The sequence below is a fragment of the Murinocardiopsis flavida genome (assembly GCF_003014485.1).
In the GTDB taxonomy this organism is placed as follows: Bacteria; Actinomycetota; Actinomycetes; order Streptosporangiales; family Streptosporangiaceae; genus Murinocardiopsis; species Murinocardiopsis flavida.
On sequence record NZ_PYGA01000024.1, the window covers coordinates 1 to 104,679 of the forward strand.

96 protein-coding genes, 1 tRNA gene, 3 pseudogenes and 1 CRISPR repeat array are annotated in these 104,679 nt (G+C 69.7%); of the genes and pseudogenes, 63 read left to right on the forward strand and 37 right to left on the reverse strand.

From position 1 onward, the window contains the following. Positions 1–125 precede the first annotated feature (125 nt). A CRISPR array of direct repeats spans positions 126–1,130; the repeat unit is 29 nt; unit sequence CTGCTCTCCACGCGGGTGGAGGTGAACCG. A gap of 862 nt (positions 1,131–1,992) precedes the next feature. Beyond that, positions 1,993–5,160 (forward strand): AfsR/SARP family transcriptional regulator, encoded by a 3,168-nt coding sequence (locus tag CLV63_RS26545; protein ID WP_170134331.1) that lies wholly within the window; start codon positions 1,993–1,995, stop codon positions 5,158–5,160. Between the two features lie 561 nt (positions 5,161–5,721). Beyond that, positions 5,722–7,830 carry an NB-ARC domain-containing protein gene (locus tag CLV63_RS26550; protein WP_106585965.1) on the forward strand — a complete coding sequence of 703 codons (2,109 nt, stop codon included), beginning with the start codon at positions 5,722–5,724 and terminating at the stop codon, positions 7,828–7,830. A 15-nt stretch (positions 7,831–7,845) separates the two neighbouring features. Here the strand turns inward: CLV63_RS26550 and CLV63_RS26555 are convergent, their stop codons facing one another. The 19 genes from CLV63_RS26555 to CLV63_RS26640 form a co-directional block, all read right to left on the reverse strand. Then, complete coding sequence (locus CLV63_RS26555) at positions 7,846–8,784, reverse strand: carbohydrate kinase family protein (protein ID WP_245929072.1); 939 nt, start codon at positions 8,782–8,784, stop codon at positions 7,846–7,848. Continuing rightward, positions 8,777–10,012: a hypothetical protein gene (locus CLV63_RS26560; RefSeq protein WP_106585967.1), complete on the reverse strand. Its 1,236-nt coding sequence runs from the start codon at positions 10,010–10,012 to the stop codon at positions 8,777–8,779. The genes CLV63_RS26555 and CLV63_RS26560 overlap by 8 nt, the downstream gene beginning before the upstream one ends. A 1,071-nt stretch (positions 10,013–11,083) precedes the next feature. Then, on the reverse strand, positions 11,084–11,776 hold the full coding sequence (locus tag CLV63_RS33315) for a hypothetical protein (RefSeq protein ID WP_146165667.1): 693 nt from the start codon (positions 11,774–11,776) through the stop codon (positions 11,084–11,086). Positions 11,777–11,786: 10 nt separating this feature from the next. Then, on the reverse strand, positions 11,787–12,260 hold the full coding sequence (locus tag CLV63_RS26565) for a lipoprotein (RefSeq protein WP_106585968.1): 474 nt from the start codon (positions 12,258–12,260) through the stop codon (positions 11,787–11,789). Positions 12,261–12,723: 463 nt separating this feature from the next. Continuing rightward, the gene (fxlM, locus tag CLV63_RS26570) at positions 12,724–13,929 is read right to left on the reverse strand and encodes a methyltransferase, FxLD system (RefSeq protein WP_106585969.1); all 1,206 of its coding nucleotides are present in this window, start codon (positions 13,927–13,929) and stop codon (positions 12,724–12,726) included. A gap of 59 nt (positions 13,930–13,988) precedes the next feature. Then, on the reverse strand, positions 13,989–15,167 hold the full coding sequence (locus CLV63_RS26575) for a lanthionine synthetase C family protein (RefSeq protein ID WP_211301491.1): 1,179 nt from the start codon (positions 15,165–15,167) through the stop codon (positions 13,989–13,991). Beyond that, positions 15,164–18,217: a lantibiotic dehydratase gene (locus tag CLV63_RS26580; RefSeq protein ID WP_106585970.1), complete on the reverse strand. Its 3,054-nt coding sequence runs from the start codon at positions 18,215–18,217 to the stop codon at positions 15,164–15,166. Before CLV63_RS26580 ends, CLV63_RS26575 begins: the two co-directional genes overlap by 4 nt. Positions 18,218–18,292: 75 nt before the next feature. After that, positions 18,293–18,439: an FxLD family lanthipeptide gene (locus CLV63_RS26585; RefSeq protein WP_170134332.1), complete on the reverse strand. Its 147-nt coding sequence runs from the start codon at positions 18,437–18,439 to the stop codon at positions 18,293–18,295. A gap of 309 nt (positions 18,440–18,748) precedes the next feature. Beyond that, a complete protein-coding gene (locus CLV63_RS26590; protein WP_106585972.1) occupies positions 18,749–20,824 on the reverse strand; it encodes a tetratricopeptide repeat protein in 2,076 nt (691 codons plus the stop codon). After that, the gene (locus tag CLV63_RS33775; RefSeq protein ID WP_170134333.1) at positions 20,821–21,279 is read right to left on the reverse strand and encodes a helix-turn-helix domain-containing protein; all 459 of its coding nucleotides are present in this window, start codon (positions 21,277–21,279) and stop codon (positions 20,821–20,823) included. The genes CLV63_RS26590 and CLV63_RS33775 overlap by 4 nt, the downstream gene beginning before the upstream one ends. Before the next feature lie 244 nt (positions 21,280–21,523). Beyond that, entirely contained in the window at positions 21,524–21,958 is a 435-nt protein-coding gene (locus tag CLV63_RS26600) for a BlaI/MecI/CopY family transcriptional regulator (RefSeq protein ID WP_106585974.1), read from the reverse strand. Then, a complete protein-coding gene (locus CLV63_RS34735; protein WP_245929073.1) occupies positions 21,955–22,308 on the reverse strand; it encodes a helix-turn-helix domain-containing protein in 354 nt (117 codons plus the stop codon). The genes CLV63_RS26600 and CLV63_RS34735 overlap by 4 nt, the downstream gene beginning before the upstream one ends. A 19-nt stretch (positions 22,309–22,327) precedes the next feature. Further along, entirely contained in the window at positions 22,328–22,687 is a 360-nt protein-coding gene (locus CLV63_RS26610) for a hypothetical protein (RefSeq protein WP_106585975.1), read from the reverse strand. Positions 22,688–22,732: 45 nt separating this feature from the next. Further along, complete coding sequence (locus CLV63_RS26615) at positions 22,733–23,152, reverse strand: nuclear transport factor 2 family protein (protein ID WP_106585976.1); 420 nt, start codon at positions 23,150–23,152, stop codon at positions 22,733–22,735. Continuing rightward, positions 23,153–26,056: a beta-ketoacyl synthase N-terminal-like domain-containing protein gene (locus CLV63_RS26620; protein WP_106585977.1), complete on the reverse strand. Its 2,904-nt coding sequence runs from the start codon at positions 26,054–26,056 to the stop codon at positions 23,153–23,155. Beyond that, positions 26,053–26,739 (reverse strand): class I SAM-dependent methyltransferase, encoded by a 687-nt coding sequence (locus CLV63_RS26625; RefSeq protein WP_106585978.1) that lies wholly within the window; start codon positions 26,737–26,739, stop codon positions 26,053–26,055. Before CLV63_RS26625 ends, CLV63_RS26620 begins: the two co-directional genes overlap by 4 nt. A gap of 46 nt (positions 26,740–26,785) precedes the next feature. Continuing rightward, the gene (locus CLV63_RS26630; RefSeq protein WP_106585979.1) at positions 26,786–28,024 is read right to left on the reverse strand and encodes a styrene monooxygenase/indole monooxygenase family protein; all 1,239 of its coding nucleotides are present in this window, start codon (positions 28,022–28,024) and stop codon (positions 26,786–26,788) included. Next, positions 28,021–28,611, reverse strand: a complete 591-nt coding sequence (locus CLV63_RS26635) for a GTP-binding protein (RefSeq protein ID WP_170134334.1) — start codon at positions 28,609–28,611, stop codon at positions 28,021–28,023. Before CLV63_RS26635 ends, CLV63_RS26630 begins: the two co-directional genes overlap by 4 nt. Further along, a complete protein-coding gene (locus CLV63_RS26640) occupies positions 28,592–28,945 on the reverse strand; it encodes a hypothetical protein (RefSeq protein WP_106585981.1) in 354 nt (117 codons plus the stop codon). Before CLV63_RS26640 ends, CLV63_RS26635 begins: the two co-directional genes overlap by 20 nt. 275 nt (positions 28,946–29,220) lie before the next feature. Here CLV63_RS26640 and CLV63_RS26645 point away from each other — a divergent pair, with 275 nt between their 5' ends. Continuing rightward, entirely contained in the window at positions 29,221–29,865 is a 645-nt protein-coding gene (locus CLV63_RS26645; RefSeq protein ID WP_106585982.1) for an HAD family hydrolase, read from the forward strand. Here the strand turns inward: CLV63_RS26645 and CLV63_RS26650 are convergent. Next, positions 29,831–31,021 (reverse strand): helix-turn-helix domain-containing protein, encoded by a 1,191-nt coding sequence (locus tag CLV63_RS26650; RefSeq protein WP_170134335.1) that lies wholly within the window; start codon positions 31,019–31,021, stop codon positions 29,831–29,833. The two genes, CLV63_RS26645 and CLV63_RS26650, sit on opposite strands and share 35 nt — an antisense overlap. A gap of 391 nt (positions 31,022–31,412) precedes the next feature. Further along, a complete protein-coding gene (locus tag CLV63_RS26655) occupies positions 31,413–31,868 on the reverse strand; it encodes an ATP-binding protein (protein WP_106585984.1) in 456 nt (151 codons plus the stop codon). Positions 31,869–32,115: 247 nt separating this feature from the next. On the opposite strand from CLV63_RS26655, the gene CLV63_RS26660 reads away from it, so the two are divergent. Both CLV63_RS26660 and CLV63_RS26665 read left to right on the forward strand, forming a co-directional pair. Further along, a complete protein-coding gene (locus CLV63_RS26660; protein ID WP_106586043.1) occupies positions 32,116–32,931 on the forward strand; it encodes a helix-turn-helix domain-containing protein in 816 nt (271 codons plus the stop codon). A gap of 21 nt (positions 32,932–32,952) precedes the next feature. Then, entirely contained in the window at positions 32,953–33,147 is a 195-nt protein-coding gene (locus CLV63_RS26665; protein WP_106585985.1) for a DUF397 domain-containing protein, read from the forward strand. Positions 33,148–33,206: 59 nt separating this feature from the next. Here CLV63_RS26665 and CLV63_RS26670 read toward each other — a convergent pair whose 3' ends face one another. The 5 genes from CLV63_RS26670 to CLV63_RS26690 all read right to left on the reverse strand — a co-directional run bounded on the left by CLV63_RS26670 (position 33,207) and on the right by CLV63_RS26690 (position 35,884). Then, positions 33,207–34,412, reverse strand: a complete 1,206-nt coding sequence (locus tag CLV63_RS26670; protein ID WP_106585986.1) for a methyltransferase domain-containing protein — start codon at positions 34,410–34,412, stop codon at positions 33,207–33,209. Then, positions 34,409–34,540: a hypothetical protein gene (locus tag CLV63_RS35075; protein ID WP_281260766.1), complete on the reverse strand. Its 132-nt coding sequence runs from the start codon at positions 34,538–34,540 to the stop codon at positions 34,409–34,411. The genes CLV63_RS26670 and CLV63_RS35075 overlap by 4 nt, the downstream gene beginning before the upstream one ends. Before the next feature lie 345 nt (positions 34,541–34,885). Next, complete coding sequence (locus CLV63_RS26675) at positions 34,886–35,071, reverse strand: hypothetical protein (protein WP_106585987.1); 186 nt, start codon at positions 35,069–35,071, stop codon at positions 34,886–34,888. A gap of 294 nt (positions 35,072–35,365) precedes the next feature. Next, the gene (locus CLV63_RS26685; RefSeq protein WP_106585989.1) at positions 35,366–35,647 is read right to left on the reverse strand and encodes a DUF6221 family protein; all 282 of its coding nucleotides are present in this window, start codon (positions 35,645–35,647) and stop codon (positions 35,366–35,368) included. Between the two features lie 51 nt (positions 35,648–35,698). After that, positions 35,699–35,884, reverse strand: coding sequence for a hypothetical protein (locus tag CLV63_RS26690; protein WP_106585990.1), 186 nt, complete (start codon positions 35,882–35,884; stop codon positions 35,699–35,701). A gap of 639 nt (positions 35,885–36,523) precedes the next feature. Between CLV63_RS26690 and CLV63_RS26695 the strand changes: the two genes are divergently transcribed. The 23 genes from CLV63_RS26695 (at position 36,524) to CLV63_RS26800 (ending at position 54,120) form a co-directional block, all read left to right on the forward strand. Then, positions 36,524–37,036: a hypothetical protein gene (locus CLV63_RS26695; RefSeq protein WP_146165669.1), complete on the forward strand. Its 513-nt coding sequence runs from the start codon at positions 36,524–36,526 to the stop codon at positions 37,034–37,036. A gap of 53 nt (positions 37,037–37,089) precedes the next feature. Continuing rightward, a complete protein-coding gene (locus tag CLV63_RS34740; protein ID WP_245929074.1) occupies positions 37,090–37,851 on the forward strand; it encodes a hypothetical protein in 762 nt (253 codons plus the stop codon). Between the two features lie 37 nt (positions 37,852–37,888). Continuing rightward, entirely contained in the window at positions 37,889–38,584 is a 696-nt protein-coding gene (locus CLV63_RS26705; protein ID WP_106585992.1) for an SAF domain-containing protein, read from the forward strand. Next, positions 38,584–39,336 (forward strand): hypothetical protein, encoded by a 753-nt coding sequence (locus tag CLV63_RS26710; protein ID WP_106585993.1) that lies wholly within the window; start codon positions 38,584–38,586, stop codon positions 39,334–39,336. The genes CLV63_RS26705 and CLV63_RS26710 overlap by 1 nt, the downstream gene beginning before the upstream one ends. After that, on the forward strand, positions 39,333–40,682 hold the full coding sequence (locus CLV63_RS26715; RefSeq protein ID WP_106585994.1) for a CpaF family protein: 1,350 nt from the start codon (positions 39,333–39,335) through the stop codon (positions 40,680–40,682). Before CLV63_RS26710 ends, CLV63_RS26715 begins: the two co-directional genes overlap by 4 nt. Continuing rightward, positions 40,679–41,554, forward strand: coding sequence for a type II secretion system F family protein (locus CLV63_RS26720; RefSeq protein WP_106586045.1), 876 nt, complete (start codon positions 40,679–40,681; stop codon positions 41,552–41,554). Before CLV63_RS26715 ends, CLV63_RS26720 begins: the two co-directional genes overlap by 4 nt. After that, complete coding sequence (locus CLV63_RS26725) at positions 41,551–42,447, forward strand: type II secretion system F family protein (RefSeq protein WP_106585995.1); 897 nt, start codon at positions 41,551–41,553, stop codon at positions 42,445–42,447. Before CLV63_RS26720 ends, CLV63_RS26725 begins: the two co-directional genes overlap by 4 nt. Positions 42,448–42,506: 59 nt before the next feature. Further along, complete coding sequence (locus CLV63_RS33780; protein ID WP_170134336.1) at positions 42,507–42,647, forward strand: hypothetical protein; 141 nt, start codon at positions 42,507–42,509, stop codon at positions 42,645–42,647. 4 nt (positions 42,648–42,651) lie between these two features. Further along, complete coding sequence (locus CLV63_RS26730; protein WP_245929075.1) at positions 42,652–43,041, forward strand: TadE/TadG family type IV pilus assembly protein; 390 nt, start codon at positions 42,652–42,654, stop codon at positions 43,039–43,041. After that, the gene (locus CLV63_RS26735; protein ID WP_106585996.1) at positions 43,038–43,451 is read left to right on the forward strand and encodes a TadE/TadG family type IV pilus assembly protein; all 414 of its coding nucleotides are present in this window, start codon (positions 43,038–43,040) and stop codon (positions 43,449–43,451) included. The genes CLV63_RS26730 and CLV63_RS26735 overlap by 4 nt, the downstream gene beginning before the upstream one ends. Next, positions 43,448–43,840 carry a pilus assembly protein TadG-related protein gene (locus tag CLV63_RS26740; RefSeq protein ID WP_106585997.1) on the forward strand — a complete coding sequence of 131 codons (393 nt, stop codon included), beginning with the start codon at positions 43,448–43,450 and terminating at the stop codon, positions 43,838–43,840. The genes CLV63_RS26735 and CLV63_RS26740 overlap by 4 nt, the downstream gene beginning before the upstream one ends. A 27-nt stretch (positions 43,841–43,867) precedes the next feature. Then, a complete protein-coding gene (locus CLV63_RS26745; RefSeq protein ID WP_146165670.1) occupies positions 43,868–46,366 on the forward strand; it encodes an OmpA family protein in 2,499 nt (832 codons plus the stop codon). 731 nt (positions 46,367–47,097) lie between these two features. Continuing rightward, positions 47,098–47,388: a hypothetical protein gene (locus CLV63_RS26750; RefSeq protein ID WP_146165671.1), complete on the forward strand. Its 291-nt coding sequence runs from the start codon at positions 47,098–47,100 to the stop codon at positions 47,386–47,388. A 44-nt stretch (positions 47,389–47,432) separates the two neighbouring features. Continuing rightward, the gene (locus CLV63_RS26755) at positions 47,433–47,792 is read left to right on the forward strand and encodes a hypothetical protein (RefSeq protein WP_106586000.1); all 360 of its coding nucleotides are present in this window, start codon (positions 47,433–47,435) and stop codon (positions 47,790–47,792) included. Positions 47,793–48,077: 285 nt separating this feature from the next. Continuing rightward, a complete protein-coding gene (locus CLV63_RS26760) occupies positions 48,078–48,971 on the forward strand; it encodes an ArdC-like ssDNA-binding domain-containing protein (protein ID WP_245929076.1) in 894 nt (297 codons plus the stop codon). Between the two features lie 43 nt (positions 48,972–49,014). Continuing rightward, complete coding sequence (locus CLV63_RS26765) at positions 49,015–49,536, forward strand: hypothetical protein (protein WP_106586002.1); 522 nt, start codon at positions 49,015–49,017, stop codon at positions 49,534–49,536. 114 nt (positions 49,537–49,650) lie between these two features. After that, positions 49,651–49,983 (forward strand): hypothetical protein, encoded by a 333-nt coding sequence (locus CLV63_RS26770; RefSeq protein ID WP_146165672.1) that lies wholly within the window; start codon positions 49,651–49,653, stop codon positions 49,981–49,983. A gap of 78 nt (positions 49,984–50,061) precedes the next feature. Then, a complete protein-coding gene (locus CLV63_RS26775; protein WP_106586004.1) occupies positions 50,062–50,667 on the forward strand; it encodes a hypothetical protein in 606 nt (201 codons plus the stop codon). After that, positions 50,594–51,796, forward strand: coding sequence for a DNA polymerase III subunit beta (locus tag CLV63_RS26780; RefSeq protein ID WP_106586005.1), 1,203 nt, complete (start codon positions 50,594–50,596; stop codon positions 51,794–51,796). Before CLV63_RS26775 ends, CLV63_RS26780 begins: the two co-directional genes overlap by 74 nt. Positions 51,797–51,878: 82 nt before the next feature. After that, positions 51,879–52,799, forward strand: coding sequence for an N-6 DNA methylase (locus CLV63_RS26785; protein WP_106586006.1), 921 nt, complete (start codon positions 51,879–51,881; stop codon positions 52,797–52,799). After that, the gene (locus tag CLV63_RS26790; RefSeq protein WP_106586007.1) at positions 52,796–53,143 is read left to right on the forward strand and encodes a hypothetical protein; all 348 of its coding nucleotides are present in this window, start codon (positions 52,796–52,798) and stop codon (positions 53,141–53,143) included. Before CLV63_RS26785 ends, CLV63_RS26790 begins: the two co-directional genes overlap by 4 nt. Before the next feature lie 31 nt (positions 53,144–53,174). Further along, complete coding sequence (locus tag CLV63_RS26795) at positions 53,175–53,828, forward strand: hypothetical protein (RefSeq protein ID WP_106586008.1); 654 nt, start codon at positions 53,175–53,177, stop codon at positions 53,826–53,828. Between the two features lie 85 nt (positions 53,829–53,913). Next, on the forward strand, positions 53,914–54,120 hold the full coding sequence (locus CLV63_RS26800) for a hypothetical protein (protein WP_106586009.1): 207 nt from the start codon (positions 53,914–53,916) through the stop codon (positions 54,118–54,120). 836 nt (positions 54,121–54,956) lie between these two features. On the opposite strand, the gene CLV63_RS26805 is transcribed toward CLV63_RS26800, so the two are convergent. The 8 genes from CLV63_RS26805 to CLV63_RS26840 form a co-directional block, all read right to left on the reverse strand. Further along, positions 54,957–56,018, reverse strand: a complete 1,062-nt coding sequence (locus CLV63_RS26805) for a C40 family peptidase (protein WP_245929077.1) — start codon at positions 56,016–56,018, stop codon at positions 54,957–54,959. Beyond that, entirely contained in the window at positions 56,011–56,880 is an 870-nt protein-coding gene (locus tag CLV63_RS26810; RefSeq protein ID WP_106586011.1) for a replication-relaxation family protein, read from the reverse strand. The genes CLV63_RS26805 and CLV63_RS26810 overlap by 8 nt, the downstream gene beginning before the upstream one ends. Before the next feature lie 14 nt (positions 56,881–56,894). After that, positions 56,895–59,216 (reverse strand): type IV secretory system conjugative DNA transfer family protein, encoded by a 2,322-nt coding sequence (locus tag CLV63_RS26815; RefSeq protein ID WP_106586012.1) that lies wholly within the window; start codon positions 59,214–59,216, stop codon positions 56,895–56,897. Beyond that, entirely contained in the window at positions 59,213–61,015 is a 1,803-nt protein-coding gene (locus CLV63_RS26820) for a VirB4 family type IV secretion system protein (RefSeq protein WP_245929078.1), read from the reverse strand. The genes CLV63_RS26815 and CLV63_RS26820 overlap by 4 nt, the downstream gene beginning before the upstream one ends. A gap of 2 nt (positions 61,016–61,017) precedes the next feature. Beyond that, the gene (locus CLV63_RS26825) at positions 61,018–61,950 is read right to left on the reverse strand and encodes a PrgI family protein (protein ID WP_245929079.1); all 933 of its coding nucleotides are present in this window, start codon (positions 61,948–61,950) and stop codon (positions 61,018–61,020) included. Then, a complete protein-coding gene (locus CLV63_RS26830; RefSeq protein WP_146165673.1) occupies positions 61,950–63,803 on the reverse strand; it encodes a hypothetical protein in 1,854 nt (617 codons plus the stop codon). The genes CLV63_RS26825 and CLV63_RS26830 overlap by 1 nt, the downstream gene beginning before the upstream one ends. Before the next feature lie 3 nt (positions 63,804–63,806). After that, a complete protein-coding gene (locus CLV63_RS26835) occupies positions 63,807–64,157 on the reverse strand; it encodes a pilin (RefSeq protein ID WP_245929080.1) in 351 nt (116 codons plus the stop codon). Positions 64,158–64,340: 183 nt separating this feature from the next. Beyond that, a complete protein-coding gene (locus CLV63_RS26840) occupies positions 64,341–65,054 on the reverse strand; it encodes a hypothetical protein (RefSeq protein ID WP_146165674.1) in 714 nt (237 codons plus the stop codon). A gap of 307 nt (positions 65,055–65,361) precedes the next feature. Here CLV63_RS26840 and CLV63_RS26845 point away from each other — a divergent pair, with 307 nt between their 5' ends. The 5 genes and pseudogenes from CLV63_RS26845 to CLV63_RS35320 all read left to right on the forward strand — a co-directional run. Then, positions 65,362–66,243 (forward strand): hypothetical protein, encoded by an 882-nt coding sequence (locus tag CLV63_RS26845; protein ID WP_245929081.1) that lies wholly within the window; start codon positions 65,362–65,364, stop codon positions 66,241–66,243. Positions 66,244–66,296: 53 nt separating this feature from the next. Then, positions 66,297–67,436, forward strand: coding sequence for a DNA cytosine methyltransferase (locus CLV63_RS26850; protein WP_106586051.1), 1,140 nt, complete (start codon positions 66,297–66,299; stop codon positions 67,434–67,436). Continuing rightward, positions 67,433–67,870 (forward strand): XF1762 family protein, encoded by a 438-nt coding sequence (locus tag CLV63_RS26855; protein WP_106586015.1) that lies wholly within the window; start codon positions 67,433–67,435, stop codon positions 67,868–67,870. The genes CLV63_RS26850 and CLV63_RS26855 overlap by 4 nt, the downstream gene beginning before the upstream one ends. A 250-nt stretch (positions 67,871–68,120) precedes the next feature. Continuing rightward, positions 68,121–68,429, forward strand: a complete 309-nt coding sequence (locus CLV63_RS33320; protein ID WP_146165675.1) for a hypothetical protein — start codon at positions 68,121–68,123, stop codon at positions 68,427–68,429. Beyond that, a pseudogene (locus tag CLV63_RS35320) lies at positions 68,426–69,370 on the forward strand (recombinase family protein); the annotation flags it as partial. The gene CLV63_RS33320 and the pseudogene CLV63_RS35320, both read left to right, overlap by 4 nt. Positions 69,371–70,172: 802 nt before the next feature. Here CLV63_RS35320 and CLV63_RS26870 read toward each other — a convergent pair. Continuing rightward, a tRNA-Arg gene (locus CLV63_RS26870) sits at positions 70,173–70,247 on the reverse strand. 159 nt (positions 70,248–70,406) lie between these two features. Between CLV63_RS26870 and CLV63_RS26875 the strand changes: the two genes are divergently transcribed. The 27 genes and pseudogenes from CLV63_RS26875 to CLV63_RS27005 all read left to right on the forward strand — a co-directional run bounded on the left by CLV63_RS26875 (position 70,407) and on the right by CLV63_RS27005 (position 99,027). Further along, positions 70,407–70,796 carry a response regulator transcription factor gene (locus CLV63_RS26875; RefSeq protein ID WP_245929082.1) on the forward strand — a complete coding sequence of 130 codons (390 nt, stop codon included), beginning with the start codon at positions 70,407–70,409 and terminating at the stop codon, positions 70,794–70,796. Positions 70,797–70,878: 82 nt separating this feature from the next. Continuing rightward, positions 70,879–72,084 (forward strand): DALR anticodon-binding domain-containing protein, encoded by a 1,206-nt coding sequence (locus tag CLV63_RS26880; RefSeq protein ID WP_245929083.1) that lies wholly within the window; start codon positions 70,879–70,881, stop codon positions 72,082–72,084. 88 nt (positions 72,085–72,172) lie between these two features. Beyond that, positions 72,173–73,564 carry a diaminopimelate decarboxylase gene (lysA, locus tag CLV63_RS26885; protein ID WP_106586017.1) on the forward strand — a complete coding sequence of 464 codons (1,392 nt, stop codon included), beginning with the start codon at positions 72,173–72,175 and terminating at the stop codon, positions 73,562–73,564. A gap of 78 nt (positions 73,565–73,642) precedes the next feature. After that, positions 73,643–74,944, forward strand: coding sequence for a homoserine dehydrogenase (locus tag CLV63_RS26890; protein ID WP_106586018.1), 1,302 nt, complete (start codon positions 73,643–73,645; stop codon positions 74,942–74,944). 216 nt (positions 74,945–75,160) lie between these two features. Then, positions 75,161–76,219, forward strand: coding sequence for a threonine synthase (gene thrC, locus CLV63_RS26895; protein WP_211301495.1), 1,059 nt, complete (start codon positions 75,161–75,163; stop codon positions 76,217–76,219). 323 nt (positions 76,220–76,542) lie between these two features. After that, a complete protein-coding gene (thrB, locus tag CLV63_RS26900) occupies positions 76,543–77,523 on the forward strand; it encodes a homoserine kinase (protein WP_211301492.1) in 981 nt (326 codons plus the stop codon). A 437-nt stretch (positions 77,524–77,960) separates the two neighbouring features. After that, positions 77,961–79,922, forward strand: a complete 1,962-nt coding sequence (gene rho / locus CLV63_RS26905) for a transcription termination factor Rho (protein ID WP_106586020.1) — start codon at positions 77,961–77,963, stop codon at positions 79,920–79,922. 286 nt (positions 79,923–80,208) lie between these two features. Then, on the forward strand, positions 80,209–81,990 hold the full coding sequence (locus CLV63_RS26910) for an L-lactate permease (protein ID WP_106586021.1): 1,782 nt from the start codon (positions 80,209–80,211) through the stop codon (positions 81,988–81,990). 315 nt (positions 81,991–82,305) lie between these two features. After that, the gene (locus tag CLV63_RS26915; protein WP_245929084.1) at positions 82,306–83,604 is read left to right on the forward strand and encodes a serine hydrolase domain-containing protein; all 1,299 of its coding nucleotides are present in this window, start codon (positions 82,306–82,308) and stop codon (positions 83,602–83,604) included. A 189-nt stretch (positions 83,605–83,793) separates the two neighbouring features. After that, positions 83,794–84,003: a 50S ribosomal protein L31 gene (gene rpmE, locus CLV63_RS26920; protein ID WP_106586022.1), complete on the forward strand. Its 210-nt coding sequence runs from the start codon at positions 83,794–83,796 to the stop codon at positions 84,001–84,003. Positions 84,004–84,111: 108 nt separating this feature from the next. Continuing rightward, positions 84,112–85,176, forward strand: coding sequence for a peptide chain release factor 1 (prfA, locus tag CLV63_RS26925; protein WP_106586023.1), 1,065 nt, complete (start codon positions 84,112–84,114; stop codon positions 85,174–85,176). Beyond that, positions 85,176–86,033 carry a peptide chain release factor N(5)-glutamine methyltransferase gene (prmC, locus tag CLV63_RS26930; protein WP_106586024.1) on the forward strand — a complete coding sequence of 286 codons (858 nt, stop codon included), beginning with the start codon at positions 85,176–85,178 and terminating at the stop codon, positions 86,031–86,033. The genes prfA and prmC overlap by 1 nt, the downstream gene beginning before the upstream one ends. 146 nt (positions 86,034–86,179) lie before the next feature. Continuing rightward, positions 86,180–86,902: pseudogene (locus CLV63_RS26935) on the forward strand (L-threonylcarbamoyladenylate synthase); the annotation flags it as partial. Between the two features lie 554 nt (positions 86,903–87,456). Beyond that, a complete protein-coding gene (locus CLV63_RS26940; RefSeq protein WP_106586025.1) occupies positions 87,457–88,086 on the forward strand; it encodes a hypothetical protein in 630 nt (209 codons plus the stop codon). Between the two features lie 564 nt (positions 88,087–88,650). After that, the gene (locus tag CLV63_RS26945; protein ID WP_106586026.1) at positions 88,651–89,826 is read left to right on the forward strand and encodes an MraY family glycosyltransferase; all 1,176 of its coding nucleotides are present in this window, start codon (positions 88,651–88,653) and stop codon (positions 89,824–89,826) included. 232 nt (positions 89,827–90,058) lie between these two features. Then, positions 90,059–90,505, forward strand: a complete 447-nt coding sequence (locus tag CLV63_RS26950; RefSeq protein ID WP_106586027.1) for a hypothetical protein — start codon at positions 90,059–90,061, stop codon at positions 90,503–90,505. 60 nt (positions 90,506–90,565) lie between these two features. Then, positions 90,566–90,781, forward strand: a complete 216-nt coding sequence (locus tag CLV63_RS26955) for an AtpZ/AtpI family protein (protein WP_106586056.1) — start codon at positions 90,566–90,568, stop codon at positions 90,779–90,781. Positions 90,782–90,875: 94 nt separating this feature from the next. Beyond that, positions 90,876–91,739 carry a F0F1 ATP synthase subunit A gene (gene atpB, locus CLV63_RS26960; RefSeq protein ID WP_106586028.1) on the forward strand — a complete coding sequence of 288 codons (864 nt, stop codon included), beginning with the start codon at positions 90,876–90,878 and terminating at the stop codon, positions 91,737–91,739. A gap of 103 nt (positions 91,740–91,842) precedes the next feature. Continuing rightward, entirely contained in the window at positions 91,843–92,055 is a 213-nt protein-coding gene (gene atpE, locus CLV63_RS26965) for an ATP synthase F0 subunit C (protein WP_106586029.1), read from the forward strand. A 47-nt stretch (positions 92,056–92,102) separates the two neighbouring features. Continuing rightward, entirely contained in the window at positions 92,103–92,636 is a 534-nt protein-coding gene (locus CLV63_RS26970) for a F0F1 ATP synthase subunit B (RefSeq protein WP_106586030.1), read from the forward strand. Then, on the forward strand, positions 92,636–93,445 hold the full coding sequence (locus tag CLV63_RS26975; RefSeq protein ID WP_106586031.1) for a F0F1 ATP synthase subunit delta: 810 nt from the start codon (positions 92,636–92,638) through the stop codon (positions 93,443–93,445). Before CLV63_RS26970 ends, CLV63_RS26975 begins: the two co-directional genes overlap by 1 nt. A 113-nt stretch (positions 93,446–93,558) precedes the next feature. After that, positions 93,559–95,202: a F0F1 ATP synthase subunit alpha gene (atpA, locus tag CLV63_RS26980; protein WP_106586032.1), complete on the forward strand. Its 1,644-nt coding sequence runs from the start codon at positions 93,559–93,561 to the stop codon at positions 95,200–95,202. Between the two features lie 3 nt (positions 95,203–95,205). Next, positions 95,206–96,123 carry a F0F1 ATP synthase subunit gamma gene (locus CLV63_RS26985; protein WP_106586033.1) on the forward strand — a complete coding sequence of 306 codons (918 nt, stop codon included), beginning with the start codon at positions 95,206–95,208 and terminating at the stop codon, positions 96,121–96,123. Positions 96,124–96,128: 5 nt separating this feature from the next. Beyond that, positions 96,129–97,571, forward strand: a complete 1,443-nt coding sequence (gene atpD / locus CLV63_RS26990; RefSeq protein WP_106586034.1) for a F0F1 ATP synthase subunit beta — start codon at positions 96,129–96,131, stop codon at positions 97,569–97,571. A gap of 91 nt (positions 97,572–97,662) precedes the next feature. Then, positions 97,663–98,067: a F0F1 ATP synthase subunit epsilon gene (locus tag CLV63_RS26995; protein ID WP_106586035.1), complete on the forward strand. Its 405-nt coding sequence runs from the start codon at positions 97,663–97,665 to the stop codon at positions 98,065–98,067. Between the two features lie 30 nt (positions 98,068–98,097). Beyond that, positions 98,098–98,553 carry a DUF2550 domain-containing protein gene (locus tag CLV63_RS27000; protein WP_106586036.1) on the forward strand — a complete coding sequence of 152 codons (456 nt, stop codon included), beginning with the start codon at positions 98,098–98,100 and terminating at the stop codon, positions 98,551–98,553. A gap of 159 nt (positions 98,554–98,712) precedes the next feature. Beyond that, entirely contained in the window at positions 98,713–99,027 is a 315-nt protein-coding gene (locus CLV63_RS27005; RefSeq protein ID WP_106586037.1) for a thiamine-binding protein, read from the forward strand. 78 nt (positions 99,028–99,105) lie between these two features. On the opposite strand, the gene CLV63_RS34745 is transcribed toward CLV63_RS27005, so the two are convergent. Together CLV63_RS34745 and CLV63_RS35180 are read right to left on the reverse strand one after the other, a co-directional pair. After that, positions 99,106–99,420 (reverse strand): trypsin-like serine protease, encoded by a 315-nt coding sequence (locus CLV63_RS34745; protein ID WP_245929085.1) that lies wholly within the window; start codon positions 99,418–99,420, stop codon positions 99,106–99,108. 65 nt (positions 99,421–99,485) lie between these two features. Beyond that, positions 99,486–99,674: pseudogene (locus CLV63_RS35180) on the reverse strand (serine protease); the annotation flags it as partial. Between the two features lie 1,110 nt (positions 99,675–100,784). Here CLV63_RS35180 and CLV63_RS27015 point away from each other — a divergent pair. From CLV63_RS27015 to CLV63_RS27025, 3 genes are all read left to right on the forward strand, one after another. Continuing rightward, positions 100,785–101,132: a hypothetical protein gene (locus tag CLV63_RS27015; protein ID WP_106586038.1), complete on the forward strand. Its 348-nt coding sequence runs from the start codon at positions 100,785–100,787 to the stop codon at positions 101,130–101,132. Positions 101,133–101,445: 313 nt separating this feature from the next. Continuing rightward, entirely contained in the window at positions 101,446–102,042 is a 597-nt protein-coding gene (locus CLV63_RS27020; RefSeq protein ID WP_211301493.1) for a TetR/AcrR family transcriptional regulator, read from the forward strand. A gap of 158 nt (positions 102,043–102,200) precedes the next feature. Beyond that, positions 102,201–102,935: an SDR family NAD(P)-dependent oxidoreductase gene (locus CLV63_RS27025; RefSeq protein WP_106586040.1), complete on the forward strand. Its 735-nt coding sequence runs from the start codon at positions 102,201–102,203 to the stop codon at positions 102,933–102,935. Positions 102,936–104,679 lie beyond the last annotated feature (1,744 nt).

The following is a 104,679-nucleotide window of genomic DNA, read 5'->3' on the forward strand; positions in this document are numbered from 1 at the left end:
CCGCCCGCGGAGTTCGAGGCCGATCACTACCAGCGGGAGTTCGGGTCAGCAGAGGATAGAGCGTTGGTTCCGAGCCTCTAAAGAACCCGGCACGGAACACGGTGCTGCGCAACACCCTGACCACGCTGCTCTCCACGCGGGTGGAGGTGAACCGGCGAACGGTCGCAGTGATGCGGGCTGATCATGCTGCTCTCCACGCGGGTGGAGGTGAACCGTACATGCAGGACCTGAAGACCAACTGAATGAACTGCTCTCCACGCGGGTGGAGGTGAACCGTCCCCCGTGTCCGCCGACGCTTCCCGGACCCTCTGCTCTCCACGCGGGTGGAGGTGAACCGCGCTGCGCGAAGCCACCGCCGAGCAGGTACGCCTGCTCTCCACGCGGGTGGAGGTGAACCGGGGTTCACGCAGTCGGCGTTCTGGTCGGCAGACTGCTCTCCACGCGGGTGGAGGTGAACCGACCTCGGCCGTGGGGAACTCCCGGCCGACACGCTGCTCTCCACGCGGGTGGAGGTGAACCGCCGTCGTCGCGGGCACGCAGGAAGTCCTTGCGCTGCTCTCCACGCGGGTGGAGGTGAACCGCATGGTGTACCAACTGCGGCCCTATCGCTATCCTGCTCTCCACGCGGGTGGAGGTGAACCGCCGCTTTGGGTTTTGGCTTGATTAGGGCTCTGCTGCTCTCCACGCGGGTGGAGGTGAACCGACCACCACCGCTACCAACCTCGCCTGGTGCATCTGCTCTCCACGCGGGTGGAGGTGAACCGTCCGTCGTCTCACGGGGAGCGGTCGCCGCCCGCTGCTCTCCACACGGGTGGAGGTGAACCGGTGAAACAGGCAGATGTGCAAGATTTGGTGAACTGCTCTCCACGCGGGTGGAGGTGAACCGGACGGGATGACGATGGCGAGGCTGTAGCCGAGCTACTCTCCACGCGGGTGGAGGTGAACCGAAGGTCAGGGCGGCGCGCAGCCACTCGGGTACCTGTTCTCCACGCGGGTGGAGGTGAACCGAGTTACACGGTGGGCCGGCTCGCCGACTTCTGCTGTTCTCCACGCGGGTGGAGGTGAACCGCAGCACCTGAGCCACCTGGAACAGCTCCTCACCTGCTCTCCACACGGGTGGAGGTGAACCGAGGACCGGTGGTGGTCCGTTTTCACCCGACGATCAGCCGTGACCCAGGTCTCCCACAGCAAGGTAACCGATGTAGGTTTATCCGGGGCCTCGGCATGGAAGTGCACGTCACCGTTAATCACCCCGGCCTGCACGCCGTAGTGGGAACCTGAAACCGTGTTTGTCACGTGCAGACCGCTGTCTTCGATACCCATATCGCGGAATAGTAGATGGTGTCTCTGGCGGCGAGTGTCGCGACTGCTACGGGGAGTAGCAATACGGGGTTCGCCAGATCGTCCGGCACTCCCTGCAAAGTCCTCATCGCTCCTACGAGGAACTGCAACTCGTTCTCGTATTCGACGAACCCGACTGCGGGCAATCCTTATCGTTCCTACGAGGTGCAGCAATGGCAGCAGGCGGGCGGGGCCATCCTAGGTGTCCGTATAGCTCCCACGAGGGGAAATCGAGACCGGTCAAGGGGGTGCACACGCGCCGTGCCGTCCCGGCTGAGTCCCGTACCGTCGTTGAAGTAGCGGCTGGTGTGAGCTGAGTACTGCGAAACCATCGCCATATTATCGCTCGATGATCATTCGAGAAGAACGAAAGTTGATCTTATCTATCGCCTCGACCGAGTGAGTGATGCAAGTGCAGTCAGCGTTTGCATTGCGAGTGCATTTGCATATGCGTCACCGTAGCTATTTTGGGTTGACCGATGGGATTCTTCGGCCGATTCTGGTCTGGTTGGTTTAACCGGAGCTGGATGTGATATCCCTGGTGGGCGTGTATGTGCCGTGGTTCTCCTTTGGTTTCGGCTGTTCTAATAAAATTCCCTGATGCGATTATTGAGATTCCGGAATGTGAGGTCGGGTGAGGGGCGGTCCCACATGCAGATCTGCGTACTTGGATCGATCGAGGCAACCGTCGATGGCCGCCGGGTTGCGGCCCCGCACAAGTCGATGGTCCTCCTCGTCTCGCTCGCGCTGGCTGGCGGGCGGCCGGTCAGCCCGGAAACCCTCGGGGAACGGCTGTGGGACGGCGACCCCGGATCGACATGGCGTTCTGTACTGCACACCTACATCACCCGGCTGCGGCGGAGCCTGGAGGCGGCGGGGTACTCGCGCACGCGCCTGAGCCAGAGCACCGCCGGCTACATGCTCGACGTCGCTCCCGACGATGTCGATTGGCTGCGCTTCTCCGCGCTGCGCTCGCGTGCCGCGGCGCAACTGCGCGGGGGAGAGGTCCACTCCGCCGTTGAGATCCTCGGCGAGGCCCTGCGGCTCTGGCGTGGCGAGCCGATGCCCGGTTTCCCCGAGCGCTGGGCTGACGACCTGCGCACCACCATGCAACGCGCTCACCAGGCCGCCTTGGCGGCATGGGCACGTGAGGCCCCCCGCCTGCATCCCCTGGAGGACGTCGCCGACCGGCTTTCGGAGGCGGCCGGACTCTACCCCCTGAACGAGGCGCTCGCGGTCCACCTGATGCGCGCCCTGCACGGCGCCGGGCGATCCGCCGATGCCCTCGAGACCTACAACCGGATCCGGCACCGCCTTGTCGAGGAGACTGGCGCGGATCCCCACCCTGATCTTCTCAAAGCCCACCAGGAGATCATGCGCGGGCAGAATGCCCATGCGCCATCGACTGAGAAGCCGGTTCATCCGCCCGAGCACGACGTGTCCGCGCCGGGCGTCCCGATCACCAGCAACCTTCCCCGCGACATCGCCGACTTCGCCGACCGCTCCGCAGACATTGAACGGATCCATCGCACTCTTGACCCTGCCGAAGGAGCGGCCGCGGCCCGGGTGTGCGTCCTCAGCGGGATGCCCGGGGTAGGAAAGACCAGCCTCGCCGTCCACGCCGCCCACCAGTTGGGTACGAGCTTTCCGGACGGCAGCCTGATCGTGGAGTTGCACGGCCACCATGAGCACCACCGGCCCTTGAGTACGGAACAGGCATTGGGCCAGTTGATCCAACTGGCCGGCCTGCCCCCGCCCGCTCCCGGTGACTCGGTCGAGCAGCGTGTCGCTTCCTGGCGCGATCACACTGCGCGTCGGCGACTCCTGCTGGTCCTGGACGACGCCGCCGATGCCGAGCAGGTGGTGTCGCTTCTGCCGAGCGGGAGCCGGTGCGCGGTGATCATCACCAGTCGGCGCCACCTCCGCGAACTCGACGGTGCCGAGCACCTCAGAGTCGCGGTGCCCGAGCCCGAGGACGCCGCCCGCGTGTTCACCGCAATCGCGGCGCCGGGCCGCTCCCTGCGCACCGCGGCGCACATCGCGGAGATCGTGCAGCTCTGCGGTCAACTACCGCTGGCCATGCGGCTGATCGCCACCCGCTTGGACCTGCGCCCGACCTGGGGGGCGACCGAGGTCCTCACCCGGCTGCGCGCCGCCGCAGACAAGGTGGGCGAATTCCGGTCGGGGCAGCGCCACCTCGACGCGGCCTTCGCCGTGTCACTGCGCAGCCTCAGTTCCCCGGCGCGCGCGGCGTTGCTGCATCTGGGGTTGCACCCGGCTCCAGTCATCGACCGCCATATCGCCGCAGCGATGCTCGGCCGTAGCCCGGAGGAGGCGGACCTGGTCCTGGAAGAGCTGATCGGGGCCTCCCTGCTCGATACCGGCCCCGACATGACCTACCGGCTGCACAGCCTGGTCCAGTCCTTCGCCCTGCGCGCCGCGCGCAGCGAGGTGCCGCCCATCGAGCAGCACAGCCTGCGCACACGCATGCTGGACGCCTACACCGACATCTGCGCCCGGGCTGATGCGGTGCTCTACCCCTACCGGCTGAGACTCGACCGCGAACCTGCGGGCGGTGCCGAGGTCGCACTGCCGAACATGGAGACCAAGGACGCCGCCGCCCGGTGGCTGACGACGCGCCTTCCCACTGTGCTGCTGATCATCGACCACGCTGTGGATAACGGGCACCCGCACCACGCCGCGCGCCTAACCCATGTGCTCGCCGAGCACCTTGACGCCCACGGCCCGTGGGAGGCGGCCGTGGGCCTGCATCGCCGGGCCCTGGAGATTCGCCGGGGCGGCCAGTGCCGACGCGCGACCGCCCAGGCGACCTACGAGCTCGCGCGTGCGCTGCTGCACGCCGGCAGTATCGACGAGGCCGACCGGTGCATCCACACCGCGGCGCAGTTGTGGGGCGATCTCGGCGACCTGGTGGGTCAAGCGTGGGTGCTCGATCAACAAGGCGTGACCGCCTCCGTTGCAGGCGCCTACGCCCGCGCGATCGACCTCCATCGGAAAGCCCAGGCGCTATTCGAACAAGGGCTCCACCGCTTCGGCATCGCTCTCAGCCTGGACCGCAGAGGCTTGTGCCACCTGCGCACTGGAGCCTTCCACGAGGCGATCGCCGCCCACAGCGACGCGCTCCGCCACCACACCCTGCTCGGCGACCCCGATACCGCGATCACCGCGAAGATCCATCTGGCCGGGGCCTATCACGGACTCGGATACCACCGCGAATCCACCGCATTGAGCCTGGAAGCACTTAAGGGAGTCCGCGCACTCGGCGACCGGCGACGCGAAGGGATAATCATGACCAATCTCGGTGAAATCGCCTCATACCGTGAAAGGAACGAGCAGGCGTTCTCCCATTTCCACGCGGCATTGGATATCCACCGGGAGGTCCACGACCCATGGACAGAAGCGGTCACCTTGAGTAATCTCGGCCGCGTGCACCTGAAATTCGGACAACTCGCCGAGGCGACGCAGTGCTTCGACGACAGTCAGCGCCTGTGCGCGACCTATGTAAACCCCGGCATCAGCGTGGAGACACTGCTGGGCCTGGGCGAGGTCGAGATGACCAACGGCCGCACCGAGGCCGCCCATGCGCTCTTTGCGCGCGCCCACGACGAGGCCGACCTGGCAGGACTGCGCCATGAGCGCGGCAAGGCGCTCACCGCGTTAGGACGCGTGCTCCTGGACACGGGCTCGCCCGACGACGCGCGCCTGCGTTGGGAACTCGCCGAGCAGGTCTTCACCGAACTCAGTGCGCCGGAGGCTGACAGCGTCCGGATAATGCTCGACATGCTGCACGAAGCATAGCAAGGGTAAAAGGCTCGAACTTCGGTTTGTTTCGGCGCTTTCCTGTGCAAGAATCACTCGTGCGTCCGCCGCGATAACCATTCGCAGTGGCGTTGTCCGGTGACGCGGGGGGACACCCCTTCCCCGTGTTCGGGTAAAGGGGCATCCCCACGCGCTTTTCTGTTGTCATCATCCAATTCCCGGCAATTGTGTTTGGGCAAACTGCGAATTGCCGGAAAACCATTTAAGGACAATGAATTGCTCAGGCTAGCATGGCGCACTCTCCTTGTCACCGCGGCTCTCGGGTGGGCGGGCGTGTGGAGTGTGCCCGTGGAATCGATGACGCCTCCCCTGTGAGGCATGCTTGAACGAAAAGGAGTTCGAAGGGTGGTGCCCGTTCGGGTGCCACCCTTTTCGTATCCCGAAATCCCTATGGATTGATGGGTTCCTGATGCATGTGCGGATGCAATGACGTATTCATGTGCATCTGGTTCTCTAGAGAGTTTGTTGGCAATAGGTCCGGAACGCCCAGAAATTCCTATCGCTGTAAAGTACTGATAAGCGGCGTTGGGGTGGAGGAGTATGTCCCGGTCCGGGAACCAGGAAAACGGGTGGGATCGAAAACCGCGGCTGTCGTCGAACCAGGTCAACGGTGATGTCCACGGCGCCGCCCTTCAAACCGGCTCCGTCTACGGCGGCGTCCACTTCCACCACGCCACCACGACCCCCGACTTGCTCCACCAGCTTCCCCCTGTCTCGCCGCACTTCGTCAACCGCAGCCAAGAGCTGGAGGATATGACGGGCATTGCCACCGAGACGCGCGGTGCGGATCAGACCGTTCTGCTGAGCGTGGCCGGGCTCGGCGGTATCGGAAAGACCGAACTCGCGGTGCGGTTCCTTCGCCAACTCGGCGGCCGCGTCACTGGACACCTGTTCGTCGACCTACGCGGCTTCGCCCGCGATGAGACCATCCAGCCCACCGAAGTCCTTCATCGGTTTCTCCGCGCTCTCGCTGTACCCGCCGGAGCGATTCCACCGGACTTGGCGACCCGGGCCTCCTGGTGGCGCTCGGCCACCACCGGACGCGGCCTCGGGATCCTTCTAGATAACGTGCTCTCCGCAGCCCAGGTACGCGCCCTGCTGCCCGGCCCCGGATCCCACGTCGTCGTCGTGACCTCCCGCGCACGCCTGGCCGGCCTGACGCTGCACGGCGCGCACTTCGTCCACCTCGATCCGTTGGAGACCAGCGACGCAACCGCGCTGCTGATCCGCCTCACCGCCCGATCGGCCGACACCGCCGATACACACGTGGCCCGCCGGGTCGCCACCCTGTGCGGTGGCCTGCCAATCGCGCTCAACGCCGTCGGAGTGCAAGCCGCCGGTGGCCTTCCACTGAGTTCTGTGGAGTCGGACCTCGCGCGCCGCGTCAGCCGGCTTTCGGTGCTCAGCCAAGAGGAGGAGTCGGTGCGCTCGGCCTTCGACCTGTCCTATGACGCGCTTGACGCAGCCACGGCGCGCACCTATCGGCGCCTGGGCTGGCACGTCGGCCCCGACATCACCGTGCCCGTCGCGAGATCCCTGACTGGCAACACGGAGGTTGAGTGCACACGCGCCTTGCGGACTCTGGCCGCGGCCAGCCTGCTGACCGACCACGGCGGGGGCCGTTACCGGTTCCACGATCTCCTGGGTCTGCACGCCCGTGACAAAGCCAGGGACGAGGAGACCGCGCTGGCGCGCGACACCGCGCTGCACCGCTTGGCCACCGAGCACGCTGAACGTGCTCGTGCAGCCGACCGCACCCTACGCCCCTACGCCGGCCCACCGATGACTCCGACATTCACCTCGCCGGAACAGGCGTTGGACTGGCTGGAGTCCGAACGGGCCAACCTCCTCGCCCTGGTGGAGGACGCCGCCTCGCACTCCCACACCGCTGCGGCCCTGGGAATCACCGAAGGATTGTGGCCGCTCTATCTGCACCGCCGCGACGCCGCTGGCTGGTTGCAGGCAGCCACCGCGACGATGGGACTGATCGATGACCCCCCGACGCGGGCCCGGTTGCTCAGCAAGCAGGCACTCGCGCTGGGATACCTCCGCCACCACACCGAGGCGCAAACAGCCTTCGACGAGTGCGAACAGATCTGGGAGCAACTCGGTGACACCTGGCGGGTATCGCAGACCCGCCAGCGCCGCGGGCTCCTCGCCCTGGGCTTAGGACACTCCTCGCGCGCCCTTGAACACTTGCAGGCGGCACGGACACTGCAAGAAGAATTGGACCAGCCGCACGACCTAGCGATCACCCTGCTGGGCATGGGCAGGGCACTCAACCAGACCGGGCGGGTCCAGGACGCGGCCCCGCTGCTGCGCCGGGCCGTGGAGACGCTTCAGCGCGTCGGCGACGCCAACCACACCACCCGCGCGACGATCGCGCTGGCCCGGGCCACGATGACCACTCACCAGGACCAGGCGCTGGGCACGTTGGACGCCGCCCTGAACCAAGCCCAGGAGCGGGGCTCGCTGGTCGCCCAAGCCGAGGCCTACGAAGCACTTGGAGACCTCGCCGCGTACCGTTCGGATACGACTGGAGCGCGTGCGCACTACGGGAAGGCTGTCCGGCTGCTGATGCAGATGGGATCCACTGACATCGCCGCCCAAATCGAGCAGCGCGCGGGCCAGTTGGGCAAACACGAGTGAGCCGCAGCAGCGACCTCACTGCGCCCACCGGTCGAGGGAGATCCGCACCGGGTGGCTGGCCATCAGCCCTGCCAGCGCAGCCGCATCCAGATGCCCACGCGAGGGGAACCCGTCGCCGACCTTGTAGGAGGCGTGCACGACCGCCTCGCCCAGCGCCCGGACCGGGTTTCCGGCCGACAGCCAGGAGTGCAGGAATGTCGGGAACAACGTGTCCCCCGCACCGAGCGTGTTCACCACCGGCCGCGGCGCCTCGGTCACGGCTCGCACCAGGGTTCCGTCGGCCAACCCCATCACCGCCCCAAGCGCACCGCACCCGATCGCCGTGATGAGGCACCCTGGGTAGGCCGCGAACATCTGCGCGATCCACTCCTTGGGCGGGCACGGCAGCCGGCGGTGGGAACAGAACACGATGTCGGCGACTTGCAGCCACTTGGCGCGCCGGGGGTCGTTGACGTCGGCGATCACCTGGGCGTCGAAGGCCACGGGAACACCGAGCCGCCCTGCTACCCCCACCAGTTCCTCGGTGAACGCCGCGGTGCTCAGCACGACCAGGTCGGCGTCGTGGCCGAGCCGTTCGAAGACCGCACCCGGGTACTTCACCTGGTTGACCTGCTGGTGCAGTGCGAGGTCGGTGTGCTGCCCGCCGTCACCGGTCAGCGACATCGCCAGGGATGACCCGTCTCCTTCGACTGCGCCCGCACCGAGCAACCCGTAGGCCTCCAGGTCGGCGCGGATCGCCGCACCCGCGATGTCCGTACCGATCACCGTGCACAACTCCACCCGCGCTCCCAACGCGCGCAGCGTCTTGGCGACGTTGGCCCCCACACCGGTGACCCCGGCCTCCATCCACTCGGCGAAGCGGATCCGAGCGGGATCGGGACCGGGAGCGCCTACCCGTGCGACGATCCCGAGGCTGGCCACGCCGGCGACCACGACGTGCGGACTCTCATCCACTGCCCTCACCTCCACGCGCTGTGCGCAGCCCGGCGATCTCCGCGTGGGGAAGGTGTGCCTGCCACTGCGGTTCGGCGAGGCCCACCTGCTCATACAGCACCCGGCGCATTCGCGTAGCGAACAGCCCGGGGTGCGAGCTGATCTGCGCCGCCACCGACCCCCACGTCCCCGGCCTGAACCGGGCCGTCATCCCTTCCACACCCGCCAGCACCGGACCGGACTCGGCGATCGTCGGGGCGCGCAGAAGCAGTTCGCTGATGGGCGCATGGGGATCCACGTCGGCCTCCTGTGCGCCCGCCATCGCCAGGGGCCGGTCGAGCAGCGTTGCATACAGCGTGGTGGACCCGTGGTCGCCGATCACCACATCGGCGGCGGCCAGCACCCCCACGCAGTCGGTGCGCTGCGGCAGGACGATCAACCCGCAGGACTCCCAGTCCGCCATCCACGCCCGCATCTGCCACGTCCCGTGCGATGCCCACACATTGGGGTGCACTAGCAACGCGACCCGCCAACCGTGCTGCTCGCGGGCCTCCTCTACCAGCCGCGCCACGGCGTCGCTGCGGGCGCCGAGCAGGGAGTGAGGACCCCAGGTCGAGACCATCACGGCGAGGCGCTGATCGCTGCCGACACCGAGCGCCGCACGGAACCTCTGCGGGACCATTCGCGCGTCCAGAAGACGATCGACCACCGGATCACCGACAACTTGGGCGTGCTGTAGGGCCTCGGGGCAGCCCTCGGCAAGTCGGCGCCGCTCCTGTTCGTGCGCGAGCACCAGGGCCGAGGGGATTACCCGGCCGTCGTGCAGGAGGCGCTGGCGATCGAGTCCGAAGGTTCCGCGCGGTGCCGCGGCGACGCCGGTGAGCGCGGGCGTCATGAACTTGCCGAAGCCGGCTCCGTGGGGGAGGAGCACCAGCGGCGCGTGAATGCGTTCGATCCCCCAGTAGCTCGCCGCGATTGCCAGGTCGAAGCGGGTTTGTTCGGCCTGGGACCACGGGATCACCACGCAGTCCAGGGCGGCTAGCCATTCGGGCACGCCCCGATGAAAGATCGAAGGAGCCATGGTGAACACGATCTGGATACGGCCATCGGCCTTGAGTAGCGCGACGACGTCCATTAGGCGTTGCGCGCAGGCGACCGAGTGGACCATCACGAGCACGGTGCGGCATCCGGGGCGCGTTACCCAGCGCTGGGCGTTCAGCCCCACCGGGGTGTGCAGCCACTGATCCATTGCGGTGTCCTCTCGCCGCGCCTGTTCGCGGTTGTGAACAGGCTGTCGGAACCGACGGTGAGGGCCGCCTCTGACCGGATACCGGACACTGCACTGTCGAAGGCTGACGAGAATCTGTCATCCAACTGGACATCGCTCTGACAGGTGTCGTGATCAGCACGCGAGCTGCGGATCTGCGCCTTTCGGTTACAGCGGTGGCACGACACCGACCTGCCTGGCGATGTCGAGCTGGTCGTGGTGGACGGGCCGCCGCTACGCTTCGGGGCGCCGTCGCACTTCCGCACCTGATGGTCCGCGGGTTTGCCGCCGAGCCGACCCGGGCGGTTCTCAAAGGCGCCGCTCCGGAGACGAGTATGGCGCTCACCCAGGCCCGTACCCGGGATACCCCGGCGGCGGCACTGCGGTCCTGCCAGACGCCCATTACGTATACGTCCCTCTGAACCCGCGTTTCACCGAATAGGGCCAGGAGGATGAGGCGTGGGTGATCGCGCTCTCCACACGCGCTCGCGAACCGTGTCACGGCACCGCTGACCTGTGGCACCTTCTACCACTCGCCCCAGCAGCGCCAATCCCACAGGTGGGGGTCCAGAGGACTCCCACCGCCTGTACGCACAGTACCGGCGCGCCTCCGGCGATCCGGCAGCAATGAGAGCGCTGCTGGTCGATATTGTCCGCCCCGTCAGCTACGGTCACGAAACCGCTCGTTAAGACTTCATCCGTGAGGTCGCGACTACGGTCACGGTCGAGCGCGCGTCGAAAATAAGTTGGGGAGGGTTGAATTGCCGCTCAGCAATATTTACAAACGTATGACCAGAACCCGAGAGGTCCCTGGTGGTGCTGACCAAACGGATGAGATTAAAGCCTTTGTTGACTCTAATCTTGTTTTCCTCCCTATAGATGCTGACGTCGAGGGAGGGGATATAATTGAGCGTCTTCTTCCGAATGGGAAGAAGCAATTTATCCAATTGACGAAACTGAATCACTTGGAGTCGCCATTCGGTTCTAGGCATCTGGACCACATTGAGGCGGAGTATCGGCTCGTTCAACGCGGTTAAGCTGAACTTCGATTGGTCATAGCGGGTACCATTCATTCTCCGGATCGCGGACGGGAGGCGTCCACGGGGCGCCGTCGTGCCGAAGGAGCGCCGGTCTTTCTTTGTGCTCCGGGACTAGTTCGTCCCGGAGCACAGCCCTGATGGTGTGCCGAAGATAACGGATGTAGTTGCGGATATCCAATTCCGCCCGCTCCTGGTCGGCGCGCTCATCATCGGAGTGCAAAGGAAGATTTCGAAACTGCTGCACCACATCGCAAAGCGCATGATATCGACTCCGGACCACGCTATCGGGGATCAAAGGCAAGGCCACCCGCAATCCATACCCTAAAGCTGCAATCGTTTCTCGGCGGCGTAACATTTCAGGGGGCTCTGGATCTCCGGCCTGACGGAATTGGGCGATTAACCACTGTGGCTTCAAGATATCGAACCCATCCTCGAAGACGAACAGCGAGTGAAGTAGCTCCCCAAGTGCACGCTCCTCGCGAACACGTATCTCATCCTGACGCGCCTCTGCGCGCCCATCGTCAGCCATCTTCTTCTCGTGTGCGAGCATCTTCTCGGTCTGCCGGTTAACACCCCAGAAAGACAGGAAACCGCCGAAAGCCGCACCGATTAGTCCACTCCACAGTTCAGTGTTGGATAACGCGTTCCCAAGCCCGGACCCGAGAAAAATTATGAAAGACAAGAGCCATTGCCAGACCGCTTGCATCGGTTTCCTTTTACTTGGTGAACTCGACTTCGATCGGATTTGTTGGTTCGATTTCGTCCCGCGAGAAGGTCACGGTCTCAGTGAACTCTTCAATCCCTGCGGGCTCCTGCGTCGTTACCGTGAGCTCGTAGAATTCGGCTGCCGATACGTCGTCGATCGAGAACTGCATCTCGCATCGATACGGGTCCTCCGACGCCACTTCGCCGGGCTCGGCAGACTCCCCGCCGACCTTCGCTTCGATGCTGTGCCAACTGTCCGCATCTCCGGTTGCGACCGTCTCATCATTGCCGTTCCGCAACACGTACGTGGTGCCCTTCCACAGGCAGTACACGTCGTCGTGGTTCTGGCCGATCTTCCCCGACTTTGTGGCTACCAGGACGTCGACTCGTACGGGCTCCTGCTCCGATGGGGCCTCGTCGGGCAGTTGGCTGCTGCATCCCGACAGCAGTAGTGCTAAGCCGAGCACGCACGCGATTCTGCGCATCTGAACTCCCTAGGGGCGGGGAGCACCGGAGCGAGCGGCGCGGAGGCCATTCAGTTTGGCACGATCCCGGGCGGACGATTGGGTTGTGACCGTTTCGGAACACGAAGAGGGCCCGGACGACCCCCGTCATCCGGGCCCTCTCATCCCCCGTAGGGCGGCCGGGAAGGGCAGGTCACCACCGCACAGAGTATACGTATTTTGGATACAGTATACAAAGTGCAATATCTTTGAATCCTGGAGATATACGAAGGAGGCCGACGTGGACATCCTGCGTTGGGCAGCCCGCCTGCTTGCCGAAATTACGCGAGGGCGGTCCCTCCACACCCCCGCAACCGTCATCGGCTGCGGGGGCGCGTTTCAATGTCCCCTGCGGGAATCGACCGGTGCCCTACTCGGCCCTGTCACTCCAGAGTGCGTGCCCCGACCTCAGGGCACCACCTGAGGTTTTCTTTTGTGGATAACGTCAGGTCGTAGGCCAGTTAAGAACCAGCCGGGAGTGGCGCTTGTCGACCACGAAGCCCCGCGGAAGCTGCTCGTCCGAAGTACCGGAGGGGACCGCCTCCACGGTGGGTACAGCGCTGCGGTCCTGGTCCCATACCCGGATCTGGTTGCAGATCCGTTCCGCGAGGTCGTCCCCGGCGGGGCCATGGCCAATGGCGCCCAGCTCGGCTCGCGCTGGGCCGTCGCCGGTGAGCCGCCGGTAGGTGAAGTAGGACAATGAAGCCCCTTCGGCAAGTGCGGGGCTGAGGCTCGGGATCGCCGGGGTCGCCCGGCCACGCTCTACGGCCGACGGCGTCGCGGTAATGCGGCACGTCCCGGGTTCGGCCGTGGCCAGGCGCAGCCACACACCATCGAAGGATTCGCTGCCGGCGACCGTGACACCGGACCATGCTTCGGTGCGCGGCTGGTCGAGGATGCCGCTGGCGGGGGCGATCTCCTGGTCTTCGTCGTAGTAGAGGGTGACGTCGTCGCCGTCGAGAGCGAGGGCGTGTTCCCCATCAGCGTGACCGCGCATCGGGATGAAACCGCAGAGCTGCATGGAGCGGCTTTCCAACCGATCTGGGGATCCGGCGAAGGCGATTGTGCGCGTCGTGCCACGGAACCGCAGCGGAACCACCATCCGCCCCGCTGCGCTGAGCTGGTCGCGCCAGGCCGAGGGCACGTCCCAGGCGCCCACAGTGACGATGATCCGGTCGTAGGGTGCGTGGGCGTCGTCGCCGAGTGCGCCGTCGCGGGCGAGCACCGTCACGTCGTCGTACCCGGCTGCGGCCAGGCCGGTGCGGGCTCCCTCGACCACATCGGTGTCGATGTCGATCGTCGTGACCTGACCGCCGGGGCCGGTGAGTTCGCGGAGCAGCGCCGCGTTGTAGCCGGTGCCTGCGCCGATCTCCAGGACTCGGTGGCCGGGCTGCACATCGAGCTGTTCCAGCATCATCGCGACGACGGAGGGCGCCGAGGCGCAACTCCGAATGGTCCCCGTCCCGTCGCGGTGGGTGGTGACGGATTCGTTGGCGTAGGCGTCCGCAGTGCTCGCGTCGGGCACGAAGAGATGGCGGGGCACTTCACGCAAGGCGCGCTCGACGCGGGCGCTGCGGACGTAGTGGTCGGCGCGGAGCTGGTCCACGAGAGCAGCGCGCAGGGACTCGGGGGTGTGGTCGGTGTCGATCATCGCTCGCAGTCTATTTCGCAGGTCATGGGTCGTGTCGGTAGTTTCCGGGAAGTCGGTCGTTAGCCGTTGAGGAGCATGCAGGCGTCCCACTCGGTGGCGGGTGGGACGCCGGTTTGGATGGTGTGGCGGACGAGTTCGACGCCCGCCCGGCCGTCAAGTAGTCCGACCTCCTGGGGCGGGGCGGTGGCATTCAGTCGTGAGGCGAGGGCCGGCAGGGACGCTGCGAGGTCAGGAGTGCGGGCGTCGGCTGCGGCGCGGTTCACCGCATGGTGGAGCCCGGCCCACCCGTGGCACAGGCCGGGCTCGGTGATCTGGGCGAGCTGGTGCCCGTCGGTGGCGCACCCAAGGAGCGCCGCCTCCGCCGTGTCTTGAAGCGCGGCGTTGCTGGTGGCGATGGCGGCGAGTTGGAGGGCGCGTCCGATTCCGGGCGTGCCGTAGCACCAGGAGGGGCGTGCTGCGGCACGGAATGTTCTTCGGCCGGTGCGGTTCTCGTCGCGGGTGACCCACGGCGGCCACCACGCGTTGGTGCCCTCGTCCTGGCGCCAGGTCTCTAACCAGGCGCAAATGCGTGTCACGGCGTTCGCGTGGCCATCCACGGTGATCCCGCGCCGCATCGCGGTCACCAGCAGCGCCAAAGGGCCGCTCACACCATGGGCCATGCCGAGGTTGCCGTGCCCGCCGGGGAAGCGGCCGTCGGGGTGGTCGGCGGGGCCGTTGGCCGTCCACCACCCCGGCAAGTTCTCCCCGTCGACGTGGACGGGTTCGGTGAGCCGCACCAGGTAGGACAACACGGCGCGGAGCCCGTCGTCGTCTGAGCGGTGGAGCAGGAGAACGCCGAAGCCGGTCAGGCCGCTGACCAGATCGAATTCGCCCAACGCCGGGAGGTCCACGTTATCAATGCGCGTGTGGGCTCGGTCGAGGCGGCCGCGAAGCAGCGTCGTGACCGCCTGATCCAAGGTGCGCAGCGCATCGGCGTAGCCGGGATGGGCGGCGGTGTGAAGGGCGAATGCCACGGACAGCGCTCCGCGGAACAGACTGCTGCCCGGGGTCGCCGGAACCGGGGTCCGGGTCGATGCAGAGGCCCAGGAGTGCGCGGCCCGCCAGTCGCCGGTGGCCCGCGCGCTTTCGGCGTGCAACAGCAGAACCCCGGGGGCGCCGCGTGCCAAGGAGTGCCCCCAACCCATGCTGGGGTCGGACGGCGGCGGGTTGGTGAGCGGTGTGGGCAGGTCGATCGTCATCGCTGCCCGTCCCGCGCCCGCCACGACAACGCAGCCGCACGTGCGAGGCGCCGGCAGGCGCGTTCGCTGTCCCGGCCGACCCCCAGGGCGCGGATGTGGTGCATGTGGAGCAGCGATTCGAGCACGGTGTCCCCTCCGGACGGGGAGCACAGGCGCCGGTAGGTGTCGAGTGCTTGCCGGCGCGTGTGCCAGGTGGCGAGGAGGTCGTCTCCACCGGGGAGGCCGCGCAGGTGGGCGAAACCGTGTCGCGGGTTGGCGAGCCGGACCGCCTGATCGGTGACCGCGCGGGGCAGCGGCGGCTTGGGCGGGGCGTGGGGGTGGTCGATGATGTAGGCGATGCCCGCCGCGGTACTGCCGGTGAACGCCGCAGCGGTGTGGATCATGGCGGCCGCCGCGAGGACGCGTCGATCCGCGGCCGAGTCGGGCACCTCCACCCATTGGGTGAGAAGGGCGGCGGAGTCGGCGGTGAACACGATCTCCGCGGCTCGCATGGCCGGGCCGTTCCCGTACCGGCCGATTTCGGGGAGGTAGGTCGCGAACTCAAGGCCGTTGATCAGGCCATCCCGGCGTAGCCGTTCCGCCCAGAACCCGATGACGGCGGTGTAGGTGCCGTGGGTGAGGGGGCCGGTGACGCGGATACGCAGGCGCAGGTGGTCCTGTTCGTGGGGGGACCGGTACCGGAGGAACCACCACTGCGGGGTCCCGCCGATGAGCCGTAGCAGGAGCGGGAGGTGGGTGGCCAGGATCTCGTCGTGGCGGTCCGGGTGGGCATAGATCTTGGCGTAGAGCCATTCCGACCGCTGGCCGCCGGGCAGGTGCCCGTGGTCGGCGCGGATCGGCACCAGCGCGCGCCCGCCGGCGAGCGGGGAGGGGGCCGGCGCCCGGGTGGAGACCAGGGGGGCGGCGACCTCGTGGGCGTGGCCGTCCACCCACCCCAGCCCGGCCGGGTCGGCGGCCTCGGTCAGCACAGCGGGCCCGGCGGTGTCCAGGTGGGTGCGGAGGAGGACGGCGTGGGCGGGCTCGGCGAGGTCCAGGCGCAGCACTCGGTCTTGGTCCCGCAGCTCCACTTCGTCGGGCATGCGCCACTGCCGCTGCCACTGGTGCAGCTCGCGATACCAGTTCTCCCACCCGGCCCCGGCGGGAGGCAGGTTGGTCGGGTCGAGGTTCCACCGGGCGGGGGACAGGACGCAGCGCCGGTAGCGCACACGCGGCAGGTGAGGCAGGGTCGAAGCGGCACCCCAGTCGAACCGGGTGTAGGTCGCGCTGAGCGCTCGGGGCAGGTTGATGAGGAACCGGGCCAGCGGCGGCAACTGTTTAACCAGGTCCAGGCCGTGGAACACCAGCGGCTCCACGACGCGCTGGCGGGACACCGACACCAGGTGGAGCCGGTCCCGGTCGGCGGTCACCGCGAGGTCATCAAGCGGAATTGCCCCTTCGTCGGCCTCACGGTGTTCACCGAGGGAGATGAGGTGGGGGAGGAACTGCGGGGTGCGGGACACGTTCTCGGCGTGGGGGTAGGCCGGGGGGACGCACACCTGGGCAGGGAGGGCACCGGCGGTGGCGGTGGGCAGACCGGCGTAGAGCGCGGCCAGGTCACTGGCGGCGTCGGTGAACCGGCCGGTCATGGTCCCGGCGGCGCGGGCCGGCGACACGGTGAGCGTGAACTCGCCCGCCTCGATCGCCTCCAGTGAGGCCGCGTGGATACGGGCGCTGATCTCCAGGTGCGGCGGCACCGCCACAGCGCGCATGTCCCCGGCGGCGAGTCGGGTGATCGTGTCCTCATCGAGCACGATCTCCCCGGTCCCATCCATCGCGGCCTGCTGCACCAGTGCCAGCAGGCGGGTGTCGCGGCCGGAGTCGGGGAGGGGCGGTTCCGCCGGGGTGAACGGCGCTCCTGGGTAGCCGGTGGGGTACCCGAGTCCGGTGTCGGGGTTCACCACGTCGGTGAGGGGGACGAGGGTGCCGGTGCCGTAGCGGGCGAGGAACGCGGCGTGGTAGGCGCGCCACACCGGCGCACCGTGAGGGGTAGCGCCCAGGCGCAGCAGTGCCCAGGCTGCCGCTTCCATCTCCTCGGCGACGGCGGGGGGAAGTTCTACATCGCAGTCCAGGTGCAGATCGACCGTGAGCGGGGTGCGCGATGCCTGCGACAGGCCGCGCATCCGCCGGACCAGGGAATCCCGGAGAGGGCCGAGACGCTCGGGCGCGGCGCCGTTGTGCTGGTCCACTCCGGCGTGGACGGAGCGCAACTCGCTGACCAGGTCGGCCACAGGCACCGGGGGGTTGGCGCCGAGCGTGTCGATCTGGTCGAGCACGTGCGCCAGCGCATCGGTGGCGGTGCCGGGGGCGCGGAGGTTGCTGACGAGGAAGCCCTGGTGCAGGAGTTCGGTGAGCATTCCCGCGACCGTCGCATCCGCGACGCCGGGGAACTCGGCGCCGACCTGGTCGGCCAGGGCGGCGAACCGGATGGGGGCGGTGGCGGCGCGCTCGACCGCGCGTACTGCCGAGGTGCGCCGGATCTGCACCTGGCCGGACCCGTGAGGGTGGAGCAGGTGGTTGCCCCGCCTGGTGCACAGGGTGCTCAGCACCACGGTGAGGTCATTGAGCAGCTCGGGGCTTGCTTCGAGCTGGGTGACGATGTCGGTGACCCACCGGGTATCGGCGCGGGCACGGGGGCGGTGGTCGCGGCCCCATCGCACCTTGGTTCTAGTGCCGAGCGCGACCGGTGCAGCGCCCGCGAAGGTTCCGAAAGGGGTCGGGCGCCCGGTCTCGCGGAGCAGGTAGCGGGTGAGCGCGGTGGCGGCGCGGCGAATGTCCTTCTCTGTGGCCTGGTTCCCGGTGGTGATCTCGCCGATTCGACGGGCGAGGGAAGGGCTGGCAAGGGTGACGGCCTCGACGGTGTCGGGCCGGGACCACATTTGCCCCACCCACGCCCGAAGTTGGTCGGCGTCGCCGGTGTGCAGGTGGGGCCAGCTCTCAGGAGAGGAATTGTAGGAGGCACGCGCCGCCCGCAATACCGCTTGCCCCATGTGGCGGTAGATCATCCCGGTCATTTCCGTCCCTTCCTTGCTCCTCGTGAGGCCGGGTTGCCGAGGAGGTACCCTCGGCAACCCGGGTGGAGATGGCGGTCAGACCGAGCTGAGGCAGCTGGAGGCGCAGCTCGGGGGGCAGTTGTCGTTGGTGGTGCAGGCCATCGGATCGCTCTCGGCGGTTTCGCTTTCGAGGACTTGGACATCGAGAACGAAGGGGTCGTCCTCGATCAGAACCACGGACATTATTGGTGTCTCCATTCTTCTGTTGGACGCGAAACTCGAAAGTAACAAATCCACCACTACCCATCAACCGGGCAGAATAGGAAATGGATTTGGAATTGGGATTGCCGAATAACCCCGCGTGATTTTCGTGATCATTTAGCGGGTTCCTTGTGGCGGGGGCGGCTTCGCTGTGGTTAGCCCGGCACGTCACCTCCGCCTTGCGTAGGGCCGGGGCGTGGCCCAGGCCGATGACTCATCGAGCCGCCTTGCGGAAGCAGTGGGCGTGGTGGGATGCCCGGACCTGGGGTCGGAAGCCGGGCCGGGCCGGGGTCAGGGTGTCGCCGGTCCGAGGCGGGTGAGCCGGTCGGTGACCTGGGCCGCCTCAGGGGCGTGCAGGGCGGCGAAGATGTCGTGTGCGTCGCGCAGGCACCGGCTCTCGTCCTCAGGGCGCTCGCGTGCGGCGGCGACGTCGGCCAGGGCGCGCATCGCTGCGCCGGTCTGGAACCGGTGCCCGGCCTGCTGCGCTTCTCGCACAGCATCAGAACCGGTGTCTTCGGCCTCCTCGTGGCGGCCGAGGGCGAGCAGGATCGCGACCCGATCGATGAGCGTCTGAACCACCTGGAACGGGTCGGGTTCGGCCAGGGTGGTCAACCCCTCCAGGGCGTACTCGCTCTGTTCGCACGCGGCGTCGGGCTGATTGGCTCGTGCCAGCGAGCGGGCGTAGAGCCGCCGTTGCAGCGCGATGCCGCGCGGCTTGCCGATAGCTTCGTGCAGCTCGATCGACTCCTGATGCTTGGGCAGCGCCTCCTCGGGGCGGCCGGAGGCCGTCAACGCCACGGCCATCACCTCCAGAGAGGAGGCGGTGCCTTGGGGGTCGTCCAGGGCCCGCCAGAGCGATAGTGCCTCGGCGCCAAGCGATGCGGCGACCGCGAATTGGTGCTGGCACATCGCTGGAGCGGCTTGGAGCAGCAGTGCATAAGCGCGGGCGCGGGTGTCGCCGAGCGCGGTCGCGGAGGCCACCGCGAGCCCGGTGATCTCCTCCCATGCCTCGTAGGGGCGGTGGATGGACCCCCAGGCTTTGCACGTTTCGGCCAGCTCCCCGACTTGCCGGTAGCGCTCCAGGTCCCAGCCGAGCTTGACCAGTGCCCGCACCGTGGTGCCTTCGGCGTCCCACCAGGCCAGCGCCTCAGCCCGGTCGGTGAAGCGGGGGACCTCGGCGCGGGTGAACACCTCGGCCAGGCGCCACCGGCTGCGGTTCAGCGCCCGGTCCGCACCGGCGGCGGTGAGCAGGTAGTGGTCGAACAGCCGGTCCAGCGCTGCGTTGGTCTCCTCATCAGGGAGTTCGGCGGCGAGGTCGCGGGCGTGGTTGCGGGTCACATCGTGCATGGTCCACGCGTCGCCGTCCACGTGCGTCAGGCTCATCGCGGTGAGTAGGACGAGGTGATCGTGTGCCTGGTCAATGGTGGTGTCGGCGAGTGCGGCGGCGGCTGGTGCGGTGTAGCGGGTGCCGGGGTGCAGGCCCAGCAGCCGGTACAGGCGCTGGGCGCCGGGGTCGGGTACCTGGGAGTAGGAAGCGGACAGTCCGGTGTGCATGGAGACCTCCGTTGCGGGTCCGGTTCGTGTCGAGCGGTGGCGGGTGATCATGGCGGCGACCGTCTCGATGGGCTGGTCAGGGGTGATGGCCATCAGTGCGGCGGCCGTGCACAGCGCGAGCGGCATGCCTGCGCACAGGGCGGTGAGCGGGGCGAGGTTCGTTGCGGCGGTGATGGTCCCGGGAAGCAATCGGCGCAGGAGTTCGGTCGCGCCGGATTCAGGGAGCGGGTCGACGCGCAGGTAGGCGGCGCCGTCAGCGAGCAGGGCGGGCAGGTGGGTGCGCGCGGTTGCCACGAGCACCGAGTCCGCGCCCGAGGGGATGAGTGGACGGATCTGGTCGGTCGTGGCGGCGTCGTCAGCCAGGACGAGGATCCGGCGGCTGTGGGTGAGGGACCGGTAGAGCGCGACCCGGTCCGACATGGTGTGGGGGACGAATTCGGCCGCGACCCCGAGCCCGCGCAGCGCCGCACCTAGCAGTTCTCCTGGGGGCACCGGGCTACCGGATCCGCCGCCGAGGGAGAGGTGCAGGTGCCCATCGGGGTAGTGCTCCGCGATGTCGTGGCAGGCCCGCACCGCGAGCGAGGTCTTGCCGACGCCGCCGATTCCGACGAGCACCAGGAGGCGGGTGGTGCGTCGGGCGCGGTGGAGCTGGGCCAGTTCGGAGCGGCGGTTGGTGAAGCGGGGCGGATCGGGTGGGAGCTGGCGCGGTACGGGCGGCGGCCGCCAGTGCGGCGCGGCCACGGTGACCGGGCCGTGGATCGTCCCGGCCTGGACCGTGACCCCGTGTGCGCCGGAGATGTGGTTGGCGGTCATCGGCTCCCGCTCTGTTCACTTTCGGCGATGCGGCGGGCGGTGACGATCTCGCGGAGCTGCGCGACGGGATAGCGGTGGCTGCGGCCCAGCGTGCGCAGCGTTCTCAGCCGACCCTCGGTCACCCACCGGTTGACCGTTACCGGGTGGACATTGAAGAATCCCGCCACCTGCTCGGTCGTGAGTGATCCGCTGGTGCGGTCGGTGTCGGTGATCGCGGTGTCGCGGCGCTCGGGCCTGCGCTGTGCCTGCCTCAGGAGGGTGAGGGCATGGTCGGGAATGTGGACCTGCTCGGCAACGAGCTCGGTGGGGATCGTGGCGTGCGCGGCGAGGTCGGAGATGATCTCTATCGGGATCCCTGTGGTCGTGGCGACCTCGTGCAAGGGGGTCAACGGGAGCACCTCCGCGGATGGCTGGATGGCGGTTTGGACGATGGGGAGGAAAAGGAGGCGGACCAACAGAGTTCTCCTATTCGCGGGTTTGGGTGTCGCGGCCGGGCGGGGAGCGACAGCGGCCCCAGCGCCAGCTGGGATCGGACCCGCCCGGCCGCGACGATCGAGGGCCGCCCGGCTCTGGGAGGGATGGAGGCCGGGCGGCCGGTCAGGGAAGGCGGGCGTTATCCCGCATCCATGAGTTCGGTGAGGCGCCCCGCGACGGTGTCCTGGTCGGGGGAGCCCGTACTGGCGAGGATGGTGTGGGCGCTCACCGGCCGCCCTCCGGTGCCGCCGAGCCCGCCCCGACGGCGTCCGCGCTGTCAGGGCCAGCAGGCAGAGCGCCGTCCTCGACCTCCGCCAACGCCACGCGCAGATCATCGCGGTCCAGCGCGGTGCACTGCCGCACGAGCAGGGCGATCACCCCCGAGCGGGCGCTCCCGGCATCGGCGAGCAGGCCGTGGACCCGGTCGGCGATGTGCTCCGCGCGGGTGGTGCGCGACCAGTACAACCAAGCCCGATTGACCTTCGTACGTCGCACCAGACCCTTGCTGTGCAGGACCATCAACGCCGCGGAGGCGGTGCTGTAATCGCGCCGCCTGTGGTGGTGGGTCATGGCCTCGCAGACCTGGCGCACCGTCATCGGCGCCCCTGTCTGCCAGAGGGCCTCCATGAGGGCGGATTCCAGTGGTCCCAGGCCCGTCATCGGCGCACCCCGACCGCTCGGGGCCGCTGGCCGCCGCGGACGCGGAATCGTACCCCGGCGCCGACCAGCGCCCTGTGGATGTAGCCGTAGGACATGCCGGTCCGCTGCGTCAACGTGCGGATCGAGGCGCCCTGGTCATATGCAGTCACCAGATCCGCGGGGGAGGGGCGGTCCTCGGGTGGCACGCGGCTGGTCGTCCTGCGGCGCAAGGCGATGCCCTGGTCGGTGAGGATGGCACGGATCTGGCCATCGCTGAGTTCGGTGCGCGCGGCGATGTCGACCACACGGAGCTCTTGATCCTGGTAGAGGCGGGCAATGGCGGCGGGCGCGGTAGGCGACGTGTGGGTCATCGGCGGCCAATCGTGTGCGTCACGGGGTGGAACTGGATACAGGGGATCGGGGCGGGCTTCCGCTGATGAGGGCTCTGCGGGCCCGGTGCGCGGCGGAGTCGAGGACGGCGGCGGCCCGGGCGGCGAGGGCGTCCTCTGCTCCGTCCGGGGCGACGAACTCGATGGCGTCGGGCGCGGTCGAGGTGCTGCTGGGCAGGCACCAGTGCAGGTGCCCGGCCGCGTCGGTGCGCAGGGTGACGGTGACCTCGCGGCCGAACCGGGTGAGCGTGATGGAATCGGTCGCCTCGCTGGTGCGCAGGCCGTGTTTGGCGCAGGCGGCGTTCAGGCGCTGGCGGCGCTGGGTCGCCTCGTCAGGGGGTTTGCGGCGGTTGGGGTTCATGACTCCGGTTCGGGTGTGCGTGGCAGGGGGTGGCCGGCCACCGGACTACGCCGGCTCGCGAAGGCGCGCCAGGGACGCGGCGTAGCGGGGGCTCTCGAAATCGGTCGGGGCGATGTTGTCCGGCCCCCAAATGGAGCGCAGCATGCTGATGCGCCCTGCGGGGTCCATGTCGGCGTGGAGTGCCGCGGTGACCCGGATGCGATAACCGGGGTGGTCGGCGTCGTCGCGCTCGATCCGCACCGGCATGCAGGCCACGGTGCCGTCGGCATTGGAGCGGACCTCGCCCGCTTCGATGCGGGTGTGGGCGTCCACGAGGCCGCGCACGTAGTCGTCGAGGTCAGCGCCGCTGACAGGGTCGGACCCGATCGGGTCGGCGACGCGTGCGCCGGGGGCGAAGGCGTGAAGGGCCGCGGCTGCGTCACCGCGGTTGAGGGCGGCGGCGAGGGCGCCCAGGGCGTGGTCCATTCATGTCTCCGTTCGGGTGAGGCGCGCCGTGACGGCCGCTGCAATGGTGGTGAGGGTGGGTGCGCCGCGGTCGCCCGTCAGCTCGGCTGCGGTCAGGGTTTTCAGTTCGGGGTGGAGGAGTTGCAGGCGGCTGCGCAGCCCCATGAGGGACAGGGAATCGAGCCCCGCGTCGGTCAGGTCCCCGTCATCGGGAATGTGTGCACCGCGCTGCTGCGGGAGCGCGGTGTCGAGCAGCACGCGCACCGCTGCGATCACCGCGTCGTGGTCGTGGCGTTCGACGGCCTGGACCAGCACCGCCGCCGTGTCGATCGGGGCTGGTCGGGGTCCGGGGCGCGACCACGCGTGCGGAGGCAGCGCCACCACGGGGCGCATCGCGGGGGTGGGGAAGTGGGGTATGAGGCCGCGGGTGTAGGTGTGGGCCAGCGTGCGCAGCAGGGCGGTGTGCTCGTCGGTGGCGGGGTCGCCGCAGGCCAGTACTGAAGGTTCGCCGTGGGCGGGCCGCTGGGTCAGGGTCGCGGCCAGGGACGGGGCGAGCACGGGGTGGGCGCCGATCTCGATGACTAGTAGGTCGTGGTCCCCGGCCTGGCCGAGGCTGGTGTCGATAGCTTGCATCGCCGCATGCAGCTGCACCGGCGCCCGGAGCTGCAACCCCCAGTACCTCGCGCCCAGTTCGGATCCCGCGACCGGGGTCGCGGTCCCCGGCGACCAGAGGACGGGGGTGGTGGTGTCGCGGGGGGCGAGTCCGTCCAGGCGCTCGGTGAGCCGGTGCGCGTGGCGATTCAGCACCGGGGAGTGGGCCGGGGGCGCACCGGGGACCTCTTTCGCCCAGATCCCGGCGGCGTCCAGGCGGGCGCGCAGGGCCGCGAGGTCGTCATGCCCGCCGGAGAACACCGCGAACGCGGGCCCGTTGACGGCGGCGAGGGTGACCTGCGATGTGCGGGCGATGCCGGCGGCACGATCGGCGGGGAGGTCGGTGGCGAGCATCCCGCCTTCGTCGGCGGCCTGGGCCAGCAGCGCGGAGCGCTCGGCCGCCACCCGCGCCGTGTCGTCCAAGGTGAGTGCGCCCGCGGTGTGGGCGGCGGCGACCTCGCCCAGGCTGTGGCCCAGCACCACATCGGGGACCACACCCCAGGCGGCCAGCAGCGCGGTCAGCGCGATCTGGTGGGCGACCAGCGCCGGATGCGCCACGGTGAGGTCGAGGGCGTCCTCGGGGGCGGGGGTGCGGCGGTGCCGGTCCAGGGCGGCGCGGGCGCTGCCCGCCGCTGCGGCGAACACGGGCTCCATGGTGGTGAGGCGGGCCCCCATACCGGGGGAGTGGGCGCCGTGCCCGGCGTAGACGAACACGACCGTGGGACGACGCTCCGCGGTGCGGGGTCCGATGAGGGCGGGGTGGGCCCGCCCGGCGGCCGCGGCCTCCAGCGCGGCGGCCAGCTCGCCGGTACCGGTGGCGACCACGACCGCGCGCTCGGGCAGGTGGTCGCGGCGGTGCACCGCGGTGGCCGCCACCGCGGCCAGACCCGCCGTGCACGCGGGCGGGTCGGTGAGTGCTGCGGCCCACCGGGCGGCGGTTGCGGCCAGCGCACCGTCGGGCGCGGAGATCGGCACCGCCACCGCCCGGTCCCCGTCCTCGGCACCGGTGACCGGGTCGGGGTCGGGTGCCGGGGTGTGTTCGATGATGACGTGGGCGTTGGTGCCGCCTAGGCCGAACGCCGACACCCCGGCCACCCGCACGCCCTCGCGCTCGGGCCAGGGTCGCAGGCGCGTGGCGACCTCCAGCCCGAAGCGGCTCAGCGCCGGGAGCGGGTGCGTGTGGTGCGGGGTCGGGGGGATCTGGCCGTGCTCGGCCGCCAGGACCACGGCGATCAGCGACACGATCCCCGCCGCCCCCTCAAGGTGCCCGAGGGTGGCTTTGACCGAGCCCACCACCAGGCGGTCGCTGTCCGGGCGGTGCCGTCCCAGGACCGCGCCGAGCGCGGAGGCTTCGACGGCGTCACCCTCACGGGTGGCGGTGCCGTGCGCTTGCACGTACCCCACCGCCGCCGGGTCCCGGCCGGATTCGGCGTAGGCGCGGCGCAGCACCGCGATCTGCCCGTCCCGTCCCGGTCGGGCCAGGCCGCCCGGGGAGCGGCCGTCGGAGCTGAGCGCGCTGGCGGCCACCACGGCGCGGACCCGCGCGCCCCGCTTGGCGGCGTGCTCGGCCGATTCCAGCACCACGACCCCGGCGCCCTCGCCGCGGACGAACCCCTCCGCGGCGGCGTCGAAGGGGCGGCACCGGCCGCCGGGGGCGATGACCCCGGAGGTCTCGAACATCCGCGTATGGGCGTCCATGCCGAGCCAGTTGACGCCGGCGACGATCGCGAGGTCGACTTCCCCGGCGGCCAGCGCCCGGCGGGCGCGGTGCAGCGCGACCAGCGACGCCGAACAGGCCGCGTTGACCACCTCGGCCCCGCCGCGCAGGTCGAACGCCCAACTCAGGCGGTTGGCGAGCATGCTGGGCAGGGCACCCGCGGTGTCGACCATGGTGGTGCCGTAGGAGCCCATGCGCAGGATCACCTGGTCCGGGCAGGACGACCCCACCCACACCCCGGTCAGGGAGCCGCGCAGGCTTGACGGCGCGATCCCGGCATCCTGGAGCGCTTCCTCGGCGGTTTCGAGCAGGACCTGCTGCTGGGGGTCCATTGCCGCAACCTCGTCCGCCGTCAGCCCGAAGTGCGCGGCGTCCACCGTCAGGTCGTCGGGGCGCAGGATCCCGGCGGGCAGCACCGGGGCGCGCGGGTGGTCCGGTGCGGGGTCGGTGATGAGGTCGCGGCCCTGGGCCAGCGCCGCCCAGAACTGCTGCGGGGTGGTGATCGCGCCGGGCAGGCGGCACGCCATGCCGGTGATCGCGACGCGGGTCCCGGTCACCGCACCGCCCTCCACACCGCGACCGACCCGTGCAGGGTGAGGCGGACCCGGCGGAAGTGGCCGCGCAGCACCGCTTCCAGGTCCTCACGGGTATCCGCGGTGTTGTCGAACCATCCGCGCTTGTTGTAGTTGTCCATGGCGCGCGGCCCGTACCGGGTGGGGCGCACCCCCGCCCCGCCCGCCAGGATCGCGGCCCCGCCGAAGACCCCGTCGAAGCGCAGGGCGCGGGCGGCTTCGGCGACGAGCGCGGCCTTGCCGCGGATCCCAGGGACGTCTTCGCTGGGCAGGGTGTGCATGACCATGCACGCGACCACGGAGTCGAGGCTGCCCGGCTCCACCGGCCACGGGGCGAGCGCATCGGCAAGGTGGGTGCGCACGCTTGCCTCCGAGCGCAGCCGCGCTTCGGCCACGCGCAGCGGGCCGGGGTGGACGTCGAGCAGGTGCAGGACCTCGGGCCGCGCGAACTGCGGCAACCGCCGGAGGAAGTGGCCGTTGCCGGGCCCGACCTCCAGGTGGTGGCGGCCGACGCACTCGCGGTACAGCCGGTGCAGCACCGCGTTGGGGATGCCCCACAGGTACGGGTGGCTGAGGCGGATCACCAGCGGGGTATAGGCGAAACGCAGGTTGCCGGGGCTGTACAGGCGGCCGTTGGAGGATGGCGGGAGCGGACCGTTGTCGGGCATGGCGGAGCCTCCTGTGGGGGTGGGGAGGGCGGGGCGGTGGTGCGTCTCAGACCGGCAGGAGCCAGTCGGCGAATGAGGTCGGGTTGTCCAGGGCGGCGATCCACCGGTCGGCCAGCGCGGGATCGGCGGCGGCTCGGGCGGCCATCGCCATGACCTCCGGCGGCAGCGCGCCGGAGTGGAAACCCACCACCATGTCCACCAGAGACCGCAGCGCGCGCCCGTGCACCTGCCAGTAGGCGTCGAAGGTGTCGTCCATGAACGCCTGGTCGAAAGCGCCTCCGGTGCGGGCGCGGCCGACGATCTGCTCCCCGTACACCGCGGCCATGATGGTCGAGGCCATCCAGCCCTGCCCGGAACCGGGGTCGACGTCGAGCAGGGTGTCGCCCAGCCCCAGCACCGGGACGCCGCAGGGCAGCCAGCCGACCGGGCGCCGCACGGCCGGTACCACCCGGGTGTGCACGGGCGGGGACTGCGGCACCGCCGCGCGGCACCGCTCGGCGACACCGGGGGCGAACTCCCGCAGCCGGTCGGCCAGTTCGCCCGTCAGGTCGACTTCGCGCGTCAGGTCGGCGTGGCGCTTCTCGTAGCCCGGCCAGCAGTCGAACGCCCCGCCGGCCGCGCCGATCATCAGGACCGCGTGGGCGGGGCCGTGCGCGGTCAGGGTCGGCACCACGAACACTTCGCCGTGCGGGGTGCTGAGCACGGTGGTGTCGGCCGCGCCGGGGGCGACGTCGTGCAGGACGAGCTGGGTGGTGGCGCGGCTGCGCACAACCGAGGTCCGGCGGCCGGGGTCGGTGCGGAAGAGCTGGCCCAAATCGCCGCTGCCGACCGCGATGACGATCAAGTCGTAGCGGCCCAGGCGCCCGAACCCGTTCACGTCGTCGAGTGTCACGCCGCGGGTGTAGATCGTGCCGCCCCGGTCCTCCAGCGCCTCCAACCAGTCAGAGCGCTTGATCCGCGGATCCACCGCAATCCCCCCGGCCCTGGGCAGGTGCCCGGTGAACTCCAGCTCACCGTGCTCGGCAGTGCTGATCGCCAGGCTCACCGACCGGAACGCCGGGGCGACCCCGAGGGGGGAGGGGGACTCGCTCGACCAGAAGTCGAGCCCGGCCGCACGCTCGGCCCGCAGCGTAGTGGGCAGCGTGAGCTGAGTCAGCACCCCGGGCCCGCGCCGGATCTCCGCCGGGGTCTGCTGGCTGAACAACTCGACGTCGATACCCCGGCCGCGCAGGCCATGGGCGAGCATCAGCGCCGATTGCCCCGAGCCGACGACCATCACCTTCATCGCGCCGCCCCTTCGGTGACCGCGCTTGACGCGGCGGCCTCGCCCCTATGAATGGCGTAACGCAGCAGTTCGCGCAGCGCACCGACGACGCTGGCGCGGTTGCGCACGTCGCACACCACGATCTGCACGGTCTCCGGCAGGTCCAGGAGCTGGCGCACGCGGGCGGTCTCGGGGATCGCAACGCCGTCGAGGTCATTGATCAGCACCACGTACGGGGTGCCGTGCTGTTCCAGCAGGGTGACAGCCTCGTAAGCGGAGGCGACCTGGGCCGGGTGGGCGAGCACGATCGCGCCGGCGGCGCCGCGCAGCAGGTCGTCCCACATGAAGGAGAAATCGATCCTCGCCGGGGCACCGAACAAGGCCAGCGTCAAGCCGGCGTTGAGGGCCGTGCGCCCGAAGTCCATCGGCACGGCGATCGACACGGCGGTGGGCGGGTCGTCATCGTCATCGACGAGGCGCATGCGGTCCTCCGTGCGCACCGGCGGGATATCGGACACGGCGCCGATGAGCGTGGTCTTTCCGGCGCCTGAGGCACCGGCCACCACGATCTTCACCGCCTCGGGAGTTTCAGAGGTTTTCCAGTTCACGCAGCACTCTCCCCAGGGTGTCTCGGCTCGGATGGGCGGGCCCCATGTCCAGGAGTTGTGCGCGGACCAGGTCGGAGATCAGGGGCCTCACGACGCCACGCGGCATGGCCGTGCGGATCACCAGGTCCATGGCGATGATGGGTTCGCCGGCGGCGCGGCACGTGTCGTACAGGGCGCCGTGCCAGTCCGACAGGTCCGGGCGGGGCGCCGCGGGGCGGCGCACCCACACCATGGAGTGGTCAACGACGAGGATCCGGGGGCAGTCGTCGCCGGGGGCGCGCCGCAGGTGCAGTCCGGGCGTGCGCTTGGGCAGATCCAGATCGAGGTCGTTCATCGAAGCCTCCGGGTGCGGCGCGGCTGGGGGCCGGGGGGCCGCCGCCGATCGCGGCGCGCGAAGCGTCGCCCGCGCGGGAAGAAGAGGAAGAACATGGGGCCGAGTGTCGAAGGCCGTCGGCCGAAGGGCCATCCACCGGGAGAGGGGCGCCGGCCCACAGCGGGATGGACCGGGGACGCACAATCTGCTACACGGCGGCCGCCTCGGGCGGGTCGTCGCCCGGATGGGACAGTAGGTAGCGGTGCCCGTCCACCCGATCGAGGAAGTTGCGCCTGATGATCCGCTCTGTCGTCTTCGACGTCGGCGAGACCCTGATCGACGACACGAGGGAATGGAACCGGTGGGCGGACTGGATCGGCGTCCCGCACCACACGTTCTCCGCGGTCCTCGGCGCCGTCGTCTCCCAGGGGCGCAACAACGCCGAGACGTTTGCGTACTTCCGGCCGGGCGGCTTCGACCGGCTTGCCGAGTTGCAGCGCCGCGAGGCGGCCGGCGTCGGGGAGCTCATCGAGGACCAGGACCTGTACCCGGACGTGCGCCCCGCGCTGAGCCGCTTGCGCGAACGCGGCGTGTGGGTCGGGGTCGCGGGCAACCAGACGGCCCGCGCGGCTGCGCTGTTGAGAGGGCTGGATCTGCCCGCCGACGCGATCGCGACCTCAGGCGAATGGGGCGTCATCAAGCCCCACCGGGAATTCTTCGCGCGGGTCATCGCGATGGCCCCGGGAGAGCCCGACGAGATCGTCTACGTCGGCGACCACCGGGATCAGGACATCATCCCCGCGCGCGCGGCCGGGCTAGGGGCCGTCCTCATCCGCCGCGGGCCCTGGGGCCACCTGTGGGCCGACGACCCCGCGGTCACCTCCCAAGCCCAGGTGATCGACTCCCTCACCGAACTTCCGGACCTCCTTCGCCCGCAGTGACCGCCAGGAAGCCCGCCGCATGCGCGAACGTCCGCGCCGACTCCGACCCGGAACCCTCGGCCCTGGCCAGAGCAGCCAGGACAGCACGCACGTCGGGGTGAAGCCGGACGTGTTCGGGCGCGATCCTGTGCGCCTCCTCCAGCGCGTCCAGTGCGGACTCGCGACGGTCGGTGAGCAGGTGGGCGCGCGCAAGGTCGATGTGGAAATGCGACCGCCGCTCCGCGGGGATGGAAAGCGAGGGAACCCAGCCGGCGGCCGCCGCCAACGCCCGCTCCGGTGAGTCCAGACCCAATTCGAGAGTGACCTCGTGGATCCGCACCGATCCCGGACCGAAGGCCGTACCGTCATAGACCGCCTCATCGACCCGCCGGGCGACGGCGTGGGTCTCGGCCAGGTGGTCTCGGGCGCGCCCGCCCGCTCCGGCGCGCGCCGCGAGCACCGCCGCCCGCATGTGCAGCGCCCCGTACGCCGCGGCAGCCCGAACCGAATCACCGGGTTGGACACCGCCGGCGGCCCGCTCCAGCATTCGACGCCCGTCCTCGAAGCCGCTCGATGCGAAGAAGACCTCTGCGCGGACGTACTGTGCGGCCGCGCGGGTGCATGGGTCCTCGGCCTGCTCGCTCGCCCACAGCATCACCTGGATGATCCGCGCCGAGAGGTCGTAGGCCCCGTTCTTGTCCGCGACCGCATCGGCGGCCCGGTAGCACTGCACCAGGAGTCGGGCGATCTCATATCGGCGGGCGCCTTGCTGGCGCTCCAGGGCTCGGGTCAGCTCAGGAATCAGTAACGGCAACCGAGACGTGACCTGCGCATACCGGGAGTTCAGGCGGTGGCCGACCACCTCGGACACGGCCGTTCGTAGAGCGGGCATCGGGCGGACCGGGCCGTCGTCGGGCAGGTCGTAGACGGCCACGAGCCGGCGCAGCGCTGCGGTCTCGGGAGGCTCGGCTCCCGCGGAGGTCGGCTCGTGGGGGACCAGTGCACCGAGCCGGTGCAGAGCGCGGCGCGCTTTGGCGAGATCGTGCACCGGTTTGCCCGCTTCCAGTCGGGAGACCGTGCTCGGGCCGAGACCCGTGATCAGCGCGATCCTCTCCTGGGTGATGTCGACCTGGGCGCGCAGCATCTGCACCACCCGGACCAGGTCGAGGTCGGCCACCGCGCGAGCGACCCCAGGGCGCTGCCAGAACCCGGACGGCACACACCGGCACGTCGTGCCGATCTCGCGGCCGCACACCGGACAGGACATCGGTGGGTCGGGGAGCGGAGGTTGCATCAAGCCCGCCAGGGTTCTGGTGTGGAAGACCGCCGGCCCCGGGGAGGGGGTGGGGTCGGGCGGTCGTTTGCGGGGTGCCGCCCGCCCGGGGATGCGGCGGGCGGCACTCGCCCCAGGCGCCCCCTCGTGGGTCCTGGGGTCCGCGCGCCGCTCCCCCCGCAGGCAGCGCGCGGAGCATGGTGGTCAGCGCGGGGCAGGAGGCGGTCCCGTCTGTGGCGCGTCGGGGTGACGAGTCGCAAGAGTGAGGAGTACCCCGCAAGGGGTCTCGGGATGCTTATGCCGCAAGGGTGTCCTCAAGGTTGCCCTCCCCTTTCCGAAGCTCGAATCCAACCTGGGTACGGCCTGGTGAGGAGCTGATGGTCCACGCGTCGGCGATTGCCACGACCAGGCTCAAACCGTAACCGCCTTCAGCCTCGGCAAATGGGCTGATAAGGCACGGGAGCGGTGCGGTCGGTTTTTCAGGCCGCGGCCCGGTGTCGGCGACCACGACTAGCACGGCGTCTGTTCTCACCGCGACGGTGACCGTGTAAGCCCCGTACTCGTCGCCGCTTCTGGAATGTCTGACGGCATTGGTGGCCAGCTCAGAGACGAGCAGGCTCAGAACGTCGGCCCGGTCGCCAGTCAGCCTGGAGACAGCAACTGCCCATTCACGGGCTACTGCCACGCCACCTGGGACGCCGGCGAACGCGACCTCGTACACGCTCGGCGGGCACTGCATCGTCACCACCATCTTGAATCACCTCAACTTGGGGTTGATTCCGTTGAGACGCTAATCCGTGAGAAACATCTCGTTAGGGTGAGAGTATGTACACGCGTAGTCGCTAGTCGCAAGTAGTACGAGGGAATTATTCCTCAGGACTATATGCGGGAGTTGGTTCCACGGGGTTGGATGGGGGAGACTGGGACGTACTCAACTCTCCTGGAGGTTCCCTGTGTCTCGTGCGGCATCGGTGTCGCAGCGGATCGTCGCCCGAGTGATGCGCGATGCACGAACAAGGGCCGGCAAGACTGCCGCCGACGCGTCCGCCAGGGCCGGGTTCGCGCAGGGGACGCTGTCCAAGTACGAGCGTTCTGAGAACCCTTTCCCGGTCTCAGTGGTCTACCGTCTGGCTGACTACTACGGGTTGACCCCTGAGGACCGAGACAAGCTGTGTGATCTTGCTGGGCAGAAGGCCCTGGGATGGTGGCACGTCTACCGGGAGATTCCGGATTGGTTCGCAAGCTACGTTGCGTTCGAGGCCGAAGCTGAGCAGCTTCAAAGTTGTGAGAACACGACCATCCCTGGACTGCTCCAGACAGCGGATTACGCGAGGGCTCTACTCTCCGCCGATGTAGACGCTGGTACCCCAGAGCAGATCGAGAACCAAGTCGAGGTTCGGATACAGCGACAAGAGCGCTTGGTCGGAGAGAACCCCGTGCACCTCTCTGCGGTGTTTGATGAGGTGGCGCTGCATCGTCAGGCGGGCGAACCTGACGTCATGCGGCACCAGTTGGAGTCGCTCCTTGAACAGTCGCAGCTGTCGAACGTCGACCTACGAGTCCTCCCATTTGATGCTGGAGTCCACACCGCGAGTGAGAACAGCTTCATGATTATGAAGTTTCCGAATGTTATTGCTGGTGTGGACTTCGTCGACGTGGTGTACGTGGAGTACAAGCTGGGCTCTCTGTACCTCGAAGACGAAGCCGAAACCTCCGGGTTCAGTCGCGTCTTCGAGCGGCTCCAGGAAGTCGCGTTGGATCCGGAGCAGTCCGTGAAGCTCATTCAGAGGATCATGGACGAGCGCTATGCATAGGACCCCCGATAGGAGTAGCAAGTGAACGAGATCCCGCCCGGTATCTGGCGCAAGTCCAGTTACAGCGGTAGCCAGGGCGGTAACTGTGTCGAGGTGGCCGATACCCCCGGGTTCTCTGCGGTGCGTGACACGCAGAACCGGCAGGCCGGTCACATAGTTGCGCCGTCTGCCCAGTGGGCGGCGCTGGTTGCTGCGGTGAAGGTCAGCGCATTGTAGCGACGAAGGGGTTCCCCGCCATGCCTGTTGGCGGGGAACCCCTTCTGCTATAGGTGAGCCTACGCTGTCGGGTCGGCCCGATGAGGGCTCTCGGATGGGCTGATGCGGTTCTCCGGTCGATCCACCCACAACCAGTTCCCGCTGGGAGCCACGGTCACCCCGAGGCGGTCCCGCCCTGGTCGGCCCGCTGCCACCCACGCGGCACGTGCGGCGCCGATCTCCGCCCACAGGTCCCGCGGGCCGCACCGCTTCGCCTCATACGGCCCGCTGGCCGGGGTGTACTCACCGAGCGCCCACGACCCACCGCCCGCACGGTCGAACACGTACACCGTGGCTTCTCCGGCGGCCGCCGTGTTGTCCTCAGCCGCCTCGTAGGAGGCGTATCCCAGCCCTGGCACTAGGTGCCCGAGCACGATCGCCCACCCCGGGCTGCGGTCCGTCACCCACCGGGGAGACGTGGTGGTCGTCCCGTTCACGGTGGCCGGGTCGGACTCGTCGACGAACGCCGACGGCCCCAGGTACTCCGGACGGTGCGCCCGGAGCATCATGAACGCGGCGTCTCCGACCAGGCGACCGTGCACACCGGCGCCGGGCACCACCTCCAGCCGCAGCAGCGCCGACTCGGCGAAACCCGGGCCGGGCGCCCACGGGGTGACGATCACCCCGCCGGGGCGGACCTGATCCAGCCACGTCGTAGGGATATCGCGTACGGCGACGGTCGATATCAACCGGTCGAAGGGTCCGCGGCCGGTCTCGGCCTCGCCGTCGCCGACGATCAGCGTGGGCTTGTACCCCAGCGAGTGCAGGTTCTCCCGCGCCGCCGCGGCGACCTCCTCATCGACCTCCACGGAGACGATGCTGTCGGATCCCACGCGTTCGCACAGCAGCGCGGTGTTGTATCCGCTACCGGTGCCGATCTCCAACACTTTGTGCCCGTCCTCGATGTCGAGCGCGTGAAGCATGGCGACGACGAGCGACGGCTGGCTGATGGAACTGGTGGGGGTGCGGCCGAGGCTGTCGGACGGGCGGCCGTTGTCCACCTGGGTGATGAGGCTGACGTCTTCACCCAGCCAGCGCTGCACGTCGGAATCGGTGCGAGGGTAGGGGCGGTACTCGTTGTCGCCGCCGGTGTCGGCCCACACGGTCGCCGGCACGAACGCGTCCCGCGAAACGGAGAGGACGACGCGGTGCCAGGCCGGGTCTTGGATGGCGCCCTTGGCGGACAGGACGCGAGCGATGCGCGACCCGGGTGCAGCGGGCGTCACTTGGGCTTCTGCCCGTCGCCGGATTGCGGCGGGACCCCCTCGGAGCCGTGCTTGGTGCCCTCCTGGCCATCCCCGCTGCCGCCCTGCCCGGAGTCGGTCGGCTGGTCAGGGTTGCCGTGACTGCCCATAGTGGCCTCCTGAGATGGGGCGGTCCTGGCACGACGGTAACCGGTCGGTGGCGCGATGTCAGCGGGACCGGCCGGTCCCGGCCAGGCGGGGTTACGCGGCGGTTCGCCGACGTGCCCCAGCTAACCAAAGGCGCGAAGCTCACCGTTCGTGGGCTCTCGTCGGAGTTGGCCATCATCAGCCTCCGGCTTAGCGAAGCTGAAGGCGGGCACACCGCCGGAGCCGGTGGTCGGCGTCACGTCCCACTGGGTGAGGACGACCCGATCGAGAATCCCTCCGCTTCGACCATGCGGGCCTCCCATCGCCGATGATCGCCCGCGTGACTCTGACGTCGGCGGCCGCTTCGGTCACGGACCTTCCTTGTCCTGCTCGATGATGGCTCGCACTGTCGCGATCTCGTCGGCGGTGCCGGGATGGTCTTCGAGATACTTCTCGGTGTGCTTGAGCATGAGATGCGTTTCACGAAGAAACCCGCCGAGTGCGTTGTCCTCGGGGTTGGTCCAAGTGCAGTACGGGCAGGTCACGGTGAGCATGGCAGGCTCCTTGGGTTCTGTAGGGCGCACTCTTCTCTGCTGGATCGAGGTCGGGTCCAGACTGAACGCCTCGGAGTACTAGAGACCGGTGGTGGCGGGAGCGGGCCGTCGCAGAGGTGGATCAGTGTTCGATGACGCGGTTCTCAAGCCGATCCACCCACAACCAGTGTTTCCCGCCAAGGGCCACGGTCACCCCGAGCCGGTTCCTCCCCGGTCTGCCCGCCGTCACCCACGCGGCACGCGCGGCGCCGATCTCCGCCCACAGTTCCCGCGGGCCGCACCACTTCTGGGCGATTACGGCCGCCATTCCTGCCGATACCTCTCGTCAGAGTCGTAGGCGGCAGCGAGTCGGCGAAGCGTCGCCTCATGACACGCCAGTACGCCGCCCTGGGTAGTCGCGCTGTCGTCAAACGCGTCCTCGGCCGCAGTCACGATCGTGCGCTTGGCCTCAACATCAGCGGAGAGCTGTGCGGGATGTACACCGGGCGGAAGGTCGGCAGCCCTGTGAAGAAGCGTCGCGTAGGTTCTCGCGTCTTCGTCCAGCACGGTGCGCAGGAACTTAATCAGGTCGTCCACGGGTACCTCCCCAACTTCACGACGAGTCTGGCCGCCAGGTGCAAACGTCGGTTAAGCGACGAGGCCAAGGCCAGCAATGCCTTCGGAGAGCAGCTGCTCTTGGCTGTAGAGGATCTGCCCGTCGCTTTCAGCGCGGGTCGCGGGAACGACCTCCAAGGCGCCGTCTGAGCCGCGGAGGATTACCGCGTCGGACCCGGCGTACAGCAACGCGAGCACGAGCTCGGGCGGGATCGACATGCAGCTGCCTTTCGGACGTCATCGGAAGAGCCCCATTCTCTCAGCAGGAGGGGACGAGCGGAGCGGAGTCAACAGAGGCAGGCAGATCATGACGGCACCGGACATGTTCGGCCCGTTCGACACAATCGAGATCGGTTATCTTGCCAGCGGTATCGGGCCCGGCACTGGACGGCGCGCGCCATCCCGGGACGACTCCGAATATCTCACAGGCAACCGAACCCGGATTGTCCCCGGGTAGTCGACGTGCGTCTTGGGGCGTTCGAGGTCCCCGTCTCGCCAGACCCCCGACAGCCACAGGACCGCGTGTCCCGCCGCAGCAGTCAGCCCGCAACCGCGAAAAGCACTTTCGTCGCGCTATCGCTAATCGTTGGGAACCATGGAGCGGTGCGGGGCGCCTGTCATGGTGAATTCTGTGCTCGCTAGAGAAGTTCCGACGAACGCGAAATTCTCCCGGCAGTATTCGCAAGTAGCACTTACCTTATGGTTATATCTTCCTTATGGGTGCATCCAGTAATCGGTTACTATTGGATCCTTGTTGCTCTCCGTATTAGCGTCGGCACTCCGGATGGGTGAGGTTGAAGTCGTGTAGTGAGGTAGCCGATGGTTTTGGGGCGTTCTTTCGTCACACTGGGCGCGGGCGTGCTGATGATGATCACGCTGGGCGGCTGTGCGCTGATGAGTGAGAACGAACCGTCGGCCTCACCTGCACCTTCCGGAAACCCGTCTCCGTCGAAGTCGACGTTGAGCACTGAGGACGCCGCCCTGGAAGCGTATGAGGGCATGTGGAGCATCGTGGTGGAGAATTCGCACACCACGGAGCCGGATGTCACCGATCTCGATCGGTTCGCTAAAGGTGAGGCGCTGGAGCTTGCCAAGCACGGTTTGGGAGCCGAGTCCGGTGAAAATGTGATTGCACGTGGCGAGCCGGAGTTCTCGCCTGAGGTCACCTCAGTTGATGAGAAGAACGACTCCGCTGAGATCAAGGACTGCTTGGATTCGACCAACTGGTTGCGCGAAGACGCCGATACTGGCGAGTTGATCGAAGAGGAACCCACTAGCCCGATTCGCCGCACGGTAGAAGCGACGGCCGACTACGACGGGCTCACTTGGCGGATCTCCCAACTGCGCATCTTTGAGCAGGGCTCATGCTGAGAGGCGCGAAACGGGTATGCGTGGTTGCAGTCGGAGCGGCGTTGATTCCCGCTGTGGCGTGGGCTGACCCCGACTACTTTTCAGGCCAGACCGAATGCGGATCGGACGGCTCGGGTCCCGGATGCCAGGTCGGTGCGGAGTCGGGGGAGCGCAATCCAGGCGATGCTGGGCGCTCCGGCGGTGATCCAAGCGCGGGCGGGAACCCGGGCGGCGGTGAAGCGGCTGCGGAAGCCGAGCCGGCCTGTGAGGAGGTCGGCGCTGGCGCGCAGGAGTGCGAGGCCGGGTTCGATCAGGCGGGGCTGAGCGGTGATGAACCTGCCGTTGATCCGGTCGAGGTGGCCAACAACGCCCGCGACTCTCTCGTGCTGCCTGGACCGGGGATGGCCACGTCGCCGGGTGCGGATGCGCCGGTGCTGGTCCGGGTTCCGGTGTGGCTGTGGGTGGATGACGAGTCCTGGCGTTCGGAGTCGGCTGAGGCGGAGGTCCCGGGCGGGTCGGTGTCGGTGACCGCAACGCCGACGGTGGCGGACTGGTCGATGGGTGATGGGTCAACAGTCTCGTGTGAGGGCCCTGGGGTGCCGTTCACCGCGGGACGCGACGACCCGGCGGCGGAATCACCGGAATGCGGCCACACCTACACGCGCGCCTCGGCAGGGGAGCCGCAGGGCGCCTATCGGGTGGGGGTGGAGGTCACATGGGAGGTGACCTGGGAGTCCTCGGAAGGCGACGGCGGTGAACTCGAACCGCTGGTCACCTCGGCGTCTGAGGACCTGGATGTTGTCGAATCGCACGGATTAGTGGAGGACGCGGGGTAGGTGGGGGTGCCCTGAACTTAGGGAGGAGTTCAGGTCGATGGCAGGAGCAGCAGAGAAGACCAAGACAACGCGCGATCAGGATGCGCCAGTGCGGCTAGTGGGAGCAGGACCGCGCCGCTGGCGGTGGCTCGCAGCCGGCGCCGGACTGATGGTGCTGGGTGCGCTGGCCACCGTGATGGCGCTGGGTCAGATGGACCAGCGCAGCGGCGTAGTGGTTGCGGCCCGCGACCTTGAACCCGGCCACGTCGTGGGCGAGAGAGATCTGATGGTGGCCCAGGTCGCGGGCGCAGACGACCTGGCGGTGATCCCGGCGGGTCGGCTCGGCGCTCTGGTCGGGCAAACGGTACTGACCCCGGTCGGTGAACGGTCCCTCATTGCGGAATCGGCGGTGGGGGAGGGTGCCAAGCATCCCGGGGCGGGTGAGGCGGTCGTCGGCGCGAGCCTCGCGGCGAACCAGTTTCCCGCGTCGCTGCGCAGCGGCGCCCAGGTCTCCCTGGTCATCGCCGACCAGGGTGAGCGCGGTAGTGGCGGCGACGCATCAACGGAGAACTCGCCGCCGTCCCCGAGCGCTGAGGCCATTGATGGACGCGTGCAATCGATCGCCCCGCCGGGGAACGGAGGCGAGGTGACCCGGGTCGAGCTGGTGGTGGATTCCGTAGATGCGGCCGAGGCAGCCCGTGCCGCATCGGGCGGATCCCTCACTGTCGTCGAGGTCTCGGGGGGTGGGCGCTGATGGCCGCCACAACAATCGCTGTGTTCTCCCTCGGGGGCGCCCCGGGCGTGACCACGCTTTCGTTGGCTTTGGCCGCGACTTGGCCCGCGCAGGGCTCGACCGTGCTGGTGGAGGCCGATTCGTCCGGGGGCGCGATCGCGGCCTGGCGCAGGATGCCGACCTCCCCCGGATTGGTGGACCTGGCCGCTGCCGCGCGCACCGGTTCCGCGTTCGCACCGGAGCAGGACGAGACACTGCTGCGATGCACGCAGACGCTGCCCGGTGGGCAGCGGGTGTGCGTGGCGCCGGCCACAGCGGATCGCGCCGGCGGGGCGGTCACCCTGATCGCCCAGCACCCGGCCGTCCTCGCTTCAGCCTCGGGGCCGGTGGTCGTGGTGGACGTGGGACGGATGACGCCGCGCTCGGCCGCGGCGCATCTGGCCGCCGCTGCGGATGTGGCGGTGCTCGTGGTCGGTGACGATCTCGCCCAGCTCAAACGCGCCAAGGAGGTTGCTCCCGCGCTGCGCGCCGGTTTGCGCCGGTTCGGTGTTGTGGTCGCAGGTAACGGAAACGGGGACTGGCAGATCGCGGAGGCGATCGCCGCCCCGGTGTGGGCACGGCTGCCCCAGGACGTACGGGCTGCGGCATTTCTTAGTGGCAGTGGCGCCGCCTCCCAGCTGCGCCGTCGTCCGTTGATGGCCGCGGCCCGCCGCCTTGGCCACACGATCGCTGAGGGTGTCGCGCCGGAGCCGGTGGCGGTGAGCACACCATGACCGAACCGATGAGGATCGGCCCGGCGCGCCTGGTCGACCCCGCGCACGAGAAGACGGTGCGCGACTGGAGCCGTTACGTCAGCGCCGAAGTGGTGCGCTGGCTCAGTTCTGATGTCGCCGATGGCCATGTGCTGGAGGGCGAGGAGTACCGGCGCCGCGCCGAGCGCACGATCCGCCACGTGCTGGATGAGAGTGCCCAACGGGCGCTGTCCCAGGGCCGGCCGGTGATGGATGCGGTCACGGAGCAAGAGGTGACGCGCCGGGCCCTGGCCCAGGTGTGCGGACTTGGGCCGCTCCAAGAGCTGCTGGACGATCGTGACATCGAGAACATCAACCTCACCGGCACGGCCGTGTGGGTGCGGTACGCCGACGGTCGGCGCGAGCAGCGTCCGGCGGTGGTGGGCAGTGGTGAGGAACTGGTGGCGCTGGTGCGCCGTATCGCCGCGCAGTCGCCGGCGGGGGAGCGGCGCTTCGACCCGGCCGCGCCCATCCTCGACATGCCACTCTCCGACGGGTCCCGGTTGAACGCGGTCATGGAGGTGTCCAGCGCCCCGGCGGTCTCCATCCGTCGCCACCGCTACCGCACCACCACTCTGGGCGAACTGCGGGGCCTGGGCACGGTGGACGCGACACTGGTGGCACTACTACGGGCCGCGGTGCGGGCCCGGCGCAACATCGTGATCACCGGCGGCACCGGCGCCGGGAAAACGACTCTGTTGCGCGCGTTGGCCGCCGAGGTCCCATCATCGGAACGTCTGGTCACCATCGAGGATGTCGCCGAGCTTGGCCTGGAGCGCGACCGCGCCGCGCATCCGGATGCGGTGGCGTTGCACGCTCGCCCGCCCAATGTGGAGGGCGCCGGGGAGGTGACGGTGGCTGAGCTGGTGCGGGCCGCGCTGCGCATGTCGCCGGACCGGGTGATCGTCGGGGAGACCCGCGGAAGCGAGACCGTTCCGCTGCTCACCGCCATGTCGCAGGGCAACGACGGCTCACTCACCACCCTGCACGCCGCCTCATCCGAGGGCGCGGCATCGAAACTGGGGGCTTATGCCGCCCAGTCGGACGAGCGGTTGCCGTTGGAAGCCACCGCGCTGCTGATCGCCTCGGCGGTCCACCTCATCGTGCATCTGTCGGCCGCCCCGGCAGGCGATCGGGTCGTGACCAGCGTGCGCGAAGTCGTCGGCGCCGAAGGCCAGCGGGTGGTCTCCAACGAGATCTATCGTCGCAGCCGCGCGGGCGAGGTGGTGCCCGCCGCCCCGCCCAGCCCCGAGACCATCGAGGTGCTGGCCGAGCACGGCTTCGAGATCGCCCGCCTGGTGGGCGGCGTTGAGGGGTGGTCGGCATGAGCCCCCCGGTGGTGGTCCTGACCGCCGTGCTCGGCGGTGCCGCGTTCGGGCTCGGTGTCTGGCTGTGCCTGCTGTGCGCCGCGGTGCCGCTGCGCCGAGCGCGTGAACGGGCGCACTTCGCTACGGAGGATCGGCGCCGCCGCGTGGCGCGCCTGGCCGGTGCACTCGGCGCCGGCCTCGTGGGGTGGGTCCTCACCGGCTGGCCGGTCGCCGCGCTTCTCGCCGCCGCCGGGGCGTGGTGGCTGCCCGTGCTGCTCGGCCCCGACCGAGGCCACGCTCAGCGCCTTGCCCGGGTGGAGGCGGTGGCCTCCTGGACCGAGCAGATCCGCGACCTGATGGCCGGCGCCTCCGGGCTACAGCACGCCATCACCGCCACCGCCCCGATTGCCCCGGCCCCGATCCGATCCGAGGTCGCCCGGCTCTCCGACCAGCTTCGCGCCGGCCGATCGCCGGAGACGGCGCTCGCGGAGTTCGCCAAGGCGGTCGCGACCCCCACGGCCGATCTGGTGGCCGCAGCCCTGTCCAGCGCGGCCAGCCGCCATGCCGCCGACTTGGGATCGCTGCTCTCCAGCCTGGCCGAGGCGACCCGGGAGCAGGCGTCCATGCTGGTGCGCATCGCCGCGAGCCGGGCGCGGGTGCGCACCGCGATGCGCATCATCGTTGCCGTCACCGTCGGCCTGGCCGCCGGGCTGCTGGTGTTCAACCCCGCCTACCTGGCGCCCTACGACAGGGTCCTCGGCCAAGTGGTGCTTGCGATGATCGGGGTCCTCTGGGCGATCGCGCTGACGTGGCTGGCCCGCCTTTCACGCACCGACCTGGGCCCCCGCATCCTGGACCCTCGGCCCTCGGCGCAAGCGGGGGTGGGGGCATGAGCCCGCTCCTGCTTGCCGCGGCCGGTGGCGCCGTGTTCGCCGCCGGTGTCTGGGTTCTGCTCGCTCTGCGCTTCGCCCGGCCGCGGTTGGCCGAACTCCTCACCGATCCGCCCCCATCGCCACCGCCGCGGACCAGCACATCAGGGTCGGACGGGTGGACGGCCCGGCTCGGTGCCGCCGGCGCCCCGGCACTTTCGGCGCTGGGCCTGCCCACCGCCCGGACCGGTACCCGGCTCGCCGTCTGCGAGCGTGACGTCGCCGGATACCTGGCAGAGAAGACCACCACCGGGCTCCTCGGCGTCGTTGTCCCGCCGCTGCTGGGCGCGGTGCTCCTGCTCGGCGGGATCAACACCGCCTCGTTGTACGGCCTCACGGTGTGGGCACTCTTTGCCGCGGTCGCCTGGTTCGCCCCGGACCTGTCGCTGCGCGATGCGGCGGCCAAGCGCCGGACCGCGATGCGCCACACCGTGGCGGTCTTCGCCGACCTGGTCGTCATCGCCTTGGCCGGCGGCGCCGGTGTCACCGGCGCACTGCATGATGCCGCGCAGTCCAGTACGAGCCCGGCCATGACCCGGATCCGCACCGCGTTGCGGGCTGCGGCCGTGCGTCGCGAACCCCCGTGGCAGGCACTGCGGGCGCTCGGGGAGCGCTACGACGTCGCCGAGTTCGCCGAGCTGGCCGCGAGCCTGCAACTCGCCGGGGCCGATGGCGCCCGGGTACGCGCCTCGCTGGCCGCCAAATCCAAGTCCTTGCGCGCCCAGCACCTGGCCGCGCTCGACGCCGACGCCCAGTCCGCCACCGAACGCATGAGCCTGCCGGTCGTCCTGCTGTTCGCCGGGTTCCTGCTCCTGATCGGCTTCCCGGCCCTCAGCCTCATCCTGACCAGCCTCTAGACCCCCATGGAGGAATGACCAGAATGCTGAACCGACTCACCGCTCCATTGGTGCAACGCATGAGCACGCGCCGCGCGGATGCGGGCTATTCCACCGAGGCGGTCGTGGTCATCGCGCTTCTCGCCGTCCTCGCGCTCGGCGCACTCGCCCTGATCAGCGACGCGGTGATGGACAAGGCCGAGTCCATCACCCTGGAGTGAAGCCGTGGCCTCCTGTCGCTCGCGCCGCCGCGACGACCGGGGCAGCACCGAGCTGGCCATCGCCACCCCGTTGCTCCTCCTACTGGTGATGCTGGTCGTGCAGACCGCGCTATGGGCTCACGCCGGACACGTGGCCGAGACCATCGCCCATCACGGCCTCGCCGCAGCCCGCGCCGTTGACACGACCGAGACCGAGGGGAACACCACGGCCGAGCAGGTCGCCGACCAGCTCGCCGGCGACCTGGTCACCGATCTCGACATCACAGTGGAACGCAGCGCCACCACCGCCCGCATCACCGTCACCGCGCGGGTGCCGTCGGTGATCCCGGGGATGTCCTGGCCGGTCGCCCATGACAAGAGCGCCCCTGTGGAACGCATTGCGGGTGTCCCGTGAGGCCGCGCCGGGACGAGGGCGGGGCTTCGGTCGAACTCGCGCTGCTCACCCCGCTGCTGGTGCTGCTCGCGCTCCTGGTCGTTGTGGCCTACCGGGTCGTCTCCGCCGACATGACCGCCGATGCCGTTGCCCATACCGCCGCCCGCGCCGCCACCCTGCAACGCAGCCCGGAACAGGCGAACAGTGCCGCGCAGCAGGCGGTGGCGAACGCACTGCGCACGCATGATCTGAGCTGCGCGACCTACACACTCGACCTGGACACCGCCGACCTCGTCCCCGGATCGACCGTCACCGCGACTCTGACCTGCCACGCTGACCTGGCCGACCTCTCCGGGATGGACGTGCCCGGCACCTACGACGCCCACGGCCGCGCGAGCGCGGTCGTCGACGTGTACCGGGGGCGGCCATGACCCGGCGCGACGACCGCGGTCAGGTCACCGCCTTCGTCGTCATCATCGCCCTCGCCCTGGTGCTGCTGCTCGCCTTGGTCCTGGAGGGCGGCGCCGCGCTCGGTGCACGTAGCCGCGCCCTGTCTCTGGCCCAGGAAGCGGCGCGCGCCGGCGCCCAGCAGATCGATCTGGACGCCTACCGGGCCGGAGACGACATCACCCTCGACACCGACGCCGCCGCGCAGGCAGCGAAGGACTTCCTCCACCGCTCGGGGGCCGAGGGCACCGCCTACGTCGAGGGCGACACCGTCACCGCCACCGCACACCTGAATTACACCTTCTCCCTACTCCCGCTGGGCACCCGCACCCTGAGCGGGACCGCCAGCGCCAGCCCGCACACCGACCCATGAACCCCCAAACCATGAGGTGAGGCAGCCGTGAGACGTGGACTCCGCCAAGCCGGCGCCCTGCTGGTGACCATCGCCCTGCTGGCCGGGCTGCCGTATGCGGCCACTGTCCCGCTGGCCTGGCCCACCCCGGAGCTGAGCTGGGTGAGCGTGCTGGCCTACCTACGTGGGGGTTCGCTGCCCCCGGGCGTCGCTACCGCGGCTCTCATCACCGGGCTCTGGGCGGTGTGGGGCCTCCACCTCCTCGCCCTGCTCACCGAACTCACGGCACGGCTGCGCGGTCACCCAGTTCGTACGCGCATGTTCGGCCCGCTGCAACTCCTAACCGCCACAGCGATCGGCGCCGCCCTGACCGCTCCGCCCGCCCACGCCGCCACCCCACCCGGGCCCGCAGAAGCCGAACCAGACACCGCGAACGCCGCCCCTGCCGCACAGCACGCGAACCCCGGCGCCGCCGAGCAGGACGTCCCGCACTCCTCAGGCCGCCTCGTCGAACGCGAACGCGTCATCGACGGGTTCGTCTACGACTCCGCCGCCCTCACCCCGGACATGGAAGAGGACCTGAAGCCGACGATCGACATGATCCGCACCCACGGCAGCACCCGCGCGCCCGTCGTCGTCACCGGACACACCGATGCCGCCGGCGCCTCCGACTACAACCGCGACCTCTCCCAGCGCCGCGCCGACGCAGTAGCCCAGCACCTACGAAGCCAACTCGGGGACACCGCACCCGTCGTGCAGACCCGCGGACTCGGCGCCGACCACCTCCTCGACGGCGCCCCGGATACCGTCCAGCGCCGTGTGGACATCTCCTACGCCCTCACTGCCTACCCTTCCCCCGAGCCCACACCGCCCCGGGAAACCCCGAAGCCCGACTCCGCACCAGCGCAGCAGGAGCAGAACGGAGCCGGAAGCGACGAGCGGCGGGCCGTCCTCGTGCTGGAGTTGCCCGGCGGGCTGCTGCTCACTGCCACGGCCGCCGCCGGCGTCCTGGGCGGCTTCGCACTCGGACGCCGCCGCAACCGCACTTCAGCGCACCCTGAGGAAAAGGATGAAGTATCGGGCGCGAACCCCGGCGCGCACACCGAGGTCACGGACGCCGAAACGCCGCCCCCGGATGCCGTGATCCCGGACTCCACAATCGATCCCCGGGCCATCGTCGACCTGCGCAACGGGGTCGGGATCACCGGCCCCGGCGCTCACGCCGCCGCCCGCAGCCTGCTGGCCACCGCACTGCACCCCGACGAGACGCCACTGCACGTGATCATCCCGTCCGGCGACCTGGGCCTGCTGCTGGGAGACGAGGGAGCCGCCTACCTCGCCGAGCACGCCACCCCCGCAGTCACATCAACCGCCTCACTTGACGCGGCCATTACCGTGCTGCACACCGAACTCCTGTCCCGCGTCGACGGCGATGCCGACGACGAGACCCAGCCCGAATCGGAGACCGCAGAAGAGGAGACGGCGCCATTCCTCCTCCTGGCCACCCCCACCCCGGAGCACACACCCGAGATCACCACCTTGCTCGGCCAGGCCGACGCCAGCGCCATCAGCGCCGTGCTGCTCGGTGACTGGCCCGGCGGCACCTGCACCATCGACAGCACGCACACCATCACCGAAGCCAGCCCACCCCTGGCACATCTCCTCAGCGCCCACTGGCCCGCTACCGGCCGCGACCACTTCCGCACGCTCATCTCCGACCTGCCACCCCGCACCCCCAGCGGCCAGAGCACCGCCTCCAATCCGCCAAGTCCCACCCCCGCCCCCGCGCAACCCTCCAGCGGCCAGCCGGCCCAAGAAACTCCAGCGCCGACCACCCTGCGCGTGCTCGGCCGCATCACCCTCACCGCCGACGGGCAAGCCCTCACTCTGCGCCGCCGCTCCGCCTTCGAGGTGGCCGCTTATCTCGCCACCCGCCCTGACGGCGTCCGGATGGAGCGCGCCATCGAGGACATGTGGCCGGGAGAGAACGCGGCCCGCGCCACCCGCCGCTTCCACGACGCCACCAGCGCCCTGCGCACCGCCCTGCGCCCGTTCCTCGGAGAGCAGAGCCCGGCTGTTCTGCACGAGAACGACCTCTACCGGCTCAATCCCGAGAGCGTCGACGTCGACTTGCGACACATGGAAGCGGCACTGAGCACAGCCGAAGGCGACACGCGTGAAGAGGCGGCCAAGGCACTGGCGCCCATCCTGGAGCACTACGGGGACTTCGCCGAGGAGGCCGGCTACGCCTGGGCCGAAGAACCCCGGTCGCGTTTGCGCCGCCGCCTCATCGACGCCGCGGTGCGCTGCGCCGACCAATGCGGCCACGACGCGGCCCGCGCGCTCCTGGCCAGGGCCGCCGTCATCGACCCCCATCACGAACCGGTTCACCTAGAACTCATCCGGCTCCACCTCGACACCGGCGACACCCGCGCCGCCGCAGAGGTCTACCAGGCCCACAAAGACGCGCTGCACGAGATCGGTGTCGAACCGGGAAGGCGAATTCGCGACCTGGTCAGCACCTCATCGGATAATTCTCTCCGATAGAACCCCACCGATGTGTGTACAGCCATTATTCTGAGATTCGAGACTGAGCAATATCCGTCTGGTCGTGTTCGCCGAAGAACGAAGCCAACATATCGGTACTCCAGTTCCACAAGTATTTCCTGGCTGTAGAGCGATGGGCCCAAGTTTGCGTCTTTGTTTTTGATTCTTTCGGTTATTAGGAATGTGCTGACTATCGGGGAACGATACTGTTCTTGTTCGTCGTGCTAATGGTGTCCGTGTCCCCCTCTGATGGGCACTCGATTCGCTGGCCGTTCCCTCGGCCCGTATGACCGACCACCCCTGATTCCAGAACAGACCTGGTCAGGGCTTCGTTGGCTTGGTCGGTGCGCTGCCCGACAGGTGCGAAGCTTCAAGAAAACTCTCCTGGTGGTGGATGCTGACGGGTCGTTTAGAGCTTCGTTTGCATTTCTCTGGTTGCGAAATTTCCATTTTTGTCGGTTGCCCCTGGAAGTCTTCCTGTCCCCGTATTCTACTCTCGTTCCTTCCTTTGTCTTTTGTTGTCGACGCTCTCCCCTTGTTCTCCTCTTCCTTAATGACTGCGGATTGGTTGGGTGTTCACTCGGCCGTGGGAGTGCGAGTGTTCTGACTCGGCGCTGATTCTATGGCTGCAAAAAGGGTGGACCAATTCCAGTGTGCGGCGTTAATTGATCTTTCAGTGCGGGTATGAATGCCAATGACCAAGCAAACGGAACTGTTCGAGGAGGGCACTCATGTCCTGGTTTGGCCTTTGGCATGGCGGGTCCGGGTATTCGTACTCTGACGCGAGCCACATGGAGCGCTTCCGCTCGCTCGCAGACGTCGCCGACGCACTGAAGTCGCGTTTCCACGGCGCGAACTGGCGGCAGGAATTCGACTACGTAGCACGCGACCCCGAACGCGTCTTCACGCCCGGTGTCGACGAAACGAGCTACATCGACCTGTACCGCTCCGCCGACGCTGACCTGTCGTGCATCGAGCGTCGCGCCTACTTCGGCCCGCGCGGCGGCGTTCGATTCGAGTAACCCCACCCTGTTCTTCGAAATGCCGTTCATGCCTGAGGTGTGCCATGTCGACGTTCGTTATTGAGAAATTCACGCCCGAAATCCACACGCTGATCATCGCCCCCGCCGGCGTCTGCCCGGACATGCGGGAACGCTGGTCCTATGAGCTGTTCTGCGATGACCGCCTGATCTTTGCCGGGTCCGATCTCGGTAGCCCTTCCGGGGTCACCGAAGACGAAGTTGCCGCCCACGCGCTGCTGTGGCTCACGCTGCAACCCGGGGACACCGACGAAGAATACTTCGCCGACTACACGCCCGACCAGCGCGCATGGTGCGCAGAGAACGCAGAAACTCTGTCGATGTGCCTGTATGACGAAAACGGGTCCGACGTAATGGACCTGTCCCCGTACCGGGTCGAGGACTAGGAACCCAGGGGCGCGCCGCCTGGAAATAGTCGGCGCGCCCCGCCTCCCCGGTCCGGGATCCGTTCCGGATTCGCACCACACGCGATGTGAACCCCGATCGGATCCCGAATGGGACGCGACCCGAAATTCGGTGATGCGAGATGAGCGACGCGACCGTTTTCCATGTGGACTATCCGCATGCCCCCGGGATGCTCTACGGCTGCTGGGCGTGCGAGTCGCAATGCCATTGCGACGACGGGTTCACGTGCATCCACTGCGGCCCAGAAGATGAGGAGGAATGATCACATGGGTTCACGGAAACACGCGCTGACACCGGAACAGCGACAAGAACGCCTCAAAGCCGCGCACGACCGCCTATCGGACGCCGTAGACGGACTGCTCACCTCCGACGGCTGGCGCGCAATGATCACGGCCCGCTCGTGGCTGCGCCGCTACTCGCTCAACAACGTCATGATGATCATCTCCCAACGCCCCAACGCGAGCGACGTTCGATCGTTCTCGCAGTGGAAGGACACCGGGCGCCACGTCCGCAGAGGCGAAACGGGCATCCGGATCTTCGCGCCGTGCCGCTACAAGGCGCGCGACGACGACGGCAACACCGAAACCGACGACACCGGCCAGCCGCGATACCAGGTGCGCGGATTCACGTTGGTCAGCGTCTTCGACGTCTCCCAGACCGACGGCGACCCCCTTCCCGCCGACAACGGAGCCGTACCCCAGGAACTGCACGGCGCCGCCCCCGAACAGTTGCGGGACGGCATTGCCGCCCAGATTCGGGCACGCGGCTTCACCGTGGAGCGCGGGGACTGCGGAGACGCCTACGGCTGGGTCCGGTGGGATACCCGCACTGTGCGCGTGCGCGCCACCGTCGATGATGCCCAAGCCGTCAAGACGCTGGTTCACGAGTTGGCGCACATCGCGTGCGAACACGAACAGCGCAGCGCCACCACGCCCCGCGCGCTGTGCGAGGTCGAAGCCGAATCGGTGGCGTGCGTGGTGGCAGCGGTGGCCGGACTGGACTCCTTGGCCTACTCGGTGCCCTACGTCGCCCATTGGGCCGGGACTGCCGAGACCGCCCGTGCCAGCGCTGAACGCGTCCTGAGAGTCGCCGATGAGGTCGTGAGCGCGTTGGAGTCCTCCGCAGCCACGCAGACCCCCCGCGCCGCGAACGCGGCGTAAGAACCCCAGCCCCTCACATCAATCGAGCAGAAGGGAAGAACCGATGACCACGCTGATTCATACCGGCATGCAGGTCCCCACGGACCGGATCCGGGTCACCCGCCTGGACCAGGTCGACATCGGCGTTGGCGTCGCCTGGTCGGCCGTGGTGCGCAACGGGCGTACCAAGCTCGGCGTCATCGCCAATGACGGGCGCATGGGCTCACAGTTCCACCCCGTCGACCTCACGGCTCAGCAGGTGATGCGCGACTTCGTTGCCCAATGCCGCGACCGCGCCGGGGAACCACTCAACGAGGAGTTCGTCATAGACGAGCTTGCCAATGAGTACGAGATCGCCGCGATCGTCACCCAAACAGAGCGCAAGAAGAAGTACGTCGCGCGCGGGTTCGACCAGCACGGCATCCCGGAACTCCAGACGTTCGCCCTCACCGGCGACGGCCCGCTTGATTACGCGGCGGCGCTGGCCGCAGCCCCCAATCTCGACCTGAACGCGCGCACGGTGCGCGCCGAGCTGTGGATGGGTCCCCGGGGCTGGGTCGAGTTCTACCAGCGCCACGACACCTAACCCGAGCCGCGCTGAGACCGCGCGGCACGTCAGGCGCGCACGGGGTGGGGCGGCCGGGACAGCGGCCGGCCCACCCCGGACCCCAGTTCCTCACACACCGCGAAAGGAACCCCCGTGGCTGTGCTCACGGTCGAGATCTTCGCCCACGCCCCCGAGGACACCGACCCCGACACGTTCCCGCCCGATGCCTTCATCGAGACGACGTTGCGCGACGCGATCGCGCCGCTGACCGGGACCCCCGAGAGCGCGCTTCCCGTACTCACCTGCGCGATCACCCCTTACGGGGGTGCCGCGATGGTCGAAGCGCTGTGCGTGGGCCCCTCCGGGGAGGAGGCGACCGACGTCATCGCCGCACGCCTGGAAGCGGCCATGCAGGACACCCCCGACGCCTTCGAGGGCTGGCACCTGCACGCCGGATGCACCCACGTGCACATGAGCGACAACTAGTCCTGCCGGGGCGGGTCGGACAGGGCCCGCCCCCACACGAGGAACCCAGTCCCTCACACCCGATGGGAGAACCCCCCCGTGTTTCCTGTACTCAGCATCAACGGCACCCCCGCCCCCTGCGACGACGAGACCGAATCGGCCGCACTGGACTTCAACCCCGACAGCGGCCCCACCCACCGGTGCCGTGCCTGCGGCGACGAGTTGACCCGCACCATGACGGGCTGGGTAACCGACGACGGCGACGGCGCGTGCCTCCTGTTCGAGCCCGACGACGACACCGGCCATGAGCAGACCGGCCCCCACGACCCGGCGCCGATCCCGTTCGCCTGGTGCAACTCCGCCGCGATCACCACGGAGGAGTCCGACGACGCGGTCACCGTCGCGTTGTCCGTCGGCGACCCGCGAGGCGCGTTCTGCTTCACCGTGACGCGCATCCCCGACGACGCCGAATCCGACTTGGCCGGCTGCCTGCTCCTGCACACCCCGCACCCCGGCGAGCCCGCCCCGCACGCGGCCCTGACCGAACTGCACCCCGGAACCTACGTCGTCGGGACCGTGCCCGCCGCGCTCGCCCCCCGAATCACCCGCACTGGATCGGAGGAACACCACCATGACCACTACCAACGACCCCACCGCCCCGGCGTCCGCGCCAACCTTCACCACCAGCCGCGCCGTACTCGCTGACGCACTGGCCACGGTCGGACTCGCGATCAGCACGCGCCCCGCCGTCCCGCTCCTGGGCGCCGTCCTGCTGGAAGGGCGCGACGACGGGCGGCTCACCCTCTCCGGCTTCGATTACGAGACCGTGATCACGGTCACGATCCCCGATGCCGCAACCGTTGCCGGGCGCGTGCTCATCGACCACTCTGAAACCGTCCGGGTGCTTTCCGCGCTGGTCAAGGGCAAGAGCAAGCGCCAGGCGGACGCGACCCCGGTGACCATCACGGCACCGGCCCCCGACGCCCCGCGTATGAGCGTCAACGGCTACACCGTCCCCGTGACGGCCTATCCGCTCGGCGACTACCCGACCCTGCCCGACGCGCCGCCGCCGGTCGCACAGTTCAACCGGGGCGCCTTCACCGCGGAGCTGGGGCGGGTGCTGTGCGCAGTCGGCGACGACGTCACGCTTCCCACCTTGACCGGCGTGAACATGGAACTCAGCGACCAGGGGCTCACGCTGGCCGCGACCGACCAGCATCGGTTGGCCGTGGCCCATGTGCCCACCGTGCCCGGTTCGGCCGCGGCGCCCAGCACGATGCTGGTGCTGGGGTCGCTGCTCGACAAGGTCGCCAAGAAGCTCACGGGCGAACATCTCACCCTGGGCCATGACCGCGGCCTGGTGTCGCTGTCCAGCGGCGCCGTCACGGCGGTGACCCGCCCGATCGGCAGCGCGTTCGTCAAGTACCGCGCGCGTATCCCCAGTCCGCCCGCCTCGTTCACCGCCGACCGTGCCGCCCTGCTGGCGCTGGTCGAGCAGGCGCAGGCGATCTCGAAGGCCAAACGGGAGGCCAATCCGCTGGTCACCATAACCGTGGACGCGGGCGCCCTGGTGGTCGCGCCGTTGCTCTCGGAGCGCTCCACCGACGTCGCACCCCCCGAGTTGACGGCGAAGACCGACGGCTACCCGAACGCAATCCGGTTCGCGTTCAACCCGGCATACCTGACCGATGCGCTTGCCGCGATCACCGGTGACACCGCCACCGTGCACACCCAGACCATCCCGACCAAGCCGGTCGTGATCACCGAGACCGGGGCGCGCCCCGGCGACGGCACCGCCTACCGGCACGTGCTGATGCCCGTCCGCCTGTCCTAACCCGCCCGGTGGGGGCCGGTCCGGACAGGGACCGGCCCCCACCTCCTTCCCAGTCCCTCACCGCCACGGACGGAGGCCCGTCATGCCCGACTCCAGGAAGACGAATCGTCAGTCCCAACGTGGGCGCACCGTGGACGAGCACGCCCATGCCATCGCCGATGCCGTCGACACTGCGTGGCATCGCGCCCACGGGTATGGACACCTCGAAGTCCCGTTGTCCGTCATCGCCGCGTTGGCGTTCCTCGCGCCGCCGTTCAACCAGCGCGGCGCCGTCGCAGTCGAGATCAGCGGCATGGAGAGCGCGGCGTTCGCGGCGTTCATGCGCCGCCAGTGGCGCGGCTTCGTCACCCTGCGCCCCGACCTGCTCAACCCCGCCGCCCCGCTGCTGCTGGTGTGGCACGGAGAACACCCCATCACCGGCACCACCCTGGACGCCGCACGCGGTGCGGCGCGCGCGGCGTTGCAGGCGGGACAGCTCCACCTGACCGGGGATCGCGAAACGCGCTGGCAGGTCGACCTGTTCGGGGTGCTGCTCACCCTGATGAAGGGCCGCAACGCCAAGGGCGCGCACGGCCAGTTCTACACGCCCAGCCCGCTCGCCCACCTCATGGCCGCGATGCTCGGCATCGCTGCCGGCGAGACCATTCATGAGCCGGCCGCGGGCACCGGCGGGATGCTGCGCGCCGCCGCCCAGGTCATGCGCGAGGCCGACCGCGACCCCGCCACGGCAACGTGGGTCGCCAACGACATCGACCCCTTGGCGGTCGCGTGCCTGGCCGTCAACGCCGTGTTGTGGGAGTTGGGCCCACGCGTGGTCATCGGCGTGGGCGACACCCTGTCTGATGAGTGGATCACCCGCGCGCTCGCCGAGCGCGCGGAAACCATCCAGATCGCATCCGACATGCGCCGCCTCCAACAGATGCGCCACGCCTTCGGTCTCTTGCAGCGCCGCACCGACAGCACCGCCCATCAGCAGCCCGACGAGGGCGGTGAGGTGGCGTGAGGCGCTACAGCGCAACCATCGACGCGCGCATCCCGGCCGGTCACGACCGCTTCACCGATACCACCAGCCCGTATGCGGCTCACCTGCTGGACCGGCTAATCGCCTCCACCGCCGTGGCGATCCCGGCGACCCGGGCCTTTCGCATCACCGGCTGGTACGTGGCCCCGCACGCGCGCGGCGCAGTGCTCACCATCGACTGCGGCGACCGTGACCACACCGCGGCCGGACACGCGGTGCGCGACCTGCTCGACCCCGCCCAACACACCCACGAAGCGCTCTGGGAACCGTTCGCAGCCTGGAGCTTCACGCTGATCGAACTCCGGGACCACCCCGCCAACACCTGACAAGCCCCGACCCGATCGGGAAGGACGACACGTGCGAATACGCCTCAGTGAACGCCAGCACACCGAACTAACCCATGCCGACACCACCCCCGGCGGACTGTTCCGACCAGAAGCCCCCACCATCACGATCGCCGCGCTGATCGACCTCGGCTACACCATGCCCAAGGAATACGGCCAGCCGCACCGCATCACTCGCGCCGGACGCGCCGCCCTGGCCGGCGACGAAGTCGGCGCGCTCACCTGGCAGCGGCTCACCCCGACCATGCGCGCCGTGCTGTGCGCACTGGCCGACGAGCGCGAGCCCGAGAGCGTCGGCGACGCGCGCGGGGTCAACCCCGCGACGTTCAAACGACTCGCCGCCGCGGACTACATCGACAACGGCGGACACAACGACGCCGCGCACGCCCGGCTCACCGGCAAGGGCCTCGACGCGGTTCTGCGTATCCGCGGCGAACGCCCGGCGTTCGCCGAACGCGAGATCACCGAGGTTTATGTGGATGAACTGTGCGTCGGCGATTCCTTCGCCGAGCACGGGCGCCGCTGGATCGTCGCGTTCCCGCCCGTAGACGGGGGGCGGCGCATCGGCGACATGACCGTGCTCGCCCACGTCGAAAGCGCTGTGGGCGCGGATCCCGACGCGGTACACGCCCTGAGTCTGCCCGCGGATCGGGCGCTGCCGCGCTGAGCAGCAGAGCGGGACCGGTCGGACAGGACCGGCCCCGCGTACCACCTGATCCCCAGTCCCTCACAAAGAACCGCAAGGAAAGGCGATGTCCAGGCTAACCTCAGATGCCGCGCCGATGGTAGGGGCGGCGGTCGACCCGGGTGCTGACCGGGTGATGGCGTGGGTGAGCGCGCCCGGCCACCTCGCCCACCTCATCCCCCTGGCACCGGCCACCGCCCGGCAGTGGGCGGCGCAGTTGCGTCAGGCCGCTGACGCGGCCGACACCCCTCCCGAAGACGACCAGGGCAAGTAAGGGTCCTGCGGTCGGACAACGCACACAGCGAGGGTCGGCCGGGCTAAGCCCGGCCGACCCTCGGGCCGTTCACATCCCTAGCGACCAAGCAAGGAACTTCGAGGCGGCCAGCGATCAGTTTACCGTGCGCTATCGCCCCCGTCGCGGGCTTAGGAGGCCCATTGGTTTACTCGGTACTGCTGAAGGACGTTCTCGTTGCAGTGGTCTTCACGTGCCTCGGCTGCTTCCTCGCAGAGCGCCTGATGCTTGGTTATAGCCGTGCGGATTCTGGTCGATGTTGCCGCCCCGGTTCGGAGGTGCTGCATCCCCTGTTAGCCTCCCTAGCGTGAGCCGTGTCACTCCTCCCTCCCGTCCGTCCCAGCGACAGCGGCGGAATCCTCTTTGGCGGTCGGGACTTGCGAGTGCCGTGGCGGTAACCTCCGTGCTCGCAGGTTTCGCTGACCGGCCGACTTTCTTTCAGGTGGGGATGGTAGTCCTCGCCGGTTGCCTATCTGCGGCAACGGTGTTCGTTGAGGACCCGCGCGGCGTCCTCTCAAAAAAATCGTCAGCGTTGTCATTTTGGAAAAGTTTCCGAATAGCGGAACGGCATGCGACGCCGATGAGCGATTCATCGCAGCATTGGCGGCGTGGTCTTGGGCCGCTCGTTCGGTGCTGAGTTGTACTGCATGCCTTGCAGAGTGAGGGTGTAGATGGTGCGGTGGCGTCCGGAGACCGCGCCCCGGCGCTGTTCGACTCTGCCAGGATCCGTCATCTTCGACCGAGCTCGTGACTCATCCGACTTGGTCGAACTGGCGCAGTCGCGCAATGAGGCGGAAAATGACATCTCTAATCGGAACCTACAACTCTCCGGGGCGGACTGCTCCCATGAACTTCGGCGAGTAGTAGCTGGAGTCAACAGGGTCGATTCGGATGTTCTTTCCAGTGGAGGGGGCGTTGATCATCTCGCCATCGCCGACGTACATGGTCATATGGGCCGGGGGAGGTCCGGGGCCGCCGGTGTCGTAGAACAGCAGGTCACCGGGTTGCAGGGCATCCTTGTCGACGCGTTGTCCTGCCTGGTACTGGTCGGTGGTGACGCGGGGGATGTCGACTCCGGCTGCGGCCCAGGCCTTCATGGTGAGTCCGGAGCAGTCGAACCCGTCAGGTCCGACCCCGCCCCACACGTAGGGCTTGCCGAGGTGTTGGAGTGCCCATTCGACGGCCTTGCGGCCTTGTGCGCTGCCCGGTCCGCCGTCGGCGATGGGTGGCTGGACATCGAAGGTGTCGATCTCGGCGAGGACGTCGGAGACGTAGTCGCGGCTGCGGTTGTAGCGGAACAGGGCGGTGTCGAGTTGGTCGCGGTCGGTGAAGTCGACACCACCCTCCCCGGCGCTGAGGCACAGCTCCCGGGCTGATGCGGCGGCGGAGTCGTAGGCGTTGTGCGGGTCCTTGGTGCCGTCGCCGTTGCCGTCGGCCCCGAAGGTGTCCCAGCCGGACGGGAGGTGTTGGTTCGGGCCGACCGCCCGGTCGTAGGCGGTGTCGCTGTCCCACTTGCCGCTGTCGGTGTCGTAGTGCGGTGTGGTGTTGCCGCCGGTGCCGGAGCCGTCCAGGCGGGGGCCGATCATCGGTGGGGACACGTCGCCGCTGGGGCTGATGTCGTGGCCGGCAAGCAGGCTCGATTCGATCTTTCCGATGCCCGCGAGGATCTGCCACCGCATCCCCGGGCACTGGGGTTCGGCGCTCTCCAAGGCTTGTGCGGCGCGCACGTAGGCGTCCAGCAGCGTGTCCGGGATGCCCTTGACGTGCGCGGGTGCGGAGGTGGTGTCGCCGTCGTCGAGCACGGCGGTGAATGCGGAGATTGCGAGGCCCAGCACGAGGGGGATGGCAGTGATGGCGGCCAGGCATCCGGGGCTAGCCACTGCCGGCCTCCTCCCATCCGGGCAGGAACGGCTGTTGCGGCCCGACATCGGCGAGGTCGACCAGTCGGCGCTGCGTGGAACCGTCCAGACGGGTCCAGACCATGTCGGCCGGGTGGGCACCATACACCGCGGTCGCGGTTGGCACCGGCGGGTTGGGGACCCGGTGGCGAAGGTTGCTTTCACGCGCGGCCGAGGGCAGCCAGAACAGGACGATGCCGCGGGTGCCGGTGATGCGGGCGAGTTCGTGGTAGGCGTCGAGCTTGTCGGCCAGGCGGCGCAAGGGCTCGGTGCCGGTGTCGTACTCCAGGAAGAAGTCGATGGCCTTGTTGGCGTCGGTCCATCGGCCGGCAGCGTCGGGTCGGACGATGTCGCCGAACTGGTGCTGGCATTCGCGGGTGGTGCGCCAGGCGAGGTGGGTGTCGTGGGTGCGGGTGTGGGATGTGAGGTCGACGAAGAACTGGTTGAGGCCGAGGGTGTGGGTCAGGGAGGTCCGGTAGGCGATGGTGAGGGCGCGGTCGCGCTGGTAGCCGAGCTGCTTGACGGTCTGGCCGTGTTCGGCGGCGAGGATTTCCGCGCCGGGGGAATCGAGGATGTAGTGCCAGGGGGCGGTGCCTACTGGGGTCCAGGGCCGGAACCGGTCCAGGGCTCGCAGCCGGTACAGGACGGGAAGGCGCTTCTTGGCGGTGTTGTAGGACCCGAACTCCAGCTTCGCCAGCTGGTCGGTGGTGAACACCCGGTGCTGCCACACCAGGCGCATGATGCGCAGGTCGCGGGGGGTGAGGCGGGCGATGAGCGCGCGGATGGCCTCGGGGGTGGTGCGGGGGCGGACGGGGGCGCGGTGATCGGGCCGGGTGGTGCGCATGAACGGGATCCTTCCTACGGGGTGGTTTGGGCGTGTTGGCGGGCGGCTTTGCGCACGGCGGTGGCGCGTCCCTTCACCGGCGGGGGCAGGGGGCGTGTGCGCAGAGTGAACGACGGGCTTAGCGCGCCGCCGGAGACCAGACGCGTGGCGGCCTGGTAGGCGGCCAAGTGCGAGAGGTCGTGCTCGGCGAGGTTGGGTCGGACATGGCGGGCGAGGCTGCGGGCGTCCTCAGGGGAGACGTCGAAGTACACCTTGGAGCGGGCGTTGGCGGAGACGGCTTCGCGCAGTTCGCGGGGGAGTTGGGAGAGGTCTTGGTGGGCGAGGACGAGCCCGGCCCGGTAGGCGCGCGCTTCGGCGAGCATGTCGTCGATGCCGTAGGGCAGGGTGAGGAAGTTCTGGCACTCGTCCAGGTAGATCCCGATGTCGCGGCGCTCGGGCTCGGGTTGGCGGGCGCGGGACAGGACCGCGTTCCACACCTGGGCCAGCAGCAGCGAGCCGAGCAGGCTGGAGGTGTCTTCGCCGAGGACGCCCTTGGGTAGGCGGGCGATGACGATCGCGCCCTCGTCCAGCAGGCGGCGCAGGTCGAGTCCGCGGTCGGTGGTGGCGAGCAGGTCCTTGGCGAAGCCCCGCAGCAGGACACTTCGGAGTTTGTTGGCCAGCGGCGCGGTGGCATGCGCCCGCGCTGGTTCGGACAGTTCCTCGTACCAGGTCCAGAACCCTTGCAGGACGGGGTCGGTGATGTGGGCGGTGGCGCGGCGCCGAAACGCCGCGTTCTCCAGCAGGCGGGGGATGTTGGCCAGCCCGGCGTGGGGGGTGCCGGCCAGGGTGAGGCAGGCCGAGCGCAGGATGTCCTCGGTGCGCGGCCCCCAGGAGTCGGCGAAGATCCGCCGGAAGATCCCGGTGACCATGTCAGCGCTGCGTTCCCGTTCCCCGCGGCGCCCGGCGAGCACATTGAGGGCGGGTGGCCGGGCGTTGTCGTCGGGATCGATCAGCACCACCCGGTCGGCCGCCTCTTCGGGCATGCGCGACAGCAGCAGATCGGACTCGCCCTTGGGCTCGATGAACACGCACCCGCGGCCCTTGGCGATGTCGTCCAGGATCATGTTGAGAAGGCAGGTGGTCTTCCCGGTCCCGGTGCCGCCGATGACGTGCATGTGGTGACGCGCATCGGCAATGCGCACCCCGACCGAACGGGATTTGGTGGCGTCGGTGACACCGAGCAGCCGGGTGTCGGGGGCGTCGGCGGCGATGCCGGGCGGGGGAGCGGTGGGCCGGGCGGGTGCCCGTTCCAGGCCGGGCACGGTCTCATCCACGGGCAGATGTGCCACCACAGCGAGTTCCTTGGCCGAGAGCAGGTCGCCGCGGCCCAGCCAGCGTGCGTGGGCGAGCCGGTCGGCGACCAGCGGCACCCACCGCCGGCGGTAGTGGTTGAAGCCGGTGAACACCGCGAAGCTGCCGGCCACGGCATGAGCGCGGCCCCGGCGCCGCTCCCGCCCCTGAGCACCGTCAGCGGGGTGGGTGATGAGGTAGCGGACGCTGGTCTCCAACCGCGGCGCGGTGGACTTGGCGAGGATCGCGCGGATCTCCCCGGACACTTCGGGGCGCAGTGCCATCGCCGAGGTGCTGCGCCGGGTTCCGCCGGGGGTCAGGGCATCGAACACCCCGCCCGCGCTGTGGGCTTGGCGGAGTCGGGACGCGGCCTGGTTGGCGCGGCGCAGCCGCCGCCCGGTCACCGGGCGAGCCGCCACCTGGATGAGGATCTGCTCTCTAGGGCCGGGTGATCCGGCGGCGCCGATCAGGGCGCGGCTCGGATCGTCGTCGTGGCCGGTGGCGATCGGGAAATGATCCGGGCGGGCCAATCGGAGCTGTCCGCCGTGGGCGCGGGTGGTGTCGCGGGGCGGGACGGGGCGTGCGGTGGCGGCGGCGCCAGGCCACGCGGCTTCGATCGCGCGCTCGACCAGGCCGGGTGGGGTGGGGCCGGGCACCCAGAGGCGCACGTGCAGCCCGTGGGTGTCCATGGCGTACTCCCACACCACGTGCGGCTGGCCGAACAGGACCCGTTTCCAGGCGGGTCGGAGCAGGCCGAGCATGTGCGTCCACAGGGCCTCGGCGCCGGACAGGTCGCTTTCGGGCGGCGGCAGGATGTCCACCAGGCGCGCCTCGCGCGCCCAGACGCGGTGCCGCAGCACCCCGGCGGCGCCCCGGAGGATGATCAGGGCGGTGATGGCACCGAGCCCGGTCAGCAGCAGAGTCCAGCCGTGGATGGTGACGAGGGTGACGAACAGATTGGCCAGTGCGGCGGGCAGGTCGTCGAGGTCGGGAAGCAGGCTGGTCATAGCAGGTCGTCCTCCTCGTCGCCGACACTCAGGTCCAGGGAGTCATCGGTGGTGTGCTCGGAGTCGGGGGTGAGTTCGGCCGGGTTGGTGGTGACCAACTGGTGTTCGGTGTCGCTGGCGACCACCTGGAAGGCGACTCGGCGATCTCCGCTGCACAGCAGCGCGTCCCCGGGGTTGGCGGTGAGCAGGTGCTGCTGCTCGCCTTCCGACAGTCCGAAGGCGGCAGTGATCTGCTCGATGGCCTGGGGTGCTTGGCGCATCAACACCTGGGTGGCGGCGTTGGCGACGACGGCCTTGCCGAGGTCGGAGCCGAGCACGTCGGCGGCGTCCTGGGTGGCGACCGTCAGGCCGACCCAGCGTTTGCGGGCGGCTTTGGCGAGGCGGAACAGGAACTTGGCGCCTTCGGGTTCGGACATGAGCAGCCAGCCCTCGTCGACCAGCACCATGCGCGGGTGGTCGGGGGTGGAGTCGGCCACGGTGCGCCAGACCGAGTCCAGAGCCAGCAGGGTGCCGACGGCCTTCAGCTCATCCGGCAGGTCGCGCAAGGACCAGGACACGAGGTGCCCGACGGGACGGCGGCTGGTGGGAGCGTTGAACAGTTCGGCGTAGGACCCGGTGGTGTAGGGGGCGAGCTGCACGGCTAGATCCTGGGCGTGGTCGTCGTCCTCGCCCTGGAGGGTGGTGACCAGGTCGGCGAGCAGGGGCGCGGGCCGGGTCCAGGTCCGCTCGTCGGCGGTGATTCCCGCGGCGCGGTAGGTGGTGATCAGGGCCTTGTCCAGGGCGGCGCGCTGGCGCGCGCCCAGGGCTCCGCCGAGCATGAGGCCGAGCAGCGTGTGCAGGAACAGGGCGCGGCGACTGAGCGCGTCGCGCTTGGCGGCCTGATCCAGGGCGAGGTCGAGCGGGTTGAGGTGCACACCGGGTGCGCCGAGGCGGATCACGGTGCCGCCCACCGAATCGGCCAGCCGGGAGTACTCGTCCTCGGGGTCGATGATCGCGGCGCTCACCCCGGCATACATCGACCGCAGCAGGTCCAATTTGCAGAAGTAGGACTTCCCGGCGCCGGAGCGGGCGAGGATGACGGTGTTGTAGGAGTCCAGGGCCCACCGGTCCCACACGACCACCCCGGAGGAGCCGGCGTTGAGGCCGTAGAGGACGGCGGTGGGTGAGGTCTCCACCGCCAGGTCCGGGCTTGCGAACGGGTAGGACGCGGCCAGGGCGGCGGTGTCCATGCTGCGGCGCTGGCCGAGGAGGTCGACCCCCAGTGGCAGGCACGAGGTCCAGCCGTGGAGCTGGCGGTAGGTGGCGGGCCGGGCGTCCAGCAGCATGGAGGAGGTCAGCGCGTGGACGTGGCCGACCTCCTCCTCCAGCGCCTGCTCGTCCGCGGCGTGCACGGTGATGTACAGGCCGACGCGGAACAGCTTGCCCTCACCCCGGGCAAGGCTGGAGGCCATGTCGCGGGCGTCCTCGGCGGCGACCTCGGCCTCGAAATCCTCCAGCTTGCCTTTCTCCGCGCCTGTGCGGGAGGAGGCTTCCAGGCGGGCCATCTGCCGGCGCAGCTTGTCGGCGGCCACATTGGGCGGGACGGGGTCGATGTGCAGGGACACGTCCAGGCGTCCGGGGTAGGTGAGCAGGGGTTCGAGCCACCCGTGGCCGACCTCGGCCGGGTAGCCGGTGACGACGAAGGCCTCGGCGAAGCCGTCGCCGAGGTCGATGCGGCGCGCCTGGATGTCGACCTCCGCGTCCACCGCCTGTGGTGAGGTGTCGGGCGGTGCGGTGCGGGATGTGAAGAGTGCCGGCATGTCTAGTCCTCCTGGGGCGGTTGGGGGCCGGTGATGACCGCATCGGGGGCGGCCAACCCGTCCGGAGGTGTTCCGTCGCGGTTGGTGGGGTTGGCCGCTGCGGCGAGCACGGCGGCGGCCTGCGGACCGCCGAGTACGGTCGCGGAGCTGCCGGCGGCACCGAGCGCGCGGATCGCGTCATCGGCGCGGCGGCGCACGGTTGCCGCGCCGTGCCGTCCGGTGCCGGAGGGCTCGCGCAGCACCAGCAGGACGTGCCGGTACAGCAGGTCGTGGGACTCGGCGAGCCCGGCGAGGAAGTCGCCGTGATCGTGCGCGGCGGCCTCCAGTGCCGGGTGCGGCAGTCCCGGTGCCTCCCGGTCGAGTGCGGCAATGAGCGGATCCAGGCGCACCGACTCCGCCCGCACCAACACCTGCACTGGTGCGGACAGGGAGTTGAGGTAGCCGGAGAACCCGGCGACGAGCGCGGCCTGCTCCTCTGGGGTGCGCAACCCGAAGTTCACCGTGGAACAGGACAGGACGATGGCGGCGCCGTGGGTACCGAGGTCGATCACCCCGTCGTCGCCGATCGCCTCCAATGGCAGCGCCAGCGGGGCGGGTAGCGCCTCGGTCTCGGCCCCGATCCAGGACGGGACCTCGGCCGGGGCCGGGGTGCCGGTGGCGCGGCGCTTGGGCGAGCGGTGGAACCTGAATGCGGCGAGTAGGAGTTGGTCGAGGCCGAGCCCGTCGCGGCGCACCAGGGCCGCGGCCACCGCCGCGCCGATGACCGGGACGGCGATCGCGGCCAGGACCGGAAGTGGGACCAGGTCTTTCAGTGCGGTCAGTCCGGCCCAGGCTGCGATACCGGGAACTCCGATGATCAGGAGTTGGCGGGCGGTGAGTCCGGCCAGGATCTTGTCTTCGCGTTCCACGTCGGCGGGCATGCGCACGCGTCCCATTACGAACCTCCTCGCGGGCGGCGGCGGTAGTGGTGCGGCCGGGGCCGGACCGGGCGGGAGCCCGGTCCGCCTCGGGGCGGTGAGTCGCTGCGCTGCTGGTGCGGTGGGCGGAGCCGGATGTTCTTCGGCCGCATCGGGCGGTACCTGGTGGGATCAGGCGGCGGGTCGTGCGGACCCGGGGGCGGGGGCCGGTGCTGGGAGACTCCGCCCGGGAAGTGGCGCGGTGTGCCTGCGAAATGCGGCGCCGCACCCGGTGCGGCCGAGCCGGGGGCTCCGCCGCGCCCGCGACCACCGCGCTGTCCCGCACCACCCCTGGGCGCGGCCCCGGACCCAGCCCCGGCCTGTCCGGGCTGCTGTGATCCACGCGTGGAGGACGATCGTCCGCCGCCCGCCGGGGGCCCGCTCGTGGATGAGGAACGGCCGCCCGTCGGTGCGGCGCCCCCGGAGGACCCGCCACTGCCGCGCGGCGGCGCCTGGTGCCTGCCGCCGCTGGAGGAAGCCCCGGCACTGCCGCCCGAGCGTGCGCCGGCGTGTGCACCACCCGGGCTCCCGGACGGGCTGGAGGCCGGGCGCGGCCCGGCAGGGCGGGGCCCGCGCGGCGGACCCGCGCCGGAAGCCGCGCCCCGACCAGGCCATCCCGCAGCCGGTTTCGCGGCCTTCGCGCTGGCCATGGCCTTGCCGATGTTGCGCAGCACCAGCACGTGCACTGCGAACTTCGCGGCCTTGACCAGCGGGGAGTTCTGGTAGTTGAACACCCGCTTGAACGCCCAGAACGGGATGCGCACCAGCACGTACAGGCAGGCGATGACCATCATCAGATCCAGGTAGGCGGCCCCGATCCCCCCATCGCCCACGACAAGGATCCCGTCGCGGGACAGGAAGATCGTCACCGCCATGCGCAGCACGAACGCCTGGGCGACCTGGATGAGCAGCAGAGCGCCGATCGCGCGCCACCACAACCGGGCCAGGCCCTCGGTCTGGGGCAGGGCGTGGGCGGCCAAGGCCAGCGGCGCGGCGGCGCTCAGCAGCAGCCACAGCATGATCCGCACGATCGCCGCAAACGCCAAGACCCACTGCATGATGACGGCGATGACCGCAAGGACCAGCAGGGTGCCGATCTCCGCAGGGTCGTTGAGTAGCCGCTCGATGCTCTTGGCCACCGCCTCGGGTGAGGCGGCCTCACCCAGCAGGAACAGCGAGACCGCGTTGCCGAAGTCCGCCATCATGGTGCACAGGAACCAGGACGCGTTCGCGCCGACAAAGCCCAGCAGCAGCCGCGGCAGCACCTCTTTGAGGCCGGTCGAGGTCTGAACGCTGTGATGGGTCATCACCAGAACCCCGGCCGCCGTCACGGCCAGGACGTACAGGGCGTTGGCCACGACGCGCGCCATTGACCAGGACGACTCCACACCTGGTGTGGGCTCCGGGGTGTGCAGGTACTCCACCCACACAGCGGCCAGCTTCGCGTTGACGGCATCGGCGACCATCGAGGCCAGCCATCCGATGAACGCCTGCTGGACCTTGCAGGCGTAGTCGAACATCCCGCATTCCTCACCCTGTGCGGGCTCGTCCGGGGCTTCGCCGCCGTCGTCGGCCGGGGGAGGAGTGGGCTCGGGGCCCGGGGAGGGCGACGGCTCGGGCGAGGGCTCCGGTTCGGGGGCGGGCTCGGTGGGCTCCTCCGGTGGCGGCTCCGGCGGTGGCCCAGGGGAGGGGGAGGGCGGTTCCGCTTCGGTGGCAGCGACGGTTGTTGGTGTCGCGGCCGCGGCTGCCGGGACTGGCACCGCCAGCGCCGCCGCTGTCAACGCCAGTGCCGCGACGGCAGCGGCCCTGCCGGTCCGGTATCGGGCGGTCATGGGCTACTCCAGCCCGACGAAGCCGCGCAGGATCTCCACCAGCAGCGGCGCGAGGATCGCGACCCCGTACCCCAAGGCGCTGAACTTGAGCGTGTCCTTGGCCTTGTTGACCTCGCCGGGATCCCCGCCGGCCAGCAGGTAGCGCAGGCCCCCGATGGTCAGCAGCAGGGTTGCGAAGGCGATCAGCAGCCCCATGATCCAGTTGCGGATGTTGGTGATGACCTCTTCCAGGTCGTCGACCCCGGGCTCCTCGGCATCGGCGGCCAGTACCACCGCGGCGTCACCCAGCACGACCGCACCGGCCGCCGCGGTGAGCGCGATCAACGTCAGAATGGCTTTCTTCGGGACCGGCATTGCCGTCTCCTCAAAACACGGACGAGTGTTCAACCTCCGAAGGGCGGGGCGGGGCGCCGGCTTCTCCTTTCTCGCGGCGGTGGAAAATGAGGACGCATTCCGGCCGCGCCCGCCCCGCGTGCGGTGAGGGCCCTGAATTGCCCTCATAGAAGAACGCAGAATTGCGCACGCGTTCGCGCTCCCCTACACCGCCGATTGCTCTTCGGTGCACACCGCGGCCAGGCGCTCCTGGGCGCGGCGGCGGTAGCGCCGCGCGGTGATGTAGGACAGGCCTAACTCTGCGGCGACCTGCCGCAACGGGGCGTGTTCCAGGTGGGTCCGCGCGATCAACTCCGCCTCCAGCGGGCGCAAAGCCCCAGTGCCGAGCGCGCGGGCCAGCAAGGTCACCGCGCCGTGTCCCGCGTGCGAAGGCTCGGCCCGCTCCCGCTCCCACGGCCGCTCACGGTCCCAAGCGCGCAGAACGGTGTAGCGGTGGCGCTGGCCTGCTTTGCGCGCGGCATAGACCAATCGGCCGCACACCCCGCTCCGGGAGAGGTCCGTGCGGCGCATCTCCTCCACCAGGGCAGTCAGCATCTCTGCTTCCAGGTCGTCCACGCCCTCGCCCAAACCTGTGCGCAGCCAGCGGCGTGCCCCGTAGAGCCCGGGCAGTGCCAATCCGGCGGCGACCACCGTCCAGGTGGCATCGTCCTCGCGTGCGCGTCGCAGCAGCACCCGCCACACCGCATCAGCCACCTCACGCGGCGCGCTTAGCAAATGCCGGTCCAGTTCGGCCGCCGAACAGGACCGGGCCGGCCCGCCGAGTTCAGACAGGTCCAACATCGGCGGTGTGGGTCCGCAAATCAGGAGTCGGTAGGACCGCCGGAGAACAGCGAACGGGGAATCAGCAAAATTGGCCATGGTCACTCCCTCGAATCATCGGGAAGCGACCATGAAGGCATAACCCCGTGCGCAGAAAATGCGCAGCAAATGAGCTGCAAGGAAAGGCGCAATCAATGCGTGCGCTCGGTGTGCGCCGGAAAAACTCAGCGACCGCGCAGCCAATTCAGTTCGGGACTCACCGTTATGTGTGCGAACGCGGTGCGTGCGCACCTGCCCTCCAGGGCCGCCAACACACGCCTTCGGCGTCGCGGGTGAGCGCAAACCGGGTACCCGATCGCCTTCTACCCATGAGGACGCTTTCCCGGCCGCCGCCGACACCCCGCCGATGAGCCCACGCAACCCCCACCGCCCGCCACCCGCCCTGAAACTGCTGTCGCTGGGCGCGGGCGTGCAGTCCAGCACCCTGCTACTGCTCGCCGCCCAAGGCGCCATCCCCGGTTTCGACTACGCCCTGTTCGCCGACACCGGCTGGGAACCCCCCGCGGTCTATCGCCACCTGGAACGCCTGGATAGCGTCGCCGCCGACGCCGGTATCCCGATCCTGCGCGTGAGCGCCGGCAACATCCGCCACGACGCCCTGGACGAGAACCACCGGTTCGCTTCCATGCCGCTGCACGTCACAGGACCCCGCGGTGAGAGAGGGATGGCACGGCGGCAATGCACCAGCGAGTACAAGATCCGCCCGCTGAAGAAGGAGGCCCGGCGCCTGCTCGGCTACCCCCACCCCGCCCGGGTGCCCGAGGGGGTCTATGCCGAGCAGTCCATCGGCATCAGCACCGATGAGGTCCACCGGGCCAAGGACGCCGATGTGCGCTACCTGCGCAACCGGTTCCCGCTGCTGGACATCGGCTGGACCCGGCGCGACTGCCGCGCCTACCTCACCGCCCACGGCCTGGCCGACACCCCGCGCTCGGCCTGCATCGGCTGCCCCTACCGCTCCAACGAGTCCTGGGCCGAGCTGAAGGCGACCGACCCGGCCGCCTTCGAGGACGCGGTCGACTTCGATGCCGCCATCCGGCAGGGCCACCCCGGCGCGGCAGCGCGCGGCATGCCGCAGCGCGGCACCTACTACCTGCACCGGCACCGGGTTCCGCTCTCCGAGGTCGACCTCGGCACCGACACCGGCCCTGAGCCCGAGGGGTGCTCGCCGTGGGCCTGCCGCGGCGAACAGCCCGGCACCGAGTCGCCCAGCGGCGGTGCCGCATGACCGCCACCGCCGAGCCCACCAGGACCGAGCGCACGTGGGAACAGGCTCCCCACATGCCGCTCCTGTCGACGCACGACAGCGGATCCGGGCTGACGATCGGATCCCTGTGCAGCGGCTACGCCGGCCTCGACATGGGCGCCGCCGCCGCGCTGGGCGGCGCCCGCCTGTGCTGGACCGCAGACAGCGACCCCGACATCACCCGGCTCCTCGCAGCCCGCTTCCCCGGTGTGCCCAACCTCGGCGACCTCGCCTCACCGGACTGGTCCGAGGTGGAACGCGTGGACGTGATCACCGCCGGGTTCCCCTGCCAGGACATCTCCGCAGCCGGCCGCGGGGCCGGAATCGAGAAGGGAGCACGATCCAGTGTCTGGAACCTTGTGGTGGAGGCCGTTCGCCGTCTACGACCCCGCCTCCTGCTCGTGGAGAACGTGGCGGCCCTGCGATGGAAAGGCCGCGGACTCGACCGAGTACTGGCAGACCTGGCCCGCACGGGGTATGACACGCAGTGGTGCAGCGTTCGCGCCAGCGACATCGGCGCCCCGCACCGCCGCGAAAGGGTGTTCCTTGCTGCCCACCCCATGTGCGAGCGACGCAGCGCGCGGCCCGGCCGACCCGCATCGCCGCCGTGCGCGCGGTCGGCAGGTGCGGCTGAGCGATGCGGCCTGCCACCTCAGCCGCGAACCCACCTGCCCGGATGCGGCCTGCGCCCCCGCACGCGCGGATCAGCGGAACCTGCTGCCCACTCCGCTGGCCAGCGACGCCACCAAGGGCAGCCCGAACCGCACGGGCTCCAAGGGCGACCTCACCCTGCCCGCAGCCATTGCGCGGCTGAGCACTCACGGACACGGGCAAATCCCCGCACCCGGCGCTCCTGCCCAGAGCGGTCCCCATCGGTCGACCGGGGATGGGGACGCTACGCCGCCGCGATCTGCCGCTGGGAACACGTCCTGGGACGACCGGCCCCCGCTCCCACTGAACCCGGGCGAGCAGGACGACCCCGACTGAGCCCGCGCTTCGTGGAGTGGATGCAAGGACTCCAACCTGGCTGGGCCACCGACCCGGAACTGGGGCTCAGTCGCGCCGCACAACTGCGGGCGCTGGGCAACGGCGTCGTCCCCCAACAGGCGGCCTACGGGATCGCCCGCCTGCTCGCCGGCATCGCTGCCGCAGACCAGGATGGAGGCCGGCAATGAGCTTGCGCCTGATCCCGGTGAGCCTCGCCGAGGCGCGCGCCTTCGTCGAGGTCTGGCATCGCCACCTCGGGCCGCCGCGCGGCCATAAGTTCAGCCTCGGCGCCGCCGAGGAGCCCGGGGTGCTGGTCGCGGTGGCCATGGTCGGGCGCCCCGTCGCTCGCGCTCTCAATGACGGCCGCACTCTGGAGGTCACTCGCCTGGCGACCGACGGCACCCCCAACGCGTGCTCCCTGCTGTACGCGGCATCCAGGCGAGCTGCCCGAGCACTGGGCTACCGGCGGCTGATCACCTACACACGTGCCGACGAGCCTGGCACGTCGCTGCGTGCCGCGGGTTGGAAGCCGACAGCGGCATTGCCGCCGCGCGAGGACTGGCACCCGCCCCGTCGCCCCCACACCCGCGGCCCGGCCCGAACCCGGTGGGAGGCGCCATGACCCCTCGCACACCCGACGCGTTCCCCATCTTGCCGCTGTGGGTTGCCGGGACTCCGGGTGCCGACGCCGTGCGGCGTTGCCACCCGCTGCCGGACGGTACGCAGCCGAGGGCCATTCGCCGGACAGTCGCAGCCGATTCGCCGCGCCGTCGCCAAGAGACGTGCAGCGCCTGCCGATCGTTTGGTGTCTCGGGGGGCCGGCGATGCCGCGGCATTGCCGGACCGGACCCTTGCTTCCTGGTGATGCCGCTATGACCAAACAGGAAGAAGGTGCTTCTGACCAGCTAAAACACGGGGTTGTCGGTGGTGAAAGCGCCTACCCTGACGAGTCGGGGGCAGCGATAAACGACCCCGGCCATCAGCAAGGCGAGATCAACGTCACCGTGGCGCTCCAGGTCGAGCACGGCCTGCCCGGGCGCGAGCTTGAAGCCGAACAGACGCGAGCTGTCAAGGAAATCCTGGAATGGGTGTACACGGAGAAGCGGCACCGCCGATCCCTCTCGACGTCCTCAGCCGAGGAACCGCCCGGCAACCCGCCAAGCGGTTCAACGGGGAGATGAGGGGAGGGCTGCTCCGGGTTGCGTTCGCCGGGCGAACCTCGACCGATGACCGGCAGGACCCGACCCTGTCCATTCCCCGCCAGCTCGCCAACTCCCGCAGCAGCCTGCCTCCCCAAGCAGGCATCGTGGCGCACTTCTACGACATCGAGTCTGGCCGAAAGGACCTCTCCGAGCGGGGCAACGGTAGGGCCCACGAGCACCTGTCCATCCCTGTTCCCCGTGATGGGGGAATCCGCGAACTCCTCGACGAAGCGGCCCGACCCGACCGCCGCTTCGACGCGGTCATCTGCGAATCCATCGACCGGATCGCCCGGCGGACCTATATCGGCACAAAGATCGAGTACCAGCTTGAGCAGCTCGGCGTTGTCCTGTTCGCCTCCGACGAGCCCATCGTGGCCTCGGGCAAACGCTCCTCGCAGATCCTCACCCGGCGCGTCAAGCAGGGGGTGGCCGAGTGGTACGTGCTCGAACTGCTGGAGAAGTCCTGGGACGGATTCGAGACACACACCGAGCAGGGGTTCAACGTCGGGCGCCCGCCCTACGGCTATGTCGCGCACCGTGTTCCGCACCCGGTGCCGGCGCGCAGGGCCGAGGGGTCGAGCAAGCACCGGCTTGCCCCGGACCCGGTGCGCGGTCCGGTCGTCACATGGATGTTCGAGCTGCGTGTGCGCAAGCAACTGGGATACGAGGCGATCGCCGACGTGCTCAACCTCCAGCCGGACCGGTTCCCGCCGCCCGAGCCGGTCGACCCGGCGAGGGCCGTGGGCCACTGGACCGGCAGCGCGGTGCGCGGAGTACTGACCAACCCCAAGTACTGCGGGTACATGGTGTGGAATCGGCGTGCCACCAAGACGGGGCGGGGGCGGCACAACCATCCGGAGCAGTGGGTCTGGTCCTCCGACCCGACGCACGAGCCGCTGGTCACGAAGGAAATGTTCATCGCGGCGCATCGCGTGGCTCCGCGGCGGGAACGATCGCGGTCGGGCAGCGGGGCCAATCGCCATCCCGCGACCAAGCGCGTCTACCCGCTGCGCTCCTATGTCCGCTGCCACGCGTGCGGGCGGCGGATGTTCGGCAAGACGCGCAGAGAGACGGGCTACTTCGCCTGTGAGCCCCCGAAGGGATACACCCCGGAGGGGCACCCCCGGAGTGTGTGGGTGCGGGAGGAGTATCTCCTCCGAGTGGTGCTCGACTTCTTCGCGGTGCGGATCTTCGGGGCGTCTCGGCGGGCGCGCTTGACCGGGTTGCTTCCTGACGCGGAAGAGGAGGGGCGTCGGGAGTATGAGGCGGCCGTCGCCTCGGTGGAACAGCAGATCGAGGATGTGGAGGCACGGAGGGCGGCACTGCTGCGGCAGATGGAGTTCCTGGACGACCCGCGCTCCGAACTGGCGGTCGATATCCGGTCCCAGGCGGGGGCGCTTTACGGGGAGCGCGACGCGTTGCGCGATCGGCTCCGCGAACTGGAAGGGGCGCCGCCGCGGCAGGCGGCTCCTGAGCTGCTCGACGCGCTCCCGCTGGGCAGCGCGGAACTGGGGGAGGTGCCCGAGGCGCTGTTACGCGAACTTTTCGAGGCGTTTCGGCTTGAACTCATCTACGACAAGGCCGTCAACACCGTGACGATCCGGGTGACTCTGGCCGCGGAGACGGTGCCCGAACTCCAGCAGACGGCCGACCGAGTACTCGACCAGCCTGAAAGGAAAAATCAGGAGATGAAGGACAAACTAAACAGTGTTCCCATCTCTGTGGTGCCCCCTGCAGGATTCGAACCTGCGCACCCGGCTCCGGAGGCCGATGCTCTATCCCCTGAGCTAAGGGGGCGTGCTGCGAGCATAATGCTAGCAGGGCCCTGCGGGTGGGTCGTGCAGTTTTCGGGCCCGGTGCGCACCGTGGATTCGGTCGTGCGGTTACGCGAAGTCGTTATCGTCCTGTTCCGTATACGCCAGCGGGAACAGGCGTACGGAAGCTAGGGTCACGGCCGTGGGTGAAGCGCTGACGCGGGTACTGGTGGTCGACGACGACGAGGTGATTCGGCAACTCATTGCCGTCAATCTGCAACTGGAGGGGTTCGAGGTCCACACGGCGGTCGACGGCAGGGACTGCCTCGAACGCGCCGCTGAGCTGCGGCCCGACGTCATCACGCTCGACGTGATGATGCCGCGGCTCGACGGCTGGGTCACCGCGCTGCGGCTCCGCGAGCGCGAGGTCACCCGGTCAGCGAAGGTCCTGCTCATCACCGCCCGCGCCCAGGAGGACGACTTGCGGCGCGGCGAGGACGTCGGGGTCGACGCCTACCTCACCAAGCCGTTCGACCCCGCCGAGCTGATCCGGATCGTCCGCGAACTCGCAGGTATCGAGCGTGCCCGATAGCCCGGCCGCCCACGATGGGGATTCGTCGAGCGTGCCCGATGGCCCGGCCGTTTTCGAGGGGGATCTGGGGACGCCCCGGTGGGTGGACCGGCTGATCCGGTCCGCTGCGGCGGCCGCCACCGGTGTCGACCCGAAGCGGGTGCCGTGGTCGACTCCGCGGCGGGTGCCCGCCGGGCGGTCGGGTCATTACGCCAGCGCCCTGCCGATTCGGTTGTCCGGTACCGCACGGGAATCGGGGACCGCCGTCGCCGAACGGACCGCGGTCCTGCTGCGTGCGAGCCCGCACGTCGTGGACGCCGCTGTCGAGGGTGTCGGCTTCGTCAACATCACCTTGACCCCCGCTGCGCGGGCCGCCCTCGTGCCCGCCGCCGCGGCCGACGGGTTCGGGTATCTGACGGCCACCACCGCGTGGGCGGACTCGGGCAGTGCGGGCAGCACAGGCAGTGCGGGCAACACGGCCAGCGCGGCTAACACGGGCACCCCGGTCAGCGCGGCCAACGCTGCGGAAACCGACTCGGACCTGTGGCGGTGCTCCCCCCTGGAGGAGGCCGGTTCCGCCGCGCGGGCCGCGGAGTGGGCCCGGGAGGACGCCAGGACCCGCGTCAACCTCGCCGCGGGCCCGCCCGGCGCCCGGGAGCCCGCTGCACTGCGGGCGGCCGACCCCGGCACCGGGTGGCGCGACCCCCTCTACGGCGCGGCCGGCGCGGTGACGCCGGCCGCGCGGCTGCTCGCCGTTGTCGGCACGGCAGCGGCACGTGTCGCGTTCTGCCGGGCCGACGGGGGACGGGAGGAGTCCGGCCCGGGCCTGCCGGCCCTGCCCACCGCCGAGGCGCCCGGCCACTGGGCCTCCCTCACCGCCGCGAACCCCGCGTTCGCGCTGCGCTACGCCCACGCGCACGCCTCGGCGAGCCGCCAGTGGGCGCGCGACGCGGGGGAGTTCCACCCGCTGCCGCCCGGCGCGCTCACGGCCCCCGCCGTCGCGGACCTCGACGGGCCGACCGCGGCGGCGCTGGTCGGCGTCCTCTTCGACGGCCCCGGTGCGCTGGCGTCCGCGGCGCGGCGAGGCGAACCCCATATCCTCGTCCGCTACCTGGAGACCCTCGCCAGTGCCTACCATGATTGGCGGGAGACCTGCGGCCTCGGCTCGGGGGAGCTCGGCGACCGGTACCCGGCCGCCGCCGACCGCAGGGAGGCCACCGCCGCGCGGCTCGGACTCTGCGCAGCCACCGCCGGTGTCCTCAGAACGGGGTTGTTCCTGATCGGTGTCTCCGCGCCCACAAGGCTGTGAGCGGAGCCGACCCCGTGCCGCGGCGGCACCGCCCGCCGACGCCCCGCCCACCGACCGCGCCCGGATCCATGCCTGAAAGTCGCAGCCAATGAGCCGTTACGCCCACCCCGCCGGACAGCGCCACGCCGATGTGCTTCCGGAGGACAACCCGCCGAGCCCGCCGGCAGACCTCGACCAGCTGGACCCGCGCGTGTGGCCGCACACGGCCGCCCGGGTCGGCGGCGAGATCACCGTCGGCGGGATCGGCGTCACCGCGCTCGCCGAGGAGTACGGCACCCCGCTGTTCGTGCTGGACGAGGACGACTTCCGCGCCCGCGCCCGCGACTACCGCAACGCCTTCGCCGACGCGGGAGCCGACGTCTACTACGCCGGAAAGGCACTGCTGACCAAGGCCGTCGCCCGGTGGGTCATGGAGGAGGGCCTGAAGCTCGACGTGTGCAGCGGGGGCGAGCTCGCGGTCGCGCTCGCCGCGGGGGTCCCGGCGGAGCGCATCGGGATGCACGGCAACAACAAGTCCGAAGCGGAGCTGGCCCGCGCGGTCGAGGTGGGCGTCGGCCGCATCGTCATCGACTCCTTCGACGAGATCGAGCGGCTGGACCGGCTCGCCGCCCGGCAGGGCAAGGTGCCGGAGGTCCTGATCCGGGTCACCACCGGCGTGGAGGCGCACACCCACGAGTTCGTCGCGACGGCCCACGACGACCAGAAGTTCGGGCTGTCGCTGAACACCGGGGCGGCGGCCGACGCCGTGCGGCGCGTCCTGGAGTCGGCGCACCTGTCACTGGTCGGCCTGCACTCCCACATCGGGTCGCAGATCTTCGACATGGCGGGGTTCGAGATGGCGGCCCGCCGCCTCACCGAGTTCCTCACCCTGGTCCACACCGAGCACGGCGTGCTGCTGCCCGAACTGGACCTCGGCGGCGGGCTGGGCATCGCCTACGTCCCCGGCGACACCCCGCTGGAGCCGAAGGCCATCGCGGAGGCGCTGCTCGACATCGTGCAGCACGAGTGCAAGGCGCACGACCTGCCCGTCCCGCGCATCGCCGTCGAACCGGGCCGGGCGATCGCCGGGCCCTGCGGCATCACCGTCTACGAGGTCGGCACGATCAAGGACGTCGAGGGCATCCGCAGCTACGTCAGCGTCGACGGGGGGATGAGCGACAACATCCGCACGTCCCTCTACGGCTCCGAGTACACGTGCTCCCTCGCGTCGCGCACCGGCGACGGCGACCCCGTTCTGTCGCGGCTGGTCGGCAAGCACTGCGAGAGCGGCGACATCGTGGTGCGCGACCTCTACCTGCCGAGCGACCTGCGCACCGGCGACCTCGTCGCGGTCGCCGCGACCGGCGCCTACTGCCACTCCATGGCGAGCAACTACAACCACCTCCCGCGCCCGGCCGTTGTCGCCGTGCGCGGCGGGGAGTCGCGGACGCTCGTACGCAGGGAGACCGAGGAGGACCTGCTCCGCCTCGACGTAGGCTGAGTGGCCGGCACACCGGCGCGGCGGCCAGGGTTCGCGCCGATCCATCGAAATCATGCAGGAAGTGGGAGTCACCCCCTTATGGCACTGAAGGTGGCGCTGCTCGGCTGCGGCGTTGTGGGCTCGGAAGTGGTGCGGCTGGTCCGCGAGCAGTCGGCGGAGCTCGCCGCGCGGATCGGTGCGCCCGTGGAGATCGGCGGCGTCGCGGTGCGCCGCCTCGACCGGGCCCGCGACACGGGCCTCGACCCCGACCTGTTCACCACCGACGCCATCGGGCTCGTGAACCGCCCCGACATCGACCTCGTGGTCGAGGTCATCGGCGGTATCGAACCGGCGCGGTCGCTGATCCTGTCCGCCATCAAGTCGGGCAAGTCCGTGGTCACGGCGAACAAGGCGCTGCTGGCGGAGGACGGCGCCGCCATCCACGCCGCGGCCCGCGAGGCCGGTGTGGACGTCTACTACGAGGCGAGCGTCGCGGGCGCCATCCCGCTGCTGCGCCCGCTGCGCGACTCCCTGGCGGGCGACAGGGTGAACCGGGTGCTGGGGATCGTCAACGGCACCACGAACTACATCCTGGACCGCATGGACTCCATCGGCTCGGGGTTCGCCGAGTCGCTCGACGAGGCCCAGTCGCTGGGCTACGCCGAGGCCGACCCCACCGCCGACATCGAGGGGTTCGACGCCGCGGCGAAGGCCGCCATCCTGGCGCGGCTCGCCTTCCACACCCGGGTGACCGCCGCCGATGTGCACCGCGAGGGCATCACGGAGGTCTCGGCCGCCGACATCGCCAGCGCCAAGGACATGGGCTGCGTCGTGAAGCTCCTCGCGATCTGCCAGCGCTCGCAGGGCGGCGCGTCGGTAGGGGTGCGGGTGCACCCCGTGATGCTGCCGCGCGAGCACCCGCTCGCCACCGTCAACGGCGCCTACAACGCGGTGTTCGTCGAGGCCGAGTCGGCGGGGCGGCTGATGTTCTACGGCGCGGGCGCGGGCGGGGAACCCACCGCCAGCGCGGTCCTCGGCGACCTTGTCGCGGTGGCGCGCAACAAGCTCGCCGGGACGTTCGTCGCCGAGGGCGCCCACGACACCGGGCTGCCGGTCCACCCCATGGGCGTGACGACCACGAGCTACCACGTGGCGCTCGACGTCGCCGATCGCCCCGGTGTGCTGGCGCGGGTCGCCGACGTGTTCGCCGAGAACGACGTGTCGATCAAGAACGTCCGCCAGGAGGGTTCGGGTGAGGACGCCCAGCTCGTTCTGGTCAGCCACCGCGCCCCCGATGCGGCGCTCGCCGAGACGGTCCGCCGCCTGCACGCGCTCGCCGAGGTCCGTTCCGTTGCGAGCGTCATGCGGGTCGAGGCGTTCACCGACGAGAACACCCCGTAGCGAGCGGAGCCGTCGGCCCGGTGTGCCGGAGGATGTCGGCGCCGCGTTCGGGTGGGTGGCGATTGGGCCTGGAACGCCGGTGACCTCTAGACTTGCGGGAGGTCACCGCCACGGCGCCGCGCGAGCGGCCGCGGTGCCGACCGCTCCGGGGCACCGCCCCGGAGGCAGCGGACTCCGCTGGATTCATTCATTTTGCGAAAGGGCCCCGTCGTGAGCATGGCACGGGCGTGGCGCGGTGTCGTAGAGGAGTACCGCGACCGCCTTCCCGTCGGTGAGAGCACCGAGGTCGTCACCCTTTTCGAGGGCGCGACGCCCTTGGTCCCGGCGACCCGGGTCTCCGAGTTGACGGGCTGCGAGGTGTTCCTCAAGGTCGAAGGGCTCAACCCCACCGGTTCGTTCAAGGACCGCGGCATGACCGTCGCGATAACCAAGGCCGCCGAGGACGGCGCGAAGGCCGTCATCTGCGCGTCGACCGGCAACACCAGTGCCAGCGCCGCCGCGTACGCGGTGCGCGCCGGCATGACGTGCGCGGTGCTGGTGCCGCAGGGCAAGATCGCCATGGGCAAGCTCGCCCAGGCGCTGGTGCACGGCGCGAAGCTGCTCCAGGTCGACGGCAACTTCGACGACTGCCTCGAACTCGCGCGCAAACTGTCGGTCGACTACCCGGTGGCGCTGGTCAACTCGGTCAACCCGTACCGCCTCCAGGGGCAGAAGACCGCGGCGTTCGAGGTCGTGGACGAGCTCGGCGACGCGCCCGACGTCCACTGCCTGCCGGTCGGCAACGCGGGCAACATCTCCGCCTATTGGATGGGGTACCAGGAGTACGCCGCCGACGGGGTCGCCGCGCGCGTGCCGCGGATGCACGGCTTCCAGGCGAGCGGTTCGGCGCCCATCGTCAACGGTGCCCCGGTGATCCAGCCGCGGACGATCGCCACCGCCATCCGCATCGGCAACCCCGCGTCGTGGAACCTCGCCGAGAAGGCGCGCGACGACTCCGGGGGGCGCATCGACGCGGTGACCGACCGCCAGATCCTCGCCGCCTACCGGCTGCTCGCAGCGGAGGAGGGTGTGTTCGTGGAGCTGGCGTCCGCCGCGAGTGTCGCCGGGCTGATGCAGGCGGTCGGCGCCGGGCAGATCCAGCGGGGCTCGCGCGTCGTGTGCACGGTCACCGGCAACGGGCTCAAGGACCCCGACTGGGCGCTCGCGGGCGCGTCGTCCGCTGTCACGGTGCCGGTCGACGCCCAAAGCGCGGCGTCGGCGCTCGGCCTGGTGTGAGTCCGAGTGGAGACGTAGGTTGCCGTCGCGGGCCCCCGCTGCGCGATACTCCGCGAAGCGGGCGCAGTAGGGGCGTGCGGAGCATCCGGCGGCGCGAAGCACCACGGCGAGCCTCGATCGCCAGACCCCGGACACAGACCCGCCGCCCGCAGGGATGCACGACTTGCGGGGAAACTCCAGCGTGGTGCTTCGCAGCCGCGACGGTAGCCAACCCCCTTCGCCTGAGGGCGGTAGGGGCGTGAACCCACCCCTTCGCCTGAGGGAACCAGGGGGCCGTGAACACACCCGCTGACCCGTTACGTCAACGGCATTGGAGACCGCCCATGGGCCATGCAGGTATCAGCGTTCGCACGCCTGCCACGAGTGCAAACCTCGGGCCGGGGTTCGACGCGCTGGGGTTGGCGCTGGGCCTGTACGACGACATCGAGGTCCGCACGCGCTCCGACGGGCGGACCGTGGTTACGGTCGAGGGCGAGGGTGCCGGTGTCGTCCCCCTGGACGGTTCGCACCTGGTGGTGCGGGCCATGCGCGCGGCGTTCGACGCCGCCGGCGTCCCCATGCCGGGGATCGACCTGCACTGCACGAACCGGATCCCGCACGCGCGGGGGCTGGGGTCGTCGTCCTCGGCGATCGTCGCGGGGGTCGGCGCGGCGCTGGGCCTGCTGAGTGGGGACGGCGAGGCCGTCGACCGCGACCGGGTCTACCGGTTGGCGGCCGACATCGAGGGCCATCCCGACAATGTCGCCCCGTGCGTCTACGGGGGGTTCACCGTCGCGTGGGCCGCTGCGGGCGGCGAGTGGCGCGCGCTGTCGATGGACCCGTCGCCGCGGCTGCGGCCGGTGGTGTGCGTCCCCGACGCGGAGCTGTCCACCGAACTCGCGCGGGGGCTGCTGCCGAAGTCGGTCGCCCATAGCGACGCGGCGTTCACGGCGGGGCGCGCCGCCCTGCTGGCCGCGGCCGTTTCCGGCCATCCTGAACTGTTGCTCGACGCCACCGAGGACCGGCTGCACGAGGCGTACCGTGCGCCCGCCATGCCCGGGAGTGCGGCGCTCATCAAAGAACTGCGCGTCGAATCGCGGCTACCCGCGGTCGTGTCCGGGGCGGGTCCGACGGTGCTCGTGCTGGCTTGTGCGCCGGGCGAAGACCCCGGCGGACCGGCCTCGATCCCAGGCCAGGCCGAGGGTTCCGCGGAAATCGATGGGACGGCGGCGGATTCGATCGCGCGGCGAGCGGGTAGTGGTTGGCACATACGCCCCTTAAGAATCGATCTGGCCGGGGTGTATATCAGTTCTCCCCGTTCATAGAGCTGTGTCGAGGAATAGCTGTGGGCCCCGGTGATGTTAGTGTTGGAGGTAGCACCAGATGCCCCAGTGCGGGGCGTGTGCTCATCCGCCACAGTGTCAGCCAGGTCTTCCACCCGAATGATCGTCGGTTCGAGTGATGCGCACGGTTGCCGCTGTGTCGAGTTCACGGTTCACCTGTGGCTCCGCCTTCCCCAGCGATCTCATCGGTTCCTCGTATGGGAACGACAGGATGGTCCACGGGCAGCACCAATCGAGCCCATAGTCCCCACGTCTGGCTGTACCCACATGCCCGCCGCGATTCGGTAGGAGTCCGATCTTCGGACCCCTGAGCATTGCCGGTGAGGCAAGCCCGACCCGGCATTGTCCGGATCGCAATACCGGGCTGGCCGTACACGAAACGCTGTCGGCCTCAGCCCGCTCCTTGGGAAGGACCCTTAGTGAGCGACACCACCGAACTCCACGCGGACGCCGAATCCGCGCCCGCAGCGGACAAGGGCTCCGCTGGACGGGCGCGCAGCCGCTCCGGCGGCACCGGCCTTGCGGCGCAGACGCTCCGCGAACTCCAACGGGTCGCGTCGGATCTCGGTATCTCTGGCACCGGGCGGATGCGCAAGAGCGATGTCATCGCCGCCATCGAGGCGAAGACGCAGGGCGGCGGCGGCAAGTCGTCCGGCCCGTCCGCCGCGAAGCCGCCGAAGGCGCCGGAGCAGCCTGAGGCCCCCGGCAAGGCCGACTCCGCCGAGGCCGCCGGCCGCGGCGCCGGGAGCCAGGCCCCGGCCGGCGCGCCCGACCAGGCCGAGCGTTCCGAGAAGTCCGGCCGCGGCAACCGCCGCTCGTCGCGCAGACGCGGCGACGACGACGCGAACACGACCACAGCCGACAGGCGCCCGGCGGCCGACGGCACCGACTCCACTACCTCCACGAGCAGCGTGACGAAGACATCCAGCACCTCGCAGACCAGCGGCTCGGACACGCAGTCCGGCCAGAGCAACGGCCAGAGCGGCCAGGGCAACCAGGGCGGGGGTCGGGAGCGCCAGCGCAACCGGCGCAACCGCAACCGCGATGACAACAGCGGCGGCGGGGGCGGCGGCTCCGAGCAGCAGCAGTCCCAGGGCGGGGGCCAGGGCAACCGCGGCAACCGCGACAACAGCGACGACGACGAGTTCGGCAGCGGCCGCCGCAGGGGCCGCAGGCGCGACCGCCGCGAGCGGCGCGGCGGGCGCAACGAGCGCCAAGAGCCCGAGCCCGTCATCAGTGACGACGACGTCCTGCTGCCGGTCGCCGGGATCCTGGACATCCTCGACAACTACGCGTTCGTGCGCACCACCGGCTACCTGCCCGGCGCCAACGACGTCTACGTCTCGCTGGCCCAGGTCCGCAAGAACGGCCTCCGCAAGGGCGACGCCATCACCGGGGCGGTGCGCCAGCCGCGCGACGGCGAGCGCAAGGAGAAGTTCAACGCCCTGGTGCGCCTCGACACCGTCAACGGCATGGCGCCCGACCAGGCCCGCAACCGCGCCGACTTCTCCAAGCTGGTGCCGCTGTACCCGCAGGAGCGGCTGCGCCTCGAGACCGACCCCGGCATCCTCACCACGCGGATCATCGACCTGATCACGCCCATCGGCAAGGGGCAGCGCGGCCTGATCGTCTCGCCGCCGAAGGCCGGCAAGACGATGGTGCTCCAGACGATCGCCAACGCGATCACGGAGAACAACCCCGAGTGCCACCTCATGGTCGTGCTGGTCGACGAACGGCCCGAAGAGGTCACCGACATGCAGCGCACGGTCAAGGGCGAGGTCATCCATTCGACCTTCGACCGGCCGGCCGACGACCACACGACCGTCGCCGAGCTCGCCATCGAGCGCGCCAAGCGGCTGGTCGAGATGGGCCTCGACGTCGTGGTGCTGCTCGACAACATCACCCGGCTCGGCCGCGCCTACAACCTCGCCGCACCGGCGAGCGGGCGCATCCTGTCCGGCGGTGTCGACTCCACCGCGCTGTACCCGCCGAAGCGGTTCTTCGGCGCGGCGCGCAACATCGAGAACGGCGGCTCGCTGACCATCCTCGCCGCGGCGCTGGTCGAGACCGGCTCCCGCATGGACGAGGTGATCTTCGAGGAGTTCAAGGGCACCGGCAACATGGAGCTGAAGCTCAACCGCTCCCTCGCCGACAAGCGCATCTTCCCCGCTGTGGACGTCGACGCCTCCAGCACCCGCAAGGAGGAGATCCTCATGGCGGGCGACGAACTGGGCATCGTCTGGAAGCTGCGCAGGGTGCTGCACGCCCTCGACACCCAGCAGGCGCTGGAGCTGCTCTTGGAGAAGATGAAGGAGACCAAGAGCAACGCCGAGTTCCTGTTGCAGATCCAGAAGACCACGGTGGGTCCGAACGACCACTGACCCGGCCCTGCCACAGGTGCCGTAGCGGCTTCTGCGAGCGGCCCTTCCCCGTACGGCGGGGGAGGGCCGCTCGGCTGTGCGGCTCCGGATGGCACGTACGGCACCGCGCGTCCCGTCCGGAGCCGCGTTGTATCTGTTTCCGGACACCGGATCACAGTTGTGTCGTCGTTCACACGGGCCCCTTTACCCGCTCCGGCCTCTCTGCTTATCGTGCTGCGGACCGCACCTGACGAGATTCCCCGTCCGCGGCGCGCAGCGCGTCCCTCGGGGCCGGAAAGGACGCCGGATGGGGAACCTCGCCGTACTCAGCCTGCTCGCCTTGGCGCCCATCCTGGTCGTCGGAGTGCTCCTTGTGGGGTTGCGCTGGCCGGCGAAGTACGCGATGCCGATCGGCTACGTCGTGGTGGTCGTCATCGCGGTGTCCGTGTGGCAGGCCGAGTGGGCCGCCATCGCCGCTTCCACCATCCAGGGGCTGATCCTCGCGGTAGGGCTGCTCTACATCATCTTCGGGGCGCTGCTGCTGCTCGCGACCCTGACCCAGAGCGGCGCCATCCAGACCATCCGGTCGACCTTCACCGACATCAGCCCCGACCGCAGGGTGCAGGCGGTCATCATCGGCTGGCTGTTCGGCAGCTTCATCGAAGGGGCGTCGGGATTCGGCACCCCCGCCGCCGTCGTCGCCCCGTTGATGCTGGCCTTGGGGTTCCCCGCCATGGCGGCGGTGATGGTGGGCCTGGTCATCCAGAGCACCCCGGTGAGCTTCGGTGCGGTCGGCACCCCCATCCTCGTGGGCGTCAACGACGGCCTCGCCGGGTCCGCCGACGTCGCGGCGCGCGCCGATGTCCTGGGCACCGATGTCGCCGGCCTGGTCGACATTGTCGGCATGCAGACCGTGCTGATGCACGCTGTCACCGGCACCCTGATCCCGGTCTTCCTGTGCTGCCTGCTCTGCGGTTTCTACGGCGGCCGCCGCGGGTTCGGCGAAGGGCTCGCCGTGTGGCCGTTCGCGCTGTTCTCGGCCCTGGCGATGGTGCTGCCGTCGGTGTTCTTCAACATCGTGGTCGGCGTGGAGTTCACCTCGCTGCTGGGTGGGCTCACGGGACTGCTCATCGTGGTGTTCGCGGCCCGCCGCGGCTTCCTGCTGCCCAAGACCACCTGGGACTTCCCGCCGCGCTCGTCGTGGCCCGAGCGCTGGAGCGGCAATCTCACCCCTGGCAATGGTGAGACCGAGGTCGCGGCCGAGCGCCGGATGGGGATCGTCCGCGCATGGCTGCCGTACCTGCTGGTCGCGGCGATCCTGGTGGCCACCCGCGTCATCCCGCAGGTGAAGGGGTGGCTGGAAGGCGTGGAGCTGGGGGTGACCGACCTGTTCGGCACCGGCATCGGGGACGGCGTGGCGGTCCTGTACTCGCCCGGAGCCGTTTTCCTGCTGGTCTGCCTGATCACCTATGCCGTTCAGCGGATGTCGCGGCAGCAGGTCGTCGCGTCGTGGAAGCTCGCCGGCGGCCAGCTCGCGGGAGCGGCGGTCGCCCTGCTGTTCGCGGTCCCGCTGGTGCGGGTCTTCATCAACACCGGTGCCGACTTCGGCGCGACCGACTTGGAGAGCATGCCGCTCACCCTGGCCGAAGGCGCCGCCGGGGTCGCGGGCGGATCATGGCCGCTGTTCGCCCCGTGGATCGGTGCGCTCGGCGCGTTCGTCGCCGGCAGCAACACCGTCTCCAATCTGATGTTCTCGCTCTTCCAGTTCTCTACGGGCGAACAGATCGGGGTGCCGCCCGAAACAGTGGTCGCTGTGCAGGCCGTCGGCGGAGCCGCCGGGAACATGGTGACCGTGCACAACGTCGTCGCCGCTTCGGCCGTCGTCGGACTGGTGGGGCGCGAGGGCGACCTCATCCGCCAGAGCGCCATCCCGCTCGTCTACTACCTGCTCATGGCCGGTTCACTGGCGTATCTGTCCGTCTACGGATTCGGACTGAACTTTGGGACCGGTCTGCTCATCGCATTGGTGGCAGGGCTCGTCGCACTCGCGGTGGGCCTGCGGAGGTCGGAACGGGCCGCGAAGGGCTGAACCGGGCCCGCGGGGCCGCGTGACACCGGGTGTTTCGCGGGTTGAGTCGCGAGCAACTGCGCCGGGGCGGTAGAACTGTAGAACGGCGTGCGGCCACCGGGCGCCTTCTGTGCTTCGCGGTGTGCGTGCCCCCCTCTGCGCCCGCATTCGGTGGTGACCTCCGTCACGCCGGATCACCGTTCCCGCCTGTCCTGCCCCTGCGGCCGTCGACGGCCGACGTGGTGCTCCGCGGGGTCTGCCACAATTCTCAAGATTTATCGGAGATGGGATGACGCGTTGAGAGACGGCCGGTTTGTACGCCAAATCCTCCGTTCCGTGTTCCGATCCCCGTCCGGCCGGGGGGCGCCGCTCATCTTCGTGAGCGCGGCAGTGGCGATCGCGGCGGTGCTCGCGCTGACCGTCGTCCTGGTGACCCGCCCGGCCGATGACGGCTCGCGGGACACGCCGCCGAAGCAGGTCGCCGGCAACGACACCGCGCCGCCGCCTCCGCGGCTCACGGCGGAGGAGCGCCTGCGCATGCAGCGGGCCCTCAACAACGTCGTGACGGACGGGTCGAGCGGCGCGGTCGCCGAGCTCGTCGAGACCAACCCCGGCGGGTCGGACGTCTGGAACGGGGTGGCGGGGGTCGCCCAGCGCGGCAGGAACGTCCCGGTCGACCCAGGGGCGCACTTCCGCATCGCGAGCCTGTCGAAGCCGTTCGCGTCGGCCGTCCTGCTGCAACTGGTCGGCGAGGGGAAGGCCGACCTGGACGACCCCGTCGACCAGCACCTGCCCGGGGTGCTGGAGCACGGCGGCGACACCATCACCCTGCGCATGCTCCTCAGCCACACCAGCGGCCTCTTCAGCTACAACCGCGACATGCCCAGCGTCCTGTCGGACCGCGACCGCGTGTGGCGCCCGGAGGAGCTGGTGGCCGTCGCGAACCGGCACGAGCCCGTGTTCGAGCCGGGCACCGACGTCGCCTACTCCAACACCAACTACGTCCTCGTGGGCATGGTCATCGAGGCCCTCACCGGCCGGCCGTACAGCACGGAGATCGAGAACCGGATCCTCAAGCCGCTCGACCTCACCGAGACGTCCATCCCCGACGACCCGGTGATGCCCGACCCCGCGCTGCACGCCTACCTGGCCGTGCCCCCGTCGTCCGGCATGGCGCCGCAGCCGCTCGACATCACCGAGTTCAACCCGAGCCGGTGGTTCGGCACCGCGCAGATCGTCTCCACGGTCAGCGACATCAACACGTTCTACGCCGCTCTGTTCGGCGGGCAGGTGCTCGACCAGCCGATGCTGAAGGAGATGCAGACCGTCGTCGCCATCGACTCCCAGGGCGTCGGCTACGGGCTCGGCCCCAAGCACTACACGCTCACCTGCGGGGTGAAGGTCTGGATGCACTCGGGCAACATCCCGGGCTTCCGCAACTGGAGCGTGCACAGCAAGGAGCGGCACTTCACCATGTTCCAGGCGCGGTACCAGAAGAACCCCGACCCGCCGGCGTGGGAGATCATCGAGACGGCGATGTGCCCGGCCGACGCGCCGAAGGAGCCCGAACCCTCGCCGAGCGACTTCCCGAGCGAACCCGTCACGGGACCCGAGCACGACCGCGGGCGCTCCTGAGCGCTGCGGGAACAACCACCGGTCGGTTCTGGTTGGAAGGTCTGGCAAACTGGTATATCGACCGCCGCGGTACCGGTTCGCGCATGCCCACCATCGCATCCCCTCTCGGGGTGTCCGAGTGCGCGCGCAACTCCATCGCCCGCCACTCGAAGCGTGCGTCCGGCGACCGCCCATAGCGAGGAGATCCACGTGAAGGCCGAGATCCACCCCGAGTATGTCGTCACCAAGGTGACCTGCAACTGCGGGAACGAGTTCACCACGCGCAGCACGGTCGCGTCCGGCGCCATCCGCGCCGACCTGTGCTCCGCCTGCCACCCGTTCTACACGGGCAAGCAGAAGATCCTGGACACCGGCGGCCGGGTCGCCCGCTTCGAGAAGCGTTTCGGCAAGCGCCAGTAGCGCCGGCCCGCCGCGGCGCCGGTGCGCGGGTCCCCGCGCGCCGGCGCCGCGGCACTGGGCGGCACTTCGGGCATCGGCGGGACGCATTCGACGAAAGAGCGGCGAGACGTGAAGCTGGACGACCTCCTCGGCGAGTACTACGAGCTGGAGCAGCAGCTCGCCGATCCCGCTGTGCACGCCGACCCGTCGCTCGCCCGCCGGCTGGGGCGCCGCTACTCCCAGCTCACCCCGATCATCGCCGCCTACCGGGAGCTCATGCGGGTCGAGAGCGACATCGAGACCGCCAAGGAGCTCGCGGCCGAGGACCCCGCCTTCGCCGAGGAGGCCGAGGAGCTCACCGGGCGCGCGGCAGAGCTCACCGAGCGGCTGCGCACCCTGCTGATCCCGCGCGACCCCAACGACGACAAGGACCTCATCCTCGAGGTCAAGGCCGGCGAGGGCGGCGAGGAGTCCGCGCTGTTCGCCGCCGACCTCGTCCGCATGTACCTGCGCTACGCCGAGAAGCGCTCCTGGAAGACCGAGGTCATCGACGCCACCCACTCCGACCTGGGCGGGTACAAGGACATCACCATCGCCTTCAAGAACCGGGGCGCGCCCGAGCCCGGCACGGGCGTGTGGCCGCAGCTGAAGTTCGAGGGCGGCGTCCACCGGGTGCAGCGCGTGCCGGTCACCGAGTCGCAGGGCCGCATCCACACCTCCGCCGTCGGCGTCCTGGTGGTGCCCGAGGCCGAAGAGGTCGACGTCGAGATCCACGAGAACGAGCTCCGCGTCGACGTGTACCGCTCCTCGGGGCCCGGCGGGCAGAGCGTCAACACCACCGACTCCGCTGTCCGCATCACGCACCTGCCCACCGGCATCGTCGTCTCGTGCCAGAACGAGAAGAGCCAGTTGCAGAACAAGGAGTCGGCGCTGCGCGTCCTGCGCGCCCGGCTGCTCGCAGAGGCGCAGGCCAGCGCCGACGCCGAGGCGCAGGCCGAGCGGAAGAGCCAGGTGCGCACGGTCGACCGCTCCGAGCGCGTCCGCACCTACAACTACCCCGAGAACCGGATCTCCGACCACCGGGTGAACTTCAAGGCGTACAACCTCGACCAGGTCCTCAACGGAGAGCTTGACGCCGTCCTCCAGGCGCTCATCGACGCCGACACCAAGGAGAGGCTGGAAGCAGCCCAGTAATGAACTTCCTGCTGGATGAGGTGGCGCGCGCGACGCTGCGGCTGGCCGAGGCCGGTGTCGCCGCACCGCGCACGGACGCGGAAGAGCTCGCGGCCTTCGTCCACGGCGTGCGCAGGGGAGAGCTGCACAGTGTCGCCGACGCCGACTTCGACGCCCTGTACTGGGAGTGCGTCGCACGGCGGGCGGCGCGCGAACCGCTCCAGCACATCACCGGCCGCGCGTACTTCCGCTACCTGGAGCTGCGGGTGGGGCCTGGCGTCTTCGTACCGCGCCCCGAAACCGAGATCATGGTCGACTGGGCCATCGGCACACTGCGTGCCATGGACGTCGCCGACCCGCTCGTCGTGGACCTCGGCGCGGGCTCCGGCGCCATCGCCATCTCCATCGCGCAGGAGGTGCCGCGCTCGCAGGTGCACACGGTCGAGGTCGACGCCGGGGCGCTGGCCTGGGCCCGGCACAACATCGAGGCGTGCGGGCACGCCGACCGGGTCACCGCGCACCACGCCGACATGCGCACCGCGCTGCCCGAGTTCGACGGCCGGGTCGACCTGCTGATCAGCAACCCGCCCTATGTCCCCACCGCCGACTCCGCCGTCATCCCGCCCGAGGTCAGCGGCTACGACCCGCCGCTCGCGCTGTGGTCGGGCGCCGACGGCCTCGACATGATCCGCGAGCTGGAGCACGTCGGGCGGCGGCTGCTGCGTCCCGGCGGCGCCCTCGCCGTGGAGCACGGCGACGACCAGGGCATCGACATCCCCGCCCTGTTCCCCGAGGAACTCGGCTGGCGCGACGTCCGCAACATGAAGGACCTCGCGCGCCGCGACCGCTTCGTGGTCGTACGCCGCGCCGACGACTGAACGGCGCCAGGGGCCGTCCCGCGTGGCTCTGATGGGCGGCGGTCGGGCCGTCCGCGCCGCGCCGAGCGGGGAGACTCCGGGCCGGTCGGTCCCGCCGCGGGTGTAGAACGGGTGGGGATCCAGCCGATATCGAGGGGTGAACGCGCGTGAGCCGCAGCTACGACTGCGCCGATGACGACCAGCGCAAGGAGGGTGTCGCCGACGCGGCCTCCACTGTGCGCCGCGGCGAACTGGTGGTCCTGCCCACCGACACCGTGTACGGCATCGGCGCCGACGCGTTCAGTCCCCCCGCCGTCACCGCGCTGCGCACCGCCAAGGGGCGCGGCCGCGACATGCCGGCGCCGGTCCTGGTGGGGTCGGTGCGCGCGGCCCAGGCCCTCATCGAGGACCTCGGTTCGCACGGCCAGGACCTCATCGAGGAGTTCTGGCCGGGGCCCCTCACCATCGTGTGCGCCGCGACCCCGAGCCTCTCGTGGGACCTCGGCGACACCAAGGGGACGGTCGCGGTGCGCATGCCCATGCACCCGATCGCGCTCGAACTCCTCAAGGAGACCGGCCCCATGGCCGTGAGCAGCGCCAACCTCACCGGCAACGCACCGGCCACGACAGCGGCCGACGCCGCCGAGCAACTCGGCGACTCCGTCGCCGTCTACCTCGACGGCGGCCCCTGCGCCGACGAGGTCCCCTCGACCATCGTCGACCTGACCTACGCCGTGCCGCGCGTGCTGCGCATCGGCGCCATCCCCATCGAGCGGCTGCGCTCGGTGTGCGGGACGGTCATCGGCGTCTCGGGCCCCCGCTCCAAGAAGAGCACCCCCGCCGAGGAGGCCGACGCCGACACAGAGGCGGAGAGCACCACTGCCGCGGACAGCACGGGGCAGAAGGCCGACGCCGCCGACAGCGCGGAGCGGTCGGCGACCGGCGGCAGCGGCCCGGCGACTGAGGGCGCGGAGCAGGCCGCCACCGGTGACAGCGGAGCGGCGTCGGCAGCGTCGGCAGAGGCCGCCGCTGCGCCGACCGCCGCGGAATCCGGTGTCGGCACCGCTGCGGACGACGTGGACACGGCGGCTGCCGCGGCGGCATCCGACCGCCCCGCGAGCGCCACTGAGTCGGCCGCTGCGGCGCCCGACACCGCTCCGGACGACGCCGCGGCCACCGCCGCTGCCGCGGCGGCATCCGACCGCCCTACGAGCGTCGGTGAACCGACCCCAGCCGAGTCCGGCGCCAACGGTTCCGCACACTCCTCGGTGAAATCCGATCATGGGGGAACCGCCGCCGAGCGCGCCGCGTCAGACAGCGCGGAGAAAACGGACGACGACGTCGCACGCTAGGCCCGCGCGCCTCCCGCGGCCCGTCGTCCGCCCGCGTCGGTCCGCGGCTCTCGCCGACCGCGCGCAGCCCGGGTCCGAGTGCGAGGCGTGTGATGGTGCTGAAGACGGCGGTCGGTACAGTGATCGCCTCATTCCTGCTGGTGGCGGCCGCGGGGTGTGGCGGTGCAGGCGGTTCCGCCGGGGACGAGCGGTCGGCGCCCGCCGCCTCGGCCGACCAGTGGCGGCCGAAAGCCGAGCTTCCGGCCGACGTCCGGGTGCTGGTCCGCGGCGGGCCGGTGGACCGCGGCGGCTTTGACTACGAGGGTGCGGCGCGCGGTGTGCTGGAGCTCCAAGCGGTCCTGGCGCGTGCGGAGTACGAGCGTGACGGTCCCGGCGCCGTCCTCGCGCTGGCGGCGCCCGGCAGCCCGGCCGCCGACCTGCTGGAGTCGCGGGTCGAGGACGCCAAGGCGGCGGCGAGCGTGCCCGCGGGCACGTACGTGCTGCGGGGTTTCGAGGTGAGCGGGTACGCGGCGGACCTGCTCCAGATCGACGTCTGCGTCGACCAGAGCGACGTCCGGCTGCGCCCGGCCGACGGCGGACCGGCGGAACGGCGCCCCGATCCGGCCGAGGACGTCCTCTGGGCAGGGTTCACCATGCGCCCGGACGCCAAGGGCGCGTGGCGCGCGGCCGAGATCCAACTGACCCCGGTCGGCACCGACCCCTCGCACCACTGCACGGAGTAGCACCCCCGCCCGCACCTGCGGGAGGTGGGGGGTAAGGCCACCGCAGCGGAGGCACGCGGGGGTCTGGCTGCCGTCGCGGTTGCGAAGCACCCGGCGGCACGAAGCACCACGCTGCACTATTGGCACCAGAGCCCAGGCACCCAGCAGCAGGGCGTGGGGTCGCGCGATGATTCGCTTGTCAGAAGGCGTCGGGACGAGCGGAGCACCGCGATGGGCCCTCTCCAGCAAGCCCGGGTACCGTACGCGGCCGTCCCGTGGCCGGGGTCTGGCGGTCGAGGCGGGCCGTGGTGTTTCGTGCCGCCGCTGCTTGGCTGTGGTGGCGGTTCTCGTTCTCGTGGTGATGGTCGTTCCCGTCGACGTTGCGGTCTTCGCGTCATCGGGGGCCACCCCGGGGTGGGTGGGCTTCGGGGTGACGGTGGTCGGTCGGGTGGCGGCGGGGGTTGTTGTTGGCGGGCGCGAGGGGGCTCGGGGTGCTAGCGTCAATGGCGTCGCCCACGAAAATCCGGCCGCGCCGCGTGTTCCCGTCCCGCGTCGCCGCCTGCATGGAAGGCCCCCGGATCTCCAGTGCGTGAGTATGCGCTCACCTTCGTCATCGCCGTCGCGGTCACCTACCTGCTGACGCCCTTCGTACGGCGGGCAGCCGTCATCTTCGGCGCGGTCCCGCCGGTGCGCGACCGCGACGTCCACACCGAGCCCATTCCCAGGCTCGGCGGCATCGCCATGTACGGCGGGTTCGTCGCGGCCATGCTCATCGCGCGCGGGCTGCCGCACCTCCAGGACGTGTTCCTCTACGACACCTGGCGGGGGCTGATCCTCGCCGGCGGCCTCATCACGGTGGTCGGGGTCATCGACGACCGGTGGGGGATGGACGCCATCAGCAAGCTCGCCGGGCAGATCGCCGCGGCGGGGATCCTGGTGTGGCAGGGGGTGCAGCTCCTGTGGCTGCCGCTGCCGGGCATGACCTTGGTGCTGAGCCCGGTGCTGGGGACCATCCTGTCGGTGTTCCTGATCGTGGCGACCATCAACGCGGTGAACTTCGCCGACGGCCTCGACGGGCTCGCGGCGGGGGTGGTGGCCATCTCCGCGTTCGCGTTCTTCGGCTACTACTACGTCGTCGCGGTCGACAAGGGCTTCGACCGGCAGTCCTACCCCGCCATGATCGCCATCATCCTGGCGGGGCTGTGCGTGGGCTTCCTGCTGCACAACTACCACCCGGCGCGGGTGTTCATGGGCGACACCGGGTCGATGCTGCTCGGGCTGCTGCTGGCGTCCATCACCATCACCGTCACCGGCCAGTTCGACGCGAACGCCGCGCGCGAGTTCAACGCGGTCGGCCTCGTGGTGTTCCTGCCGGTGCTGCTGCCGCTGCTGGTGCTCGCGCTGCCGCTGGCGGACATGACGCTGGCGGTGGTGCGCCGGACCATGGCGGGCAAGTCGCCGTTCGCGCCCGACAAGAAACACCTGCACCACCGGCTGCTGGAGTTGGGGCACTCGCATGCCCGCGCGGTGCTGCTGATGTACTTGTGGGCGGCGATCATCGCGTTCGCGTCGGTGTCGCTGTCGGTGTTCAACGCCCCGTTCATGGTCCTCACGGTGACGGTGCTGGTGGGGGCGTGCGCGGTGGGACTCATCACCTTGCCGAGGTTCCGCCGCCGCCAGGCGATGCGGCGGGCGCAGGCCGAGCGGGGGAGCGCGAACGCCGCGCTAACAAAAGATCACAATTCGGAACGTCCGTCATGAGCGGAGCGTCACCGGTCCGCTGCGGGGCCCGGGTCCGAATTGGGCCGCCGCGTCCGTTCGGCGAGGGTGCGGCATGCGTGACACAGCCGACATTCCCGCTGGAAACGGCTGGTAATCGGACGTCTCCGGAGCCGGTAAGCTCAGGGTAAAGGCCACCCCGGATCGGGGTCCGAAAAGCTTGTGATAGCTTTCACGAGCAAGCACCCCGCAGAACAGCCACCGGAGCACATACATGCAGGAACACGACGCCCGGATTCTCCGCGGCGCCGCGATTCCGACCGCGATCGTCGGCGCCGCCGCAATGGCAGTGGCGTATTTCCTCAAGGACGTCAACGGCCTTGTCGGCGCCCTCATCGGCGCGCTGCTGGCCCTGGCCTTCTTCGGGGCTTCGGCGCTGTTCCTCGCCTGGCTTGGGCAGAAGCGCCCGGAGCTGCTGCTCATGGGGGCCTTCGCCGCTTATACGATCAAGGTCGTGGTGCTGGGGATCGTCCTGGTCCTCTTCGGCGGCACCACCGCGTTCGACGGTCCGTCGTTCGCGCTGTCGGCTGCGTTGTGCGTGGTCACCTGGCTCACCGGTCACTCGGTCGCCAGCATCCGGGTCCGCCGGCTCTACGTCGACGAACCCGCCGAATCCGACGAACCGGCCGAATCCGAGGCCCCCGTCGAGGAGAGGCAGTGACCATGCTCGGCCGGGGCGGTGTTCCCGCCGGTAGGGGCCGCTGCTATGTTCCGGAGCGAGATGAACGATCAGACCAGCGACGGCCCGGATCAGGGCCGCCGCCCCGACGGGATGGCAATCGTCTCCTACCTTCTGGCCGGTCTGGCGCTCTGGGGCGGGATCGGCTGGCTCGCGGACTGGGCGTTCGGATACGAGACGCTGTTCCTGCCGATCGGCCTGCTCATCGGCATGGTCGGCTCGCTGTACCTGATCATCACCCAGTTCGTCCGCTCCTGACCACCACGTCCGGTGCCGTCCGTCTCGCCCGAGGCATGCGCGCGCCGACCTATACATCGAGGATTCCTGTTGCGTCACGACGAAAGGGTTCGCCGTGAGTGCTGACGCGCGCACCATTCTCGCCGCGGCGGAAGAGCACTGCGCCGATCCGCACATCTTCAACGAAGCGGGCTGCACGTTCCAGGCCCCCAGTGTGAGCCTGTTCTTCCCCACACCGTGGTTCTCCTACGACCTGCCGTACACCTCCGGGTTCACGAAGTACACGGCGCTGCTCATCGTCGTCGTCCTCCTCGTCTCCGCCTTCTGGTACTTCACGACCCGCAACGCGAAGGTCGTCCCGGGGCGGGCGCAGGGTGTGGCCGAGGCGCTGGTGGGCTTCGTGCGCGACCAGATGGTCCGCACGACCATGGGCAAGGCCGGCGAGAAGTACATGCCGCTGATGGTCACCCTGTTCACGTTCATCCTGGCGATGAACGTCATGGGGCTGATCCCCGGATTCCAGCTTCCCGTCACGTCCAACCTCGCGTTCCCCGCCGTCCTCGCCCTCAGCATCTACGTGCTGTGGAACTACGTCGGCGTGCGCGAGCACGGGTTCGCCGGGCACTTCAAGGGCAAGCTGGTCCCCAGCGGGGCACCCAAGTGGATCCTGCCCCTGCTGATCCCCATCGAGTTCATCTCGAACTTCGTCTTCCGGCCGCTCACCCACGCGATCCGGCTCTTCGCCACCATGTTCGCCGGGCACATGCTGCTCGCGGTGTTCGCGGCCGGCGGGTTCTACCTGTTCAACCCCGACGCGGGCGGGATCTGGGGCGGGATCTCGGTGGGCTACTCCGCCATCGCCCTGATCGGCTTCCTCGTCTTCACCGCCTTCGAGCTGTTCATCATGGCTCTCCAGGCGTACGTGTTCGTCCTACTGGCCTCGTTCTACATCGGCGACGCCATCGAGGGCGCGCACTAGGCCCCGGCCTGCGCGTCCTCCCTGACACCAGTCCGTTAAATCCAGGCAGTTCGACGGCACACCGCCCGTCGGCGTGACCCAACCCAGAAAAGGAACGACTGACATGACCGGTACCCTCGCCACCATCGGTTACGGCCTCGCCTGCATCGGCCCCGGCATCGGCGTCGGCCTCATCTTCGGCAACGGCGTGCAGGCCATCGCCCGCCAGCCCGAGATGCGCGGCGTGCTCCAGGGCCAGATGATCCTCGGTATGGCCGTCATCGAGGCCCTCGCCATTCTCGGCTTCGTGCTCGCCTTCATCCAGGCGGGAAGCTGACCTTCGACGTTCCGGTAGAGCGAGACTGACGCGAAGGGATGCCAGCCATGGTCGAAATGGCAGCAGAAGAGAACATCCTGCGGATCCACTGGGATGAATTCACCTTCGGCCTCATCGCCTTCCTGCTGATCCTCGGCGTGGTCACCAAGCTGTGGCCGAGGTTCACGAAGGCTCTGGACGAGCGTGCCAACCAGATCGAGGGTGGCATCGAACGCGCCAAGAAGGCCGAGGCCGAGGCGGAGGAGATCCGCCAGCAGTACCGCGACAAGCTGACCGAGGCGCACCGCGCCGCGGGCCAGGAGTTGGAGAAGGCCAAGGAGCAGGGCACCGTGATCATCGCGGAGGCCCGCGAGGAGGCCCAGGTCGAAGCGCGCCGCATCATCGACGCGGCGCACGCCCAGATCGAGGCCGACCGCCAGCATGCCATGGCGCAGCTCCGCACCGAGATCGGGGCGCTGTCCACCGACCTCGCGAGCCGTATCGTCGGGGAGTCGCTGGGCGACAGCGCCACCCAGGGCCGGGTCATCGACCGGTTCCTCGACGATCTCGACCGCGGCGACCGTCCGGCTGAGGTGCGCTGATGCGCGGGGTCAGCCGGGCGTCGCTCGCCGAGACCACCGAGCGGCTCGACGCCGTCCTGCCGTCGGCGAACGCCGCCGTGCTGGGCGAGGAGCTGTTCGAGGTCGTGGGCCTGCTCACGGCGCAGCACTCGCTGCGCCGTTGGCTGGCCGACCCGGCGAACTCGGCCGACGCCAAGTCCGGGCTCGTCGGCAGCCTGCTGGAGTCGAAGGTGTCGCCGTCCGCGGTGCTCATCGTGAGCGACGTGGTGCGCGCGAAGTGGTCGTCGCGCCGCGACCTCATCGACGCCGTCGAGCGGATGGCGGTCTACTCGACCGTCTCCGCGGCTGAGGGGCAGCAGCGCCTCGACGACCTGGAGGACGAGCTCTTCCGGTTCAGCCGGATCGTGGTGGCGCAGCCCGAGCTGCGGGCCGCGCTCACCAACACGAGCGTGTCCGTCGACCACAAGCGTGAGCTGCTGCGGGACCTGCTCGCCGACAAGGTCAACGCCGCGAGCCTGGTGCTCGTCACCGAGGCGGTCGTCCGACCGCGCGGGCGTACCCTGGAACAGGCCCTGGAGAAGCTCGCCCAGCTGGTTGCCGAGCGGGCGCAGCGCTACATCGCGGTGGTGCGCACGGCCGTCGCCCTCGACGACGCCCAGCAGGAGCGCTTGCAGGCGTCGCTGAGCCGAAAGTACGGCCGGACGATCCACCTGAACATCGAGGTCGTACCGGAGCTGATGGGCGGGATGTCCATCCGCATCGGCGACGAGGTCATCGACGGGACGGTGTCCGGACGGATCGCCGAGATCCGGCGGCGCCTCGCCGGCTGAGACCACCGATTCACGCAACAGACGCAGGGTGCCGCGCGAACCGGCGCCGCTAGCACGAGCCAAACGGCGCCGGCAGGCCAGCCGTGTAACCCAAGACAAAGGACTTACCTGAGATGGCGGAGCTGACGATCCGGCCGGAGGAGATCCGGGACGCGCTACAGCGTTTCGTCCAGTCGTACGAGCCTGACGCCGCCGCGCGCGAAGAGATCGGCACCGTTGTTTACTCCGGTGACGGTATCGCCCGTGTCGGCGGTCTCCCCTCGGCGATGGCGAACGAACTCCTCGAATTCGAGGACGGGACCCAGGGCCTGGCCCTGAACCTGGAGATCGGCGAGATCGGTGTCGTCGTCCTCGGCGACTTCACCAACATCGCGGAGGGGCAGACGGTGCGCCGCACCGGCCAGGTGCTCTCCGTGCCGGTCGGCGACAACTACCTCGGCCGCGTGGTCGACCCCCTGGGCCGCCCCATCGACGGCCAGGGCGACATCGAGACCACCGAGCGCCGCGCGCTGGAACTGCGGGCCCCTTCGGTCATGCAGCGCCAGCCGGTCGGCGAGCCCCTCCAGACCGGTATCAAGGCGATCGACACGATCACCCCGATCGGCCGCGGCCAGCGCCAGCTGATCATCGGCGACCGGCAGACCGGCAAGACCGCGGTCTGCATCGACGCGATCATCAACCAGAAGGCCAACTGGGACTCCGGCGACCCCGACAAGCAGGTGCGCTGCATCTACGTCGCGGTCGGCCAGAAGGGCTCCACCATCTCCGGCGTGCGCGGCGCGCTGGAGGAGGCCGGGGCGATGGAGTACACCACCATCGTGGCCGCTCCGGCGTCCGACCCGGCCGGGTACAAGTACATCGCCCCCTACACCGGTTCCGCCATCGGCCAGAACTGGATGTACCAGGGCAAGCACGTCCTGATCGTCTTCGACGACCTCACCAAGCAGGCCGAGGCCTACCGTGCGGTGTCGCTGCTGCTGCGCCGCCCGCCGGGCCGCGAGGCGTACCCCGGTGACGTCTTCTACCTGCACTCGCGGCTGCTGGAGCGGTGCGCGAAGCTGTCGGACGAGATGGGCGCCGGGTCCATGACCGGGCTGCCGATCATCGAGACCAAGGCGAACGACGTGTCCGCCTACGTCCCGACCAACGTCATCTCCATCACCGACGGCCAGGTCTTCCTGGAGTCGGACCTGTTCAACCAGGGCCAGCGCCCCGCGATCAACGTCGGCATCTCGGTGTCGCGTGTGGGCAGCGCGGCGCAGACCAAGGCGATGAAGAAGGTCGTCGGTTCGCTGCGCGTCAGCCTCGCCCAGTTCCGCGACCTGGAGGCGTTCGCCGCCTTCGGCTCCGACCTGGACGCCGCGTCCAAGGCGCAGCTCGGGCGCGGCCAGCGGCTGATGGAGCTGCTCAAGCAGGGCCAGTACTCGCCGTTCCCGGTGGAGTCCGAGGTCGTCTCGATGTGGGCCGGCACCTCCGGCCGCCTCGACGAGGTCCCGGTCGAGGACATCCGCCGCTTCGAGGAGGACTTCCTGGACTTCCTGCGCCGCGAGCACGGCAAGGTCCTCGACACCATCCGCGAGAGCGGCAAGTTCGAGGAGGAGACCGCGCAGGCCCTCAGCGACGCCATCGACGACTTCAAGAAGACCTTCGAGACCAGCGCCGGCTCGATCCTCGGGACCGAGGAGGAGGCCGAGGCGATGGAGACCGAGAAGGTCGGCCAGGAGACCATCAAGGTCGCCAAGAGCGGCGGGAACTGACATATGGGTGCACAGCTTCGCGTCTACCGCAGGAGGATCCGCTCCACCAAGTCGATGGCGAAGATCACCCGTGCCATGGAGCTGATCGCCACGACGCGGATCAGCGGTGCGCAGCGGGCGGCCGAGTCGGCCGGGCCGTACGCGAGGGAGATCACCCGCGCCGTCTCGGCGGTGGCCGGCCGCTACAGCCAGCACCCGCTGCTGACCGAGGCCGAGAACCCCACACGGGCCGCCGTCCTCGTGATCACCAGCGACAAGGGTCTCGCAGGCGGCTACACCACCAACGCCATCAAGGAAGCGGAGTCGCTGTCGCAGCTCCTCAAGGACCAGGGCAAGGACGTCCTGACCTACATGGTGGGCCGCAAGGGCGTCGGCTTCTACCGGTTCCGCGACCGGCCGATGGAGCGGGAGTGGGAGGGCATCACCGAACGCCCGTCCTACATGGACGCCAAGGAGATCGGTGCGGCGCTGATGGAGAAGTTCACCGCCGACACCGCCGACGGCGGGGTGGACGAGATCCACGTCGTCTCGACCGAGTTCGTCTCCATGATCACCCAGAGGGCGGCCACGCATCGCGTGCTGCCGCTGGAGATCGAGGAGGTCGACGCCGAGGAGCTGAAGCAGCAGCAGGGCGGAGCCGTCCCGCTGTACGACTTCGAGCCCTCTCCTGAGGAGGCGCTCGACCAGCTCCTGCCGCAGTACGTGTCGAACCGGATCTACTTTGCGCTGCTGGAGGCCGCGGCCTCGCAGTGGGCTTCGCGGCGTGCCGCCATGAAGGCCGCCACGGACAACGCCGAGGAACTGGTCCACACCCTCACCCGTCAGGCCAACCAGGCGCGCCAGGCGGAGATCACCAACGAGATCAGCGAGATCGTGGGCGGCGCCGACGCGCTCGCCTCTGCCAGCGCGGGAAGTGAGTAAGAGAAGTGACTGCGACTGTTGAAGAGACGGCCGCGCCCGGCACCGCCAGCGGCCGTATCGCCCGGGTCACCGGGCCCGTCGTCGACGTGGAGTTCCCCGTCGACGCCCTGCCCCCGATCTACAACGCCCTGAAGACCGACGTCACCCTCGACGGGGAGACCAAGACCATCACGATGGAGGTCGCCCAGCACCTGGGTGACAACCTCGTCCGCACCATCAGCCTCGCGCCCCAGGACGGTCTGGTGCGCGGCGCGGAGGTGCGCGACACCGGCGCTCCGCTGAGCGTCCCGGTGGGCGACGTCGTCAAGGGCCACGTGTTCAACACCCTCGGCGAGCCCCAGGACGTCCCGGAGTCCGAGCTGGAGGTGACGGAGCGCTGGCCGATCCACCGCCAGGCCCCGCCGTTCGACCAGCTCGAGTCGAAGACCGAGATGATGGTCACCGGCATCAAGGTCATCGACCTGCTGACGCCGTACGTGCGCGGCGGGAAGATCGGCCTGTTCGGCGGCGCGGGTGTGGGCAAGACCGTCCTCATCCAGGAGATGATCACCCGCATCGCCCGCAACTTCGGCGGTGTGTCGGTGTTCGCCGGTGTGGGTGAGCGCACCCGTGAGGGCACGGACCTGTTCCTGGAGATGGGCGAGATGGAGGTCCTCCCGGACACCGCTCTCGTCTTCGGCCAGATGGACGAGCCCCCCGGCACCCGGCTGCGGGTGGCGCTGTCGGCGCTGACGATGGCGGAGTACTTCCGCGACGTCCAGGGCCAGGACGTCCTGCTGTTCATCGACAACATCTTCCGGTTCACCCAGGCGGGTTCGGAGGTGTCGACCCTGCTGGGCCGCATGCCCTCCGCTGTGGGCTACCAGCCCAACCTCGCCGACGAGATGGGCCTGCTCCAGGAGCGGATCACGTCGACCCGCGGCCACTCGATCACCTCGATGCAGGCGATCTACGTGCCCGCGGACGACTACACCGACCCGGCGCCGGCGGCCACGTTCGCCCACCTCGACGCGACGACCGAGCTTTCCCGGCCGATCTCGCAGAAGGGCATCTACCCGGCGGTGGACCCGCTGACGTCGACCTCGCGCATCCTCGACCCGCAGTACGTGGGCCAGGAGCACTACGACGTCGCCCAGCGGGTCAAGGAGATCCTGCAACGGAACAACGACCTCCAGGACCAGATCGCCATTCTCGGTATCGATGAGCTGACCGAAGAGGACAAGATCATCGTGAACCGGGCGCGGCGCCTGGAGCGGTTCCTGTCGCAGAACATGTTCGTCGCCGAGAAGTTCACCGGCAACCCGGGCGTGTTCGTCCCGCTGGAGGAGACCATCTCCTCGTTCAAGGCACTGTGCGACGGCGAGTACGACCACCTGCCCGAGCAGGCGTTCCTCGATGTCGGCAACATCGACATGGCCGTGGAGAAGGCCGAGACGCTGGCGAGCTAGTTGCTGACCGGGCGGGCCGCCGGCCCGCCCGGTGCAACGGTCCGCGGCCTTGAGCCCTGCGCGTGCAGGGGTGAATCGGAGTAGTGGGGCAGTGTCGAACAAGCTTTTCGTCGAACTGGTCTCGCCCGAACGTGAGCTGTGGGCGGGCGAGGGCGACATGGTCATCGTGAAGACGGTCGAGGGCGACCTCGGTGTCCAGCCCGGACACATCCCGGTCCTCTCCCTGCTGGCGCCGGGCGCGGTCGTCCGCGTCATGGGCGGCAGGGAGAACGGCGAGGTGCGGGCCGCGGTCCACGGCGGGTTCATCTCCGTCGCGGACAACCGGGTATCGGTGCTCGCCGAGATCGCGGAGCTCGCCGAGGAGATCGACGTCTCCCGCGCGCAGACCGCGCTCGACAACGTCGGGACCGTCACGGCCGACGACGCCGAGGCGACCGCGCGCGCCGCGCGGGCCCGCAGCCGGCTGGCTGCGGCCGGGACCGGCGAGCCCGTCTAGCGCGGGCGCCCGGTGGTGCGGGAGCGGCTGATGGGCGGGTCCGTGCCGGCGGCCGCCGAGTGGCTGCTCGTCGCGCCGGTCGTCCTCACCCTCGCCTTCCTCACCGCTGTGGCGCTGCGCCGCTACGCGCTGGAGCGCCGGGGCGGTGGGGTGGAGTGCTACCTCCGTGCCGCCGACGGCGCCCGGCCCTGGCGTATCGGCTTCGCCCGGTACGGCTCGGAGGTACTGCGCTGGTACCGGGTGTTCTCTTTGTGGCCGCGGCCGACAGTGGAACTGTCGCGCCGCGGTCTTTTCGTTGTCGACCGGCGCAGCCCGTCCCCGGCCGACCTCGGCGGCCTGACCCCCGATGTCGCGGTGATCGGCGTGGGCTGGTCGCACGCCGACGGCTCCGCGCCGACCGCCGCGGTCTATGAGCTGGCGATGAGCGAGAGTGCCCTGACCGGATTCCGCTCCTGGGTGGAGTCGATCCCGCCGGGCGGGGCGTGAGCGGGGCATGGGCGTCCCGCCGGGTGGGGGGCGTGGGTTGGCACGAGTGCCCTGCCGTGCGGGGCATGGACGCCCCGCCGCGCGGGTAGGCGGCGCGCAGAACCGAACGGACGCGGGGTACCGGAGCACCGGCGCCCCTTCACCTGTGGAGGTCAGGTCATGATCGTCGCATTCTCCGTAAGCCCGATGAACGGCACCGCCGGTACGGACTCCGTCGCCCCCGCCGTCGCCCGCGCGGTGCGGGTCGTCCGCGACAGCGGACTGCCGAACAGCACCGACGCCATGTTCACCAGCATCGAGGGTGAGTGGGACGAGGTGATGGACGTCGTGAAGCGCGCGGTCGAAGCGGCGGGTGAGGGTTCCGACCGGGTCAGCCTGGTCCTCAAGGCCGACATCCGCGACGGTGTCAACGACGGTCTGACCAGCAAGATCGCCTCGGTAGAGCAGGAGCTGAACGGCGGCGCCACGGGCTAGGGACCCTGGTGCGCCAGGGTCCCTGTTCGCCCCACCGGAGTCCGGGCTGTCGAGCGGTGATCGAGGCCCGGTGGCGGCCTACGCCGCGACCGTGGTGGTGATCCAGTCCGCGTGTGCCACGGCGTCGGTGAAGACCGACGGGCCCACGCAGAGGGGGCTGACATCGTAGTCGCCGTCGCGGCTGACGACGCCGACCAGCTCCCAGCGGCCCTCGGCGCCGCGGATCAGGGGGCCGCCGGAGTCGGTCGTGCAGACCTGCGCCTCGTCGGTGGGGTGCTCGGAGCACAGGTCGCTGTTGGCGTCCAGTTCCGCGCACCGGTCGACGGGCACCACCTCGGTGTCGAGTTCCTGGAGGATGTCCGGCTTGGGTTCCTCGCCGAACTCGTCGGCCATTCCCCAGCCCCGGCAGTGAGCACCCACTGCTCGTCGACCAGCGCACCGCCGCAGTAGTGTGCGTCCTTGTCGTCGTACAGGGCGGTCATGAACCCGTAGTGCTCAGTGGCGTCGGCCCCGCCGATGATCGCGTTCGCCGGTGCGGCCAGCGCGGTCGCCGCCATGAACGCGCCGGCCCCCACCGCCCCGGCGAGCGCCATGCCTCGTCCACGGCTTCGCCCGGCCCGGCACCTGCGGCTACGACTGTCGAACATGTGCGAACCCTTTCGTCGCGGGGTGCGTGTGAGCGTGGTGCTGTCTGCTGCCACACCCGAACCTAGAGATCGGCGCGCACCGAGACACCGGCCGCGAGTGATCGTTCACCCACCCCGAAAGTCACCCTTGAGTCCGTACCGCTGCGGGTGGCCACGACCGATCCCGCGCGAGCAGCGATCCGGGGTGGTGGTTTCTGGGGTCGGTCTGTTCGCTGGGCGGCCTTGTTGCTGGGCCGCGTGCGGGTGGTCTGTGGTGAGAAGCGGCGCCAACGGCGGCGAGGGGTCGGGGTCCGGTTGTTTCGGCTGGGGTACGCGGGGGTCGGGGTGGGCGGCGGGGCAGCGACGGCCGGTGGTGGGCCGGGGTGTGCGCGATAGGCCATCTTTGCGCAGGGGGCTGGGGCCGTTGAGCCGCTGCGGTGCGGAAGCTCGCGCAAAAGAGCAGGTCAGCGACCCGGGGGCGGCATCCCACGACTCCGGGCGTCTCACATCATGAGAACGCAATGATAGGGACAACCCAGACAGCACCCGAATGACGTCTGGATGGTCATCCCGCCGCCCCGCAGGCCCGCACCCCCGTGAAAACCGGACACCAAGCCGCAATGCGGGCAGGTAAAGAGGGCTCCGGCCTATCACCAGTCCGCATGATGGACATGATCTTGGCGCAGGGCCCGAATCAGCACCCCTCCGCCGCGAATCACGCCACTAAAAGGGACATATACCGCCAATCCCCCTCCGCGGGTGCGGCTCTGCGCAGGTAGCCGTGCTTTTCGCTGCGCAGGGACGCGCATGCGTGCGGGTGACCCCGGGAAACCCCGCCTCCGATCGCCCGCCCCTGCCCCCGCGCACCCCGGCCGATGCAACCGGAGCCCGGCCCCTCCCCGCCTTTGGTGCTGCTGTTCCCCACCGGGCACCCGGCACGACCTCGCCGGGGCCGGCCCTTCGCCCACCTTTGGTGCTGCCTTGCCCACCGGGAACCGGGTGTTGACCGTGGGCAAGGGTGCCCTGTGAACAGTAGGCGTACAGAGTGTGACAAACTCGCACGGTTCAATTTTTCTGACACTTCCACCAGGGGGGAACAACGTGCCCAGCATGAGGAGATTCGCCGCTCGGATGGGCGTGGTTGCGCTCACCGCCACGATGTCCCTCGCAGTCGCCGCCACTGCGTACGCAGGGACTGACGAGCGCATCGACGTCGCCGGGGGCGAGGTGTCCTTCACCCACCAGGGTGACTACATCAACTCCTACGACCTGAAGGCGGACGGCTACTGCCTGATGGCCGAACTGAAGATCATCAACCAGGACCACAGCTGGACCACCACGTCCTGTGGGTACAACCAGCGCACGCACAAGAGTCTGAAGCGGATCAACGAGGGTGCGCCGGTGTATCTCAGGGCCTGCTACACCAAGAAGAGCGGCAACCGGGTGAAGTGCACCGGCTGGCAGGGCGCACACGCCTGACCGCTCGACCCTCGGTCCGGGTGACGCTGCCCCGATCCGAGGTCACCGCCATCAATGGATGGCTCCACATGCATCGAGTCACGCCCTAGAGGACTGATCAGGATCGTGGTGCGCTGGCCCCGCCGCATTCGCGGCGGGGCCAGGTCGGGTCCTGGCGGGTGGGGTCGCGTGGTGGGGCTGTCCGCTGCCTGGCCCCGGGGGCAGGAGGAGCGCCAGACCGGTGTTCGGCTTGACCTTTCCCGCGCCGAGCCGGGCACATGGCGGCCCGGAGCCTATTGTGGCCCATTCGGTCCAGAACTTGTAGTGTGCGGGTATGCCTCGACCTCGTGAGTTCGATGAAAGCCGTGTGCTCCTCGCCATCCGCGACGAGTTCTGGGACAAGGGCTACGCGGCGACATCAATGGACGACCTGCTGCGCGTGAGCGGGCTGGGCAAGGGCAGCCTCTACGGGGCGTTCGGGGATAAGCGCAGCCTGTTCCTGCGGGTGCTGCGCGACTACGACGACGCGAACCTGCTGGCGCTGCGCGAGCGCCAGGTTTCCGCGGCGCGGGGGATCGACGTGGTGCGCGAGTTCGTACTCGGCCTGACCGGCGACCCGACTGGGGCGGTCGCGCGTCGGGGTTGCCTGCTGGCCAACAGCAACGCCGAGCTTTCCGCCAGTACCCCGGACGTCGCAGCCGAGGCTCGCCGCAGCTACGACGCGATCGCCACCGTCCTCACCGCGGCGCTGGAGCGCGCCCAGAGCGAAGGCGACCTCGACCCCGACATCGACCCTTCGGAGACCGCCCGCGCGGCCCTCGTCGCGCAACTCGGCCTCATCGCCCTCGGGCGCACCGGCATGGATATCGAAGCGCTCGCCGTGGTGGCCCAATCCGCCCTGGCACGGTTGCTGCCCACCCCGGCGCAGTAGCGGCAGCGCACCGGCCGACCTGTACCGCCTAGCCCTGCAACCGGCAGCCCGTCTACTGGACCGCGCCGGGAAGCCCTGATGTCGAATCAATATTGACCGCACGGTCCATATCAGGCACTATTATGGACGCAACAGTCCATAATGTGAGGGAGGACGGCATGGCCGTCTTGGCAGACAAGGTCGCCGTGGTCACCGGGGCCGGCACCGGCATCGGGTTCGCGACCGCGCGCGCATTCCGCGACGAGGGCGCCACGGTGTTCATCACCGGCCGCCGCAAAGACGCGCTCGACGCCGCGGTTGCCGAGCTCGGACCTGGCGTGACCGGAGTGGTCTGCGATGCTTCGGTGCCCGCAGAGCTCGATGCGTTCTACGGCACAGTGCGCGACCAGGCCGGACGCATCGACGTGCTGGTCGCCAACGCAGGCGTCGGCACCGCGGCGCCGTTCGGCGAGGTGACGGAGGATCTGATCGACTCGGTGTTCGCCACCAACGTCAAGGGGACGATCTTCACTCTCCAGCAGGCGCTGCCGCTGCTCAGCACGAACGCTTCGGTGATCCTGACGGGTTCGACCGCGATAACACGGCCCAACCTGGGACTTGAGGTCTACGCGGCGTCGAAGGCCGCAGTCCGCACCCTCGCCCGCGGCTGGGCTCTCAGCGCACGCGCACACGGCTTCCGGGTCAACGTCGTGTCCCCGGGCGGGACGCGTACCCCTGGCCTGCTTGATCTGGTCACACCCGAGATGCTCAAGGACGCCGAAGGCGCTGTTCCCCTCGGCCGGCTTGCCGAACCCGAGGAGATCGCCGCCGTGACGACGTTCCTCGCCTCGGACGCGTCGAGCTACGTCAACGGCGCCGAGTTCTTCGCCGACGGTGGATACGCGCAGGCATGAGCGCCCTCGCAAGCGCCGATTCAGGTGCGTTTCACGCACGGTCCGGAGCTGGGGCGGGTGGAGGGCCGGCCGAGGCCGGGATCGTCATCGCGCGTCGGTAGCGCACGGTGCTGGTACTGCCGCGATGCACGATGCGCTGGAACGGGACGCGTGTGCTGGCAAGCTCGCGAGGCGCGGGGTGCCGACGCGGGCGCGGGGGCGATGGAGGCGCGCAAGGGCGGGAGCGAGGGGGACTCGGGGCCTGGGCTCCACCGGCCGGGATGCGCGGTGGGGGTGCGGTGGGGATGCGCGGTGGGGATGAGAAGCAGTAACGGCGGAAGGGGCAGGTTCCTGGCCGGATCGTGCGGGTTTTTAGGGTCGGTCCGTCTGCTGGGCGGCCCTGTCGCAGGGCCGGGTGCGGGTGGTCTGTGGGGAAAGGCAGCACCGAAGGCGGGTGGGGGCCTGGGGCCGGCTGGATCGGGTCGGGTGTGCGGATGGGAGAAGCAGCAGCAAAGGCGGCAGGGGGCGGTGCCCGGCTGGATCGGCCGGGGTGCGCGGGGGCCAGCGTGGGCAACGGGGCAGCAACGGCCGGCGGTGGGCCGGGATGCGCGCGGATAGGCCACCGCTGCGCATGGGGCCGGGGGCGTCGGACCACCGCGCTGCCGAGTCCTGCATAAAAGGGCAGGTCAGCGGCCCGGGTGCTGCTCCCTATTACCCGGGGCGTCTCACATGATGAGAACCCGATGGGAGGGACAATCCAGACAGCACCCGAATGACGTCTGGATGGGCACCCCGCCGCCCCGCAGGCCCGCCCTGTCCACGAAAACCGGACACCACGTTGCAATCCGGGCGCGTGGAGGCGGTTCCTGCTGGTTCCTCGTCCGCGTGCTGGACATGATCTTGGCGCGGGGCCCGAATCAGCGCCCCTCCGCCGCGAATCGCGCTGCCGAAAGGAACATAAACCCCGAATCACCCTCCATGGGGGCGGCTCTGCGCAGGTAGCCGTGCTTTTCGCTGCCGGGGGCGCGGCTACGCGCGGGCGACCCCGGGGTAACCCCGCGGGGGCCAAGGGAAACCCGGCCGATCCAGCCGAGCCTCGCCCCTGTCGCCTTTGGTGCTGCTCTTCCCACCAGAAACCGGGCGTCGACAGCGGACAAGGCCGCCCTGCGAACCGAGATCGCCTTCCGGTGGTGGGAGTGTGCGTGGTTCACTCGGGAGGCCGTGTCCGTGAATTGGCAGAGGTCTTTCCTTCTCGCGTTGCTCGATCGTGGCTGGGTCACGATGGAGCACGCCGTTCGGTTGAGGTAGCGGGATGGGATGGATGGCGATGGGCCGACATCACATTTCAATAACGCGCCACAAAGTGCCAGGTCATTAACTCCAAGCCCCGCGCATGCGGGGGTGAACCGTTGAGCTTCTTCGGGTTCTTGGCGACATCGGCCCAAGCCCCGCGCATGCGGGGGTGAACCGTAGAACTGCCGCTCCGGCCGGGCCCTCATTCCCCAAGCCCCGCGCATGCGGGGGTGAACCCCAGGCGAGCGCGGCCGTCTCGTCGGTGAAGCGCCAAGCCCCGCGCACGCGGGGGTGGGGGTGGTTATCCGGTGCGGGGGGCGGGTGCTGCCTGGGGCGGCTCGGTGGTGGTTTTGAAGGCGTTGAGGATGCGGGTGCGTACGGCGGTGGGGCCGATGGGCAGGGTGGCGGCGATTTCTCGGTAGCTCTCGCCGTTGGTGTGGCGGGTGAGGAGTTCGGTGTCGGTGGTGCCGAT

Excerpts from the sequence above, each read along its gene's own strand:
- CLV63_RS26545 (WP_170134331.1), top strand. The coding sequence starts at position 1,993 with ATGCAGATCTGCGTACTTGGATCGATCGAGGCAACCGTCGATGGCCGC.
- CLV63_RS26550 (WP_106585965.1), top strand. The coding sequence starts at position 5,722 with ATGTCCCGGTCCGGGAACCAGGAAAACGGGTGGGATCGAAAACCGCGG.
- CLV63_RS26560 (WP_106585967.1), bottom strand. The coding sequence starts at position 10,012 with ATGGATCAGTGGCTGCACACCCCGGTGGGGCTGAACGCCCAGCGCTGG.
- CLV63_RS33315 (WP_146165667.1), bottom strand. The coding sequence starts at position 11,776 with ATGCAAGCGGTCTGGCAATGGCTCTTGTCTTTCATAATTTTTCTCGGG.
- CLV63_RS26565 (WP_106585968.1), bottom strand. The coding sequence starts at position 12,260 with ATGCGCAGAATCGCGTGCGTGCTCGGCTTAGCACTACTGCTGTCGGGA.
- fxlM (WP_106585969.1), bottom strand. The coding sequence starts at position 13,929 with ATGATCGACACCGACCACACCCCCGAGTCCCTGCGCGCTGCTCTCGTG.
- CLV63_RS26575 (WP_211301491.1), bottom strand. The coding sequence starts at position 15,167 with ATGACGATCGACCTGCCCACACCGCTCACCAACCCGCCGCCGTCCGAC.
- CLV63_RS26580 (WP_106585970.1), bottom strand. The coding sequence starts at position 18,217 with ATGACCGGGATGATCTACCGCCACATGGGGCAAGCGGTATTGCGGGCG.
- CLV63_RS26585 (WP_170134332.1), bottom strand. The coding sequence starts at position 18,439 with ATGTCCGTGGTTCTGATCGAGGACGACCCCTTCGTTCTCGATGTCCAA.
- CLV63_RS26590 (WP_106585972.1), bottom strand. The coding sequence starts at position 20,824 with ATGACCGCCAACCACATCTCCGGCGCACACGGGGTCACGGTCCAGGCC.
- CLV63_RS26600 (WP_106585974.1), bottom strand. The coding sequence starts at position 21,958 with ATGACGGGCCTGGGACCACTGGAATCCGCCCTCATGGAGGCCCTCTGG.
- CLV63_RS34735 (WP_245929073.1), bottom strand. The coding sequence starts at position 22,308 with ATGACCCACACGTCGCCTACCGCGCCCGCCGCCATTGCCCGCCTCTAC.
- CLV63_RS26610 (WP_106585975.1), bottom strand. The coding sequence starts at position 22,687 with ATGAACCCCAACCGCCGCAAACCCCCTGACGAGGCGACCCAGCGCCGC.
- CLV63_RS26615 (WP_106585976.1), bottom strand. The coding sequence starts at position 23,152 with ATGGACCACGCCCTGGGCGCCCTCGCCGCCGCCCTCAACCGCGGTGAC.
- CLV63_RS26625 (WP_106585978.1), bottom strand. The coding sequence starts at position 26,739 with ATGCCCGACAACGGTCCGCTCCCGCCATCCTCCAACGGCCGCCTGTAC.
- CLV63_RS26630 (WP_106585979.1), bottom strand. The coding sequence starts at position 28,024 with ATGAAGGTGATGGTCGTCGGCTCGGGGCAATCGGCGCTGATGCTCGCC.
- CLV63_RS26640 (WP_106585981.1), bottom strand. The coding sequence starts at position 28,945 with ATGAACGACCTCGATCTGGATCTGCCCAAGCGCACGCCCGGACTGCAC.
- CLV63_RS26645 (WP_106585982.1), top strand. The coding sequence starts at position 29,221 with ATGATCCGCTCTGTCGTCTTCGACGTCGGCGAGACCCTGATCGACGAC.
- CLV63_RS26655 (WP_106585984.1), bottom strand. The coding sequence starts at position 31,868 with ATGGTGGTGACGATGCAGTGCCCGCCGAGCGTGTACGAGGTCGCGTTC.
- CLV63_RS26660 (WP_106586043.1), top strand. The coding sequence starts at position 32,116 with ATGCGCGATGCACGAACAAGGGCCGGCAAGACTGCCGCCGACGCGTCC.
- CLV63_RS35075 (WP_281260766.1), bottom strand. The coding sequence starts at position 34,540 with ATGGGCAGTCACGGCAACCCTGACCAGCCGACCGACTCCGGGCAGGGC.
- CLV63_RS26675 (WP_106585987.1), bottom strand. The coding sequence starts at position 35,071 with ATGCTCACCGTGACCTGCCCGTACTGCACTTGGACCAACCCCGAGGAC.
- CLV63_RS26690 (WP_106585990.1), bottom strand. The coding sequence starts at position 35,884 with ATGTCGATCCCGCCCGAGCTCGTGCTCGCGTTGCTGTACGCCGGGTCC.
- CLV63_RS26705 (WP_106585992.1), top strand. The coding sequence starts at position 37,889 with ATGGCAGGAGCAGCAGAGAAGACCAAGACAACGCGCGATCAGGATGCG.
- CLV63_RS26710 (WP_106585993.1), top strand. The coding sequence starts at position 38,584 with ATGGCCGCCACAACAATCGCTGTGTTCTCCCTCGGGGGCGCCCCGGGC.
- CLV63_RS26715 (WP_106585994.1), top strand. The coding sequence starts at position 39,333 with ATGACCGAACCGATGAGGATCGGCCCGGCGCGCCTGGTCGACCCCGCG.
- CLV63_RS26720 (WP_106586045.1), top strand. The coding sequence starts at position 40,679 with ATGAGCCCCCCGGTGGTGGTCCTGACCGCCGTGCTCGGCGGTGCCGCG.
- CLV63_RS26725 (WP_106585995.1), top strand. The coding sequence starts at position 41,551 with ATGAGCCCGCTCCTGCTTGCCGCGGCCGGTGGCGCCGTGTTCGCCGCC.
- CLV63_RS33780 (WP_170134336.1), top strand. The coding sequence starts at position 42,507 with ATGAGCACGCGCCGCGCGGATGCGGGCTATTCCACCGAGGCGGTCGTG.
- CLV63_RS26740 (WP_106585997.1), top strand. The coding sequence starts at position 43,448 with ATGACCCGGCGCGACGACCGCGGTCAGGTCACCGCCTTCGTCGTCATC.
- CLV63_RS26750 (WP_146165671.1), top strand. The coding sequence starts at position 47,098 with ATGTCCTGGTTTGGCCTTTGGCATGGCGGGTCCGGGTATTCGTACTCT.
- CLV63_RS26755 (WP_106586000.1), top strand. The coding sequence starts at position 47,433 with ATGTCGACGTTCGTTATTGAGAAATTCACGCCCGAAATCCACACGCTG.
- CLV63_RS26760 (WP_245929076.1), top strand. The coding sequence starts at position 48,078 with ATGGGTTCACGGAAACACGCGCTGACACCGGAACAGCGACAAGAACGC.
- CLV63_RS26765 (WP_106586002.1), top strand. The coding sequence starts at position 49,015 with ATGACCACGCTGATTCATACCGGCATGCAGGTCCCCACGGACCGGATC.
- CLV63_RS26780 (WP_106586005.1), top strand. The coding sequence starts at position 50,594 with ATGACCACTACCAACGACCCCACCGCCCCGGCGTCCGCGCCAACCTTC.
- CLV63_RS26785 (WP_106586006.1), top strand. The coding sequence starts at position 51,879 with ATGCCCGACTCCAGGAAGACGAATCGTCAGTCCCAACGTGGGCGCACC.
- CLV63_RS26800 (WP_106586009.1), top strand. The coding sequence starts at position 53,914 with ATGTCCAGGCTAACCTCAGATGCCGCGCCGATGGTAGGGGCGGCGGTC.
- CLV63_RS26810 (WP_106586011.1), bottom strand. The coding sequence starts at position 56,880 with ATGCGCACCACCCGGCCCGATCACCGCGCCCCCGTCCGCCCCCGCACC.
- CLV63_RS26815 (WP_106586012.1), bottom strand. The coding sequence starts at position 59,216 with ATGACCAGCCTGCTTCCCGACCTCGACGACCTGCCCGCCGCACTGGCC.
- CLV63_RS26820 (WP_245929078.1), bottom strand. The coding sequence starts at position 61,015 with ATGCCGGCACTCTTCACATCCCGCACCGCACCGCCCGACACCTCACCA.
- CLV63_RS26825 (WP_245929079.1), bottom strand. The coding sequence starts at position 61,950 with ATGGGACGCGTGCGCATGCCCGCCGACGTGGAACGCGAAGACAAGATC.
- CLV63_RS26830 (WP_146165673.1), bottom strand. The coding sequence starts at position 63,803 with ATGACCGCCCGATACCGGACCGGCAGGGCCGCTGCCGTCGCGGCACTG.
- CLV63_RS26835 (WP_245929080.1), bottom strand. The coding sequence starts at position 64,157 with ATGCCGGTCCCGAAGAAAGCCATTCTGACGTTGATCGCGCTCACCGCG.
- CLV63_RS26840 (WP_146165674.1), bottom strand. The coding sequence starts at position 65,054 with ATGGCCAATTTTGCTGATTCCCCGTTCGCTGTTCTCCGGCGGTCCTAC.
- CLV63_RS26845 (WP_245929081.1), top strand. The coding sequence starts at position 65,362 with ATGAGCCCACGCAACCCCCACCGCCCGCCACCCGCCCTGAAACTGCTG.
- CLV63_RS26850 (WP_106586051.1), top strand. The coding sequence starts at position 66,297 with ATGCCGCTCCTGTCGACGCACGACAGCGGATCCGGGCTGACGATCGGA.
- CLV63_RS26855 (WP_106586015.1), top strand. The coding sequence starts at position 67,433 with ATGAGCTTGCGCCTGATCCCGGTGAGCCTCGCCGAGGCGCGCGCCTTC.
- CLV63_RS33320 (WP_146165675.1), top strand. The coding sequence starts at position 68,121 with ATGACCAAACAGGAAGAAGGTGCTTCTGACCAGCTAAAACACGGGGTT.
- lysA (WP_106586017.1), top strand. The coding sequence starts at position 72,173 with ATGAGCCGTTACGCCCACCCCGCCGGACAGCGCCACGCCGATGTGCTT.
- CLV63_RS26890 (WP_106586018.1), top strand. The coding sequence starts at position 73,643 with ATGGCACTGAAGGTGGCGCTGCTCGGCTGCGGCGTTGTGGGCTCGGAA.
- thrC (WP_211301495.1), top strand. The coding sequence starts at position 75,161 with ATGGCACGGGCGTGGCGCGGTGTCGTAGAGGAGTACCGCGACCGCCTT.
- thrB (WP_211301492.1), top strand. The coding sequence starts at position 76,543 with ATGGGCCATGCAGGTATCAGCGTTCGCACGCCTGCCACGAGTGCAAAC.
- CLV63_RS26910 (WP_106586021.1), top strand. The coding sequence starts at position 80,209 with ATGGGGAACCTCGCCGTACTCAGCCTGCTCGCCTTGGCGCCCATCCTG.
- prmC (WP_106586024.1), top strand. The coding sequence starts at position 85,176 with ATGAACTTCCTGCTGGATGAGGTGGCGCGCGCGACGCTGCGGCTGGCC.
- CLV63_RS26940 (WP_106586025.1), top strand. The coding sequence starts at position 87,457 with ATGGTGCTGAAGACGGCGGTCGGTACAGTGATCGCCTCATTCCTGCTG.
- CLV63_RS26950 (WP_106586027.1), top strand. The coding sequence starts at position 90,059 with ATGCAGGAACACGACGCCCGGATTCTCCGCGGCGCCGCGATTCCGACC.
- CLV63_RS26955 (WP_106586056.1), top strand. The coding sequence starts at position 90,566 with ATGAACGATCAGACCAGCGACGGCCCGGATCAGGGCCGCCGCCCCGAC.
- atpE (WP_106586029.1), top strand. The coding sequence starts at position 91,843 with ATGACCGGTACCCTCGCCACCATCGGTTACGGCCTCGCCTGCATCGGC.
- CLV63_RS26970 (WP_106586030.1), top strand. The coding sequence starts at position 92,103 with ATGGTCGAAATGGCAGCAGAAGAGAACATCCTGCGGATCCACTGGGAT.
- CLV63_RS26975 (WP_106586031.1), top strand. The coding sequence starts at position 92,636 with ATGCGCGGGGTCAGCCGGGCGTCGCTCGCCGAGACCACCGAGCGGCTC.
- atpA (WP_106586032.1), top strand. The coding sequence starts at position 93,559 with ATGGCGGAGCTGACGATCCGGCCGGAGGAGATCCGGGACGCGCTACAG.
- CLV63_RS26985 (WP_106586033.1), top strand. The coding sequence starts at position 95,206 with ATGGGTGCACAGCTTCGCGTCTACCGCAGGAGGATCCGCTCCACCAAG.
- CLV63_RS27000 (WP_106586036.1), top strand. The coding sequence starts at position 98,098 with ATGGGCGGGTCCGTGCCGGCGGCCGCCGAGTGGCTGCTCGTCGCGCCG.
- CLV63_RS27005 (WP_106586037.1), top strand. The coding sequence starts at position 98,713 with ATGATCGTCGCATTCTCCGTAAGCCCGATGAACGGCACCGCCGGTACG.
- CLV63_RS34745 (WP_245929085.1), bottom strand. The coding sequence starts at position 99,420 with ATGGCCGACGAGTTCGGCGAGGAACCCAAGCCGGACATCCTCCAGGAA.
- CLV63_RS27015 (WP_106586038.1), top strand. The coding sequence starts at position 100,785 with ATGGGCGTGGTTGCGCTCACCGCCACGATGTCCCTCGCAGTCGCCGCC.
- CLV63_RS27020 (WP_211301493.1), top strand. The coding sequence starts at position 101,446 with ATGCCTCGACCTCGTGAGTTCGATGAAAGCCGTGTGCTCCTCGCCATC.
- CLV63_RS27025 (WP_106586040.1), top strand. The coding sequence starts at position 102,201 with ATGGCCGTCTTGGCAGACAAGGTCGCCGTGGTCACCGGGGCCGGCACC.